This window comes from Roseovarius tolerans, assembly GCF_900109855.1.
Taxonomy (GTDB): domain Bacteria; phylum Pseudomonadota; class Alphaproteobacteria; order Rhodobacterales; family Rhodobacteraceae; genus Roseovarius; species Roseovarius tolerans.
The window spans coordinates 1-112450 of record NZ_FOBO01000002.1; the positions used below are offsets into that span (position 1 = coordinate 1).

108 protein-coding genes, 4 tRNA genes and 4 pseudogenes (1 of these 116 cut by a window edge) are annotated in these 112450 nt (G+C 62.8%); 87 read left to right on the forward strand and 29 right to left on the reverse strand.

Going from position 1 to position 112450, the window contains the following annotated elements; all coding sequences use genetic code 11:
* The 3 genes from BMX04_RS01775 to BMX04_RS01780 form a co-directional block, all read left to right on the forward strand.
* Positions 1 to 507, forward strand: a 507-nt coding sequence (locus BMX04_RS01775; protein WP_217644424.1) for a hypothetical protein, incomplete at its 5' end; no start/stop codon positions are given.
* A 967-nt stretch (positions 508 to 1474) separates the two neighbouring features.
* Complete coding sequence (locus BMX04_RS18980; RefSeq protein ID WP_139194471.1) at positions 1475 to 1849, forward strand: hypothetical protein; 375 nt, start codon at positions 1475 to 1477, stop codon at positions 1847 to 1849.
* A 144-nt stretch (positions 1850 to 1993) separates the two neighbouring features.
* Positions 1994 to 2761, forward strand: coding sequence for a choice-of-anchor K domain-containing protein (locus BMX04_RS01780; protein WP_074784728.1), 768 nt, complete (start codon positions 1994 to 1996; stop codon positions 2759 to 2761).
* 68 nt (positions 2762 to 2829) lie between these two features.
* Here BMX04_RS01780 and BMX04_RS01785 read toward each other — a convergent pair whose 3' ends face one another.
* Positions 2830 to 3444, reverse strand: a complete 615-nt coding sequence (locus BMX04_RS01785) for a transglutaminase-like cysteine peptidase (RefSeq protein ID WP_083398053.1) — start codon at positions 3442 to 3444, stop codon at positions 2830 to 2832.
* 220 nt (positions 3445 to 3664) lie between these two features.
* Between BMX04_RS01785 and BMX04_RS18985 the strand changes: the two are divergent.
* The 5 genes and pseudogenes from BMX04_RS18985 to BMX04_RS01805 form a co-directional block, all read left to right on the forward strand.
* Positions 3665 to 3793, forward strand: a pseudogene (locus BMX04_RS18985) (IS3 family transposase); the annotation flags it as partial.
* Between the two features lie 502 nt (positions 3794 to 4295).
* On the forward strand, positions 4296 to 6140 hold the full coding sequence (locus BMX04_RS01790; RefSeq protein ID WP_074784965.1) for an SLC13 family permease: 1845 nt from the start codon (positions 4296 to 4298) through the stop codon (positions 6138 to 6140).
* Positions 6141 to 6225: 85 nt separating this feature from the next.
* Positions 6226 to 8757, forward strand: a complete 2532-nt coding sequence (locus BMX04_RS01795; RefSeq protein WP_074784730.1) for a cation:proton antiporter — start codon at positions 6226 to 6228, stop codon at positions 8755 to 8757.
* A gap of 192 nt (positions 8758 to 8949) precedes the next feature.
* A tRNA-Asp gene (locus tag BMX04_RS01800) sits at positions 8950 to 9026 on the forward strand.
* A gap of 35 nt (positions 9027 to 9061) precedes the next feature.
* A tRNA-Asp gene (locus tag BMX04_RS01805) sits at positions 9062 to 9138 on the forward strand.
* A gap of 33 nt (positions 9139 to 9171) precedes the next feature.
* Here BMX04_RS01805 and BMX04_RS01810 read toward each other — a convergent pair.
* The 6 genes from BMX04_RS01810 to BMX04_RS01835 all read right to left on the reverse strand — a co-directional run bounded on the left by BMX04_RS01810 (position 9172) and on the right by BMX04_RS01835 (position 15060).
* A complete protein-coding gene (locus BMX04_RS01810; protein ID WP_074784732.1) occupies positions 9172 to 9609 on the reverse strand; it encodes a universal stress protein in 438 nt (145 codons plus the stop codon).
* 15 nt (positions 9610 to 9624) lie between these two features.
* Positions 9625 to 10911, reverse strand: a complete 1287-nt coding sequence (locus BMX04_RS01815) for a TRAP transporter large permease (protein ID WP_050662539.1) — start codon at positions 10909 to 10911, stop codon at positions 9625 to 9627.
* Positions 10912 to 10914: 3 nt separating this feature from the next.
* A complete protein-coding gene (locus BMX04_RS01820) occupies positions 10915 to 11484 on the reverse strand; it encodes a TRAP transporter small permease (protein ID WP_074784966.1) in 570 nt (189 codons plus the stop codon).
* Positions 11485 to 11625: 141 nt separating this feature from the next.
* A complete protein-coding gene (locus BMX04_RS01825) occupies positions 11626 to 12645 on the reverse strand; it encodes a TRAP transporter substrate-binding protein (protein ID WP_074784734.1) in 1020 nt (339 codons plus the stop codon).
* Between the two features lie 150 nt (positions 12646 to 12795).
* Positions 12796 to 13659, reverse strand: a complete 864-nt coding sequence (locus BMX04_RS01830; RefSeq protein WP_074784736.1) for an alpha/beta fold hydrolase — start codon at positions 13657 to 13659, stop codon at positions 12796 to 12798.
* 12 nt (positions 13660 to 13671) lie between these two features.
* Positions 13672 to 15060, reverse strand: a complete 1389-nt coding sequence (locus tag BMX04_RS01835; protein ID WP_074784738.1) for a M20/M25/M40 family metallo-hydrolase — start codon at positions 15058 to 15060, stop codon at positions 13672 to 13674.
* 234 nt (positions 15061 to 15294) lie between these two features.
* Between BMX04_RS01835 and hemA the strand changes: the two genes are divergently transcribed.
* The 5 genes and pseudogenes from hemA to BMX04_RS01860 all read left to right on the forward strand — a co-directional run bounded on the left by hemA (position 15295) and on the right by BMX04_RS01860 (position 20947).
* Positions 15295 to 16524, forward strand: a complete 1230-nt coding sequence (gene hemA / locus BMX04_RS01840; RefSeq protein ID WP_074784740.1) for a 5-aminolevulinate synthase — start codon at positions 15295 to 15297, stop codon at positions 16522 to 16524.
* A gap of 115 nt (positions 16525 to 16639) precedes the next feature.
* Entirely contained in the window at positions 16640 to 17872 is a 1233-nt protein-coding gene (locus tag BMX04_RS01845) for a helix-turn-helix domain-containing protein (RefSeq protein ID WP_074784742.1), read from the forward strand.
* An 84-nt stretch (positions 17873 to 17956) separates the two neighbouring features.
* The gene (gene ispG / locus BMX04_RS01850) at positions 17957 to 19084 is read left to right on the forward strand and encodes a flavodoxin-dependent (E)-4-hydroxy-3-methylbut-2-enyl-diphosphate synthase (protein WP_074784744.1); all 1128 of its coding nucleotides are present in this window, start codon (positions 17957 to 17959) and stop codon (positions 19082 to 19084) included.
* Positions 19085 to 19325: 241 nt separating this feature from the next.
* On the forward strand, positions 19326 to 19676 hold the full coding sequence (locus tag BMX04_RS01855; protein WP_050662532.1) for a hypothetical protein: 351 nt from the start codon (positions 19326 to 19328) through the stop codon (positions 19674 to 19676).
* Positions 19603 to 20947: pseudogene (locus BMX04_RS01860) on the forward strand (DNA-packaging protein). Before BMX04_RS01855 ends, BMX04_RS01860 begins: the two are co-directional and overlap by 74 nt.
* 957 nt (positions 20948 to 21904) lie before the next feature.
* Here BMX04_RS01860 and BMX04_RS01865 read toward each other — a convergent pair.
* Positions 21905 to 21981: transfer RNA gene (locus BMX04_RS01865), tRNA-Ile, on the reverse strand.
* A 108-nt stretch (positions 21982 to 22089) separates the two neighbouring features.
* Between BMX04_RS01865 and purM the strand changes: the two genes are divergently transcribed.
* From purM to rnd, 3 genes are all read left to right on the forward strand, one after another.
* Positions 22090 to 23139, forward strand: coding sequence for a phosphoribosylformylglycinamidine cyclo-ligase (purM, locus tag BMX04_RS01870; protein WP_074784746.1), 1050 nt, complete (start codon positions 22090 to 22092; stop codon positions 23137 to 23139).
* Complete coding sequence (gene purN, locus BMX04_RS01875) at positions 23136 to 23729, forward strand: phosphoribosylglycinamide formyltransferase (RefSeq protein WP_074784748.1); 594 nt, start codon at positions 23136 to 23138, stop codon at positions 23727 to 23729. Before purM ends, purN begins: the two co-directional genes overlap by 4 nt.
* Positions 23730 to 23834: 105 nt before the next feature.
* Entirely contained in the window at positions 23835 to 24995 is a 1161-nt protein-coding gene (gene rnd, locus BMX04_RS01880; RefSeq protein ID WP_074784750.1) for a ribonuclease D, read from the forward strand.
* A gap of 49 nt (positions 24996 to 25044) precedes the next feature.
* Here rnd and BMX04_RS01885 read toward each other — a convergent pair whose 3' ends face one another.
* Positions 25045 to 25569 carry a hypothetical protein gene (locus BMX04_RS01885; RefSeq protein WP_074784752.1) on the reverse strand — a complete coding sequence of 175 codons (525 nt, stop codon included), beginning with the start codon at positions 25567 to 25569 and terminating at the stop codon, positions 25045 to 25047.
* 127 nt (positions 25570 to 25696) lie between these two features.
* On the opposite strand from BMX04_RS01885, the gene BMX04_RS01890 reads away from it, so the two are divergent.
* The gene (locus BMX04_RS01890; protein WP_074784754.1) at positions 25697 to 26107 is read left to right on the forward strand and encodes a SufE family protein; all 411 of its coding nucleotides are present in this window, start codon (positions 25697 to 25699) and stop codon (positions 26105 to 26107) included.
* Positions 26108 to 26153: 46 nt separating this feature from the next.
* Here the strand turns inward: BMX04_RS01890 and moaA are convergent, their stop codons facing one another.
* Positions 26154 to 27161 (reverse strand): GTP 3',8-cyclase MoaA, encoded by a 1008-nt coding sequence (moaA, locus tag BMX04_RS01895; RefSeq protein ID WP_074784756.1) that lies wholly within the window; start codon positions 27159 to 27161, stop codon positions 26154 to 26156.
* Positions 27162 to 27246: 85 nt separating this feature from the next.
* Between moaA and BMX04_RS01900 the strand changes: the two genes are divergently transcribed.
* The 9 genes from BMX04_RS01900 to BMX04_RS01940 all read left to right on the forward strand — a co-directional run bounded on the left by BMX04_RS01900 (position 27247) and on the right by BMX04_RS01940 (position 34318).
* Positions 27247 to 27666, forward strand: a complete 420-nt coding sequence (locus tag BMX04_RS01900) for a hypothetical protein (protein ID WP_074784758.1) — start codon at positions 27247 to 27249, stop codon at positions 27664 to 27666.
* A gap of 80 nt (positions 27667 to 27746) precedes the next feature.
* Positions 27747 to 28412: an HAD-IA family hydrolase gene (locus BMX04_RS01905; protein ID WP_074784760.1), complete on the forward strand. Its 666-nt coding sequence runs from the start codon at positions 27747 to 27749 to the stop codon at positions 28410 to 28412.
* A 90-nt stretch (positions 28413 to 28502) separates the two neighbouring features.
* The gene (locus BMX04_RS01910) at positions 28503 to 29699 is read left to right on the forward strand and encodes a DegT/DnrJ/EryC1/StrS family aminotransferase (protein WP_074784762.1); all 1197 of its coding nucleotides are present in this window, start codon (positions 28503 to 28505) and stop codon (positions 29697 to 29699) included.
* 60 nt (positions 29700 to 29759) lie between these two features.
* On the forward strand, positions 29760 to 30212 hold the full coding sequence (gene parS, locus BMX04_RS01915) for a type II RES/Xre toxin-antitoxin system antitoxin (RefSeq protein ID WP_074784763.1): 453 nt from the start codon (positions 29760 to 29762) through the stop codon (positions 30210 to 30212).
* Positions 30209 to 30712 (forward strand): RES family NAD+ phosphorylase, encoded by a 504-nt coding sequence (locus BMX04_RS01920; RefSeq protein ID WP_074784764.1) that lies wholly within the window; start codon positions 30209 to 30211, stop codon positions 30710 to 30712. Before parS ends, BMX04_RS01920 begins: the two co-directional genes overlap by 4 nt.
* Positions 30713 to 30800: 88 nt before the next feature.
* Positions 30801 to 31964 carry an isovaleryl-CoA dehydrogenase gene (locus tag BMX04_RS01925; protein ID WP_074784765.1) on the forward strand — a complete coding sequence of 388 codons (1164 nt, stop codon included), beginning with the start codon at positions 30801 to 30803 and terminating at the stop codon, positions 31962 to 31964.
* Entirely contained in the window at positions 31961 to 32437 is a 477-nt protein-coding gene (locus BMX04_RS01930) for a lysozyme inhibitor LprI family protein (protein WP_074784766.1), read from the forward strand. Before BMX04_RS01925 ends, BMX04_RS01930 begins: the two co-directional genes overlap by 4 nt.
* 4 nt (positions 32438 to 32441) lie before the next feature.
* Complete coding sequence (locus tag BMX04_RS01935; RefSeq protein WP_074784767.1) at positions 32442 to 32732, forward strand: hypothetical protein; 291 nt, start codon at positions 32442 to 32444, stop codon at positions 32730 to 32732.
* The gene (locus BMX04_RS01940; RefSeq protein ID WP_083398055.1) at positions 32729 to 34318 is read left to right on the forward strand and encodes an AMP-binding protein; all 1590 of its coding nucleotides are present in this window, start codon (positions 32729 to 32731) and stop codon (positions 34316 to 34318) included. Before BMX04_RS01935 ends, BMX04_RS01940 begins: the two co-directional genes overlap by 4 nt.
* Before the next feature lie 68 nt (positions 34319 to 34386).
* Here BMX04_RS01940 and BMX04_RS01945 read toward each other — a convergent pair whose 3' ends face one another.
* Positions 34387 to 34995 (reverse strand): OmpW/AlkL family protein, encoded by a 609-nt coding sequence (locus BMX04_RS01945; RefSeq protein WP_074784967.1) that lies wholly within the window; start codon positions 34993 to 34995, stop codon positions 34387 to 34389.
* 149 nt (positions 34996 to 35144) lie between these two features.
* On the opposite strand from BMX04_RS01945, the gene BMX04_RS01950 reads away from it, so the two are divergent.
* From BMX04_RS01950 to BMX04_RS02105, 32 genes are all read left to right on the forward strand, one after another.
* Complete coding sequence (locus BMX04_RS01950) at positions 35145 to 36749, forward strand: carboxyl transferase domain-containing protein (protein WP_074784769.1); 1605 nt, start codon at positions 35145 to 35147, stop codon at positions 36747 to 36749.
* Between the two features lie 57 nt (positions 36750 to 36806).
* Positions 36807 to 38744 carry an acetyl/propionyl/methylcrotonyl-CoA carboxylase subunit alpha gene (locus BMX04_RS01955; protein ID WP_074784770.1) on the forward strand — a complete coding sequence of 646 codons (1938 nt, stop codon included), beginning with the start codon at positions 36807 to 36809 and terminating at the stop codon, positions 38742 to 38744.
* On the forward strand, positions 38741 to 39397 hold the full coding sequence (locus tag BMX04_RS01960) for a glutathione S-transferase family protein (protein WP_074784771.1): 657 nt from the start codon (positions 38741 to 38743) through the stop codon (positions 39395 to 39397). Before BMX04_RS01955 ends, BMX04_RS01960 begins: the two co-directional genes overlap by 4 nt.
* Before the next feature lie 2 nt (positions 39398 to 39399).
* The gene (locus BMX04_RS01965) at positions 39400 to 40257 is read left to right on the forward strand and encodes a hydroxymethylglutaryl-CoA lyase (protein ID WP_074784772.1); all 858 of its coding nucleotides are present in this window, start codon (positions 39400 to 39402) and stop codon (positions 40255 to 40257) included.
* A 62-nt stretch (positions 40258 to 40319) separates the two neighbouring features.
* On the forward strand, positions 40320 to 41102 hold the full coding sequence (locus BMX04_RS01970) for a crotonase/enoyl-CoA hydratase family protein (protein WP_074784773.1): 783 nt from the start codon (positions 40320 to 40322) through the stop codon (positions 41100 to 41102).
* A gap of 220 nt (positions 41103 to 41322) precedes the next feature.
* Positions 41323 to 41688 (forward strand): NADH-quinone oxidoreductase subunit A, encoded by a 366-nt coding sequence (locus BMX04_RS01975; protein WP_175477310.1) that lies wholly within the window; start codon positions 41323 to 41325, stop codon positions 41686 to 41688.
* Between the two features lie 134 nt (positions 41689 to 41822).
* Positions 41823 to 42305, forward strand: coding sequence for a NuoB/complex I 20 kDa subunit family protein (locus BMX04_RS01980; protein WP_050663944.1), 483 nt, complete (start codon positions 41823 to 41825; stop codon positions 42303 to 42305).
* Entirely contained in the window at positions 42302 to 42910 is a 609-nt protein-coding gene (locus BMX04_RS01985; protein WP_074784774.1) for an NADH-quinone oxidoreductase subunit C, read from the forward strand. Before BMX04_RS01980 ends, BMX04_RS01985 begins: the two co-directional genes overlap by 4 nt.
* Positions 42910 to 43113, forward strand: a complete 204-nt coding sequence (locus BMX04_RS01990) for a hypothetical protein (protein ID WP_235575872.1) — start codon at positions 42910 to 42912, stop codon at positions 43111 to 43113. The genes BMX04_RS01985 and BMX04_RS01990 overlap by 1 nt, the downstream gene beginning before the upstream one ends.
* Entirely contained in the window at positions 43113 to 44330 is a 1218-nt protein-coding gene (locus BMX04_RS01995) for an NADH-quinone oxidoreductase subunit D (RefSeq protein WP_074784775.1), read from the forward strand. The genes BMX04_RS01990 and BMX04_RS01995 overlap by 1 nt, the downstream gene beginning before the upstream one ends.
* Before the next feature lie 65 nt (positions 44331 to 44395).
* Positions 44396 to 45124, forward strand: a complete 729-nt coding sequence (locus BMX04_RS02000) for a hypothetical protein (protein WP_139194472.1) — start codon at positions 44396 to 44398, stop codon at positions 45122 to 45124.
* Positions 45121 to 45399, forward strand: coding sequence for an NADH dehydrogenase (locus BMX04_RS02005; RefSeq protein WP_074784777.1), 279 nt, complete (start codon positions 45121 to 45123; stop codon positions 45397 to 45399). The genes BMX04_RS02000 and BMX04_RS02005 overlap by 4 nt, the downstream gene beginning before the upstream one ends.
* A 2-nt stretch (positions 45400 to 45401) precedes the next feature.
* Positions 45402 to 46604, forward strand: a complete 1203-nt coding sequence (locus BMX04_RS02010; RefSeq protein WP_074784778.1) for an NADH-quinone oxidoreductase subunit E — start codon at positions 45402 to 45404, stop codon at positions 46602 to 46604.
* A 35-nt stretch (positions 46605 to 46639) separates the two neighbouring features.
* Positions 46640 to 47398: an NADH:ubiquinone oxidoreductase gene (locus BMX04_RS02015; RefSeq protein WP_074784779.1), complete on the forward strand. Its 759-nt coding sequence runs from the start codon at positions 46640 to 46642 to the stop codon at positions 47396 to 47398.
* Between the two features lie 12 nt (positions 47399 to 47410).
* The gene (locus BMX04_RS02020) at positions 47411 to 47632 is read left to right on the forward strand and encodes a DUF5337 domain-containing protein (protein ID WP_338101060.1); all 222 of its coding nucleotides are present in this window, start codon (positions 47411 to 47413) and stop codon (positions 47630 to 47632) included.
* Between the two features lie 4 nt (positions 47633 to 47636).
* Complete coding sequence (gene nuoF, locus BMX04_RS02025) at positions 47637 to 48932, forward strand: NADH-quinone oxidoreductase subunit NuoF (RefSeq protein ID WP_074784781.1); 1296 nt, start codon at positions 47637 to 47639, stop codon at positions 48930 to 48932.
* A 32-nt stretch (positions 48933 to 48964) separates the two neighbouring features.
* A complete protein-coding gene (locus BMX04_RS02030; protein WP_074784782.1) occupies positions 48965 to 49300 on the forward strand; it encodes a hypothetical protein in 336 nt (111 codons plus the stop codon).
* Between the two features lie 127 nt (positions 49301 to 49427).
* Positions 49428 to 49829 (forward strand): DUF5333 domain-containing protein, encoded by a 402-nt coding sequence (locus tag BMX04_RS02035; RefSeq protein ID WP_074784783.1) that lies wholly within the window; start codon positions 49428 to 49430, stop codon positions 49827 to 49829.
* A gap of 6 nt (positions 49830 to 49835) precedes the next feature.
* A complete protein-coding gene (gene nuoG / locus BMX04_RS02040) occupies positions 49836 to 51824 on the forward strand; it encodes an NADH-quinone oxidoreductase subunit NuoG (protein ID WP_074784784.1) in 1989 nt (662 codons plus the stop codon).
* Between the two features lie 2 nt (positions 51825 to 51826).
* Complete coding sequence (locus BMX04_RS02045) at positions 51827 to 52210, forward strand: hypothetical protein (protein ID WP_050663946.1); 384 nt, start codon at positions 51827 to 51829, stop codon at positions 52208 to 52210.
* A 7-nt stretch (positions 52211 to 52217) separates the two neighbouring features.
* Positions 52218 to 53255: an NADH-quinone oxidoreductase subunit NuoH gene (gene nuoH / locus BMX04_RS02050; RefSeq protein ID WP_050663936.1), complete on the forward strand. Its 1038-nt coding sequence runs from the start codon at positions 52218 to 52220 to the stop codon at positions 53253 to 53255.
* Positions 53256 to 53258: 3 nt separating this feature from the next.
* Positions 53259 to 53753, forward strand: a complete 495-nt coding sequence (gene nuoI / locus BMX04_RS02055; protein WP_050663937.1) for an NADH-quinone oxidoreductase subunit NuoI — start codon at positions 53259 to 53261, stop codon at positions 53751 to 53753.
* Positions 53750 to 54163 carry a carboxymuconolactone decarboxylase family protein gene (locus BMX04_RS02060; RefSeq protein WP_050663938.1) on the forward strand — a complete coding sequence of 138 codons (414 nt, stop codon included), beginning with the start codon at positions 53750 to 53752 and terminating at the stop codon, positions 54161 to 54163. Before nuoI ends, BMX04_RS02060 begins: the two co-directional genes overlap by 4 nt.
* Positions 54160 to 54768: an NADH-quinone oxidoreductase subunit J gene (locus tag BMX04_RS02065; RefSeq protein ID WP_050663939.1), complete on the forward strand. Its 609-nt coding sequence runs from the start codon at positions 54160 to 54162 to the stop codon at positions 54766 to 54768. The genes BMX04_RS02060 and BMX04_RS02065 overlap by 4 nt, the downstream gene beginning before the upstream one ends.
* 112 nt (positions 54769 to 54880) lie before the next feature.
* Positions 54881 to 55186 (forward strand): NADH-quinone oxidoreductase subunit NuoK, encoded by a 306-nt coding sequence (nuoK, locus tag BMX04_RS02070; RefSeq protein ID WP_074784785.1) that lies wholly within the window; start codon positions 54881 to 54883, stop codon positions 55184 to 55186.
* A gap of 4 nt (positions 55187 to 55190) precedes the next feature.
* Positions 55191 to 57281 carry an NADH-quinone oxidoreductase subunit L gene (gene nuoL, locus BMX04_RS02075; RefSeq protein WP_074784786.1) on the forward strand — a complete coding sequence of 697 codons (2091 nt, stop codon included), beginning with the start codon at positions 55191 to 55193 and terminating at the stop codon, positions 57279 to 57281.
* A complete protein-coding gene (locus BMX04_RS02080) occupies positions 57281 to 58828 on the forward strand; it encodes an NADH-quinone oxidoreductase subunit M (RefSeq protein WP_074784787.1) in 1548 nt (515 codons plus the stop codon). Before nuoL ends, BMX04_RS02080 begins: the two co-directional genes overlap by 1 nt.
* Positions 58829 to 58845: 17 nt before the next feature.
* Positions 58846 to 60282 carry an NADH-quinone oxidoreductase subunit NuoN gene (gene nuoN / locus BMX04_RS02085; RefSeq protein ID WP_074784788.1) on the forward strand — a complete coding sequence of 479 codons (1437 nt, stop codon included), beginning with the start codon at positions 58846 to 58848 and terminating at the stop codon, positions 60280 to 60282.
* Between the two features lie 103 nt (positions 60283 to 60385).
* Complete coding sequence (locus BMX04_RS02090; protein ID WP_074784789.1) at positions 60386 to 61150, forward strand: biotin--[acetyl-CoA-carboxylase] ligase; 765 nt, start codon at positions 60386 to 60388, stop codon at positions 61148 to 61150.
* A gap of 18 nt (positions 61151 to 61168) precedes the next feature.
* The gene (locus BMX04_RS02095; protein ID WP_074784790.1) at positions 61169 to 61939 is read left to right on the forward strand and encodes a type III pantothenate kinase; all 771 of its coding nucleotides are present in this window, start codon (positions 61169 to 61171) and stop codon (positions 61937 to 61939) included.
* A gap of 6 nt (positions 61940 to 61945) precedes the next feature.
* Entirely contained in the window at positions 61946 to 63613 is a 1668-nt protein-coding gene (locus BMX04_RS02100) for a ribonuclease J (RefSeq protein ID WP_074784791.1), read from the forward strand.
* An 11-nt stretch (positions 63614 to 63624) separates the two neighbouring features.
* Positions 63625 to 64131 carry a DUF2478 domain-containing protein gene (locus tag BMX04_RS02105; protein WP_074784792.1) on the forward strand — a complete coding sequence of 169 codons (507 nt, stop codon included), beginning with the start codon at positions 63625 to 63627 and terminating at the stop codon, positions 64129 to 64131.
* A 71-nt stretch (positions 64132 to 64202) separates the two neighbouring features.
* On the opposite strand, the gene BMX04_RS02110 is transcribed toward BMX04_RS02105, so the two are convergent.
* From BMX04_RS02110 to BMX04_RS02125, 4 genes are all read right to left on the reverse strand, one after another.
* Positions 64203 to 64279: transfer RNA gene (locus BMX04_RS02110), tRNA-Arg, on the reverse strand.
* 56 nt (positions 64280 to 64335) lie between these two features.
* Positions 64336 to 65727 (reverse strand): sensor histidine kinase, encoded by a 1392-nt coding sequence (locus BMX04_RS02115; protein ID WP_074784793.1) that lies wholly within the window; start codon positions 65725 to 65727, stop codon positions 64336 to 64338.
* Positions 65728 to 65751: 24 nt separating this feature from the next.
* The gene (locus tag BMX04_RS02120; protein WP_074784794.1) at positions 65752 to 67170 is read right to left on the reverse strand and encodes a dihydrolipoyl dehydrogenase family protein; all 1419 of its coding nucleotides are present in this window, start codon (positions 67168 to 67170) and stop codon (positions 65752 to 65754) included.
* A gap of 2 nt (positions 67171 to 67172) precedes the next feature.
* Positions 67173 to 67904 carry a TVP38/TMEM64 family protein gene (locus BMX04_RS02125; protein ID WP_083398066.1) on the reverse strand — a complete coding sequence of 244 codons (732 nt, stop codon included), beginning with the start codon at positions 67902 to 67904 and terminating at the stop codon, positions 67173 to 67175.
* Between the two features lie 296 nt (positions 67905 to 68200).
* Between BMX04_RS02125 and rpmH the strand changes: the two genes are divergently transcribed.
* The 6 genes from rpmH (at position 68201) to BMX04_RS02155 (ending at position 74149) form a co-directional block, all read left to right on the forward strand.
* Positions 68201 to 68335 (forward strand): 50S ribosomal protein L34, encoded by a 135-nt coding sequence (rpmH, locus tag BMX04_RS02130; RefSeq protein ID WP_012177012.1) that lies wholly within the window; start codon positions 68201 to 68203, stop codon positions 68333 to 68335.
* A 22-nt stretch (positions 68336 to 68357) separates the two neighbouring features.
* On the forward strand, positions 68358 to 68768 hold the full coding sequence (gene rnpA, locus BMX04_RS02135) for a ribonuclease P protein component (protein ID WP_074784796.1): 411 nt from the start codon (positions 68358 to 68360) through the stop codon (positions 68766 to 68768).
* The gene (gene yidD, locus BMX04_RS02140) at positions 68765 to 68998 is read left to right on the forward strand and encodes a membrane protein insertion efficiency factor YidD (protein WP_050661859.1); all 234 of its coding nucleotides are present in this window, start codon (positions 68765 to 68767) and stop codon (positions 68996 to 68998) included. The genes rnpA and yidD overlap by 4 nt, the downstream gene beginning before the upstream one ends.
* 98 nt (positions 68999 to 69096) lie before the next feature.
* The gene (guaB, locus tag BMX04_RS02145) at positions 69097 to 70545 is read left to right on the forward strand and encodes an IMP dehydrogenase (RefSeq protein ID WP_074784797.1); all 1449 of its coding nucleotides are present in this window, start codon (positions 69097 to 69099) and stop codon (positions 70543 to 70545) included.
* A gap of 39 nt (positions 70546 to 70584) precedes the next feature.
* Positions 70585 to 71748 carry an RsmB/NOP family class I SAM-dependent RNA methyltransferase gene (locus tag BMX04_RS02150; protein WP_074784798.1) on the forward strand — a complete coding sequence of 388 codons (1164 nt, stop codon included), beginning with the start codon at positions 70585 to 70587 and terminating at the stop codon, positions 71746 to 71748.
* A 112-nt stretch (positions 71749 to 71860) separates the two neighbouring features.
* Positions 71861 to 74149: an ATP-binding protein gene (locus BMX04_RS02155; RefSeq protein WP_083398056.1), complete on the forward strand. Its 2289-nt coding sequence runs from the start codon at positions 71861 to 71863 to the stop codon at positions 74147 to 74149.
* 19 nt (positions 74150 to 74168) lie between these two features.
* Here BMX04_RS02155 and BMX04_RS02160 read toward each other — a convergent pair whose 3' ends face one another.
* On the reverse strand, positions 74169 to 74816 hold the full coding sequence (locus BMX04_RS02160) for a gamma-glutamyl kinase (protein ID WP_074784800.1): 648 nt from the start codon (positions 74814 to 74816) through the stop codon (positions 74169 to 74171).
* Between the two features lie 194 nt (positions 74817 to 75010).
* Between BMX04_RS02160 and recA the strand changes: the two genes are divergently transcribed.
* The 5 genes from recA to BMX04_RS02185 all read left to right on the forward strand — a co-directional run bounded on the left by recA (position 75011) and on the right by BMX04_RS02185 (position 80081).
* The gene (gene recA, locus BMX04_RS02165) at positions 75011 to 76090 is read left to right on the forward strand and encodes a recombinase RecA (RefSeq protein WP_074784801.1); all 1080 of its coding nucleotides are present in this window, start codon (positions 75011 to 75013) and stop codon (positions 76088 to 76090) included.
* A 129-nt stretch (positions 76091 to 76219) separates the two neighbouring features.
* Positions 76220 to 78883 (forward strand): alanine--tRNA ligase, encoded by a 2664-nt coding sequence (gene alaS / locus BMX04_RS02170; RefSeq protein ID WP_074784802.1) that lies wholly within the window; start codon positions 76220 to 76222, stop codon positions 78881 to 78883.
* A 9-nt stretch (positions 78884 to 78892) separates the two neighbouring features.
* Entirely contained in the window at positions 78893 to 79177 is a 285-nt protein-coding gene (locus tag BMX04_RS02175) for a DUF1330 domain-containing protein (RefSeq protein WP_050661865.1), read from the forward strand.
* A 19-nt stretch (positions 79178 to 79196) separates the two neighbouring features.
* Positions 79197 to 79484 (forward strand): DUF1330 domain-containing protein, encoded by a 288-nt coding sequence (locus tag BMX04_RS02180; protein ID WP_074784803.1) that lies wholly within the window; start codon positions 79197 to 79199, stop codon positions 79482 to 79484.
* A gap of 51 nt (positions 79485 to 79535) precedes the next feature.
* A complete protein-coding gene (locus tag BMX04_RS02185; RefSeq protein ID WP_074784804.1) occupies positions 79536 to 80081 on the forward strand; it encodes a histidine phosphatase family protein in 546 nt (181 codons plus the stop codon).
* 4 nt (positions 80082 to 80085) lie between these two features.
* Here BMX04_RS02185 and BMX04_RS02190 read toward each other — a convergent pair whose 3' ends face one another.
* The 8 genes from BMX04_RS02190 to BMX04_RS02220 form a co-directional block, all read right to left on the reverse strand.
* Positions 80086 to 80958, reverse strand: a complete 873-nt coding sequence (locus tag BMX04_RS02190; RefSeq protein WP_074784805.1) for a dimethyl sulfoxide reductase anchor subunit family protein — start codon at positions 80956 to 80958, stop codon at positions 80086 to 80088.
* Positions 80958 to 81740: a 4Fe-4S dicluster domain-containing protein gene (locus BMX04_RS02195; RefSeq protein WP_074784806.1), complete on the reverse strand. Its 783-nt coding sequence runs from the start codon at positions 81738 to 81740 to the stop codon at positions 80958 to 80960. The genes BMX04_RS02190 and BMX04_RS02195 overlap by 1 nt, the downstream gene beginning before the upstream one ends.
* A complete protein-coding gene (locus tag BMX04_RS19300) occupies positions 81737 to 81886 on the reverse strand; it encodes a hypothetical protein (RefSeq protein ID WP_175477311.1) in 150 nt (49 codons plus the stop codon). The genes BMX04_RS02195 and BMX04_RS19300 overlap by 4 nt, the downstream gene beginning before the upstream one ends.
* The gene (locus tag BMX04_RS02200; protein WP_074784807.1) at positions 81883 to 84705 is read right to left on the reverse strand and encodes a molybdopterin oxidoreductase family protein; all 2823 of its coding nucleotides are present in this window, start codon (positions 84703 to 84705) and stop codon (positions 81883 to 81885) included. Before BMX04_RS02200 ends, BMX04_RS19300 begins: the two co-directional genes overlap by 4 nt.
* 132 nt (positions 84706 to 84837) lie before the next feature.
* Positions 84838 to 86004 (reverse strand): acetate/propionate family kinase, encoded by a 1167-nt coding sequence (locus BMX04_RS02205; protein ID WP_074784808.1) that lies wholly within the window; start codon positions 86002 to 86004, stop codon positions 84838 to 84840.
* Positions 86005 to 86008: 4 nt separating this feature from the next.
* Positions 86009 to 87784 carry a sulfoacetaldehyde acetyltransferase gene (gene xsc / locus BMX04_RS02210; RefSeq protein ID WP_074784809.1) on the reverse strand — a complete coding sequence of 592 codons (1776 nt, stop codon included), beginning with the start codon at positions 87782 to 87784 and terminating at the stop codon, positions 86009 to 86011.
* 249 nt (positions 87785 to 88033) lie between these two features.
* On the reverse strand, positions 88034 to 89500 hold the full coding sequence (gene pdxR, locus BMX04_RS02215) for a MocR-like pyridoxine biosynthesis transcription factor PdxR (protein ID WP_074784810.1): 1467 nt from the start codon (positions 89498 to 89500) through the stop codon (positions 88034 to 88036).
* A 95-nt stretch (positions 89501 to 89595) separates the two neighbouring features.
* On the reverse strand, positions 89596 to 90279 hold the full coding sequence (locus tag BMX04_RS02220; RefSeq protein ID WP_074784811.1) for an ArsR/SmtB family transcription factor: 684 nt from the start codon (positions 90277 to 90279) through the stop codon (positions 89596 to 89598).
* A 72-nt stretch (positions 90280 to 90351) separates the two neighbouring features.
* Between BMX04_RS02220 and BMX04_RS02225 the strand changes: the two are divergent.
* The 3 genes and pseudogenes from BMX04_RS02225 (at position 90352) to BMX04_RS02235 (ending at position 91579) form a co-directional block, all read left to right on the forward strand.
* A pseudogene (locus BMX04_RS02225) lies at positions 90352 to 90674 on the forward strand (NIPSNAP family protein).
* A pseudogene (locus tag BMX04_RS02230) lies at positions 90671 to 91018 on the forward strand (antibiotic biosynthesis monooxygenase family protein). Before BMX04_RS02225 ends, BMX04_RS02230 begins: the two co-directional pseudogenes overlap by 4 nt.
* Before the next feature lie 81 nt (positions 91019 to 91099).
* On the forward strand, positions 91100 to 91579 hold the full coding sequence (locus tag BMX04_RS02235; RefSeq protein ID WP_074784812.1) for a hypothetical protein: 480 nt from the start codon (positions 91100 to 91102) through the stop codon (positions 91577 to 91579).
* 7 nt (positions 91580 to 91586) lie between these two features.
* On the opposite strand, the gene BMX04_RS02240 is transcribed toward BMX04_RS02235, so the two are convergent.
* The gene (locus BMX04_RS02240) at positions 91587 to 92177 is read right to left on the reverse strand and encodes a lytic transglycosylase domain-containing protein (protein ID WP_074784813.1); all 591 of its coding nucleotides are present in this window, start codon (positions 92175 to 92177) and stop codon (positions 91587 to 91589) included.
* 192 nt (positions 92178 to 92369) lie between these two features.
* Between BMX04_RS02240 and ssb the strand changes: the two genes are divergently transcribed.
* Together ssb and typA are read left to right on the forward strand one after the other, a co-directional pair.
* On the forward strand, positions 92370 to 92867 hold the full coding sequence (gene ssb, locus BMX04_RS02245; protein WP_074784814.1) for a single-stranded DNA-binding protein: 498 nt from the start codon (positions 92370 to 92372) through the stop codon (positions 92865 to 92867).
* 139 nt (positions 92868 to 93006) lie between these two features.
* Positions 93007 to 94827: a translational GTPase TypA gene (gene typA, locus BMX04_RS02250; RefSeq protein ID WP_074784815.1), complete on the forward strand. Its 1821-nt coding sequence runs from the start codon at positions 93007 to 93009 to the stop codon at positions 94825 to 94827.
* A gap of 44 nt (positions 94828 to 94871) precedes the next feature.
* On the opposite strand, the gene BMX04_RS02255 is transcribed toward typA, so the two are convergent.
* The 3 genes from BMX04_RS02255 to miaA all read right to left on the reverse strand — a co-directional run bounded on the left by BMX04_RS02255 (position 94872) and on the right by miaA (position 98438).
* Positions 94872 to 96461, reverse strand: coding sequence for an ABC transporter substrate-binding protein (locus BMX04_RS02255; RefSeq protein WP_244888455.1), 1590 nt, complete (start codon positions 96459 to 96461; stop codon positions 94872 to 94874).
* Between the two features lie 206 nt (positions 96462 to 96667).
* Entirely contained in the window at positions 96668 to 97474 is an 807-nt protein-coding gene (locus BMX04_RS02260) for a helix-turn-helix domain-containing protein (RefSeq protein ID WP_074784817.1), read from the reverse strand.
* An 82-nt stretch (positions 97475 to 97556) separates the two neighbouring features.
* A complete protein-coding gene (miaA, locus tag BMX04_RS02265) occupies positions 97557 to 98438 on the reverse strand; it encodes a tRNA (adenosine(37)-N6)-dimethylallyltransferase MiaA (RefSeq protein WP_074784818.1) in 882 nt (293 codons plus the stop codon).
* A 139-nt stretch (positions 98439 to 98577) separates the two neighbouring features.
* Here miaA and pyrH point away from each other — a divergent pair, with 139 nt between their 5' ends.
* From pyrH to BMX04_RS02330, 13 genes are all read left to right on the forward strand, one after another.
* Complete coding sequence (pyrH, locus tag BMX04_RS02270) at positions 98578 to 99309, forward strand: UMP kinase (protein ID WP_050661884.1); 732 nt, start codon at positions 98578 to 98580, stop codon at positions 99307 to 99309.
* A 47-nt stretch (positions 99310 to 99356) separates the two neighbouring features.
* Positions 99357 to 99920, forward strand: a complete 564-nt coding sequence (frr, locus tag BMX04_RS02275; protein ID WP_050661885.1) for a ribosome recycling factor — start codon at positions 99357 to 99359, stop codon at positions 99918 to 99920.
* Positions 99920 to 100663, forward strand: a complete 744-nt coding sequence (locus BMX04_RS02280) for an isoprenyl transferase (RefSeq protein WP_074784819.1) — start codon at positions 99920 to 99922, stop codon at positions 100661 to 100663. Before frr ends, BMX04_RS02280 begins: the two co-directional genes overlap by 1 nt.
* Complete coding sequence (locus BMX04_RS02285) at positions 100660 to 101439, forward strand: phosphatidate cytidylyltransferase (protein ID WP_074784820.1); 780 nt, start codon at positions 100660 to 100662, stop codon at positions 101437 to 101439. Before BMX04_RS02280 ends, BMX04_RS02285 begins: the two co-directional genes overlap by 4 nt.
* The gene (gene dxr / locus BMX04_RS02290) at positions 101436 to 102608 is read left to right on the forward strand and encodes a 1-deoxy-D-xylulose-5-phosphate reductoisomerase (RefSeq protein ID WP_074784821.1); all 1173 of its coding nucleotides are present in this window, start codon (positions 101436 to 101438) and stop codon (positions 102606 to 102608) included. Before BMX04_RS02285 ends, dxr begins: the two co-directional genes overlap by 4 nt.
* A gap of 9 nt (positions 102609 to 102617) precedes the next feature.
* Positions 102618 to 103967 carry an RIP metalloprotease RseP gene (gene rseP / locus BMX04_RS02295; protein WP_074784822.1) on the forward strand — a complete coding sequence of 450 codons (1350 nt, stop codon included), beginning with the start codon at positions 102618 to 102620 and terminating at the stop codon, positions 103965 to 103967.
* Positions 103968 to 104083: 116 nt separating this feature from the next.
* Positions 104084 to 105313 carry an N-acetylmuramoyl-L-alanine amidase gene (locus tag BMX04_RS02300; RefSeq protein WP_074784823.1) on the forward strand — a complete coding sequence of 410 codons (1230 nt, stop codon included), beginning with the start codon at positions 104084 to 104086 and terminating at the stop codon, positions 105311 to 105313.
* Between the two features lie 76 nt (positions 105314 to 105389).
* Positions 105390 to 107900 (forward strand): penicillin-binding protein 1A, encoded by a 2511-nt coding sequence (locus BMX04_RS02305; protein ID WP_074784968.1) that lies wholly within the window; start codon positions 105390 to 105392, stop codon positions 107898 to 107900.
* Between the two features lie 188 nt (positions 107901 to 108088).
* Positions 108089 to 109216, forward strand: a complete 1128-nt coding sequence (gene prfB / locus BMX04_RS02310) for a peptide chain release factor 2 (RefSeq protein ID WP_050661891.1) — start codon at positions 108089 to 108091, stop codon at positions 109214 to 109216.
* Between the two features lie 158 nt (positions 109217 to 109374).
* The gene (locus BMX04_RS02315) at positions 109375 to 109599 is read left to right on the forward strand and encodes a twin-arginine translocase TatA/TatE family subunit (protein ID WP_074784824.1); all 225 of its coding nucleotides are present in this window, start codon (positions 109375 to 109377) and stop codon (positions 109597 to 109599) included.
* A gap of 7 nt (positions 109600 to 109606) precedes the next feature.
* Positions 109607 to 110122 (forward strand): Sec-independent protein translocase protein TatB, encoded by a 516-nt coding sequence (tatB, locus tag BMX04_RS02320; protein ID WP_074784825.1) that lies wholly within the window; start codon positions 109607 to 109609, stop codon positions 110120 to 110122.
* Positions 110119 to 111024, forward strand: a complete 906-nt coding sequence (gene tatC / locus BMX04_RS02325; RefSeq protein WP_074784826.1) for a twin-arginine translocase subunit TatC — start codon at positions 110119 to 110121, stop codon at positions 111022 to 111024. Before tatB ends, tatC begins: the two co-directional genes overlap by 4 nt.
* A 12-nt stretch (positions 111025 to 111036) precedes the next feature.
* Positions 111037 to 111876 carry an ATP-binding protein gene (locus BMX04_RS02330; protein ID WP_074784827.1) on the forward strand — a complete coding sequence of 280 codons (840 nt, stop codon included), beginning with the start codon at positions 111037 to 111039 and terminating at the stop codon, positions 111874 to 111876.
* 117 nt (positions 111877 to 111993) lie between these two features.
* Here BMX04_RS02330 and BMX04_RS02335 read toward each other — a convergent pair whose 3' ends face one another.
* Positions 111994 to 112450: the final stretch of a methyltetrahydrofolate cobalamin methyltransferase gene (locus BMX04_RS02335; RefSeq protein ID WP_074784828.1), read on the reverse strand. Its footprint extends 608 nt past the window's final position; the window shows 457 of its 1065 coding nt (coding positions 609-1065); its start codon lies beyond the right edge, outside the window; it ends in the stop codon at positions 111994 to 111996.

Below are 112450 nucleotides of genomic sequence, written 5' to 3' on the forward strand. Positions count from 1 at the left end.
CCGATGCTCGGTCACGTGAGAATCTCATTGAACGAGTTTTCCGCTATAATGCGCGAAGTTATCCTCTGCGTGAGAGCAACTTTACCTGACCGTGTGAGTTCCATGTCCTATCGCGGAAACGGGACGTTGTTCTGTGTGCTTGAAAAACAACTGAACGCTCCAAGAGACATGATCGAAAACGAGATCAACGCGCGTTTCCTGGCGGCATCCATCAACGCAAACTTCTCAAAAATGAGGATCTTCCTGGGAGATGCGATCCCACTAATAGCGACTTCAGACACTGACGTTCTGGATATCCTATGGTCAGCGGTCGACAGTGTTGAAGGACGGGTCGTCCAAAAAAGGGACACTGCTGCAATCGCAAGGCGGCTTTTGAGACGAAGCCTCTTATCTGAGGAACAGCACCGCCTTGAACGCAAAGCGTACAAATCGGTCATGAAAGACATGCTCCCAGACGTGAATGCTGATTCCTGGCTTCAAAAACTCTACAGTAGGTCCAATCGGTAAAACTGAGGGTGACCGGTCGACTCAGGCGTCGCACACGTCCAACTATACCAAGGCATTCATTGCGTTTGATGATTCATCTGATGACTCCGACAACGACTCCTGAGCTTCTTTTCGGGGTGTTTCAGCCCTCGCCAAACTCTGCGCGAAACTCAGGGTTCGTCAACGAACGGAGACCCTTCTTGTATTCAAGAAGCGCGGCTAAGGTACGGCGACGGCAAGACGCGTCAGAGGCTGACTTCGGGAGGGACTACCGCATCTGTGAAGAGGTGCAGGCCGGTGTGGATTCACTCGACGCAGACGACAGCATCCCCTTTGGTGACTATGAGGATGACGATGTGCTGTCCTCAATCGACGGTCGCCATCGCGTGAAAAGCGAGACACCAAGCGCAAGATCACACTATCACAAATCTGCTTCGACAAGGATGTGAGTATCGACAGTCACATGGGCAGAACACTCGCCTTGAGTATGGGCGCTTGCAGCCTCTGGTCCACCCTTGATCGACACCACCGCCACAGGAACACTGGCCAGATTAACCGTTAGGCGGCTTTTCCATCTGATGACACCTCATGTTTGAGAGTGTCGATGCCAAACTGAAACTCTGGAGCAGACATCGCTTGTGTCTGCTTTCCAGCCCTTTATGCTCGTAGCTATTATTCATTGCAAATTTACAGTCATTACAAAGCCGCTTTATTGTGTCGATAATTGTGTCCAAAACAAGTCCAAAGAAGGCCCACTCTAAAGACAGTATGTTTCTTTTTTTGCAACTGAATTACAATATGTGCGCTGTGCGCAATACAATTTATCTAAATATTGCACCGTGCGCTCGTCGACGCAACTAAGAACTAGTTCGTAGTTCTCAAAGAGTGTCAGGAATAAGGCAGCTACCAGTGCAAACCTGGCGTAGAATACCTGCAGCGTCCTTTTACATACGCAAAGCTTCACGAAGTTCACGCTTAAGGTGGTCCTATGTTCAGAAAAAGATCCATTCCCCAAAAAATTGCCCTGTGCATCGCCTTCGGTGCAGTGGCATCGCCGGCAGTTGCGGAGAAGCGCTGCACTGCGTGGACCGCTATGTTTGCAACATCAACCGAAGAACTCTGTGAATGTGATCGCGTGACCAAAGGCTTCGTCGCTCAAGTCCAAAGGCATTCCGAATTTGCCCGGATCTTGGAAGAAAGCCAGGCGTCTTGCTTCGGCCTCACGGTGATACTGACCGAGGTAACAACATTCTCGACAAGCACCAGCGTTGGCTTTGATGGCCCCGATGGCGGTGGTAACGGAAGTGCTGGTGGTGGCGGTTCCGGCGCTGGGGGTGGCCCTGGCGCTGGATCGACTAACTAAGCATGAAAGCAGGAAGCCATCGATGAAGCACACAAAGAAAGACTGAGTAAACTCGCAGTTGAGGCTTTCTATGCTGATGACAAGGCAATGATGCGCCTAAACCCTACCCTAGGAAGTGCCTAAGCCAAATTCAGGAGTTGTACTATGAAACCGTTGATATTTACCTGCGCGTTTTTTCTGTCCACTACAGCCGCTCTAGACGCCGCAACTATAAAGGGTACAGCCCAGGGGGAATGGACCTCCGTGGATGGCAGTTTCGGCTCCAACACAACAATTAGCGATGACACCGCAACTGTCACCTGGGGTGTCGAATGGGTAGACGACGTGACCTCGGACGCGGCTATTGGCGACTACGTCGGAGAAAATGATCCAGACAGCAACTACATGAGCTTTTCAAATGGTACGAATTGGTCTGCCTATGACGGAGGTCTGTTCTCGTTGGGCAGCTTCGAATATCGAAACGGAACCAGCTACTCGATCAGCCATGATTTTAAGGGAGCAAACCTGTCGATTGATGTGTCGCTCTCGGACCCACTGATCAGCGATATTCTCTCCTTCGAGTATGCGTTTGACGTTTTGACAACGACCAATGGTTTTGTGTCAGTGCCAAGCGACGCCGATACGCTATTCGTGGGGCAGGCTCCTGCTATCCAGCATTTCTTTGTCGGCGATCAGCGCTATCTGTTCGAAGTCCTTGGTCTTTCGTCGGATGGTGGAGCAACCTTCTCGAACGAGTTTGTGGTATACGAGGCATGGCAAAACGGTGAATGGCATGACGTCAGCCCGGCCCGCGCCGATATCTACGCCCGAATCTCACCCGCGGTAGTCCCGCTCCCGGCAACTTTGCCACTCTTGATAAGCACGCTTGGCGCGCTCGGATTTATCGCACGTCGCAAAAGCAAGGCTGCATAATCACTACCCAGAAGCTCTGGAATCGAAACCTAACCAAAGGTGGATTGTTATTGCTGGGCCAGCATTCTTCATCCAACGCGGAAGCCGCCGATCCATTGCTTGGGGTTGTCGGGGTTCTGCATCCTGAGAAACACATACCCGGACTTACGCCAAGTCAACATCTTATCTGTCAGGTTGTCCAACAACAGATCGCCCTTATCCGAACGGTAAACGAGAACGGCGTGGGGGACGCGCCGTCGATCAAGGACAGTTGCTAAAAGCAAACGATTTGGATTAACACCTAGGCGCACCAGTTCCATTTTTTTTTGCAAGGCGAAATCTTCGCAATCTCCGCCAGCGCTGGTTGGCAATGACCAACGCTCAGCAAGCCGATACTGCCGGTCATCGGATACCGCCCGCGTCGTCGCGTTTACCTTCGCATTCACTTTGTGCGCCAAGGCCAGTTCTGCCACAGAACTTAGGTTCCTCGCGGATTGCGCCGCGCAGGCCCATTGGTAGGTCTGGCAGATTGCGATTGCGCCTTTGGGTGAGGGCATGACCATTTGGGCCTGCAAGTAGCCATCGTTCGCCGCTGCCTTATGACCAATAAGCATGAACGGAAAACACAAAACAACGGCATGCCTAAGAATCAAACCTAAATAGTCGCAAAAAATCTCTCGCTTTATCTTTATCCATCCACTCATATCGGACCGTGATGCTCCCTTATTAGTGTTCTAGATACCGCTTAGGGTAGGAAAGATCATGTCAAGACTAGGACATAGAATGCGCTTTTTATAGACCCTTCATGTGTCACATCACGTGATGGCCATTGATGATTGTTGCAAGGACCTGAACTGGCCCCCATTTCGACCGGACACCTCGGTCTGACGAAGGAGGCTTAAGGATAGCCTAAAACACGTGCTTATGTCTGAGATAGAAATCATCGCCGATGGCGGTGCTCGTCGGCGCGGGTCCGAGGCTGATAAGCTGCGGATCGTGGGAGAGACGCTTTATGAGGGCGAGAGCATTTCTGCCGTTGCGCGTCGCAAGGGTTGAAGTGAGTCGAGAATTTTCGGCACATTTTTTCGTGCCCCCATCTATGTGTACGGGCGCGCGAAACTCCCCCTTGCCCCCTCTCCTCCGCTGCACCTCCGCTGCAGTCAGGCAACGCTTGCATGCAGATTCCGGGTGTTGATTTGCCGCCGGTGATGCAGTGTCTTGTTGCATTCCGCGTCACAAGCTGCCATGCATAACTTACTGACAACACAGGACATCTGACTTGTTCAGGTGCAAGTGACGGCAGTGGACTAAAGTGCATTGATACGCACGCAGAATAGGGTAGAGCGCTTCGTTTACACCGAAGATGTCGGGAGTTCGAGTCTCTCATCACCCACCAGTCTTATGATCACGATTGCCTTGGGTCGGTGGCGGGTGTTTCAAGTGGCCTGACACGGAACGCTGTCATATCCTGGCCCGGCAAGACCGTTGATTGCGGGTGCGGTATTCGCGTATCCAAGACATCTCAGCGCATGACCGACCCCGAAAGGCCGCCATCGTGACCATTCCCCAGATGCTGATTTTCTCGATCCTCGCGATCACCATGGGGCTGTTCCTGTGGGGCCGCCTTCGGCATGACGTCATAGCCCTCGCGGCACTGCTGGCGAGCGTGATCGCGGGGCTGGTGCCGACGGACACGGCGTTTGCCGGGTTCGGCCATCCGGCGGTGATCACCGTGGCCTGCGTGCTGATCCTCAGTCAGGGGTTGCAGAACACCGGCGCTGTGGACTGGCTGGCGCGCAGCGTGCTGCCGCGGGATGCGGGGCGGCTGACCGGCATGCTGGCACTGATGGGGCTGGGGGCCGTGCTGTCGGGATTCATGAACAACGTGGGCGCGATGGCGCTCTTGATGCCGGTGGCGGTGCAGTTGTCGAACCGGCTTGACCTGACGCCGGGACAGGTGCTGATGCCGCTGGCCTTCGGCACCATCCTGGGCGGCATGACGACGCTGATCGGGACGCCGCCGAACCTGATCGTCTCGGGCTTTCGGAACGAGGCCGGGCTGGGGCATTTCGCGATCTTCGATTTTGCCCCGGTCGGGGCGGCGGTCGCGGTGGTGGGCGTGATTTTCGTGGTGTTCGTCGGCTGGCGGCTGGTGCCTGCGCGGCAATCCGCGGCTGGTGAGAGCTTCGACACCGGGGCCTATTTCACGGAACTGCGTGTGCCGGAGAAAAGCAAGGCCGTCGGTCTGACCCTGCGTGCCTTTGAGCGTGAGATCGAGGACAGTGACGCGCAAATCGTGGGCCTGGTGCGCAACGAGGTGCGGATCACCGCGCCGCATGGCGGGCGGCGCATTCGCGCCAATGACATTCTGATTCTGGAGGCCGATGTCGATACGCTGGCGGAGGCGTTGTCGGTGTTCGGGATCGAACTGGAAGAACGGACGGCCTCGTCTGAGGATAAAGACGCGGCAGAAGAGAAGACGGCGCAGTCCGAAAGTCCCGACGACACGGATGAGGGAGAAGATGAGGGCCCGGCGCGCAATGATGAAATCGTGTTGCGCGAACTGGCGATCCTGCCGGGATCGACCATTGTCGGCCGGTCCGCGAATGACATGAAACTGCGCACGCGGTACGCGATCAACCTGCTGGCCGTGTCGCGTGCCGGACGCGCGCCGCGCACCCGATTGCGCACGCTGGAGCTGAAATCCGGTGACCTGTTGCTGGTTCAGGGGGCCTCGGATGCGGTGTCGGGGTTTGTGAATGACACAGGCTGCGTGCCGCTGGGCGCGCGCGATCTGCGCATCCCCGACACGCGCATGGCGATCATCGCGGGCGCGATCATGGTGGGGGCAATCGGCATCGTGACCTTTGGGTTGCTGCCTGCCGCGGTTGCCTTTGCGCTCGGGGTGCTGGCCTCGATGGTGCTGCGCACGGTGCCGCTGCGACAGGTTTACACCGCCATCGACTGGCCGGTGATCGTGCTGCTGGCGGCCCTGATCCCGGTTGCGGGCGCGATGCAGAGCACCGGGGCCGCCGACCTGCTGGCGCGGTTTCTGGTCGATACCATCGCGCAGGGTAATGCCGTGGTCGCCCTCGGTGTGGTGCTGATAACGACGATGTTCCTGTCGGACCTGATGAACAACGCCGCCACCGCCGCCGTGCTGTGTCCCATTGCTCTGGGGATATCCGATACGTTGGGTGTCAATCCCGACACATTCCTGATGGCCGTGGCGATCGGGGCGTCCTGTGCGTTCCTGACGCCCATCGGGCACCAGAACAATACCCTGATCCTCGGGCCGGGCGGGTTCCGCTTTGGCGATTACTGGCGATTGGGGCTGCCACTGGAAGTGCTGGTCGTGGTGGTCAGCCTGCCGTTGCTGCTGGTGGTCTGGCCGTTGTGACACCGTGTCGGGCTGGCGGCGCGCGGGGCTGCAAAGGGGCGTGCCTGTGTTTCCCTTCAGTTCGGTTTCGCGCTAGATCAGACCTATGGATATTGTTCTCATCACCACGGTGATCGCCTCGCTCTTCCTCGTGATCGGGGTGGCGGAGCCGTTGGCGGCGCGGTTGCGGCTGCCCTATAGCGTGATCCTTGCGACACTCGGTATCCTGATCGGCCTCGCGGCGGTGTTCTTTCTGCGCACGGAACTGACCGATGCGCTCAACCCGGTCGCGGAGGCGATCCTGGGCCTGCCGATCCGGTCCAACGTGTTTCTCTACGTGTTCCTGCCGACGCTGCTGTTTCAGGCCACGTTGGGCATGAACCTGCGGCGGATGCTGGATGACTGGGTGCCGATCCTCGTGCTGGCGGTGGTCGCGGTGATCGTGGCGACGCTGAGCGTGGGCTATGCGCTGTCCTGGGCGAGCACCTTGCCGCTGGCGGCCTGCCTGTTGATCGGGGCGATCGTGTCGACCACCGACCCGTCGGCGGTGGTGTCGATCTTTCGGTCGCTGTCGGCACCGCGCAGGCTGGCGCGGATCATCGAGGGCGAGAGCCTGCTGAACGATGCCGCTGCGATTGCGCTTTTCGGCCTGTTCATGGGGTTCGTGATGCTGGGGGTGCCCAATCCGAGCCTTGGCGATGCGCTGTCGCGGTTTCCGGTGCTGATCGCCGGGGGCGCGCTGACCGGCTGGTTGGCGGCACGGGTCGCGGTTTGGGTCATGGCGCTGTTCAGCCGTCATGAGCTGGCGCAGATCTCGATCTCGGTGGCGCTGCCCTATCTCGCCTATATCGGGGCCGAGCAGAGCGTCGGTGCCTCGGGGGTAATCGCGGTGGTCGCGGCCGGGCTGACCCTGAACCTGAGCGGGCCGGGCCGTCTGCCGCCGCAGGCCTGGACCAACCTGCGCGAGGTCTGGGACCTGCTGGCGCATTGGGCGGGGGCGCTGATCTTTATCCTGGCGGCGCTGCTGATCCCGCGCCTGCTGGAAGAGGTGAAAGCGAGTGATGTCGCGCTGGTCGGCGTGGTGATCCTCGCCGCGATCGCGGCGCGGGCGGTCATTCTGTTCGGGTTGTTGCCGCTGCTCACGGCGATGCGCGCCTCACCGCCTGTCGAGCGCCCCTACCGCGCCGCGATCCTGTGGGGCGGATTGCGCGGGGCGGTGACGCTGGCGCTGGCGCTGGCGGTGACCGAGAGTTTCCGGGTTCCCGTCGAGGTCAAACGGGTGGTCGGCATTCTTGCAACCGGATTTACGCTGTTCACGCTGATCGTGCAGGGCACGACCTTGCGGATGGTCATTCGCTGGCTGGGGCTAGACCGGCTGTCGCCGCTTGATGAGGCGCTGTCGCGGCAGGTGGTGGCGGTGGCGCTGCAGACCGTGCGCGAGGATGTCGCGCGCACGGCGGAGAATTACGACCTGTCACGCGATATCGTGCGATCCGAGGCCAAGCGGTTCGGCGAGCGTCTGGACGGGGCGGTGAAGCGCGCCGAGGCGAGCGCCGATATCCTTGACCGGGACCGGATCACGCTTGGCCTGATCGCGCTGGCGGGGCGGGAGCGCGACACCATTCTGGCGCGGGTGCGGGAGCGGACGATTTCGGCGCGCATGGCCGAGCAGGTGCTGTCGGATGCCGACCGGCTGATCGAGGGTGCGCGCAGCGACGGGCGCAGCGGCTATATGCGCGCGGCACGGCACATCGTCGCCTATGGCCGGGGCTTTCGCGTGGCAGTGGTGCTCAACCGCCGCCTCGGGCTGGCGCGGCCGCTGGCGCGGCTGACCGCCGACCGGTTCGAATTGCTGTTGTCGCAACGGCTGATCCTGCAGGATCTGGGTGAGTTCATTCGTGGCCGCATCCGGCGCATTCACGGCCGCCGGGTGGCGGAGTTGCTCAACGAGTTGCTGGCGCGCCGGGTCGAGATGCTGGAGACCGCGCTGGAGGGGTTGCGGCTGCAATATCCCGGATATGCCGAAGAGTTGGAGCGTCGGTTCATCCGGCGCACTGCGCTGCGGCTGGAAGAGCGTGAATACGCGACCATGCGCGAGGACGGGCTGATCGGATCGGAGGTCTATACCGCCCTGATGCAGGATGTCGCCGCGCGCCGCGCGCGGGCGGAGGTGCGCCCGAGGCTCGATATCGCGCTGCGGCGGGCCGAACTGATGAAGCAGTTTCCGCTGTTCGCCGAACTGGATGCGCGCGCGCAGAAGCGTCTCGCGCGGGTGCTGCACACCCGCTACGTGGATGCGGGTGATGTCGTGATCCGCAAGGACAGTACGGCCAAGCGGGTGTTCTTCATCGCCTCGGGGGCCGTTGAACTGGAGAGCGCAGGCCAGACATGGCGACTGGGCCGGGGCGAGATGTTCGGCCAACTGGCGCTTCTGATGAACAGGGTGCGCCGGGCCGAGGTGCGCGCGATTGCGCCTTCGACGTTCCTGGTGCTGGACGAGGACCGCTTTCGCCGCCTGTTGCGCCGCAGTGCTGCGCTGCGCGAGGCGGTGCGCGCCAGTGCCGAGAAACGCGGCATCGAGCCGGGCGACCTGCTGTCGAATCTCCCGGGGGATGGGGTCCGTGAAGCACCCGGATAACGTTTTGTTTTTGTTTGGAAGTTCGGAAATTCGCAGAGGGCGCTTGCGGTGCTGGAGCGAGCTTTTCAAGGGCGCGCGGTTGGGGCCGGGGCGCAGGGTCGAGAAAAATGAAATTTCGCGCATGGGGCGCTTGACGAGGGCCGGTCTGCCGCTTAGAAGCGCAACACGTCCGAGGGATCGGGCGGGCAGTGAGCGGTTGTAGCTCAGTTGGTTAGAGTACCGGCCTGTCACGCCGGGGGTCGCGGGTTCGAGCCCCGTCAACCGCGCCACCGCTGCCTTGAGACGATCCCGATGCGTGAGATGCGCGGTTGTAGCTCAGTTGGTTAGAGTACCGGCCTGTCACGCCGGGGGTCGCGGGTTCGAGCCCCGTCAACCGCGCCATTCTCATGATATTCCAAATGCTTGCGATGGTTGTCAGACCACCAGCACCGGCACCTCCGACAGCCCGGTTACCTTGTGCGAGACGCTGCCCAGCAGGTAGCCTTCCATCGAGCCCATGCCGCGACTGCCGATCACGATCAGGTCGTTGTCGTGCTCTTTGGCGAATTTGACGATGGTGCGCGAGGTGGGGCCGGATTTGATGAAGGCGCGGACCTCTGGAAAGCCCGCATCAATGGCGTGTTTCTTGGCGTAATCGGCGACCTCGGTGGCGTGGGCCGACATGATGTCATCGAGATTGCCGGGGTCGTTTGGGCGCACCATCGACAGCGAGGCCTCGAGCATCGAGTGGTGGCGATAGACCGTCAGGATGGTCAGCGCCGCCTCGGTGAGGCGGGCCACTTCCATGGCCTTGTCGAGCGCCTTTTCCGCATTGGGCGAGCCGTCGAAGGGCACAAGGATCGATTTGAACATGGTGTCCTCCTCGGGTTATTTCGCAAAGGCGAGATCGCGCAGGAAGAGGGCGATCTGCGGGAAGTAGATCAGCGCTACGGCCACCGATAGCAGGATGCAGATGAAGGGCGGCGTGCCGCGGATCACCTCCCAATAGGGCCGTTTGAAGACCGCGATGGCGGTGAAGATGTCACAGCCGAAGGGCGGCGTCGCCGAGCCGATGGCGACCTGAAGCGTGATGATCGTGCCGACAAGTACCGGGTCAAGGCCCACGGAGTCCACGACGGGTGCGAAGATCGGCACCATGACGAGGATCACCACGATGGGATCGACGAACATGCAGCCGACAAAGAACGCGATGGAGATCACGAAGAGCACGCCGACCTGTCCCATCTCGTCGATGCCGATGGAGCCGAGGATTTCCTGCGGGATCTGGGCAAAGGAAATCACCCAGGAAAATGCAGCCCCCACACCGACGAGGATGAACACCACCGCCGTGATCAGCCCGGTGGATTTCGCCGTGTCATAGACGCCCGAGAGGTCGAGCGAGCGAAACACCAGCACTTCGAGGATGAGCGCGTAGAGCACGCAGGCCGCCGCCGCCTCGGTGGGCGAGAAGATGCCGCCATAGATGCCGCCGATGATGATCGCCGGAAAGCCCAGCGGCCAAAGCGCGTATTGGATGGCGCGGGCGCGGTCGGGCCAGCTTGTCTTGGGTTCGGTGGGAACGTTGTTGCGCACCGCGTAGATCCACGAATAGATCGAGAAAAGCAGCAGGATCAGCAGCCCAGGCCCGATGCCCGCGATGAAGAGTTCCGCAATCGAGGTGTTGGAGACGACGCCGTAGATGATCATGCCGATGGAGGGCGGGATCAGGAAGGCGATGTCGGAGGAGTTGACGATTAGCGCGAGGATGAAGCTGTCGTTGTAGCCGGCCTTTTGCATCCGCGGCCGCAGCGGCGAGCCGATGGCAACCACCGTGGCCTGAGTGGAGCCCGAGACCGCGCCGAACATCGTGCAGGCCGCCGCCGTCGAGACCGCGAGCCCGCCCTTGAGGTGGCCGACGAAGGCCATCACGAGGTCGATGAGCCGCCCCGCCGATTGGCCGCGTGTCATGATGTCGGCGGCGAAGATGAACATCGGCACCGCGATCAGCGAGGCGGGGCGGATGCCCGCCATGATCTGCTGGATCATCGTTTCAAGCTGACCAAAGCCGCCAAAGAGCGTGTAGAAGCCGACGAAGGCCCCGACGATCAGGGGAATCATCATCGGAAAGCCCAGAAGCAGCAGGACGATCATGATCGAGAAAATCGTTGCGGCCATGGCTCAGACCTCCATCTCGTTGTCGTCATATCCCTCAAGCACGGCGGTCGAGAGGTAGATATCCTTGGACAGGATGTTCTTGATGGCCGTGAGCAGGTATTGCAGCCCGGTCATGAAGAAGCCCACCGGCACCCAGACGAGGGTGACCCAGACGGGAATTTGCAGCGAGGGCAGGACACGTCCGCGACCCGCCTGCGTCAGGATGTACTGGAACGAGTAGTAGCAAAGGCCCAGCATGAAGACGGCCGTCACCAGCGCGATCACGATCATCATGAGTTTGCGCACCTTGGGGGGCAGCGCGTCGTAGATCGCCGACATCCGAATGTGACGGCCCTGACGGGCGGCATAGCTGATGCCGGCGAAGGTGATCAGGATGATCAGGATGCGGTTGAGTTCCTCGGAGAAGAACAGGCTGTTCTGAAAGACAAAGCGACCGACCACATTGGCGACGGTGTTGGCGGCCATGAGCAGCACGCCGACGGCCAGCATGATCGCCTCGACGCGGGCGATCAGCGTGTCGATGGTGCCGAGAAAGCCGGGCAGCGTGGAGACATATGTATCTGGCGGAGGCAAGCCCCGGGCGTTTCGTTCCGGCGGTGCCGCGCCGTCCGTATCAGGCTTGTCGTTCACGGCTGACCCTCCCCGCGAAAATCATCTTTCGATTATGGGTGCGGGGGCGGCGCGATGTGTGCCGCCCCCGATGTGGTGCCGGTGTTATTCGGTCACGGCCTCGAGATCGGCCTTCAGTTGGTCGAGGATTGCCTTGCCGCTATCCCCGGTCATCTCGACGAACCGGTCTTCGACCTTTTCACCAGCCTCGATGAACGGCTGACGCTGCTCTTCGCTCAGCACGTTGATCTCGATCTCTGGCTTGGCTTCCTTGATCTTCTCGATGCTCTCTTCGTGCAGTCCTTGCTGGTAGTCGATGATATGATCGAACGCCACGTCGATGGCATCCTGCACGACCTGCTGTTCTTCATCCGAGAGACCTTCGTAGAATTCCTGATTGGCCATCACGGCAGTGGTAAAGTTGCTGTGGCCCAGGCAGGTGATGACCTCGGACACCTCATACATGTTGGCCGACCAGTTCCAGAACATCGGGTTTTCCTGACCCTGAATGATCCCGGTCTGGAGCGCGCCGTAAACCTCGCCCCATGGTAGCGGCGTGGGGGTCGCACCAAACGCCTGATAGCTTTCGACAAGCAGCGGGTTGGTCATCACGCGCACCTTGACCTCGTTGAGGTCGGCGGGTTCGGTCACTGGCTCCTGCGTGGTCACGCAGACCTCGCCTTCGGGGAACATGGTCAGAAGTTCCAGCCCCTGTTCGGCATAAAGCTCGGGGAACATCTCGTTGACCGCCTTGGAGGTACGGAAAAACTCGCCGAGTGCCTCGGTGTCCTGCGGTAGCAGATAGGGGACGAAAAACACCTGCGCCTCGGGGATGAGCGAGCCGGTGAAGCCCGGGCTCTGGTCGACGAATTGCAAAATCCCGGCCTGCGCCTGTTCCATCGTGTCGGCGGATTCGCCGAGCGTGCCATAGGGGAAGAGCTGCACCTGATGGTCGGAATTGGCCTCGACCTCTTCCTTGAATTTCTGGGCAAAGACGCCCTGCACGTCCTCGAGCGCCTCCTCGAAGGCGTAGCGCCAGGTATCGGCGGTCACGGCGGTCGCGCTGAGGGCCAGAATACTGGTGGTGGCGAGCGCCGTGACTGTGCGTTTTACGACTGTGGTCATGATGTTCTCCCAACTGTTAACAAATCCCTTTGAGCCTGTCGCGAACTGACCTCCATGTCAAATGGGAGTCGTAAGCCGTTATAAATATTTGGAATATGCTGTTTCGAGAGGGAGTCGTGCGTGTCGCTTTTGGCGCATTCCCGACGTTTTCTACGCGCGCGCGTCCGAGATAAACCGGCGCAGCGCGGCGATGGTGTCCGAGGGGTTGGTGTCGGGGAAAAAGTGCCCGCCGGGGATCGCCTGCGCCTGCATATGGCGGCATTTCGCGGCCCATGTGGCGGCCACGTCGTAGTGCTCGGCCATAGCTCCGGAGGCTCCGAAGAGGACGAGCGTGGGGCAGGGGATTAGCGCCTCGGAGTCCGCCTCGTCGTCGGCGATGTCGAGGGCAAGCGTTGCGCGGTAATCGTTGCACATGCCGCGAATCGTTTCCGGGTCGCGCCAGGCGGCGCGATAGTGCGCCAGTTGATCCGCATCGAAGGCATCGAGTTGCGCGCCGCCCCAGCCGAGCAGGCAGGACTGGAAATAGCGGTCCGGGTCGGCGGCGATCATGCGGTCGGGGAAAGGTTCGGGCTGGGCGAGGAAGAACCAGTGATAATAGGATTTCGCCACGGGCCAGCGCAGGTCCGAGAGCAGCGTGTGGGTGGGGATGATGTCCATCAGGGTGAGGGTCGTGACGCGGTCGGGCGCATCAAGCGTCAACCGATGCGCCACCCGCGCGCCGCGATCATGGCCGACAAGATCAAAGGTTGCGTGGCCGAGGCTGTCCATCAGTGCGAGCATCTCGTGCGCCATGGCACGGAAGCTGTAGGCGGCGAGGTCTTGCGGCTTGTTTGAGGCCCCATAGCCCGGCAGGTCGGGGCAGATCACGGTATGGGACTGCGCCAGCACGGGTGCGATATGGGCCCACATGGCGCGGGTCTGGGGAAAGCCGTGCAGGAGCAGGAGCGGTGGCCCCTCACCGCCGATGCTGTAGGCGAGGGGACCGCTTTGATTTTCGGTGAAGCCTGGGATCATTTGGCCCCACTCTTATTTGGCCAGAGCGTCAAGCACCCGTGCCCATGACCTGATGCCCTTGTGAAAGCTCTCGACATTGTATTTCTCGTTGGGTGAGTGGATGGCGTCATCCTCCTGCGCGAAGCCGATGAGCATCGCATCGAGCCCGAGAACCTCCTTGAAAAATCCCGCGATGGGGATCGAGCCGCCCATGCCGGTCAGCACCGCCTCGCGGTCCCATTCCGCGGTAAGCGCCTGACGGGCGGCCTCGAATTCGGGGCGGTCGGTGTTCATCACGGCGGCGGGTGAGCCGTCGAGATCCTGATTCCAGGTGATTTTCGCGTCGGGTGACAGCCGGTCCTCGACATGTTTGCGGATCTTGGTGCGCAGTTTGTCAGGGTCCATGTCGCCGACGAGGCGGCAGGTCAGTTTGCAATGCGCCTCAGACGGGATGACGGTCTTGGTGCCGGCCCCCTGATAGCCGCCCCAGAGGCCGTTGATTTCGAGCGTCGGGCGGGCCCATTGCTGCACGAGGGTGGAATAGCCCGCCTCGCCATGCGGCTGCGTCATGCCGACGGAAGATAGATATTCGTGCTCATCGAACCCGCAGTTTTCCCATTGGCGCAGCAACGTGTCGGGCACTTCGTGGACGCCCTCGTAGAAGCCCTCAATGGCGACGCGGCCCTGATCATCGTGGAACGAGGCGATGAGGCGGGAGATTTCGCGCAGGGGGTTGAGGGCGGGGCCGCCGTAATGCCCCGAATGCAGGTCGATGCGCGGGCCGGTTATGGTGAATTGGTCCTTGAGCATGCCGCGCAGTTGCGAGGCGATGGAGGGCACGCCGGGGGCAACCATCGAGGTGTCGCAGATCAGCGCGAGATCGGCGGTGAGTTCGGCGGTATTCTCGCGCATGAAGGGGATGAGCGAGGGCGAGCCTGATTCTTCCTCGCCCTCGAAGAAGAAGGTGATGCGGCAGGGCAGGGTGCCGGTCACGTCGCGGTAGGCGCGGCAGGCTTCGACGAAGGTCATCAGCTGGCCCTTGTCATCCGAGGCGCCGCGCGCGCGGATCACTTTTCCGTGCGGCGTATCCTCGATCTCGGGGGCGAACGGGTCAGTATGCCACAGGTCGAGCGGGTCGACCGGCTGCACGTCGTAATGGCCGTAAAAGAGCAGATGCGGCCCGGTGCTGCCCTCGGGCCCGGCGATATGGCCCACGACCATCGGGCGGCCCGGGGTGGGGCGTTTTTCTGCTTTGACGCCAAGGCTTTGCAAGTCATTTACCAGCCAGTCCGCCGCCGCCTCGCAGTCTGCGTCATAGGCCGGATCGGTGGAGATCGACGGAATGCGCAATAGCCCAGAGAGCCGGTCGAGGGCTTTGGGCAATTGGTCGTCGATGCGGGTGAGAACGGCGGAAAGGGACATGGCTGGCCTTTGGGTCTGGTCTATGTATTCTGGTGAGGGTAACAGGCCGCTCAGCACTGTCCAGCGAGTTGACACAGGTCAAGGAGGGCGGGGGCGGAAATTTGTAACCTGTTGTGTGAAAGGGATGTATATTATATGCATTCCAAATGTTGAATAAGTAGCGTAGAGCACGCTGCCAAAGACCCCGAGTGGTGGCCAAGGCTGCCCATGGGTGCCGAAGGGAAGGACCTGCCAGTGGATTACGCGGCCAAGCTGGATCAAGCGATCGAACGTCTGCACGACGAGGGGCGCTATCGCACCTTCATCGATATCGAGCGGAAGAACGGCAATTTCCCGCATGCCACCTGGCGCAAGCCGGATGGGAATGAGCAGCCGATCACGGTCTGGTGTGGCAATGACTACCTTGGCATGGGGCAGCATCCGGTCGTGCTGAGCGCGATGCATGAGGCGATTGACGCCACCGGTGCAGGATCGGGCGGCACGCGCAACATTTCCGGCACTACGGTCTATCACAAACGGCTGGAGGCGGAGCTGGCTGATTTGCACGGCAAGGAGGCGGCGCTACTGTTCACATCGGCCTATATCGCCAATGACGCGACGCTGAGCACGCTGCCCAAGCTGTTCCCCGGTCTGATCATCTATTCCGACGCGCTGAACCATGCCAGCATGATCGAGGGCGTGCGCCGCAATGGCGGGGCCAAGCGGATTTTCCGGCACAACGACGTCGCGCACCTGCGCGAGTTGATGGCGGCGGACGATCCGGACGCGCCCAAGCTGATCGCGTTCGAGAGCGTCTATTCGATGGATGGGGATTTCGGCCCTATTGAGGCGATCTGCGATCTGGCGGACGAGTTCGGCGCGCTGACCTATATTGACGAGGTTCATGCGGTGGGCATGTATGGTCCGCGCGGCGCGGGTATCTGCGAGCGGGACCGGCTGATGCACCGTCTGGACATCATCAACGGGACGCTGGCCAAGGCCTATGGTGTGATGGGCGGCTATATCGCGGCATCTGCAAAAATGTGCGATGCGGTGCGCAGCTATGCGCCCGGCTTTATCTTTTCGACGTCGCTCGCCCCGGCGCTGGCTGCAGGCGCTACCGCGTCGGTTGCATTTCTGAAGACGTCGGAGGGGCAAAAGCTGCGCGAGCAACATCAGACGCAGGCGAAGATCCTCAAGACCCGGCTGAAGGGTATGGGCTTGCCGCTGATCGACCACGGCAGCCATATCGTGCCGGTGATCGTGGGCGACCCGGTGCATACCAAAAAGCTGTCGGATATGCTGCTTGAGGGCCATGGCATCTACGTTCAGCCGATCAACTTTCCGACCGTGCCGCGTGGCACCGAGCGGCTGCGTTTCACGCCGTCTCCGGTTCATGGGCCGGACGAGATGGACGCATTGGTGCACGCGATGGACGCGCTCTGGAGCCATTGTGCGCTGAATCGCGCCGAATTGGCGGGATGACGCAAGCGGACGTGCATTAAACCTTGCGCTGTGTTAATCTCATCTAAAGATAAGGCCTATGGTCGAATCGTGAGATTCGTATGGGGCCAAGGGACACGCAAGAGGCACAGAGCGCATGATCGGGCGGCGTTTTTCGCGCAATGTCGAAACGGACGAGGCCGATATGCGCGGCTTCGACGCCTTTGAACTGCGTCTTGGTGACCTAATGCGCGGCGAACGCGCGACCCTCGGAAAATCCCTGTTGGATGTGGAACGCGAGTTGCGGATCAAGGCCAATTACGTGGCCGCGATTGAGAATGCCGACCCGTCCGCCTTTGACACGCCCGGTTTCATTCCCGGCTATGTTCGGTCCTATGCACGCTATCTGGGCATGGATCCGGATCAGGCGTTCACGACATTCTGCGCCGAGTCGGGTTTTTCCATCGCGCATGGCATGTCCGCCGAGGCCTCGTCCATTCGCAAGCCCGGCGCGATGCCGGTGCGCAAGACGAGGGCGCAGGACCCGCTGATCGCGCCGAACACGCCGTTCCTGCCGGCCTCCGAGAGTTTTCTGGCGCGGATCGAGCCGGGGGCGATCGGATCGGCGCTGGTGCTGGTCGCATTGATCGGTGCCATCGGCTATGGCGGCTGGAGCGTGCTGCGACAGGTGCAGCAGGTTCAGCTTGCGCCGGTCGAGAATACGCCGGTCGTGCTGGCTGATCTTGACCCCCTGAGCGGGGCCGCGGTGACGCGTGACGAGGCGTTGGCCGATGCGGGCGATGCGGCGGGAGTGTTTCAGCCACCGCGCGATGAGCGTCTGAGCCGTCTTTACCGCCCCAAGGCACTGGATGTGCCAGTGATGGTGGCGCGTGATGCACCGATTTCCACGCTCGACCCGCGCGAGGTGGGCACGCTGAGCCCGACCGCGCCCGAGGCGGACCGCGCAAGCGGGATCGAACTCGCCCTGCGTGAGGCGCAGGGGTTTGGCACTGACGCGTTGGCCACCCCAAAGGTTGTTGCCGACGGCCCGCCCGATTTGCAGGTCGTGGCTGTGCGCCCGGCCTGGGTGCGGGTGCGCGGGGCCGATGGCAGCGTGATTTTCGAAGGCATTCTGAATGCGGGCGATACCTATGACGTGCCCGCCACCGAAGAACCGCCGACCCTGCGGGTGGGCGAATCGGGGGCCGTGTATTTTGCCGTGAACGGTCAGCATTACGGGCCTGCGGGGGCGCGCGGATCAGTGACATCCGACCTTGCACTGACGCCGGAGACACTGACCGAACGCTATTCCGTGGCGGATATCTCGGCCGATCAGGATCTCATGCAATATGTCGCCGAACTCACGACGGACCCTGCCGCTCAGGACTGAGCCGCAACGCATGATTGCCCCGAGGGCCCTGGCGTATTATCTGTACCGGTGACAGCCACTCTCAGACCAAACGGGGCCAAAGCGATGTCGCTCAACCATATCCGCCCGTGGCGCAATATCTATCGCCGCAAATGCCGTCAGATCATGGTGGGCAATGTCCCCGTGGGCGGTGATGCGCCGATTTCCGTGCAGACCATGACCAACACGCTGACCACGGATGTGGCGGGCACGGTGGCACAGATTCAGGCCGCTGCCGAGGCGGGGGCGGACATCGTGCGGGTGTCGGTGCCGGATGAGCTGTCTGCCAAGGCGCTGAAGGAGATCGTGCGCGAAAGCCCGGTGCCGATCGTCGCCGACATTCATTTCCACTACAAACGCGGGATCGAGGCCGCTGAGGCCGGGGCCGCCTGTCTGCGGATCAACCCGGGCAACATCGGCGATGAGCGCCGTGTGCGCGAGGTGATCTCGGCGGCGCGCGATCACGGCTGCTCGATGCGGATCGGGGTGAATGCCGGAAGCCTTGAGAAGCATCTGCTGGATAAATACGGCGAGCCGTGCCCCGATGCGATGGTTGAGTCGGGGCTGGAGCATATCCGCATCCTGCAGGACAACGATTTCCACGAATTCAAGATCAGTGTGAAGGCATCGGATGTGTTCATGGCTGCCGCTGCCTATCAGCAACTGGCCGAGGCCACGGACGCGCCGATCCACCTCGGGATCACCGAGGCGGGGGGGCTGACCTCGGGCACGATCAAGAGCGCGATCGGTCTGGGCAACCTTCTGTGGATGGGCATCGGCGACACGATCCGGGTGTCCCTCTCTGCCGACCCGGTGGAAGAGGTCAAGGTCGGCTACGAGATCCTGAAATCCCTCGGGCTGCGGCATCGCGGCGTGAACATCATCTCTTGCCCGTCCTGTGCGCGGCAGGGCTTTGACGTCATCAAGACCGTCGAGGCACTGGAAGAGCGGTTGGAGCATATCAAGACGCCGATGAGCCTGAGCATTATCGGCTGCGTGGTGAACGGCCCCGGCGAGGCGCTGATGACGGATGTCGGCTTTACCGGCGGCGGTGCGGGCAACGGCATGGTCTATCTGGCGGGCAAGCAAAGCCACCGGATGGATAACGCGCAGATGATCGACCACATCGTCGAACAGGTCGAGAAACGCGCCGCCGAGATCGAGGCAGAGAACGCGGCGCAGGCGGCGGAATAGAGCCTCTGACGTCCTCGGCCTGCGCCGCTCTCCACGGCTGATAAGTTAACAAAACGTAATTATTGCGGGCGTTTACACGGCGGTCTTCATTGATCTTGCGCGCGGTGTCGCGTATAGGTTGTGCCATGCTGGACGAATTGGGCGAGCGGCCCCGGGTGATGCCCGGAGGCCGCTTTTTTGCGTCGGCACGGCGGAGGCGCTCAACAACGGCATCAGACAATCGCACGAGGCATGAGCACGCATGGTTTTGATCACCCCCGATGAGGGGCCTACGGGCCTGACCACCTCCATCAACGCGCTGGAGGGCCAATTGGCGGATATGCGTCAGGAACTGGAAGACCTGTATCACCGGATCAAGGCCGGGGATCTCGATGAACTGAAGAGCGCGACCAAGGCCACCGCCGAGATCCGGCAATGGCTGAAGATCGCGATAGAAGCGGAGGCGCAACTTGACAAACGCAAACGACACGAGCGTGGCATCGCCCACGGATACGCCATTGATTTCGACGCCGCCCGAGATGAGATCGGGTGCCGCATGGATCGTCTCAGAAGGGCAAGATGTTCTGGACCAGTTCCTCGATGCCCTGACTGAGGGGCAATTTCTGGCGCTGCCCTATATCTTCGAGTTCTGGGCGCTGGCGCATCAACTGCCCCCCGAGGGCGACTGGCGCACGTGGATGATCATGGGGGGGCGCGGCGCGGGCAAGACGCGGGCCGGGGCGGAATGGGTGCGCGCCCAAGTCGAGGGGGCGCGGCCATTGGACGTGGGGCGGTGCAAGCGGTTGGCGCTGGTGGGCGAGACCATTGATCAGGTGCACGAGGTGATGATTTTCGGCGAGAGCGGCATCGTCGCCTGTTCGCCGCCCGACCGGCGGCCAGAATGGCAGGCGACGCGCAAGCGTCTGATCTGGCCCAACGGCGCGATTGCGCAGGCGTTTTCGGCGCATGATCCCGAGGGTCTGCGCGGACCGCAATTCGACGGGGCTTGGGTGGATGAGCTGGCCAAGTGGAAGAAGGCGCGCGAAACTTGGGACATGCTGCAATTCGGGCTGCGACTGGGGGACGATCCGCGCGTCTGCGTGACCACGACCCCGCGGAATGTGGGCGCGCTCAAGGATATTCTGGCGGCCTCCAGCACGGTGGTGACGAGCGCCCCGACCGAGGCCAATGCGGCCTATCTGGCCGAGGGCTTTCTGGAAGAGGTGCGCGCGCGCTATGCGGGCACACGGCTGGGGCGGCAGGAACTGGACGGGGTACTGGTCGATGCGGCCGAGGATGCGCTCTGGACGCCCGCGATGCTCGAGGCGGGACGGGTGGAGGCCGCGCCCGATCTGGACCGGATCGTGGTGGCGGTCGATCCGCCGGTGACCGGGCATGCGGGCTCGGACGAATGCGGCATCGTGGTCGTGGGCGCCGTCACGCGCGGCCCGGTGCAGGACTGGCGCGCCTATGTGCTGGCGGATGCAAGCGTGCGGGCGGCAAGCCCTGCAAGCTGGGCCAGTGCCGCCATTCGCGCGATGGAGCAGTGGGGGGGGCGAATGGCTGGTGGCCGAGGTCAACCAGGGTGGTGATCTGGTCGAGCAGGTGGTCCGGCAGGTCGACCCGCTGGTGCCGTTCCGGTCGGTGCATGCCAGCCGGGGCAAGGTCGCGCGCGCCGAGCCGGTGGCGGCGCTTTACGAGCAGGGGCGGGTGCATCATCTGCGGGGCCTGGGCGCGCTGGAGGATCAGATGTGCGCGATGACCACGCGTGGTTATGAGGGCAAGGGCAGGCCCGACCGGGTCGATGCGCTGGTCTGGGCGCTGACCGACCTGATCGTCGAGCCGGGGGCCAAGTGGCGACGGCCAAGCGTGAGAGTGATATGACCGGCCCCAGCGCCTTGTGCGGTGGCTTTTGCCGGTTCCGATGCCCGGCAGGGTGTCGGGAGCACATGCCGCGTCGTCCGGATATATGAGGGGTGGAGATTGGTTTGGTAGGCCTGAGGGCATGGCTCTTTTATGGGTGTTTAATGCGTTACGTTGGCTAACCTTAGCGGAAGTGCAGTTGATGTCATTAGATGATTTACCATTCTGGCTAACCCTATGACTTGCTTACGTGCGTCCGAATATGAGGTGGGTGCCGAGTTATTTCGCGCCACCCTTTGGGATGGTTCATTCGAAGCGTTGAAGGAAACAAATGGCCGGTTCTGAGATCGTAATGCTTCGTGCAGTTCTATAGCGTCTCTGAGGATTAGGTCGGCATTTTCTAGTGCCTCATTCACACCGCGACTACTGATCCTCTCAGACACATACCGGAGTTCCTTCTGCTTGTTGGTGAAGTAGTGCTCTACTTCCAACTGTCCGGATGAGTGAAACTTCCATGCCCCATGAGCTGCCATGTTGCGGTTCGCCAGACCAATCTCGATGCGATTTGCAAGCATGAGCATACGTATGCCCAAGTTAACGTGGCACTTTGTTCCCGCTGTCCGAAGACGTTTGACTATTCCACGAGTTTGTGACTTGAGACGCACGTATGCATCAATTTGCGCTCGCGAGGATGGGTCAACACCATCGACCATTTGAACTATTCGCCACATAACAAGTTCTATGTGAGCACAAGTCTGAAGGTAAACACCTTGCTTCAACAAGAACTCCGAAGGCAAGAGTTGTTCAACAAAGCAACGCATATACGCCTTCCGCAAGTGTGTATTTCGTTTGTAGTCCTGAAATGACTACAACATACAAGAAAAAACAAGGGCTTAGACGAATAGTGGCTAACGCAACCGAGGTTAGCCAACACTCCAAGTTCGGAAAACCTAGTCTTTTCGACCCTTTGTTTTGGGTTGGTAGGCCCGGAGGGACTCGAACCCCCAACCAAAGCGTTATGAGCGCTCTGCTCTAACCAATTGAGCTACAGGCCCGACCTGTTGTTCCTCGTAAGTGCAGCCCGAAGGGAGGTCAAGGCTTTGACGTTGCGTGGCGCGCGCTGATGGGCTAACGGGAGGCGCATTCAGCCGATGAGGACCGCCATGACCGACAAGCGAAACGGGATCACCTATGCCGAGGCCGGTGTCGATATCGACGCGGGAAATGCCCTTGTGGAGCGGATCAAGCCTGCTGCCAAGCGTACCGTACGTCCGGGTGTGATGGCTGGTCTTGGCGGGTTCGGCGGACTATTTGATCTCAAGGCGGCGGGCTATTCCGATCCGGTTCTGGTCGCGGCCACGGATGGCGTCGGCACCAAGCTGCGGATTGCGATCGACACCGGCCATGTGGATGGCGTGGGCGTCGATCTGGTGGCGATGTGCGTCAATGACCTGATTTGTCAGGGTGCGGAGCCGCTGTTTTTCCTGGATTATTTCGCGACGGGCAAGCTGGAGCTTGATCAGGCGACGCGGATCATCGAGGGGATCGCGAAGGGCTGTGAAGGCTCTGGTTGCGCGCTCATCGGGGGTGAGACGGCGGAGATGCCGGGCATGTATCCGGCGGGCGATTTCGATCTGGCGGGTTTTGCCGTGGGCGCGATGGAGCGTGGCCATGAGTTGCCCGCGGGCGTGGCCGAGGGCGATGTCCTGTTGGGGCTCGCGTCGGACGGGGTGCATTCCAACGGCTACAGTCTGGTGCGGCGGATCGTCGAGATGTCGGGGCTCGGCTGGGACGATGCCTGCCCCTGGGCCGAGGGCAGTCTGGGTGCGGCGTTGCTGACGCCGACGCGGCTCTATGTGCGGCCCGTGCTGGAGGCGACCGCCAAGGGCGGCGTGCATGCGCTGGCGCATATCACCGGCGGAGGGCTGACCGAAAACCTGCCGCGCGTCCTGCCCGAGGGCACCGGGGCCGAGATCGACCTTGGGGCATGGGATTTGCCGGGCGTGTTCCGCTGGCTCGCCGAGACGGGCGGAATGGCGGAGGGCGAATTGCTCAAGACCTTCAATGCCGGGATCGGTATGGTCGTGGCGGTGGACCCCGCACAGGTCGAGGTGGGCGAGGCGGTGCTGCAAGGCGCGGGCGAGACTGTGCACCGGATCGGGCATGTGACGGCGGGCGAGGGGACGGTGCGCTACGCGGGCCGTCTGCTTTGACCAAGCGGGTTGCGATCTTTCTGTCGGGGGGCGGCTCGAACATGCGCGCCCTCGTTGAGGACATGGCGGGCGATCATCCCGCGCGGCCCGCGCTGATCCTGTCGAACAACGCCGGGGCTGGTGGCATCAGTTGGGCAAAGGAGCGCGGGATCGCCACCGAGGTGGTGGATCACCGGCCGCATGGGCCTGATCGCGCGGCGTTCGAAGCCGAAATCACGGCGCGGATCGCACCCCATGAGATCGACATCATTTGCCTTGCGGGCTTCATGCGGGTTCTGACGGCGGGGTTCGTGACGCCCTGGCAGGGGCGGATGATTAACATCCATCCGTCGCTCTTGCCGAAGTATCGCGGGTTGAGCACCCATGCGCGTGCCATCGAGGCGGGTGAGCGCGAGGCAGGCTGTACCGTGCACGAGGTGACGGCGGAACTCGATGACGGCCCGATCCTTGGGCAGGCGCGCGTCGTGGTGCGCCCTGATGACACGCCCGATCGGCTGGCGGCGCGGGTGCTGGAGCAGGAACATATCCTTTACCCGATGGTTCTGCGCCGCTTCGCGGCGGGCGACAAGAGCCCGGTTTATTTGCCCTGACGGGGCAGGTGGCAGGCGTTTGCAATCGTCGCAATCTCGTCTATAGCTGGGGTACGGGGGTGGCGCAGAGTATACGAGACAAGAAAAGAGAAGACACCTTACCCCATGAAAACCATCACCAAGACTGACGATCTCGCGGCGTTCTGCGCCAAGGCGAAACAGCACCCTTACGTCACCGTGGACACGGAATTCCTGCGCGAGCGCACCTATTATTCCAAGCTGTGCCTCGTGCAGCTTGCGGTGCCGGGCAAGGAGGACGACTGCGCCGTTCTGGTTGATCCGCTGGCGGGCGAGGGCCTGTCGCTGGAACCGCTTTACGAGTTGTTCCGCGATACCTCGGTGGTCAAGGTGTTCCACGCCGCGCGGCAGGATCTGGAGATTTTTCAGGTCGAGGCCGGGGTGATCCCCGCGCCGCTCTTCGATACTCAGGTGGCGGCGATGGTCTGCGGTTTCGGCGAGCAGGCGGGCTATGAGACGTTGGTCAAAAAGATCGCCAAGCAGTCGCTCGACAAGAGTTCTCGGTTCACCGACTGGTCGCGGCGCCCGCTGACCGATGCGCAAAAGACCTATGCCCTGGCCGATGTGACGCATTTGCGGGGGATCTACGAGTTTCTTGCCAAGAAGCTGGCCAGCACTGGCCGCGACAAGTGGGTCGAGGAAGAACTGAGCGTGCTCACCGACCCCGAGACCTATCGCACCGAACCCGGAGAGGCGTGGCGGCGGATCAAGACGCGCAACACCTCGCCGCGATTCCTCGCGATTCTGCGTGAGCTGGCGCGGTTCCGCGAGGAGTATGCGCAGAGCCGCAATATCCCGCGCAACCGGGTCTACAAGGATGACGCGCTTCTGGAACTGGCCGCGACCAAGCCACAGAATGTTCAGGATCTGGGGCGGTCCCGTCTGCTGTTGCGCGAGGCGCGCAAGGGTGACGTCGCCGATGGCATCCTGGCCGCAGTCAAGTCCGCGCTGGACTGCCCAACCGAAGATCTGCCCAAACCCGACAAGATGGCGGATCGTCAACAGATCAACCCGGCGCTCGCGGATTTGCTCCGCGTGCTGCTCAAGGCCAAGAGCGATACATATGGCGTGGCACCCAAGCTGATCGCCAGCGCCGCCGATCTTGATGCGATGGCGGGCGGTGATCGCGACGTGGCGGCGCTGCGGGGCTGGCGCAGGGATGTGTTCGGTCAGGACGCGCTCCGGCTCTGCGAAGGCGAGATCGGACTGGCAGTGAAGGGCAGTGCGGTGGAGCCGGTCGAAATCTAAGCGATCCGGGGCGAGGCTTTTGCAAAAGCCTTTCGCGACGAGGGCGCAGTCAGCGGCTGCTGACCCGCTCGTTGCGCGCGCCGCGCACGCGGATTTCTGCGGCCCGTTCGATATTCTGCCGCGAGACGAAAACCGCTGCTTGCACGGCGCGCGCGCGTTCCGGGCCTTGCGGCATATTCTCGGACTGGATCGCGCGTAGCTCGAAGTCGAGAACACCGTTGATCGGTTTCTTGTCCTCGTTCTCGGGCACCAGCCGCACGTCGAAGGCCCCCTGTCGCAAGGGCAGGCCCGTCACCCGGATAATCGCCCCGTCTGAGGTGCGCTCGATCTCCACTGCGGTAATCTGGTCGACAAGCGTGCCTTCATAGACAACTTCGCGGTTGCGGCGAAAGATGCTGTCCTCGCGCTCGGGGATCAGGGGGTTGGTGTTTTCTGTCGCGGTCGCGGGCGCGGCCCGGCGTCGCGATCTGCTGCGCCCGAACCAATTGCGCGGATTGACCCGCGACTCTCGCAATCCGCCGCACCCTGCCAGGGCGAGCGCCCCGGCCATTGAAAGAAATACCCGCCTGTGCATGCCATCCGCCTTTGTCTTACGCCCCTTCCGGTTATCGCATCCATTCCCGCTTGAAAAGGTGCAAGCTTGGACTGGACCTTTTTCGCTTGCCTCCCTAGGTCTTGGGCAGGATCAGAAGGAGCAGGCCATGACCGGTGCGGCATTTGAAGAGATTGTCGAAGATTTTGAGTTCCTCGACGATTGGGAGGACCGTTATCGCTATGTCATCGACTATGGCAAGGCGATGGACCCATTGGACGATGCGCTCAAGGTGCCCGCGACCAAGGTGGATGGTTGCGCAAGTCAGGTCTGGCTGCATCCGAAGATCGAGGATGGCCGGTTCAGCTTTGACGGCGACAGCGATGCGATGATCGTGCGCGGGCTGATCGCGGTGCTGCGCGCGCTTTACAACGATCTGCCGGTGAAAGAGGTGCCGCAGGTCGATGCGCCGGAGCAATTGGGCCGCCTGGGGCTGAACGACCATCTTTCGGCGCAGCGCTCGAACGGATTGCGCGCGATGATCGAGCGAATCCGTTTGGTAGCCTCTGAGGCGGCGTGATCGCAGGTCTTTCCAGAGCGTTTTTTAACCGCGCCGATGCGGTGTATCAGCCGCCGGTATGGCTCATGTGGCGCGAGACCCGACCATCGACCGACTGGCGCGAATAGTCGAAATCGTGGCCCTTTGGCTTGCGCGAGATGGCGTTGCGAATCTCCGCCTCGAGCGGCGCGTCATTGGCGGGATTGTTGCGCAAGGGCGCGCGCAGGTCGGCCATGTCTTCTTGGCCAAGGCACATGTAAAGCTCGCCAGTGCAGGTCAGACGCACGCGGTTGCAGCTTTCACAGAAATTATGCGTGAGCGGCGTGATGAAACCGATCTTTTGCCCGGTTTCCTCGAGCCGCACATAGCGCGCCGGTCCGCCGGTGCGTTCGGGCAGGTCGGTGAGGGTATAGTTTTCGGCGAGCTGCGCGCGCAGGTCCGACAGTTTCCAGTATTGGCCAAGCCGGTCTTCGTTGCCGATATCGCCCATCGGCATGACCTCGATAAAAGTGAGGTCCATGTCGCGCGATTTGCACCATTCGACCAGCGTGAACAGCTCGTCCTCGTTGAAGCCCTTGAGAGCGACGGTGTTGATCTTGATCCGCAGCCCGGCCTTTTGCGCGGCGTCGATGCCCTTGATCACCTGGGGCAGGCGGCCCCAGCGGGTGATGTCGGCGAACTTCTGCTCGTCGAGCGTGTCGAGCGACACATTCACCCGGCGCACGCCAGCGGCATAGAGATCGTCTGCGAAACGCTCCAACTGGCTGCCGTTGGTGGTGAGCGTCAACTCCTTGAGATCACCCGCCTCGAGATGCCGGGTCATGGCGTCGAAAAAGGTCATGATCCCCTTGCGCACCAGTGGCTCGCCGCCGGTGATGCGCAGTTTTTCCACGCCCATGCGCACGAAGGTCGAGCACATGCGATCAAGCTCCTCGAGCGTCAGCAGCTCTTTCTTGGGCAGGAAGGTCATGTTTTCCGACATGCAATAGACGCAGCGAAAATCGCAGCGGTCGGTTACGGAGACGCGCAGGTAGGAGATGGCGCGCTGGAACGGGTCTATCAGAGGTGCTGTCATGGCCGAAACTTAAGCCGCGCCGTGGAGCGGGGCAAGGGCGATGTTGCGGATTGTCGGGCCTCTATCGGCGGGGTAGGGTGACGGCATGACACGGAGTCTGACATTGATCGCGACCCTCGCCCTCCTCGGTGCCTGCGCGCAGGTCGAGGGGATTTTCCAGCCTGCGCCGGAGCCTGCCACCGAAGCGCCGTCTGCCGCGTCGGAAACCGTGCCGGAAGACGAGGACGCCGAGACACCCGCGCCCGCGACGGGTGATCTGGGGCTGACGGTGGCGTCCTTGGGCACGGCGACCGAGCCCGGGCTGTGGCTCAAGACGCCTTTGGTGGATGCGCCGGGGCGCGGGCGGGTCACTTATCCGGTGAATGGCAAGACGGTGGAGGTGGATCTTATCCCGCTCGATGCGCCGCGCGGCGCGGGGAGCCGATTGTCGCTGGCCGGGTTTCAGGCGCTCGGCGCGCCGCTCACCGGGTTGCCGGAGGTACGGGTCACCGGCCTTGGCGGGTGAGGCGCGGCTTTCGCTTTGTCTTTCGTGACGTGGCGGGCTATCTGCTCCGGACATCATAGGGGCGGATGAGGAGACGCGCGATGCGCACGGTGGTTTTCGATCTCGATGGCACGCTGGCCGACACGAGCGGTGATCTTGTCGCCGCCGCCAATGCCTGTTTCCGGGGGCTTGGGGTGGGCGATATGCTCGATCCCGTGGCCGATGCCGGGGTCGCCTTGCGCGGCGGGCGGGCGATGCTGACCCTTGGAATGGAGCGTCTGGGGCGCGGCGATGATATGGTTGAGATCGACCGGCAATATCCCATCTTGCTGGAGGCCTATGCCCAGGCGATCGACGTGCATACCACGCTCTATCCCGGGGCGATGGAGGCCGTCGCGGGGCTGAGCGATGCGGGCTATAAGGTCGCCATCTGCACCAACAAGCCCGAGCGGCTGGCGCGGCTGCTGATGGAGCGGCTGGGCGTTCTCGGGGCATTTGCCGCGCTGACCGGCGCCGACACGCTGGCGGTGCGCAAGCCCGACCCGGAGCATCTGCGCGAGACGGTGCGGCGCGCGGGTGGCGATCCGATGCGCTCGCTTCTGGTGGGCGATACCGTGACCGATTTCGACACCGCGCGTGCAGCGGGCGTGCCGTCGGTGCTGGTGAGTTTCGGGCCCAATGGCGCGGCGGTGGCGGATCTGGGGCCGGAGGCCGTGATCGGCCATTACGACGAATTGCCCGGCGTGGTCACGCGGCTTATTGGGTAAGACGCAGGGCGGTTTCGGATTTTGCGAATATGCCGGGGGCGCGCACAGGAAAGCATTGACGCAGCCCGGATCGGCACCCAAAACAAAGCCATGACCGAGGTATTCAAAGGCAATTTCACCCAGCAGGAGCCGATCCCCGATGAGGGGATCGAGGCGGCGATGGGCGTGCTGCGCTCGGGCCGGTTGCATCGTTACAACCTCGTGGGCGACGAGCCGGGCGAGGTGGCGCTGCTGGAGCGGGAATTCGCAGACTATACAGGCGCGCGCTACGCGCTTGCCGTGGCCTCGGGCGGCTATGCGATGGCCACGGCGCTGCGCGCGCTTGGGGTCGGGCCGGGGGACCGGGTGCTCACCAATGCCTTCACGCTCGCCCCGGTGCCGGGGTCGATTGCCAGTGTCGGCGCCGTGCCGGTCTTTGTCGGCGTGACCGAGGCGCTGACCATCGACCTCGATGATCTCGCGGCCAAGACGCAGGACGCCGATGTGCTGATGCTGAGCCACATGCGCGGGCATTTGGCGGATATGGATCGGCTTATGGAAATCTGCGACGCGGGCAATGTAACCGTGGTCGAGGATTGTGCGCATACGATGGGCGCGGCGTGGCGCGGCGTGCCCTCGGGGCGGTGGGGCCGTGTGGGCTGTTATTCCACCCAGACCTACAAGCACATGAATTCGGGCGAGGGTGGGTTTCTGGTCACCGATGACGACGAGGTGATGGCTCGTGCGATCATCCTGTCGGGATCTTACATGCTCTATGGTCGGCACGGGACGGTGCCGCCCGACGAGGTGTTCGAGCGGGTGAAGTACGACACGCCCAATGTCTCGGGGCGGATGGACCATCTGCGCGCGGCGATCCTGCGGCCGCAGTTGCGCGCGCTGGAGGGCCAGGTCGAGAAGTGGAACGCGCGCTACCGCGTGGTCGAGGAGGGCTTGCGTGGCACGCCGGGCCTGACCCTGCCGGAGCGCGGCGAGCAGGAGAGCTATGTCGGGTCGTCCATTCAGTTCCTGCTGCTTGATTGGGACGGGGCGCGCATCGGCGAGGTTCTGAAACGCTGTGTCGCGCGGGGGGTGGAGCTCAAATGGTTCGGCGCGGCGGAACCGGCGGGGTTCACCAGCCGCTATGACAGTTGGCGCTATGCGCCGTCCGCGCCGATGCCCGCGAGCGACCGCATTTTGCGCGGCATTGTCGACATGCGCCTGCCGCTGACCTTCAGCCTTGAGGATTGTGCGCAGATTGCCCGGATCATCCGGGCCGAGGTGGGGGCGGTCTATCAGGCGGCATCTTGACGAAATGGCTCAAATGACCTACGTTAAAGGACCAAATGAGCCATGCATCGGAGCCACCCCATGCCGTTCGATATCGCCAATCAGCAAGAGCTCGAACAATCCTGGAAATACCTGAGCCGCAACGGCCCGGTGCCCGAATCGCCCTATGACGTGCATGCGGCGATCGAGAAGGGGCTGCCTGCGGCGGCGCTGAAACGGTTTCGGGCGGCGGTCGAGGAATTGCCGGACAAGACATGGGCCGAGATCCTTGCGATCAGTGTCTCGCAGCTCAAGCGGCTGCGCGGCGCGGACCGGCCGCTGTCGAGCGGGGTCAGCTCGCAACTGGTGTTGTTCGCACTGTTGCTGACGCGGGCCGAGGATGTGTTCGGCGGGCGCGCGGCGGCGCTTGACTGGATGCGGGGCGAGCAGATGGCGCTTGGCGGGAGGCGGCCCATCGACCTTCTGGATACCTTTATCGGTGCGGCCCTCGTGGATCGGACCCTGCGGCAGATTGACTACGGCGTCTATCTGTGACGCCTTTGCCGGCAGCCCTGGGCGGCGGCACGGTGGCCGCGCACCGTCTGGACCGGGCCCGGCACGCCGCGACCTGGAGCAGCGGCGAAGGCGCGTTTCAGGCCGGGGGGCGGTGGAATTCCGTCGGGACCCGGGCTGTTTACTGCGCGCTCGACCCGTCCACGGCGATTCTGGAGGTGGCGGTGCACAAGGGGTTTCGCGTGCTCGACACGCAACCGCACATGCTGACCTCCTTTTCCGTGATCACCCCCGAGCGGGTGCGGGTAATCGCGCCTGATGACATCCCCGATCCGCGCTGGCTCGATCCCAACAACGCCGTTCCCGACCGGCGGGCCTGGGGCGATGAGCAATTGCGCGCGCATGGCATGATCGTGATCCCCTCGGTGGTGTCGCGGCAGAGCTGGAACCTCGTGTTTCTGGCGCCCTTGCCCGATGGGCGGATCAGCGATGCCGTGCAGGAGGATTTCGTGCTCGACCCGAGGCTGAACGCGACCCGCTGAGCCGCGCGGCACGGGATTGACGCGCACGCGGCCTTGTGTCTATAAATGAACAAGTGTTCAATAAATCCGTTCCGGAGGAGGAAGCGCGATGTTCAATGCCGTGATGCAGTTTGATCTGGGCGAGGATGTGAACGCCCTGCGCGAGATGGTGCATCGGTGGGCGCAGGAGCGGGTGAAGCCGATTGCGGAGGATGTGGACCGTGACAACGTCTTTCCGAATGACCTCTGGCGTGAAATGGGCGATCTGGGCCTGCTGGGGATCACCGTGCCTGAGGAATACGGCGGCTCGGGGATGAATTACCTCGCGCATGTGATCGCGGTGGAAGAGATCGCGCGCGCCTCTGCCTCGGTGTCGCTCAGCTATGGCGCGCATTCCAATCTGTGCGTCAATCAGATCAAGCTGAACGGGACGGACGAACAGCGGGCGAAATACCTGCCCGGTCTGGTTTCGGGCGCACATGTCGGTGCGCTCGCCATGTCGGAGGCGGGGGCGGGCAGCGACGTGGTCGCCATGAAGCTGCGCGCCGAGAAGCGTAACGATCACTACAAGCTCAATGGCAACAAGTACTGGATCACCAACGGGCCGGATGCCGACACGCTCGTGGTCTATGCCAAGACCGACCCGGAGGCGGGGGCCAAGGGAATCACCGCGTTCCTGATCGAGAAGACGATGACCGGGTTCAGCACGAGTCCGCATTTTGACAAGCTGGGAATGCGCGGCAGCAACACCGCCGAGTTGATCTTTGACGATGTCGAGGTGCCGTTCGAGAATGTGCTGGGCGAAGAGGGCAAGGGCGTGCGCGTGCTCATGTCGGGCCTCGATTACGAGCGCGTGGTGCTGGCAGGCATCGGCACTGGCATCATGGCCGCCTGTCTGGACGAGATCATGCCCTACATGGCCGCGCGCAAGCAGTTCGGGCAGCCGATTGGCTCGTTCCAGCTGATGCAAGGCAAGATCGCGGATATGTACACGGCGATGAATTCGGCGCGCGCCTATGTCTACGAGGTGGCCAAGGCCTGCGACCGGGGGGATGTGACCCGGCAGGACGCCGCCGCCTGCTGTCTCTATGCGAGCGAGCAGGCGATGGTGCAGGCGCATCAGGCGGTGCAGGCCATGGGTGGCGCAGGGTTCCTCAACGATGCGCCCGTCGCGCGGCTGTTCCGTGATGCCAAGCTGATGGAGATCGGGGCGGGCACGTCGGAGATCCGACGCATGCTGGTGGGCCGCGAGTTGATGGGGGCGATGACATGAAGGGGCTGATTGCGGCGCTGCTGCTATTGCCTGTGCCGGGGATGGCGCAGGATCTGGCCTTCGACATCGCCCCGGTCGAGGCCTGCATTCGCGCGGGTGGCGGCGAGAGTTGCGCGGGCAAGGCCGCGGCGCAATGTATCGAGGCCACGCCCGGCGGCTATACCACCGTTGCCATGAGCGGCTGCACCGACCGTGAGCGCGCGCATTGGGATGGCTGGCTCAACACCGTCTATCAGCAGCTTTACGCGAAACTGGCGGCTCAGGATGCGCAGGCCCCGTCCTATGCGCCGAAACAGGCCGAGGCGCTGCGCGCGATGCAGCGGGCGTGGATCGGGTATCGCGATGCCAAATGCGGTTATGAGGCCTCGCAATGGGGCGGCGGCACAGGGGCGGGACCGGCACGGGTGAGTTGTCTTTTGCACGAGACAGCACAGCAAATGCTCTACCTGCAATCGAGCGAGTTGGGAGGCTGATCCGATGCCGCGCCGCCTGATCTTTCTGCCGGTTCTGGCGCTGATCGCCGTGGTGGCGGGCATCGGCCTGATGCTGGGCGGGCGCGCGGCGACGACGACCGAGACAGAGGTGATCGAACGCATGGCGGCACGCTATCTGACCGAGGCGGGTACGGAGGCGGCCCGCTCGGATTGTGAGGCGCGTCCGGCGGTGAGCGACGATCTGTGGCTTGTGGTGGCCTGTGGCGATTATGAGTATTTTGTTGATGCCTATGGGCGGTTGGTTCATCGCAATGCACCCGGGGTGGCGTCATGAGTGACATGCGACCTATGTTGCGCCCTGCGCCTTACGAGGTGCTGCGCGACGAGTTCCGGTGGGATATCCCGGCGCGGCTGAACATGGCCGCGCAGGTGTGTGACGACTGGGCCGAAGCGGCACCGGAGCGCGTGGCGATCATCGATCTGTCGGGCGATGGCCCGCGCGAGGTAAGCTATGGCGCGTTGCGGCGCATGGCGGATTTGTTGGCGCATGCGCTTCTGGCGCGGGGTGTGATGCAGGGCGACCGGGTGGGCGTGTTGCGCAGCCAGGGCGCATGGTGTGCGGCAGCGCATATCGCGATCTGGAAAATTGGCGCGATTTCAATCCCTTTGTTCAAACTCTTCAAGCATGATGCGCTGTCGAGCCGGGTGCGGGACGCGGGCGCGCGGGTGGTCGTGACAGACACCGAGGGCGCGGGGATGCTGGCCGGTTTTGCCGAGGTGGAGCCGCTGATTCCCGAGCGCGAACCGCTGTCCGAGGCGCAGTTCGAGACGGTGTTCGAGACGGTGGAAACCGAAGTGGAGACGCCAGCCGTGCTGATCTACACGAGCGGCACCACGGGCAGCCCCAAGGGCGCGCTGCACGGCCACCGTGTGCTGACCGGGCATTTGCCGGGGGTGGAGATGAGCCACGATTTCCTCGGGCAACCCGGCGATTGCCTGTGGACCCCTGCCGATTGGGCGTGGATTGGCGGGCTGTTCGACGTGCTGATGCCGGGGCTGGCCATTGGGGTGCCGGTGGTGGCGGCGCGGATGAGCAAGTTCAGCGTTGCAGAGTGCGTGAGGATCGTTTCGGAAGGTTCTGTAAAAAATGTTTTTTTTCCGCCAACGGCCCTGCGGATGCTGAAAGCCGAAGATGCGCGAATTGGCGGGTTGCGCAGCGTGGCGAGCGGCGGTGAGCCGCTTGGGGGCGAGATGCTCGACTGGGGGCGGCGCGCCTTTGGCCTGACGATCAACGAGTTCTACGGGCAGACCGAGTGCAACATGGTGGGATCGTCCTGCGGCGCGCTCTTTGATCCGCGCGCCGGTGCCTTGGGCCGTGCCGTGCCGGGACACGAAGTGGCGGTGATTGACCGTGAGGGCGCCGTGACGACAGGTGAAGGCGATATCGCGATCAGGCGAGGTTCGGCTTCCATGATGTTGGAATATTACGGAAAACCCCGTGAGACGGCGGAGAAGTTCCGGGGCGATTGGCTGCTGACCGGCGACCGGGGTGTGATCGAGGACGGGTTCATTCGCTTTGTCGGGCGCGAGGATGACGTAATCAACTCCGCTGGCTACCGGATCGGCCCGGCGGAGATCGAGGATTGTCTGTTGACCCATGACGCGGTCGCGACGGTGGGCGTGGTCGGCAAGCCTGACACTCTGCGCACCGAGATCGTCAAGGCTTATGTGGTCCTGCGCGCGGGCTGGGAGGCGTCCCCGCCCTTGGCTGAAACGTTGCAGGCGCATGTCAAGGAACGCCTCGCAAGCTATTCATATCCCAGAGAAATAGATTTTCTGGATGTGCTGCCGATGACGGTTACGGGCAAGGTAATCCGTAAGGATCTCAAGGCGCGTGCGGCGGCGGAGGTGGGGCAATGAGCGCGGCGCAGGCAATGAACAGGGCCGGTGCGATGCCCGGCCCTTTGATAGGTGAAGTCTGGGGAGGATCAGAACTTCATCACGTAGGCGATGTTGAAGACCCACGGGCTGATGTCGACATCGCCGATATTGGCGCCGCCAACGGTGGCTTCGGTTTCGATGTCGATGTAGCGCACGTCGGCGCGCAGGGCGGATTTCTCGGACAGGGCGAAATCGGCACCGGCATGCAGTGCGAGACCCCAAGAGTCGTCAAGCTGGACCGAGACGCCGTTGAGCGGCCCCTGACCTTCTTCGTCGAAGAAGTAGGTATAGTTGATACCCGCGCCGATGAACGGTGTGATGCTGCTGTTGTTGGTGAAGTAGTACTGCAGCGACAGGGTGGGCGGCAGATGCTTGGTCTCGCCCGCGTTCGTTCCATTGAGGTTGAGATCATGCTTGAAGGGCCAGGAGGCCAGCAATTCGATCCCGACGCGGTCGGCGATGAAATATTCGAAAGTGATCGTCGGGCTCAGGGCGCCGTCGGCGTCGACCTTGCCGGCCACGGTGTTCGAGCCGTTGCCGGGTTCGATCCAGCCAAGGCCGAGGCCGAGGAGGATGTCGCCTTGCTCCTGTGCGAGCGCTGGAGCGGCGGTCGAGGCCATCAGGGCCGCGAGTGTGAGGGCTGTGATATGTTTCATGGTCTTTCCACTCTTGTTCTGACAGCGGCGGGTATGCGCCTGAATCGCCTGTCCGACCTTGATGTGGGTCAAATTGCGCGGTCCGGCCCGTGCTGTGGTGAAATTGCAACAGGTGGGGCGCGCCCTGCCGATATGCGGGGGATTGCATCATGCAACTGAAATCGGCGGTCCTGCCAACCTCGGAGGCGTTCCGGGCCAATGAGGCGGACCATCTCGAGGCATTGCGCGTGGTCGAGGAGGCCGCACTGACAGCGGCGGCGGGCGGCGGAGACCGCGCCCGCGAGCGACATCTGTCGCGCGGCAAGATGTTGCCGCGCGACAGGGTGGCCGAACTGCTCGATCCGGGCAGCCCGTTCCTGGAGGTGGGGGCGACGGCGGCGCATGGCCTATATGACGGGGCCGCGCCGGGGGCGGGGGTGATCGCCGGGGTCGGCCGGGTGCAGGGGCGCGACGTGATGGTGGTGTGCAATGACGCCACCGTGAAAGGCGGCACCTATTACCCGATGACCGTCAAGAAGCACCTGCGCGCGCAGGAGATCGCCGAGGAATGCCATCTGCCCTGCATTTACCTGGTGGATTCGGGCGGCGCGAACCTGCCCAATCAGGATGAGGTGTTCCCGGATCGCGATCATTTCGGGCGGATTTTCTACAATCAGGCGCGGATGAGCGCGCAGGGCATCGCGCAGATCGCCGTGGTGATGGGCAGTTGCACGGCGGGAGGGGCCTATGTGCCCGCGATGTCGGATGTGACGATCATCGTGCGCGATCAGGGCACGATCTTTCTCGCCGGGCCGCCGCTTGTGAAGGCCGCGACCGGAGAGGTGGTGACGGCCGAGGATCTGGGCGGCGGCGATGTGCATACGCGCCTGTCGGGCGTGGCGGATTATCTGGCCGAAGATGACGCGCATGCACTGGCGCTGGCCCGGCGGGCGGTGGGCAATCTGGGCGATGGGCTTGCCCCGGTCCGGGGCTGGCAGCCACCCGAGGAGCCCGCCTATGATCCGGCGGAATTACTCGGCGTGGTGCCCGCCGATCTGCGCACGCCCTATGATATTCGCGAGGTGATCGCGCGGCTGGTGGACGCAAGCCGCTTTGACGAATTCAAAGCGCGGTTCGGCGAGACACTGGTCTGCGGATTTTCCCATGTGAAGGGTTGCCCGGTGGGGATCATCGCCAATAACGGCGTGCTGTTTTCCGAGGCGGCCTCCAAGGGCGCGCATTTCGTGGAACTGTGTTCGCAGCGGCGCATCCCGTTGGTGTTCCTGCAGAACATCACCGGCTTCATGGTGGGCCGCAAATACGAGAATGAGGGCATCGCGCGGCACGGGGCCAAGTTGGTGACGGCGGTGGCAACGACGAGCGTGCCCAAGATCACCATGCTGGTGGGCGGCTCCTTCGGCGCGGGCAATTATGGCATGGCGGGGCGCGCCTATCAGCCGCGATTCCTGTGGACCTGGCCCAATTCGCGGATTTCCGTGATGGGCGGTGCGCAGGCGGCGGGCGTGCTGGCGACGGTCAAGCGCGACGCGATGGAAAAGCGCGGCGAGGCGTGGTCGGCGGAGGAGGAAGAGGCGTTCAAGCGCCCGACCGTGGAGATGTTCGAGCGGCAGGCGCATCCGCTTTATGCCTCGGCGCGGCTGTGGGACGATGGCTGTATCGACCCGCGCAAGAGCCGGGACGTTCTGAGCCTCTCCTTGCGCGCGGCGTTGAATGCGCCGGTGGAGGAGACGCGCTTTGGCGTCTTTCGGATGTGAGGGTGGTGATGTCGGGATTTGAGTATTTTCGGAAAGGTGAATCTGGGGGCGGGTGCTATGTTTGAGCGGATTCTGATCGCCAACCGGGGCGAGATCGCGTGCCGGGTGATGCGGACGGCGCGCAGCCTCGGGGTCGAGGTGGTGGCGGTCTATTCCGACGCCGACCGGGGCGCCGCGCATGTGGCGATGGCGGATGTCGCGGTGCATATCGGCGGGTCGGCCCCTGCCGAGAGTTACCTCAAAGGCGAGGCGATCATCGCGGCGGCGCTGGAGACGGGGGCCGAGGCGATCCATCCCGGCTATGGTTTCCTGAGCGAGAACCCTGATTTCGTCGAGGCGGTGGAGGCGGCGGGGCTGGTCTTCATTGGCCCCTCGGCGGCGGCCATTCGGGCGATGGGGCTCAAGGATGCGGCCAAGGCGCTGATGGAGGAGGCGGGCGTGCCGGTGGTGCCCGGCTATCACGGCAGCAATCAGGACCCCGAGCAACTGTCCGGGGCGGCTGACACCATTGGCTATCCGGTGCTGATCAAGGCCGTGGCGGGGGGTGGCGGCAAGGGGATGCGGCTGGTTGAGAGGCCGCAGGATTTTGCCGACGCTTTGGAGAGCGCGAGAGGAGAGGCGCGTACGGCCTTTGGCAATGCCGATGTGCTGATCGAGAAATTCGTCGAGAAACCGCGCCATATCGAGGTGCAGGTCTTTGGGGACGGCACGCGCGCGGTGCATCTATTCGAGCGCGATTGCTCGTTGCAGCGCCGCCATCAGAAGGTGATCGAGGAGGCCCCCGCGCCGGGCATGACCGAGGCGATGCGTGCCGCCATGGGACAGGCCGCCGTGCGGGCCGCCGAGGCGATCGGCTATAGCGGTGCGGGCACGGTGGAGTTCATCGTCGATGGCTCTGACGGGCTGCGCGCGGATCGCTTCTGGTTCATGGAGATGAACACGCGGTTGCAGGTCGAGCATCCGGTGACCGAGGCGATCACCGGCGTCGATCTGGTGGAATGGCAGTTGCGCGTGGCCGCTGGGGAGGCGCTGCCCGCGCGTCAGGAGGACCTGACGATCAGCGGCCACGCCTTCGAGGCGCGGCTTTATGCCGAGGACGTGCCGAAGGGATTTCTGCCCGCGACCGGCAGGCTATCGCATCTGGCCTTTCCGGAGGGCTGCCGCGCCGATAGCGGGGTGCGGGCGGGTGACGAGATCAGCCCGTTCTATGACCCGATGATCGCCAAGGTGATCACCCATGGACCGACTCGTGCCGTGGCGCTGCGGCGGCTGGCGCGGGCGCTGGAGCGGTGCGAGGTGGCCGGGACGGTCACCAATCTCGGCTTTCTCGGCGCGCTTGCGCGGCATGAGGGGTTTGCGCGCGGCGATGTGGATACCGGGCTGATCGCGCGGGATATCGAGACGCTGGTGGTGGCCCCGTTGGCGGGGCCACAGGAGACGGCGCTTGCCGCACTGGCTGCGCTTGATCTGCTTGAGGGCGCGTCGGCGGAGGCGGGATTCGCACTCTGGCAGCCGCTGGGGCGTGACGTGGTATTGGTGTCGGAGGGGGACGAGGTGACGGTGCGGCTGCGCACGCTGTCGGGCACCGCCCACGATCTGCGGGTGGGCGAGACATGGGTCGCGGCGCGGCGCGTCGACGGGCAGTGGCGGCTCGATGGCGCGCCCGCGCCTGGGGTGGCGGTGGACGGCGCGCGGATCACGGTCTTTGCGCGATACGGGCTTGTCTTCGATCTGGTCGATCCGCTGGCGCGGGACAGTGTGGCGGGGGGCGATGCGGCGTTGATCGAGGCGCCGATGCCGGGGCTGGTCAAGGCGGTCTTTGCGCGCGCCGGGCAGGCGGTTACCAAGGGCGACCGTCTGGCCGTGCTGGAGGCGATGAAGATGGAACATAGCCTGCTGGCTGCACGTGACGGGGTGGTGGCCGAGGTGCTGGTCGCGACAGGCGATCAGGTCAGCGCGGGGGCGGCGCTGGTTCGGTTAGAGGACGACTCATGATCATCCTGCACCATGTGCCGCTGGCGCGCTCGCTTCGGGTGCTGTGGCTGCTGGAGGAGTTGGGGCTCGACTATGAGCTGCGCAATTACTCGATCCGCGATGGCTCCATGCGTAGCCCGGAGTTTCTGGCGCTGTCGCCTGCGGGGCGCGTGCCGGTGCTGGAGCACGAGGGTGCGGTCTGGGTGGAGAGTGCGGCCATCGTGCAGATGCTGTGCGAGACCTACCCCGATGCCGGGCTGATGCCGCCGCCGGGTCACCCGGAGCGTGCGCGGTTTATGGAGATGCTGAGCCTGTCGGAGACGGTGGGGTGTCTGCTGGAAAATCTCAATCTCAATCAGGTGTTCCTGCGCCCGCCCGCGCGCCCGTCGCCCACGGTGGTGAAGCTGCTCAATGCCCGGCTGCGCGCGGTGCTGGCGGCTATGGAGGCGCGGCTGGAGGGCGATCATCTGTTGGCGTCAGGCTTTTCGGCGGCGGATATCATGTTTGCCTACGGGTTTGAGTTGGCGCGGTATTATGTAGATCTGAACGCCTATCCGCGTCTGATGGCGTATTGGGAGGGCCTGCGCGCGCGGCCTGGGTATCAAAGGGCCAAGGCGCGGGATGGCGCACAAGATATCTATGCGCAGGAGTTCTATCCTGTGCCGGAGGAATGAGCATGGCGGAGCGCGTTGAAATCTTCGAGGTCGGCCCGCGCGACGGCTTGCAGAACGAGGCGGCGCGGATCGCCACGCGCGACAAGATTGCCTTGGTCAATCTGCTCAGCGAGGCGGGGTTCGCGCGCATCGAGGTTGCCAGTTTCGTCAGCCCCAAATGGGTGCCGCAGATGGCCGACTCGGACGAGGTGTTGCGTGGGATCAGGCGCGCGCCGGGGGTGCGTTATGCTGCGCTGACGCCCAACATGCGCGGGCTCAATGACGCGCTGGAGGCCGAGGCGGATGAGGTGGCGATTTTCGGGTCGGCCTCGGAGGGGTTCTCGAAGGCCAATATCAACGCCACGATCGACGAGAGCCTTGCGCGGTTTGCCCCGGTGCTGGAGGCGGCGGGGGCCGAGGGGCTGCGGGTGCGCGGCTACGTGTCCTGTGTGGTGGAATGCCCTTATGACGGCCCGGTCGATCCAGGGCAGGTGGCGCGCGTGGCCGAGGCGCTCTGGCAGATGGGATGCTATGAGATCAGCCTTGGAGACACCATTGGCCGTGGCACGCCCGAGGCGGTCGATGCGATGCTGGCGGCGGTCTGCGATGCGCTGCCGGCGGAGCGGCTGGCGGGGCATTTCCATGACACGTCGGGCCGCGCGCTCGACAATATCGCAGCGTCGCTGGCGCGCGGCCTGCGGGTGTTCGATGCTGCGGTCGGTGGTCTTGGTGGATGTCCCTATGCGCCCGGCGCTGCGGGCAATGTGGCGACGGAGAAGGTGCATGAGCGTCTGGCGGCGCTCGGATACGAGACCGGTCTGGATGCGGACGTGCTGGCGCGCGCGGCGGAGATGGCGCGGGCGATGCGGGGTGACGGGTAAAAATCTTGAAAAGATTTTTGACAAATTTCTTTTGAAGAAATTTGGTACGAAGAGGAGAGGGCATGACCGAGACGATCAGCATCGAGCAAGACGCGCGGGGGGTGGTGACGCTGTGGCTGGACCGGGCGGAGAAGCATAACGCCATGTCGGCGCAGATGATTGCGGAGTTGCATCAGGCGGCGATGGATCTGGGGGCTGACGATGCTGTGCGGGTGGTGGTGCTGGCAGCCAGGGGCAGGACATTCTGCGCCGGTGGCGATTTGGGCTGGATGCGGGATCAGTTCGAGGCGGACCCGGAGGTGCGCGGGCGCGAGGCGGCCAAGCTCGCGCATATGCTGCAGGCGCTCAACACCCTGTCGAAGCCGCTCATTGGCCGGGTGCATGGCAATGCCTTTGGCGGGGGTGTCGGGCTGATGAGCGTGTGCGATGTTGTGATCGGCGCGGAGGCTGCGCAATTCGCGCTGACCGAGACGCGGTTGGGGCTGATCCCTGCCACGATCGGGCCTTACGTGGCGGCGCGCATGGGCGAGGCACGGGCGCGGCGCGTCTTCATGTCCGGGCGGCGTTTCGATGCGGGTGAGGCGAAAGATCTGGGCTTGCTGGCGCAGGCGGTGCCCGAGGGTGAACTTGATGCGGCGGTCGAGGCCGAGGTCGCGCCCTATCTTGATTGCGCGCCGGGGGCGGTCGCGCGGGCCAAGGCGCTGTTGCGGGATCTGGGGCCTAGGATCGACGAGGCGGTGATCGCGCAGACCGTCGAGGCGCTGGCCGAGTGCTGGGCCGGGGACGAGGCGCCGGAGGGCATCGGCGCTTTCTTCGACAAGCGCGCGCCCCGCTGGCGGGGCTGAGTCGCGCGGATTTGCCGCGATGCGGCGACGGGCGGTCAGGTTTTCGGTCCAATTCGACCGAATTGCGGCATACTATCGCATACATAAATGCAGATTCAGGCCTGCCGGGCAATCAAACCCGCGCACGCTTGGTTGACCCCATCAAGGGGCGGGTTTAAACCCGGCATAGTCATGCAGCCATCTTGATGCGCCCGCGCCCGCGCATGAAAGGAGCCACCTCGTGGAAGAGATGCTGAGGGAATACCTCCCCATCCTGATTTTGCTGGCCATTGCCATAGGTCTCGGGCTCGTCCTGATCTTGGCGGCCGTGGTGCTGGCGGTTCGCAACCCCGACCCGGAAAAGCTGAGCGCCTATGAGTGCGGCTTCAACGCCTTTGATGACGCGCGGATGAAGTTCGATGTTCGGTTTTATCTGGTGTCGATCCTCTTCATCATCTTTGACCTTGAGATTGCCATGCTATTTCCATGGGCAGTCGCCTTTCAGGATCTGAGCATGGCGGCATTTTGGTCGATGATGGTGTTTCTGGCCGTTCTGACCGCCGGATTCGCCTATGAATGGCGCAAGGGAGCGATGGAATGGGAGTGAACGATCAAGACGACGCGGTCGTGACCGAAACGCAGGGCCAGGGCCAGGGCAACCAGAGCCCGCGCGTGAAATCCGCGCCGTCGAGCCTCGCCCCGGTTGAGGCTTACGAGCCGGGTGAGACCCACGAACCCGCGATGCAGGCGCTGAACGCCGAGTTGCAGGACAAGGGGTTTCTGGTGACCTCGACCGAGGACATCATCAATTGGGCACGCACCGGCAGCCTGCATTGGATGACCTTTGGCTTGGCATGTTGCGCGGTCGAGATGATGCACACCGCGATGCCGCGCTATGACGTGGAGCGGTTCGGCTTTGCACCGCGCGCCAGCCCGCGCCAGTCTGACGTGATGATCGTGGCGGGCACGCTGACCAACAAGATGGCCCCGGCGCTGCGCAAGGTCTATGACCAGATGCCGGAGCCGCGCTACGTGATTTCGATGGGGTCCTGCGCCAATGGCGGCGGCTACTACCACTATAGCTATTCCGTGGTGCGCGGCTGTGACCGGATCGTGCCGGTCGATATCTACGTGCCGGGCTGCCCGCCGACCGCCGAGGCGCTGGTTTATGGCATCCTCCAGTTGCAGCGCAAAATCCGCCGGACAGGGACGATCGTGAGATGAGCAAGGCACTCAAGGAACTGGGCGCATATATCGAGTTGAAGCGCGGCGATTGCGTGCTGGGCTGGGATGTGACGCATGGCGAACTAAATGTCGATGTGGCGCTGCCGAACATCAGCGGGCTGGTGGAATTTCTCAAGACCGACCAGACCTGCGCGTTTTCCACGCTGGTCGATATCACGGCGGTGGATTATCCCGAACGGCCCAAGCGGTTCGACGTGGTCTATCACCTGTTGAGCATGTATCAAAACCACCGTGTCCGCCTGCGCGTCGCTGTGCGCGAAGAGGACATGGTGCCCTCGATCACCGAGATTTTCCCCTCGGCCAACTGGTTCGAGCGCGAGGTGTTCGACATGTTCGGCATCCTTTTCTCGGGCCATTCCGACCTGCGGCGCATCCTCACCGATTACGGGTTTCGCGGCCATCCGCTGCGCAAGGATTTCCCGACCACGGGCTATACCGAGGTGCGCTATGACGAGGTGCAGAAGCGCGTTGTCTATGAGCCGGTGAAACTGGTGCAGGAATACCGGCAGTTCGATTTCATGTCGCCCTGGGAAGGGGCTGATTACATCCTTCCGGGTGATGAGAAGGAAGAGGGCGCGAAATGATGAGCGGCGGCTATGGCATGGGTGGTGGTGGCGTGATCTTCATGCTTCTATTCGCGGTATTGATCATCATCCCGTTCTGGAAGTTGTTGCCGAAATTCGGCATTCCCAGTTGGGTGAGCCTCGTGTCGATCATCCCGCTTGGGGCGCTGGTCCTGCTTTGGGTCATGGCGTTCCGCGACAAGCTTGACGGAGGACGCAGATAATGGACGGCTCCAAATTCGAAGACACCCTTACGGGCGAACAGAAGATTCGCAACTTCAACCTTAACTTCGGACCACAACACCCTGCGGCGCATGGGGTTTTGCGTTTGGTTCTGGAATTGGACGGCGAGTTGGTCGAGCGGTGCGACCCTCATATCGGCCTGCTCCATCGCGGCACCGAGAAGCTGATGGAAAGTCGCACCTACCTGCAGAACCTGCCCTATCTGGACCGGCTGGATTACGTGGCCCCGATGAACCAGGAACATGCGTGGTGCCTGGCCATTGAAAAGCTGACCGGGGTCGAGGTTCCGCGCCGCGCGAGCCTGATCCGGGTGCTCTACTCCGAAATCGGCCGTGTGCTGAACCACCTGCTGAACGTCACCACCCAGGCCATGGATGTGGGCGCTCTGACTCCGCCGCTCTGGGGTTTTGAAGAGCGCGAAAAGCTGATGGTCTTCTATGAACGGGCCTGTGGTGCGCGGCTGCACGCGGCGTATTTCCGTCCCGGCGGCGTGCATCAGGATCTGCCGCCTGAATTGCTCGACGATATCGAAGAGTGGGCCAAGGACTTTCCGCGCGTGCTCGATGATATTGACGGCATGTTGACGGAAAACCGCATCTTCAAGCAGCGCAATGCCGATATCGGCGTTGTGAGCCAGCAAGAGGCACTTGATTGGGGCTTTAGCGGCGTGATGGTGCGCGGCTCTGGCATGGCGTGGGATCTGCGTCGCGCGCAGCCCTATGAATGCTATGACGAGTTCGATTTCCTTGTTCCGGTGGGCAAGAATGGCGACTGCTATGACCGCTATCTCGTGCGGATGGAGGAAATGCGCCAGAGTCTGCGGATCATCCATCAGGCCATCGAGAAGCTGCGCGCGCCCGAGAGTCAGGGCGATATCCTCTCGCGCGGCAAGGTGACGCCGCCCAAGCGCGGCGAGATGAAGCGCTCGATGGAGGCGCTCATCCATCACTTCAAGCTCTATACCGAGGGGTTCCGCGTGCCCGAGGGCGAGGTCTATTGCGCGGTCGAGGCGCCCAAGGGGGAGTTCGGCGTTTATCTGGTGGCCGATGGTACGAACCGGCCATACCGTGCCAAGCTGCGCGCGCCGGGGTTCCTGCACCTGCAGGCGATGGACCATATCTCCAAGGGGCACCAACTGGCCGATATCGCGGCGATCATCGGCACGATGGATGTCGTCTTTGGGGAGATCGACAGGTAATGAGCGCGAATTGGCTTGGCAGTGCAGCCCGAGGGGCGGGGCGAACGGCTGTGGGGTGCCTCACCGTGGGTTTGCTTTCCGGTGCCGCACAGGCGCAAGCCGTACCGTCAGAGCGGATCGAGGCCTTTGTCGCCGTGATGGCCGAGCATGGTTGTCGCATGTCACCGTTTCACGCCGACGAGGTGATGCCGGGCGCGGGCTTTGACGACAAGGTCGAGACCAAGGCGATCACCGAACAGTTGGTCAACGAGGAGCGTGCGCGCATTCTCGACGGTCAATTGGTGGTCTTTGGCGGGGCTTGTGGTGGCAAGCTCGATTACTCGGGGCGCGAGCGGTTCTTTGCGGCGATTGCCGACAACAACTGCGTGATGACTATCGACGAGGCCAAGCTTCTCTTGCCGCGCGTGGGCGTTGAGATGACCGAAGTGCAGCTCTTGATGGACAAGATGCTGCGCATGTCTGAAATCCGGCTCTCTTCGGACGAGAAGGCTGTGTTTCTCGAAGAAAGCCTGTGTGACAAGTTCAAGGGGCTCTCGCCGCAGATGATGGCGAGTGCGCCCGAGGCGGCGGTCGAGCCGCGCAGCGCGGATGCGCTGCGGGCCGATTTCATCGCCTATATGCAGGGGGTGGGCTGTTCGCTTGGCCGGTCCGAGGCCGACCGGCAGTTGCCCGCCGCCGGGTTTACCACGAAGGAGCTGCGACCGGTGATCGGCGCGATGCTGCGAGCGGGGGAGGCCGAGATGAACGTTGCCGACGACAGCCTGACGATCTCAGAGGAGCTCTGCCCGCGATGAGTCGGATATGTCTTGCCCTTGGCCTGCTCGGCCTGACCGCTGCCTGCGCGCTGCCGCCCGATGGGGTGAGCGAGGCCGATCTGGCGCGCTACGATTCCGCCGTGACCAGCCTTGGTTGCACGTTGGTGACCGAACCGGATTACCTGGCCGCTGGTATCCAGACCGGCCTCACGCGAGAGCAACTGCTCGAGGTGACCGCTTATAAACTTTCCTCCGGAGGCGCTGAACGGCTGCCCGAGGGAGGTATCAAATTGACCACAGGAGCCTGTGCCTGAGAATGCTACGTCGTCTCTATCATGACCAGCCCGAGAGCTTTGCCTTCAGCCCCGCCAACCAGGCCTGGGCCGAGGGGCAGATCAGCAAGTATCCCGAGGGGCGGCAGGCAAGCGCGATCATTCCGCTCTTGTGGCGCGCGCAGGAGCAGGAGGGTTGGCTGAGCCGTCCGGCGATCGAGCATGTCGCCGACATGCTGGATATGGATTATATCCGCGCGCTCGAGGTTGCGACCTTCTACTTCATGTTCCAGCTGCAACCTGTTGGTAACGTGGCACATTTCCAGATTTGCGGCACGACAAGCTGCATGATCTGCGGGGCCGAGGATCTGATCGGCGTGTGCAAGGAAAAGATTGCCGCCAACCCCTATGAGCTGTCGGCGGATGGCAAGTTTTCATGGGAAGAGGTGGAATGCCTCGGGGCCTGTGCCAATGCGCCGATGGCGCAGATCGGCAAGGATTACTACGAGGATCTGACCGCCGAACGGTTTGCCGAGATGATCGACGAACTGGCGGATGGCAGGGTGCCGACACCCGGGCCGCAGAACGGGCGTTATGCGTCGGAGCCAAAGGGCGGTCTGACCAGCCTCACCGATTTCGAGAGCGGGCGCGCGCAGTATAATGGCAGCGTGCAGCTTGCGGTCGATCTGGGCGACACGATCAAGCGCATTGACGGGTCGGAGGTGCCGCTACTGACGCCGTGGCGCGACAAGGGCGCGATGCATCAGCCTGCGGCCCCGTCGGTCAAGGTGAACGAGGAACCGGTCGAGATCACGCGCAAGGTTGCCCCGGCAACCCCGGTGGACAAAACCGGCGCGACCAAGGGCGAGGCTCAGGCCAAGACCAAGGCCAAGCCCGAGGCCTCCGCTGCCGCGAAGCCGGTTCAGGAGCCCAAAGAGCCGAAAGCCGAGGCCGGGCAGGGCACCAAGCCCGCAACGCTGGACGCCCCGCGCAAGGGCAAGGCGGACGATTTGAAAATGATCAAGGGGGTTGGCCCCAAGCTGGAGGCATTGCTGCACACGCTTGGGGTCTACCACTTCGATCAGGTGGCGAACTGGACACGAGATGAGGTCAGTTGGGTCGACCAGAACCTTGAGGGTTTCAAGGGGCGGGTCAGCCGCGACAACTGGGTTGAGCAGGCGAAACTGCTGGCTGAGGGCAAAGAGACGGAGTTCTCTGCCCGGGCCAAGAAAGGCGGGGTCTATTGAACGCGCCTGCTTGATCAACAGAGGGGGTAATTGTCATGTCTGATACGTCGAAACTGAGCACCTGCCAGATTGTCTGCTGGTGTCTGGCGGGATTGACCGGAATTTTAGTGCTGTGGTCCGCGAGCGGAGCAGTCGGCTTCTTCGCGGCGCTGCTTTTGGGGGCGGCTTTCGCGGCCTTTGTGGGGCTTGCCATCACGCGGCTGGTTTGCACGGGCTACGGTGACGGGGACGCGGGGATAAAGACCAGCGACCTGAAAGAGACGGTGCGTCAGGTCACCGGGATCACCGGCTACAAGGCCCCGTTCGACGAGGATGAGGACCATGTGCCCGCAGCCCCCAAGGCGGCCCCGGCAAAATCGGCAGCCAAGACCGAAACGGCCGATGCGCCGGTAAAATCGGGAACGGTGCTGGACGGCGAAAAGGAACTCGCCGCGCGCAAGGGCGACTGGAAGTACGGCGATGAGGCGCAAACGTCGGCTCCCGCTGCGACAGATGAGGACGATATAGGCACCCGCCCCGAGGCGCTGAGCGCGCCCAAGGGTGGACAGGCCGACGATCTGAAACAGATCAAGGGTGTGGGGCCGAAGCTTGAGAAACTGTGCAACGACTTGGGCTTTTACCACTTCGACCAGATCGCGGGCTGGGGCCCCGATGAAGTGGCCTGGGTCGATGCCAATATCAAGGGGTTCAAGGGCCGGGTGAGCCGCGATAACTGGGTGGCACAGGCCAAGACCCTTGCTGCGGGCGGAGAGACGGAATTCTCCAAACGCGTCGAGGGTGGCGACGTATACTGACGAAGATGGATGATGTCGGACAAGGAGGCAGAAACAGCTCGCAAGGGGCGCTTTACCGCGATGGTGATCGCGGGCACTGGTGTGCTCTGGGTTCTCGCGACATTCATCGGCGACGAAATAGGGCTCAGCCAGCGCGTGCGCGCGCTGTTTGACCTGATGGCATTGGCGGGGTTCATCTGGGCCTTCGTCTTGATCTACCAAATCTGGCGTGCGCGTCAGGACAAGCAGGGGTAACGGGATGCTGAAAGACGAAGACCGTATCTTTACCAATCTCTACGGGATGCATGACCGCAGCCTCAGGGGTGCGCAGGCGCGTGGACATTGGGATGGCACGGCGAAAATCCTGCAGAACGGTCGCGCCTGGATCGTCGATCAGATGAAGGCAAGCGGGCTGCGCGGGCGCGGCGGCGCGGGTTTTCCGACCGGGCTCAAGTGGTCCTTCATGCCAAAGGAAAGCGACGGGCGGCCGGCTTATCTGGTGGTGAATGCGGATGAGTCGGAGCCCGGCACCTGCAAGGACCGCGAGATCATGCGCCATGATCCGCACACGCTGATCGAGGGCTGTCTGATCGCCAGCTTCGCGATGAACGCGCATGCCTGCTACATCTACATTCGCGGTGAATATATCCGTGAGAAAGAGGCGTTGCAGGCCGCCATCGACGAGGCCTATGAGGCTGGGCTGGTGGGCCGCAATGCCTGCAAGTCGGGTTGGGATTTCGACATCTACCTCGTGCACGGTGCGGGGGCCTATATCTGCGGCGAGGAAACCGCCCTGCTCGAAAGCCTTGAGGGCAAGAAGGGCATGCCGCGGATGAAGCCGCCGTTTCCGGCTGGGGCGGGGCTTTATGGCTGCCCCACAACCGTGAACAACGTCGAATCCATCGCCGTGGTACCGACCATCCTGCGGCGTGGGCCGGAATGGTTCTCGTCCTTTGGTCGGGCCAACAACGCGGGCACCAAGATCTTTGCGGTCTCGGGTCATGTGAACAATCCCTGCGTTGTCGAAGAGACGATGTCGATCTCCTTCGAGGAGCTGATCGAGCGGCATTGCGGCGGCATCCGCGGCGGCTGGGACAATCTCAAGGCGGTCATTCCCGGTGGCTCTTCGGTGCCCTGCGTGCGCGGCGAGAACATCAAGGACGCGATCATGGATTTCGACGCGCTCAAGGAGGTGGGGTCGAGCCTCGGTACCGCAGCCGTGATCGTGATGGACAAGGATACCGACATCATCAAGGCGATCTGGCGGCTGTCGAAATTCTACAAGCATGAAAGCTGTGGTCAGTGCACGCCCTGTCGTGAGGGCACCGGCTGGATGATGCGGGTGATGGACCGTCTGGTGCGCGGCGAGGCCGAGGTCGAGGAGATCGATATGCTCTTTCAGGTGACCAAGCAGGTCGAGGGGCATACGATCTGCGCCCTGGGCGATGCGGCGGCCTGGCCGATTCAGGGCCTGATCCGCAATTTCCGCGACGAGATCGAGGACCGTATCAAGGCCAAGCGGGCCGGGCGCATGAGCGCCGTGGCGGCGGAGTGACTGGTTTGAACATATACGCTAACATAACAGGCATGCTGCGGGGCACGGGGATCGTCGCTCTTTCTCTCGTGTTGCTGGCAGGCTGTGCCGAGCGCGACGAACGCGTTATTTTCGACGGCAACTACTATCCTGCCAAAAGCAAAGGCGAGAAGGCGGAACGTCGTGACTTTACCGCCTCTGTGCGGCGTGTGTCGCGGGGGCCTGAGGGGGCGCGAAAAGCTGTTCTGCACGAGGCAACGCGCTATTGCCTGCTGAATTTCGGTACCTCCGAGATCGAATGGGCCGGTGTGCCTGCGGGTGGTGAGGGGCCGGTCTATGCCCGCGCGGGCGACAGCCTGTCGGTGAGCGGACGCTGCATCATATGGTGAAACCACGCATCATATCAGGGGCTTGTCCTGCTTGTTATTGCATGACAGGTGCCTGCATGTCCATCTCTGGCGGAAAAGGGGTGTCGATCTGCGTGCGCCCCGACATCCGCATGAAAGGAGATCTGTGATGCGTGTGATTGTTGCTGGCGCCCTCGTCCTTGCACTTGGTGCAGGTTCGGTTCAGTCCAAACCCGGACTGGCGAGTGAAACGGATATCAATGCGGGCCTTCTGGCCGTCGGGATCGCCGACGAGATCCGCAAGAATTGCGACAGTATCGGCGGTCGTGTCATCAAGGCGCTGTTTTACATGAACAGTCTCAAGCAGCGCGCGCGCGAGCGAGGCTACAGCGAGGCCGAGATCGACGCCTATGTGGACAACAAGGCTGAGAAACGGAAGATGCGCCACAAGGGCGAAGCCTATATGGCCGCCAAGGGCGTGGATCCCGAAAAACCCGAAACGTTCTGCGATCTGGGGCGGGCGGAAATTGCCGCAGAGTCCCCGATCGGGAAGTTCCTGACAAAAGAGTAGACGGATATGGCTGACCTACGAAAGATCATCATCGACGATCAGGAGATCGAGGTCGAGGGCGCGATGACCCTCATTCAGGCCTGTGAAGAGGCCGGCGTCGAAATTCCGCGTTTCTGCTATCATGAGCGGCTTTCCATCGCGGGCAACTGCCGGATGTGTCTGGTCGAGGTCGTGGGCGGCCCGCCGAAGCCGGCGGCAAGCTGTGCCATGCAGGTCAAGGATCTGCGGCCCGGGCCCGAGGGGCAACCGCCGGTGGTCAAGACCAACAGCCCGATGGTCAAGAAGGCGCGCGAGGGGGTGATGGAGTTCCTTCTCATCAATCACCCGCTCGATTGCCCGATCTGTGATCAGGGCGGCGAGTGCGATCTGCAGGATCAGGCGATGGCCTATGGCGTAGATTTCAGCCGCTACCGCGAGCCCAAGCGCGCGACCGAGGATCTCGATCTCGGCCCGCTGGTCGAGACGCATATGACGCGCTGCATTTCCTGCACCCGCTGCGTGCGCTTCACCACTGAGGTGGCAGGCGTGCACGTGATGGGGCAAACGGGCCGCGGCGAAGATGCCGAGATCACCACCTATCTGGGCGAGATCATCGACAGCAACCTGCAGGGCAACATCATCGACCTGTGCCCGGTGGGGGCGCTGGTGTCGAAACCCTACGCCTTTACCGCGCGGCCCTGGGAATTGACGAAGACCGAGACCATCGATGTGATGGACGCGCTCGGGTCCTCCATCCGCGTGGATTGCAAGGGCCGCGAAGTGATGCGCATCCTGCCGCGCAACCATGACGGCACCAACGAGGAATGGATTTCCGACAAGACGCGCTTTGTCTGGGACGGGCTGCGCCGTCAGCGTCTGGACCGGCCTTATATCCGCGAGAACGGCAAGCTGCGTGCGGCGACATGGGGTGAGGCTTTGGGCAAGGTGGCCGAGGCGATCAAGGGCGCGAAAAAGCTGACCGGTCTGGTCGGCGATATGGCCCCAGTCGAGGCGGTCTATGCGCTCAGGGGCCTGATCGAAGGGCAGGGCGGGGCGGTTGAGTGCCGCACCGACAAGGCGCGGCTGCCTGCGGGCAATCGTAGCGCCTATGTCGGTAATGTCGCCGTGGAAGACCTTGATACGGCAAAGAATTTCATCCTGATCGGGAGCGACCCGAACCTCGAGGCCCCGGTGCTGAATGCACGCATCCGCAAGGCCTGGATCAATGGGGCGGATGTCACCGTGGTGGGCCCCAAGGTGGACCTGACCTATGACTATACCCATGCAGGCACGGACCGGGCCGCTTTGGATGGTTTGAAGGTTCCCGAAGATGCGATTGTGATCGTCGGACAAGGTGCCCTGCAAGAGGTCGATGGCGAGGCGGTGCTCGCCGCTGCGCAGGCGCTGACCGGTCGGATGCTGGTGCTGCACACCGCCGCTGCCCGGGTGGGGGCGCTGGATGTAGGGGCCGTGACCGAGGGCGGTTTGGATGCCGCCATCGACGGCGCGGACGTGATCTACAATCTCGGTGCCGACGAGGTCGAGATCGCAGACGGCCCCTTCGTGATCTATCAGGGCAGCCATGGCGACCGGGGCGCGCATCGTGCCGATGTTATCCTGCCCGGCGCGGCCTATACCGAGGAGCAGGGCCTGTTCGTCAACACCGAAGGCCGCCCGCAATTGGCACTGCGCGCCGGGTTCGCGCCCGGCGAGGCCAAGGAAAACTGGGCGATCCTGCGCGCGCTCTCGGGCGAGTTGGGGGCGACACTGCCCTATGACAGCATGGCGCAGCTGCGTCAAGCGCTGGTCAAGGATGTGCCGCATCTCAAGAAAATCGACCGCGTGCCGGAGAACGACTGGCAGCCGCTGCCCAAGGCCAAGCTGGGCAAGGCCGATTTCCGACTGGCGATCAAGGATTTCTACCTGACCAATCCGATCGCACGGTCGAGCGAATTGATGGCGGAATTGAGCGCCAATGCCAAGGCGCGCGCCAATCAGCCGATGGCGGCAGAGTGAAAATGGCGGTCGCGATCATAACGCCTCTGGCGCTGGCCGTTTCGGGCTGCGCCGAGCCGGGCGCGCCATCGGCGTTTCAGCCCGACTATCAGGGCGTCGAGACGCGGCTGCTGGCCGGTGACCTGGTGAATTTCCACGTCACCATGCGCGGCGCGCGGGGGGCTGAAGACGTTGATCGCTATGCCGAATGTGCCGCCGCGCAATACACGCTGATCCGGGGCTACGGTTTTGCACGTCATGTGCGCACGAATGTGAGTGAAGAGGGTGGCATCTGGCAGGGCGATGCGGTTTATACGGTCTCGGCGGCGCTGCCGCGTGGCCTGAAGACGATCGACGCCGAAGTCACGGCCGCGAATTGCGCGGAAAACGGAATACCGATGGTGTGAGGACCTGATGGCTGAATTCTTGACTACCCCGCTCGGGACCCTGGTGATCATCGTTGCACAATGCCTTGCGGTGGTGGGCTTCGTGATGGTGTCGCTGCTGTTTCTCGTCTACGGCGACCGCAAGATCTGGGCTGCCGTGCAGATGCGGCGCGGCCCCAATGTCGTGGGTGTCTGGGGCCTGCTGCAGACCGTCGCCGATGCATTGAAATACGTGGTGAAAGAGATCGTCGTGCCGGCGGGGGCCGACAAGGCGGTGTTCATGCTGGCCCCGATGACGAGTTTCGTGCTGGCGATCCTTGCCTGGGCGGTCATCCCGCTCAACGAAGGCTGGGTGCTGTCGGATATCAACGTGGCCGTGCTCTTCGTCTTCGCCGTCTCCTCGCTGGAGGTGTACGGCGTGATCATGGGCGGATGGGCGTCAAACTCCAAATATCCCTTCCTTGGCTCGTTGCGCTCGGCCGCGCAGATGATTTCCTACGAGGTCTCGATTGGTCTCATCATCATCGGGGTGATCATCTCCACCGGTTCGCTCAATTTCGGGGCCATCGTGGCGGCGCAGGATACGGCTTACGGGTTTTTCGGCTGGTACTGGCTGCCGCACCTGCCGATGGTGTTCCTGTTCTTCATCTCTGCGCTGGCTGAGACCAACCGCCCGCCCTTCGACCTGCCCGAGGCCGAATCGGAACTGGTGGCGGGCTATCAGGTGGAATATTCCTCGACGCCGTTCCTGTTGTTCATGGCCGGGGAATATATCGCCATTTTCCTGATGTGCGCGCTCACGTCGCTGTTGTTCTTCGGCGGCTGGCTGTCGCCCATTCCGGGCCTGCCCGATGGCGTGGTTTGGATGGTCGGTAAGATGGCGTTCTTCTTCTTCATCTTCGCCATGGTCAAGGCGATTACCCCGCGGTATCGCTACGACCAGTTGATGCGCATCGGCTGGAAAGTGTTCCTGCCCATGTCGATCGGCTGGGTCGTGATCGTGGCGTTCCTTGCGAAATTCGAAGTGTTCGGCGGGTTCTGGGCCCGTTGGGCGATTGGAGGCTGATCCATGACGCAGATCGATTACGGACGCGCGGCGGGATATTTCCTGCTGACCGATGTTTTCAAGGGGTTCAGGCTGGGGCTGAAATACTTTTTCGCGCCCAAGGCGACGCTGAACTATCCGCATGAAAAAGGCCCGCTTTCCCCGCGCTTTCGCGGCGAGCATGCCCTGCGCCGCTATCCCAATGGCGAGGAGCGCTGCATCGCCTGCAAGCTGTGCGAGGCGATCTGCCCGGCGCAGGCGATCACCATCGACGCCGAACCGCGTGATGACGGCAGCCGCCGCACCACGCGCTATGACATCGACATGACGAAATGCATCTATTGCGGTTTCTGCCAGGAGGCGTGTCCGGTCGATGCGATCGTCGAGGGGCCGAATTTCGAGTTTGCCGCCGAGACCCGTGAAGAACTGTTCTACGACAAGGCCAAGTTGTTGGAGAACGGCGACCGGTGGGAGGCGGAGATCGCCCATAACCTCGAACTGGATGCACCCTACAGATGAACGATCCAACCAACCCCTTCGAGATGATGATGCGTCAGGCGCAGGAAATGGCCAAGGCGATGAATCCCGCGCTTGAGAGCTTTTCGCCCAAGGGGTTTGAATCGCTCTGGCCGACGATGCCCAAGGAGTTCATGGAAATGAGCTTTGGCAAGGGCATCAACAAGGAGGGGCTGGACGCCAAGACGCGGCTGTTGATCACGCTTGCGGGGTTGACGATGCTGGGCGCGCAGAGCGATACGCAGATCCGCATGACCGTGCGCCATGCGCTCGAGGCGGGGGCGACCAAGGATGAGATTGCCGAGACGATCGCACAGATGGCGATGTTTGCCGGTATCCCCTCGATGACCCGCGCGATGGAGTTTGCGCGCGAGGTGATGGACGGCGAAGACGAGAAAGGATCAGAGAAATGACGATTGCTGCGATGTCCTTTTACCTCTTTGCCGTGGCACTTCTGACCGGTGGGCTGTTCACTGTGATCAGTCGCAACCCGGTGCATTCGGTGCTCTGGCTGATCCTGTCCTTCATCAGCGCGGCCGGGCTGTTCGTTCTGCTGGGTGCTGAATTCGTGGCGATGCTGCTGATCATCGTCTACGTCGGCGCCGTCGCGGTTCTGTTTCTCTTCGTGGTGATGATGCTCGACGTTGATTTCGCCGAGTTGAAAGCGGAGATGGCGAAATACATGCCATTGGCACTGCTGATCGGTGTGATCCTTCTGATGCAGTTCGGTCTCGCCTTCGGCAACTGGACCATGGCCGACGGGGCCGAGGCGGCACGCCGCTCGGTGACGCCCGAGGGGGTAGAGAATACCGCGGCCCTCGGGATGCTGCTTTATGACAAATACTTCATCCTGTTCCAGCTTTCGGGGCTGATCCTGTTGGTGGCGATGATCGGGGCCATTGTGCTCACGCTTCGGCACCGCACGGATGTCAAGCGGCAGGACGTGCTGGCGCAGATGTATCGCGACCCCGCCAAGGCGATGGAATTGCGGGATGTGAAACCGGGGCAGGGGCTCTAACGGGGCCTCACCCGCCCCGGGCGCGACCCGGGGTGACGATGGGAAAAGTGTTCCGGCAACGCCCGGGGCGACGCGTAAAGACGACAATCGGGCACGGCCCGGAGGGACAGACATGATCGGACTTGAACATTATCTCACGGTGGCGGCGGCCTTGTTCGTGATAGGCATCTTCGGCCTGTTTCTGAACCGCAAGAACGTGATCATCCTGCTGATGTCGATCGAGCTGATGCTCTTGTCGGTGAATATCAACCTCGTCGCGTTTTCGTCGTATCTGGGTGATCTGGTGGGGCAGGTGTTCACGCTCTTCGTGCTGACCGTCGCCGCCGCCGAGGCCGCCATCGGCCTTGCCATCCTCGTCTGTTTCTTCCGCAATCGGGGCACCATCGCCGTCGAAGACATCAACGTGATGAAAGGCTGAAGTCATGGAAACCATCCTTCTCTTCGCGCCTCTCGTCGGGGCGATCATCGCGGGTTTCGGCTGGCGCATCATCGGCGATCAGGGCGCGCAATGGGTCACGACGGGGCTCTTGTTCCTCTCGGCGCTGCTGAGCTGGATTCTGTTTCTTGGCCATGATGGGGTGACCGAGCAGATCCATATTCTGGATTGGGTGCAGTCGGGCACGCTCGACACGGCATGGGCCATTCGGATGGATCGGCTGACGGCGATCATGCTGATCGTGATCACCACCGTCTCGGCCCTCGTGCATCTCTATTCCGTCGGCTACATGGCGCATGACGAGAATTTCCGCGACAATGAGAGCTATCGGCCGCGCTTTTTCGCGTATCTGTCGTTCTTCACCTTCTCGATGCTGATGCTGGTGACCTCGGATAACCTGTTGCAGATGTTCTTTGGTTGGGAGGGCGTGGGCGTCGCGTCGTACCTGCTGATCGGTTTCTACTATCGCAAGCCAAGCGCCAATGCCGCTGCGATCAAGGCCTTCGTGGTCAACCGGGTGGGCGATTTCGGCTTCGCTTTGGGCATCATGGCGCTCTATTTCCTCGTCGACTCGATCAAGCTCGACGATGTGTTCGCCGCCGCACCGGAGCTGGCCGAAACGCAGCTGACCTTTCTCTGGACCGAGTGGAACGCGGCCAACCTGATCGCCTTCCTGCTGTTTGTGGGCGCGATGGGCAAATCGGCGCAGCTCTTCCTGCACACATGGCTGCCCGACGCGATGGAAGGCCCGACCCCGGTGTCGGCGCTTATCCACGCGGCGACCATGGTGACGGCGGGCGTGTTTCTTGTCTGCCGCATGTCGCCGCTGATGGAATACGCCCCCGAGGCGATGAACTTCGTCGTGTTCCTTGGGGCCACAACGGCGTTTTTCGCGGCGACCGTGGGCCTCGTGCAGAACGACATCAAACGGGTAATCGCCTATTCGACCTGTTCGCAGCTTGGCTACATGTTTGTGGCCGCCGGTGTCGGTGTCTACTCGGTGGCGATGTTCCACCTCTTCACGCATGCGTTCTTCAAGGCGATGCTGTTTCTTGGCGCAGGCTCGGTCATACATGGGATGCATCACGAGCAGGACATGCGCAACTATGGAGGGCTGCGCAAGAAGATGCCCTACACGTTCTGGGCGATGATGATCGGCACGCTGGCGATCACCGGGGTGGGCATTCCGCTGACCCATATCGGCTTTGCCGGGTTCCTGTCCAAGGACGCGGTGATCGAGAGCGCATGGGCCGGCACCGAAGGAGGTTATGCGTTCTGGATGCTGGTGATTGCGGCGCTGTTCACCTCGTTCTATAGCTGGCGGCTGATGTTCCTCACCTTCTTTGGTGAGGCGCGCGGCGACAAGCACACCCATGAGCACGCGCATGAAAGCCCCATGGTGATGGTCGCGCCGCTTGGTGTGCTGGCGCTTGGCGCGGTCTTCGCGGGCATGATCTGGTACGGCAGCTTTTTCGGCAGCCATGCACAGGTCAACAGTTTCTTCGGGATGCCGGAGCATCACGCCGAGGCAACTGAAACGCCCGAGGCGGTGGCGCATGGCGAAGAGGGCCACGACCACGAAACGATGCACGAGGAGACTGGCACCGCCGCCCATTCCGGCCCGCCGCAGGGCGCGATCTTCATGCATCCCGACAGTACCGTGCTTGATGATGCGCATCATGCACCGACATGGGTCAAGGTCAGCCCATTCATCGCCATGCTGATCGGCCTGATCACGGCGCTGTGGTTCTACGTCTGGGATCCAGCGATGCCGGGTCGCGTGGCCGCAACGAACCGTCCGCTTTACCTCTTCCTGCTCAACAAGTGGTATTTCGACGAGATCTACGACTTCCTCTTCGTCCGCCCCGCCAAGGCGCTCGGGCAGCTACTGTGGAAGCGCGGCGACGGTGACGTGATCGACGGCTCGCTCAACGGTGTGGCCATGGGGCTTATCCCGCGGCTCACGCGGCTCGCTGGCCGGGCGCAGTCGGGCTACATCTTCACCTATGCCTTTGCCATGGTGATCGGGATCGCGATCCTGGTCACGTGGATGACGATCTTCGGGGGGGCCAACTGATGGACAACCTGCTTTCCATTGTGACCTTCATCCCGGCGGTGGCGGCGGCGATCCTCGCGATCTTCCTGCGCGGTGAGGATGAGGCGGCGCAGAAGAACGCCAAATGGGTGGCGATGATCGCGACCACGCTGACATTCCTTGTGTCGCTTTTCATCCTGTTTGATTTCGACCCGTCGAACACCGGGTTTCAGTTCGTCGAGGAGCAGGACTGGCTCCTGGGTCTGAAATACAAGATGGGTGTCGATGGGATCAGCGTTCTGTTCGTTTTGCTGACGACCTTCATGATGCCGCTGACCATCGCGGCGTCGTGGAACGTCAAAACCCGCGTCAAGGAATACATGATCGCGTTCCTGATCCTTGAGACGCTGATGCTGGGTGTGTTCATGGCGCTCGATCTGGTGCTCTTTTACCTCTTCTTCGAGGCGGGGCTTATTCCGATGTTCCTGATCATCGGGATCTGGGGCGGTGCGGCACGCATTTATGCCTCGTTCAAGTTCTTCCTCTACACCTTCCTCGGCTCGGTGCTGATGCTGGTGGCGATGGTGGCGATGTTCTCGGATGCGGGGACCACCGATATTCCGTCGCTCTTGCGGCATGAATTTGCCTCAGACAGTTTCTCGCTGTTGGGCATCCACATCGTCGGCGGCATGCAGACGCTGATGTTCCTGGCGTTCTTTGCCAGCTTCGCGGTGAAAATGCCGATGTGGCCGGTGCATACCTGGCTGCCCGATGCGCACGTGCAGGCCCCCACGGCAGGCTCAGTCGTGCTGGCGGCGATCCTCTTGAAGATGGGCGGCTATGGCTTCCTGCGGTTCTCATTGCCGATGTTTCCGGTGGGCTCCGAGGTGCTGACGCCCTTGGTGCTGTGGATGAGCGCCATCGCGATTGTCTACACGTCGCTGGTGGCACTGGCGCAGGAAGACATGAAAAAGCTGATCGCCTATTCGTCGGTGGCCCACATGGGCTATGTCACGATGGGGATTTTCGCGGCCAATCAGCAGGGGCTTGATGGGGCGATCTTCCAGATGATCAGCCACGGCTTCATCTCGGGCGCGCTCTTTCTCTGCGTCGGCGTGATCTATGACCGGATGCACACCCGCGAGATCGACGCCTATGGTGGCCTCGTGAACCGGATGCCGGCCTATGCGCTGATCTTCATGTTCTTCACCATGGCCAATGTCGGGCTGCCGGGCACATCCGGGTTCATCGGGGAATTCCTGACGCTTGTCGGTGTGTTCCAGGTCAACACATGGGTGGCGGCCGTGGCGACCACGGGTGTGATCCTGTCGGCGGCCTATGCGCTCTGGCTCTATCGCCGGGTGGTGTTTGGCGACCTTATCAAGGAGAGCCTGCGCACGATCACCGATATGACCAAGCGCGAGCGGGCGATCTTTGCGCCGCTGGTGGTGATGACGCTGCTGCTCGGGGTCTATCCCCGGCTGGTCACCGACATCACCGGCCCCTCGGTCGAGGCGCTGATTTCCAACGTAGAGACGGCACAGGCGGTGGCACAGGCCAGCAGCCAGGTTGCCGTCGCGGACCACTGAACCGGAGGCACTGAGACATGCAGGCTGATCTGAACGTAATCCTGCCGGAAATCGTGATTTCCGTCTATGCCATCGCGGCGCTTTTGTTCGGCGCCTATACCGGCAAGGACAAGATGGCAGGGATGCTGGTCTGGCTCACGGCGGCGCTCTTCGCGGTCATGGCGCTGTGGATTGGAGCCTCGTCCGGTGGCGGCACGCGCACCGCCTTTGACGGCATGTTCAACGACGATGGCTTTGCCCGCTTTGCCAAGGTGACGATCCTGCTCTCGGCGGGGGCGGTGCTGGTGCTGGGGCAGGAATACATGGCGCGCCGGGATATCCTGCGCTTCGAGTATCCGCTGTTGGTCGCGCTTGCGGTCGTGGGCATGATGGTGATGGTCAGTGCGGGCGATCTGATGGCGCTCTACATGGGGTTGGAGCTGCAATCGTTGGCGCTTTATGTCGTCGCCTCTCTGCGCCGCGACAGTGCCAAATCGACCGAGGCGGGGCTCAAGTATTTCGTGCTGGGCGCGCTGTCGTCGGGCCTGCTGCTCTACGGGGCGTCGCTGACTTATGGCTATGCGGGCACGACGCTTTTCTCGGGCATCATTGACGCGGCAGACGGGCAGGCCCCGATCGGTCTCCTGCTCGGTCTGGTCTTCGTGCTGGCCGGTCTGGCGTTCAAGATTTCCGCCGTGCCGTTCCACATGTGGACGCCCGATGTCTATGAGGGCGCACCGACGCCAATCACGGCGTTTTTCGCCACGGCCCCCAAGGTGGCGGCGATGGCACTGGTCGCGCGCGTCGTGCATGACGCCTTTGGCGAGGTGGTGGGCGACTGGCAACAGGTGCTCGCGGTGCTGAGCCTGCTGTCGATGTTCCTCGGTGGCATCGCGGCAATCGGGCAGACCGATATCAAGCGGCTGATGGCCTATTCGTCGATCGCGCATATGGGCTATGCGCTGATGGGGCTGGCGGCGGGCACGGTGTTCGGCGTGCAGGCGATGCTCATTTACATGGCGATCTATGTCACGATGAACGTGGGCACCTTCGCCTTCATCCTGTCGATGGAGCGCGACGGGCAGCCGGTCACGGATATCCGCGCGCTCAACATGTATTCCAAGGCGCAGCCGGGGCGCGCGCTTGCAATGTTGATCCTCTTGTTCAGCCTCGCCGGTGTGCCGCCGCTTCTGGGCTTTTTCGGCAAGCTCTACGTGCTGCGCGCGGCCTATGAGGGCGGGCTGGCATGGCTGGCGGTGGCCGGGGTGATCGCCTCTGTGATCGGGGCGTTCTACTACCTGCGCATCGTGTTCTACATGTATTTCGGCGAAGAGGGCGAGACGCTGGAAACCGGCCGCTCGCCAGTGCAATGGGCGTTCCTGATGGCCTCGGCGGCGGTGATGCTTCTGGGCATCGTCAACATGTTCGGGGTCGAGACGATGGCGCAGGCCGCCGCCGCGACGCTGGTCAACTGACATGAGACCGATCACGGTCTGAGAAAAAGGTGACGCGCCCCTGCCGGGCGCGTCGCTTTGGTTTAGGCGACCGCACGCCTCCGGCGGGAGTATTTTCGGAAAGATGAAGCCGACATCGGAACTCGACTGGCCCGAGAGCTATGGTCGCCGGGTACTGGCCTCGGTCGATAGCACCAACGCCGAGGCTGCGCGGCTGGCCCCCGGCTTGCGTGGACCGGAGTGGATCCTGGCGCTGGAGCAGACGGCGGCGCGCGGGCGGCGCGGGCGGGTTTGGGTTAACCCGATGGGGAACTTCGCGGCGACCTTGGTGATGCGGCCCAATGAGAGCCCGGACAAGGTGGCGTTGCGGTCTTTCGTGGCGTCGCTCGCGCTTTTCGACGCGCTTGTTGCGGCCACCGGGCGCGCCGAGGGGATCAGTCTCAAATGGCCCAATGACGTGCTGCTCAATGGCGGCAAGCTGGCGGGCATTCTTTTGGAGAGCGCGGGCGCGGGCCGTGGGCTGAGTCATTTCGCCATCGGCATCGGAGTGAATCTGCGCAGCGCTCCTGCACCGGCGGAGGTGGAGGAGGGCGCGTTGCGACCTGTCTCGCTGTTGTGCGAGAGCGGGGTGGCAATCGGGCCGGAGGAGTTTCTAGACCTTCTGGCCCCGGCCTATGCGCGGTTTGAGGCGCAATTCGTGACCTACGGGTTCGGTCCCATTCGCCGGGCATGGCTCGACCGCGCGGCGCGTCTGGGTACGGCGATTACCGCCCGCACTACACGCGACAGCCATCACGGCACTTTCGAGACGGTGGACGAGGCGGGCAATCTCGTTCTAATGACACCGAAGGGGCGGCAGGCGATTGCCGCAGCCGAGGTGTTTTTCTGACGCGGGAGGGCGGTGCCCATGCTTCTGGCGATTGATTGCGGCAATACCAACACGGTGTTTTCGATCTGGGACGGGACGCGGTTTCTGTGCACGCTGCGCACCTCGACCGAGCATCAGCGCACGGCGGATCAGTATTTCGTCTGGTTCAAGACGCTGCTGGCGCATCACGGGATTGATGCCAAGATCAACGCGGTGGTGATCAGTTCCACGGTGCCGCGGGTGGTGTTCAATCTGCGCGTTCTGTCTGATCGCTATTTCAATTGCCGCCCGCTGGTCGTGGGCAAGCCCGAGTGCCGTCTGCCGGTGGATGTGCGGGTGGATGCGGGCACGCAGGTGGGGCCGGATCGGCTGGTCAACACGGTGGCGGGCTATGACCTTTATGGCGGCGATCTGATCATCGTGGATTTCGGCACCGCCACCACGTTCGATGTGGTCGATCATGATGGTGCCTATATCGGCGGGGTGATCGCGCCGGGGGTGAACCTGTCGCTTCAGGCGCTACATGAGGCAGCGGCGGCCCTGCCGCATATCGACGTGACCAAGCCTGACCGCGTGATCGGCACCAACACGGTGGATTGCATGCAATCGGGTGTATTCTGGGGTTATGTCGGCCTCATTGATGGGATATGTGAACGGATAAAGGCCGAGCGTGGCCGCGCCATGAAGGTGATCGCAACAGGTGGGCTGGCACCGTTATTCCAGCAAGGCACGGACATGTTCGACATGTTCGAGGACGATCTGACAATGCACGGGCTGACCGTGATACACGAGCACAACAAGGAGGGCTGACGCCCCATGAGCAGCGAACGTTTGATCTACCTGCCCCTCGGTGGGGCGGGTGAAGTTGGTATGAATGCCTATGTCTACGGCTATGGAAAACCGGGCAAGGAGAAGCTTATCCTGGTCGATCTTGGGGTGACCTTTCCGGACATGGACGGCACGCCCGGCGTCGATCTGATCTTGCCGGATATCTCCTGGCTTGAGGCGCGCAAGGACGATCTGGAGGCGGTGTTCATCACCCATGCCCATGAGGATCACGTCGGAGCCGTTGCGCATTACTACGACCGCCTGGGCGCGCCGATCCATGCGCGCGCCTTCACCGCCAACATCGCACGGCGCAAGATGGAGGAGCATGGCCATTCCGAAAAGGCAGTCAAGACTGCGTCTCCCTGGCCCGAGACGGTCAAGGCGGGGCCCTTCAGCGTGGGTTTCGTGCCGATCTCGCACTCGATCCCCGAAAGTTCGGGCCTTGTCATCGACAGCCCCGGCGGGCGCATCGTGCATAGCGGTGATTTCAAGATCGACGAAAACCCGATCGTGGGAGAGCCGTTTGATCATGACCTCTGGGCGAGTCTGGCCGAGCCGGGGGTCAAGGCGCTGGTTTGCGATTCGACCAATGTGTTCAGCCACCACGACGGGCGGTCCGAGAGCACAGTGGGCCAACCGATTACCGATCTGGTGCAGGCATCAAAGGGCATGTTCGTCTGCACGACCTTCGCCAGCAACGTGGCACGGGTCAAGACGCTGGCCGAGGCGGGCAAGCGCGCCGGGCGTTCGGTCTGCCTGTTGGGCCGGGCGATGCGGCGGATGATCGAGGCGGCGGTCGAAACCGGCGTTCTCAAAGATTTCCCCGCGACCGTCAGCCCCGAAGAGGCGGGCACCATCCCGCGCGAGAACCTGATGCTGATCGTCACCGGTAGCCAGGGCGAGCGGCGCGCGGCGAGCGCACAGCTGGCCAATGGCAAGTACAATGGCATGGTGCTCAAAGAGGGTGACACGTTCCTCTTCTCCTCCAAGACCATTCCCGGCAACGAGCGCGGCGTCATCCACATCATCAACAAGTTCTCCGAGATGGGCGTGGATGTGGTCGAGGGCGATGATCGCTATCACGTCTCCGGCCATGCCAACCGGCCCGATCTCGACGCGATGCACAAGCTGATCAAGCCGCAGATCGTGGTGCCAATGCATGGCGAGCACCGCCACCTGCGCGAGCATGTGAAGCTGGCAGAGGCGAACCGGATCAGCGGCGTTCTGGCCGTCAACGGCATGATGATCGACCTTAGCGGCAATGCGCCCAAGGTGGCCGAATATGTCGAGACCGGGCGCACTTACGTGGACGGCTCGGTCAAGATCGGGGCGATGGACGGGATCGTGCGCGACCGGATTCGCATGGCGCTCAACGGGCATGTGATGATCAATGTCATCATGGACGAGGAAGACGAGCCCCTCGGTGAGCCTTGGGTCGAGGTGATGGGGCTTGCCGAGACCGGACGCAGCCGCGCGCCGCTGGTCGACGTGCTGGAAGAGGATCTGTCGCAATTCATGGGCCGGGCCGGGGCCAAGACGCTGAACAATGACGACAAGCTGGAAGAGGGGTTGCGCCGGGTGGCGCGGCAAAGCGCGCAGAACGAGATCGGCAAACGGCCCGAAGTGACGGTGGTCATCAGCCGCCTGACCGCCTGAGGAGGTCGCCCATGCGCATCGCCTCTGTGATGGCCGAAGGGCGGGGCGATACCGATCTTCTGCTGCACGGAGTGGCCATGCGCGCGCAGGCGCGCGGGCTGCGGCTGTGTGGCACGGTGCAGATCAACTCCAACTGCGATGCGGATCGCCCCTGTGACATGGATGTTCAGGTCTTGCCCGACGGGCCGGTGATCCGCATTTCGCAAACCCTCGGGCCGGCGGCGCGAGGCTGCAGGCTCGACCCGGCCGCGCTGGAACAGGCGGTGGCCGAAAGCGAGACGCGGCTCGATGCGGGCTGCGATCTGGTGATCGTCAACAAGTTCGGCAAGCACGAGGCGGAGGGGCGCGGGTTTCGCGGGTTGATTGCGAACGCGCTGACAGCCGGGGTGCCGGTTCTGGTTGGCGTCAATCACCTCAACGCGGCGCGGTTTCAGACGTTTTGCGAGGGTTTGGCGGAGCCTGTCGCGCCTGATGATGCTGCCCTCGACGCTTGGCTTGCACCACTCTACACGGATTGACGGCCGCAAGAAGAGTGCAGCGTAAACTGCTGATGTTATTCAGTTTTCACGCTACCGGTTTTGGGGAACGGTGGCGGACCGAGGAGGATTCGAACCCCCGACCCCTTGATTCGTAGTCAAGTACTCTATCCAGCTGAGCTATCGGTCCGTCGAGGGCAGGAATTAGACTCTGCGGACCGGCAATGCAAGGGCGTTTTGGAAGATTTATGACACATCCGTCAAATTTCCCTTGGGCAGGGTGATGCAAAAGGATGTGCCCGTTTCGTCGCTGTGTTCAAGCGAGAGCGAGCCGCCGTGACCACGCACGAGATCCTGCGCGATGGTCAGCCCAAGGCCCGTCCCGCCCTTGGTCGCCCCACCTTGAAATGGCTTGAACAGGTGTTCGAGGGCCTTCGCGGGCAGGCCGGGGCCGGTGTCGGCAACACGGATGATCCAGGCGCGCTCGTCTTCGTCGGCCATGACACTGATCTCCCCCGGATTTCCCGTGTTCACAATGGCTTGGCGGGCATTCCTCACAAGATTTGCGATCACGCGATAAAGTTGCTCAGCATCGGCGCGCAGCACCATATCGGCTGGGACGTCCTCGGCAAAACTGATATCGAACTTGCCTGCCGATAGCCGCTCGCTGTCGATGACATCGGCCACGATATCGGCAAATCGGACCTGCGCGAGGGTTGGGCCAGGCTCCTCTGCCTTGCCATAGGCGAGCGTGGCCTCGCAGAGATGGATCGCGCGGGTCAGCGAGTTCACCAGCTTCGGTGCCATGCGTTTCACGCCGGGGTCTTCGCTCATCTCGATGCGGTCGGTGAAGAGCTGCGCCGAGGTGAGGATGTTGCGCAGATCGTGACTGACCTTGGCCACGGCGCCGCCAAGCTGTGCCAGATGCTCTTTTTGCTTGAGCGCACTGGTCAACTGGGTTTGCAGCGTTTGCAGCGTTTCCTCGGCCTCGCGCAGTTCGCGAATGCCCGAGGAGGGGGCGATCACCCGGTGCACGTCTTCTGGCGCTTCGGCATAGGCCTGCATATTTCCGACCACCCTGCGGATGGGGCGCACCAGAAAGTATTGGACGGCCCAGAACAGAAGCACGGCGGTAAAGACCGAGATCACCAGCGACAGCCAGAGGATACGCAGCCCGTAGTCGATCATCGCGGCGCGCAGGTCGTCGGTCTCCAGCGTAACCTCGATCAACAACCCGCCCATCCGCACCGGCTGACCGATCACCCGGATCACCTGATCTTCCGGGGTGGTCAGCCGGGTCATGGCATCGCGGATGAGGGTAAAGGCGGGCGCGTTCCGCAGATCGTAGGTTTCGGATATCGGTCGGGGCACGGGTGAAGACAGTACCAGTTGCCGTGTCTCGTTGCGTCGCATGACCACGTTGAACACGCCCGCGTTGCGCAATAGCTCCTCCTGGAGGTCGGGATTCACCTCTTCATCGGCCAAAAGCACCAGCGATGCGATCTGCGCCCGTTCCAGTCGGGTCAGCAGGAATTCCTCGCGAAAGCGGGCGATGGAGGGCACGAAGATCAGGACTTCGGCCAGCATCACGAAGACGGCCGTCAGGATCAGGAAACGTCCCGAAAGTGAATTGAGCAAGCTGTCCCCTCCCTTGGTCGCCGCTCAGGGCAACCAGCGCTGCACGAAGCCTACAACACGTTTGACCATAGGGTTATCAAACAGCTTTGGCGAGAAATAGGCCCCGGCGACGCGCTTGTTGATCTCACCCAGAGTGGGGTAGGGGGCGACCATGTTGGCGACGTGTTTCATCTTGAACCCGTTGGCGAGGATGAAGGCCCAGAGATTGATCAACTCCCCCGCCTGCGCGCCGGCAATCGACGCCCCCACGGGCCGCCCGCGCACCACCATCACCTTGATCAGTCCGTCGGTCTTGCGCTCGGCAATGGCGCGGTCGTTATGGGTGTAGTGAAAGCGCACCACGTCGAGATTGCCGCCATGCTCCTTGCGCGCGGCCTCTTCGGTGAGGCCGACATGCGCGATCTCGGGGTCGGTATAGGTGGCCCATGGCACGTGATCGGTGCGTTCCTTGGCGGGCAGGCCAAGCAGCGCCTGCCAGATGATCAGCCCGGCGTGATAGCCCGCCATATGAGTGAATTGCAGCCCGCCCGCCACGTCGCCGATGGCATAGACCCGGCGGTTGCTTGTCCGCATGGAGGCGTCGACCTTGATGCCGCGTTTCGTGGTCTCGATCCCGCCGGCGTCTAGGTTGAGGCGGTCTGTATTGGCCTTACGCCCCACGGCCATCAGCAGATGCGTTCCCTTGAAGATGCGCCCGTCCTTGGCCTCGACCTCGATCGCGCCCGCCTTGCCGCGAATTTCCGACGCCATGGCGCTTTCTTCAATGCCAATCCCTTCGACCTTGAGTTGGTCGATCACAACTTGCGCCAGTTCCGGATCATCCTGACCCAGCACCTTGGCCCCCTCGATCACCGTCACCTCGCAGCCCAACCGCCGATGCGCCTGTGCCATTTCCATGCCGATCGGGCCGCCGCCGATGATCAGCAGGTGATCGGGCTTTTCACGAAGATCGAAAATCGTCTCGTTGGTGTCATAAGGTACCGTGTCGAGCCCCGGAATCGGCGGCACGAAAGGGGACGACCCGGTTGCGATGATTACCCGGCGCGCGGTGATCAGATGATCGCCTGCCTTCACTTGCTTGGGTGAGATGAATTCGCCGAATTCCCGGATCACCCGCACGCCGAGCCCCTCGAACCGTTCCTGGCTGTCCACCGGCTCGATCTGGGCGATGACATCGGCCACATGATCCTTGGCGGCGGCGTAATCCACATCCGGGGTCACATTCGCCACGCCGTATTGTGCGGCATGGGATTGCGCATAGGCCGCCTTGCCGCTGGCGATCAGCGCCTTGGAGGGCACACAGCCGAAATTCAGGCAATCGCCGCCCATCTTGTGGCCTTCGAGCAGGACCACGCTCGCCCCCATCTGCACCGCACCCGCCGCGACGGACAGCCCGCCGGAGCCGGCGCCGATGACCAGCAGATCCGTCTTAATCTCTTGCATGCTCAAATGTCCTTCTTGCCACGAATGCTCTTGATCAGGATGGGGAGTGCTGCGAGCGCGCACAAGCCCAGGATCGGGCCGATGATCTGCGGCTCCCACAGGAGCGACAGATCGGGGCTGTCACCTCGGTCGAACACCTCGCCCAGGCCGACGCCGATCCAGGTGAAGACGATGGCCCCGGGGATGATTCCCAGCACGGTGGTGATCGCGAAATTCACGAACCGTACGCCGACGAGGGCGGGCAGCAGATTCGCGACGAAAAACGGCACGGCGGGTACGAGGCGCATCAGGAACAGCACGCTGATTTCATTGTCGTGCAGCCCGGCCTTGAGCCGCTTCAGCGTGCCCTCGGAGGTTTCGATCCGGGCCGCGAGCGAACGGCCCAGCCCCCACCGGGCCGCGAGAAAGATTGCGAAGGCGCCGAGCGACGCGGCCAGCACGTTGAACGCCGTGCCTGAGACGAGGCCGAAGAGAAATCCGCCGGTGACCGATGCCACCGCCGCACCCGGCAGCGAGAAGGCTACGATCACGAAATAGATCGCTATGAAAGCCAGCACCATCAACCCGAAATTGGCGTCCCGGAATGCCAGTAGCGCCTCTCGATTGTCGCGCAGCGTGTCGAAGGTGATGTAGTCTCGCAGCGTGAAATAGCCGATGACGGCTGCGGTGAGAATGATGGCGAGCGGCGCGTGTCGCGCCCAGCCTCCGGTTTTGTGCTCTGACGAATGCTGCATGCTGTAATCCATGGTCCTGCCCGGGTTTGACTGCGTTGCCTTCTACTTGCACCGCGGGTCGCTGCTATACCAGTGGCCTCACGCGGGGGTGATCGCGGGTGATGGCATGGGCGGCTGGAACGGGCGTTTCGTCACCTCTTGTAACATCACCGGGTCAGCCCCGCATGATTTTGTTGCAAATTCCGGTTGCGGGGGTTTGACTTGGTCCTGACCCATCTCTATAGACCGGGCTTCGGATACATCAGGGCCGTGTGCGATTCCGATTGCAGCGTGGCCCCAACGTCGGAGACGGAGCGATGAAACGCACCTTTCAACCCTCGAACCTGGTTCGCAAACGCCGCCACGGGTTCCGCGCGCGCATGGCCACCAAAGCCGGCCGCAAGATCCTGAATGCACGTCGTGCACGTGGCCGCAAGTCGCTGAGCGCTTAAGCGCCAGCACGTTGTGACGACCATGACACCGCCGGAGGCCCCTGACCGCAAGCCAGGGAACAGCCCCCCGGCGGTTTCGTCATGCGCGCATGACAGTTTGAACGTTTTGCGCAAGCGGTCGGATTTCCTTGCCGCTGCGCGTGCGAGGCGCCAGGGCACGCCCGCGATGATGGTGCAGGGCCGCGACCGGCGCGATGACGACCCTTCGATCCGGGTGGGCTTTACCTGTTCCAAGAAGGTCGGCAACGCGGTTGCGCGCAACCGTGCCAAGCGCCGGTTGCGCGCCGTGGCGCGTGAGGTCTTGCATAGCTACGGGCAACCCGGCTGGGATTATGTGCTGATCGGCCGGGCGCAGGAAACGGCGGCGCGGCCCTATGAGGCGCTGCGCGACGATCTGATCCACGCATTGCGAAAGTTGCGGGGGCCCAGATGAGCCCGCTTGCCCGCATTCTGGCCCTGCCGATCAAGGGCTATCGCCTCATCCTGTCGCCCTGGGTCGGCTATCACTGCCGCTACCATCCGACCTGTAGCCAATACGCGCTCGAGGCGCTCGAGACGCATGGGGCGCTCCGGGGCGGGTGGCTCGCGGCAAAGCGTATCGCGCGCTGCAACCCCTGGGGTCAGTGCGGTCATGATCCGGTGCCGGACCGCGATCAGCGCTAACTGCGTGACGCATAGCCGCTGCGCGAGAATGGCCCTTTTACCCGGAGGCCATCCATGTAATAGGGACGTGCCAAACGAGATATCCATGGAGAACCATAATGGAGATTCGCGAGGCGCTCACCTTTGATGATGTTCTGCTGGTGCCTGCGGCATCGAGCGTGCTGCCCAACACGGCGGATACGCGGACCCGCGTGACCAACACGATCAGTCTCAATATCCCGTTGTTGAGTTCGGCCATGGACACCGTGACCGAGGCCCGCATGGCGATCGCCATGGCGCAGTTCGGCGGTATTGGCGTGATTCACCGCAATCTGACAGTCGAGGAACAGGCCCGTGAGGTGCGCCGCGTCAAGCGTTTCGAAAGCGGGATCGTCTACAACCCCGTTACACTGCGCCCCGACCAGACGCTTGGCGATGCCAAGGCACTCATTGAGCGTTACAATTTCACCGGCTTCCCGGTGGTTGACGAGAAGGGCCGTGTTGTCGGTATCGTCACCAATCGCGACATGCGTTTTGCCTCGAGCGACGACACGCCGGTGCATGTGATGATGACAAGCGACAACCTTGCCATCCTGCAGGAACCCGCTGACCGCGACGAGGCCAAGAGCCTGATGCGCGCCCGCCGGATCGAGAAGCTGCTGGTGACGGACAACACTGGCAAGCTGACCGGCCTGCTGACGCTCAAGGACACCGAACAGGCGGTGCTCAACCCGACGGCCTGCAAGGATGATCTCGGTCGGCTGCGCGTTGCGGCGGCCTCGACTGTGGGTGACGCGGGTTTCGAGCGTTCGCAGGCGCTTGTCGATGCCGGGGTGGATATGATCGTGATCGACACCGCACATGGCCATTCCGAAGGCGTGGCGCGCGCCGTGGAGCGTGCCAAGGCACTCTCCAATCAGGTGCAGGTCGTGGCGGGCAACGTCGCTACGGCAGAGGCCACGCGCGCGCTGATCGACGCAGGCGCAGATGCGATCAAGGTGGGCATCGGGCCGGGCAGCATCTGCACCACGCGGATGGTGGCGGGCGTTGGCGTACCGCAACTGACCGCGATCATGGATTGCGCGCAGGCGGCGGGCAACGTGCCGGTGATCGCCGATGGCGGCATCAAGTTCTCGGGCGATTTCGCCAAGGCGATCGCGGCTGGCGCCTCCTGTGCGATGGTGGGCTCCATGCTCGCAGGCACGGATGAAAGCCCGGGCGAGACGATCCTGTATCAGGGCCGGACCTTCAAGGCCTATCGCGGTATGGGCAGTCTCGGGGCGATGGCGCGCGGCTCCGCCGACCGGTATTTCCAGAAGGACGCGGCAAGTGACAAGCTGGTGCCCGAGGGGATCGAGGGGCAGGTGGCTTATAAGGGCCCTGCCGGAAACGTGTTGCATCAGTTGGTGGGCGGCTTGCGCGCAGCCATGGGCTATACCGGCTGCGCGACGGTCGAAGAGATGCGCCGCGATTGCAATTTCGTGCGCATCACCGGCGCAGGCCTGAAGGAAAGCCATGTGCATGACGTGCAGATCACCCGTGAAAGTCCGAACTATCGGATCGGGTAGGAATTCCAATTGGTTGCCGGGCGTTCTTGAGGTGAACTCGTGACTCCCGGGGCACGTGTGGCGGCGGCAATCTCCGTGCTCGACGCGGTGCGCGCGGGCGAGGCGGCGGAGAAGGCGCTTACCGGTTGGGCACGCGGCGCGCGCTATGCGGGTTCCAAGGACCGCGCGGCAGTGCGCGATCATGTCTTCGACGTATTGCGCCGCTGGCGCTCCTGCGCGGCGCTTGGCGGTGGTGACGATGGCCGTCACCTGATGATCGGCGCGATGCGGTCCGAGGGCATCGATCCTCACACGATCTTTACCGGCGACGGACATGCGCCGACTGCGCTGACCGAGCCGGAACGGGCGGGTGGCCATGTGCCTGTGGGGCTTGATGCGCTTGACCTGCCGGATTGGCTCTGGCCGCATTTCGAGACCTCGCTCGGCGCATCTGCCGAGGGTGCCGCAGAGATGCTGCGCCACCGCGCGCCGGTGATGCTTCGGGTCAATTTACGGCGCGGAACTGTGGCGGATGCACAGGCACGGCTGGCCTCCGAGGGGATTGATACGACCACGGCCGATATTGCGAAGACCGCGCTGCAAGCGATTTCCGGAGAACGAAAAATTGCCGGATCAGTCGCCTATGCCGAAGGTCTGGTGGAGCTTCAGGATGGCAGCAGTCAGGCCGCGATGGAGGCGCTGCAGATCACAAAAGGGGCGCGTGTTCTGGACTACTGCGCAGGCGGTGGTGGCAAGGTGCTTGCCCTCGCGGCCCGCGCCGATGCCGCATGGTATGCACATGATATCGCGCCGCAACGCATGAACGACTTGCCCGCGCGCGCGAAACGGGCCGGGGTGGAGGTGACGCGCCTGGAGGGCGATGCCATCGCAAGCGCCGCGCCGTTTGATCTCGTGCTGTGCGATGCCCCCTGTTCCGGCAGCGGCACCTGGCGGCGCAGTCCTGAGGCCAAGTGGCGCCTGACACCGGAGCGGCTCGAGGACCTGACGCAGACCCAATATGAAATACTGACCAGAACCGCGCCGCGCGTGGCGGATGGCGGCTGTCTGGCCTATGCGACCTGCTCCGTTTTCAACCAAGAGAACGAAGCGGTGGTCGCGCGATTCTTGCAAGAGCATCCGTCATGGCGGCTCGGCCAGCAGAGGACGTGGCCGATTTCGGGGGCGGGCGATGGCTTCTGTCTCGCACAGCTGGTTCGTGGATAGGTTTAGCGCAACAACCTTGACGGGTTTTCGGCTGTCGTTAAAGTTCAATTAAGGTCTTTGGGCCACGCTGCGGCGGAATTGGATCTGACAGAAAGGCGTCTTTGTGGCATTCATGTCCACTTCTGGCAGACCGCTAGGCAGGGCTGTTCTCAGGATCGGTCCGCGCAGCGGCGTGATCGTGTTGGCGGGTCTGCTGTTCGCCGTCGTTGCCGTCATGCTCGGTGATCCGCGCGCGCGGTTGATGGTGGCTTTCGCGGCGGGGATACTTCTGTTTGCCGCAGCCTGGCTGGTGATTTTTCGCCGCAACGGCGCTGCGCGCGAGAAACAGACCGTGACGCAGGCCGGAGCGTTGATGCAGGATGATCCGTCACCGATGATCCTTGCCGCCGCGGATGGGCATATCCTTTATGCCAATCCTGCTGCGGGCAAGAGCTTTGTGACGCCTGCGGTCACGACGCTGGCCGCCGCATTGAGAGAGACGCTTGCCAATCCCGGTCCGGTGCTCTTTCGGATGGAAAGCCGGGCCGAAGCGAAAGGTGCAGCGACCGAACATATCGTGACGCGGGCGGGCCATGTGCATGTGACCGTGCATCGCGCAGGCGAGGGGCAGTTTCTCTGGCGGATCGAGCCATCGAGCACGCGACCCAATCGTGGAACCGACAGTCATGCCTTGCCGATGCTGATCGTCGGGCGCAATGATGCGGTGCTCTACATGAACCCCGCCGCGCGCCAGCTTGTGGGTGAACGGGTGCGGTCCCTCGACCGGATTTGCCCTGGCCGCAGGTTTCAGTCGGGCGAGGTGCATAGCGTGCAAACCCCGGACGGCCCTGTCGACTGTCTGCTGGTCGAGAGGCAGGGTGTCGCCGGGCGGCGTGAGATCTACATTTTGCCCGGGCTTTCCGGATTGGAGCGCCCGGTGGACGGATGGGCCTTTTTCGACGAATTGCCGGTGCCCTTGCTCAAGCTGCGGCGCGATGGCGCTATCGCGCTGTTGAACCTCCCCGCCAGGACGCTGCTCGGGGTGGAGGGGAGCGCGGATATTCGATTGGGCGATGTGCTGGAAGGGCTTGGACGCTCGATCTCCGACTGGCTCGACGATGCCGCCGCCGGACGTGGAACCGTGCATTCGGAATTCCTGCGTGTGCGCCGCGATGACCGGGAGGTTTTCGTTCAGGTCACTCTCAATCGCGCGACGGAGGACGGCGAGGTGGTGCTGATCGCGGTCATGAGCGATGCGACGGAGTTGAAATCGCTCGAAGCGCAATTCGTTCAAAGCCAGAAAATGCAGGCGATCGGACAGCTTGCCGGTGGTGTGGCGCATGATTTCAACAATCTCCTCACAGCGATCACCGGGCATTGCGATTTGCTGCTGTTGCGCCACGATCAGAACGCGCCCGACCATGCCGATCTCATGCAGATCAATCAGAATGCAAATCGCGCGGCGGCATTGGTCAGCCAGCTTCTGGCTTATTCGCGCAAGCAGACGTTGCTTCCGCAGGTCATCGACCTGCGCGACAGCTTGTCGGACCTCACGCATTTGCTCAATCGTCTGGTCGGAGAAAAGGTGTCTCTGACCTTGAGCCACGACCCCACATTGCACGCGATTCGCGCCGACAAGCGGCAGCTTGAGCAGGTTCTGATGAACCTTGTCGTGAACGCCCGCGATGCAATGCCCGAGGGCGGCGACATTCGCATCGTCACCGAGAATCTGACACTTACCGAACCGATGCGCCGGGACCGGGCCGTGGTTGCGCCAGGGCGGTATGTCTCTGTGAAGGTTATCGATGAAGGCGAGGGGATCGCGCCCGATAAGCTGCAGAAGGTGTTCGAGCCATTTTTCACCACCAAGCGCACCGGCGAAGGGACCGGGCTTGGGCTGTCCACGGCCTATGGCATCATCAAGCAGACCGGAGGGTTCATCTTTGCCGACAGCGTGTCCGGTGAGGGCGCGACGTTTCAATTGCTGTTTCCGGCCCATACCCAATCGCCAGACCTGGAGGCACCGTCTGATGTGGAGCCGTATGGGCGCGAGCATGTGAGTGGTGTCATCCTGCTTGTCGAGGACGAGGCGCCGGTACGGGCATTTGCCAGCCGCGCCCTGCAGATGCGCGGCCTGACCGTGCTCGAGGCCGAATCTGGCGAAGACGCGCTGGAAATTCTGGAGGATCAGGAGCTTGATGTGGATGTGTTCGTGACCGATGTCGTCATGCCGGGCATCGATGGGCCGACCTGGGTAATGCGGGTTCTTGAAAATCGTCCGTCGGTAAAGGTGGTGTTCATGTCCGGATATGCCGAAGAAACGTTTGGGGATGTGCAGGAGACGATTCCGAATTCGATTTTTCTTCCGAAACCATTCTCACTGAACGAGTTGACAGAAACCGTCTTGCGCCAGATCGGATAAGGCCACGATCATGGTGATTTCATCCTTTGCCATCCGGTTTTGGGCGAGGGGGCTGTGGCGTGTATTGACCGCCCCCCGTGATCCCCTGCCATAGGGTGAAGTCCGCCGCATACTTGCGGCGCAGGCGGGTCTCTGTTCCAGAGGAGAGGTCCAGTGGCACTGAAGGCGACTGATTCTGCCAAGAGGTCTCTATACTGGTGGCGAGGCGTTTTTCCAGAAAGGCGCGGAACCCGGTCTGATCCTCGTATCGGAAAAGATGCGTGACTCTGGTGCCATTGCGTTGCGGTTCGAGGAACTTGGCCTGCGAGCCGACCTGCGCGAAACTCGGTGAATCGCCTTGGCAATACGCGGTGACGAAATCATCGAAACTGATGCCACGCGTGCTATTGGCCTGCCCGTCGAGGGATGCGCGTTGTCGGTAGCGATACCAGCTTCCAAGCCAGCTGACGGGTTCGCGCATGACGGCGACGATCTCTGCATCCTCGCCAATGAATCGCTCGATCATCTGTCTGAAAAACCGGTTATAGCGAAACACCGGCGCGTGCTTGAGTTCGGGCGGTGCGCTCACGACAATCGAGGCCAATGGGGCGAGGGCGGTTTCATAGGCCGTCGTCCCGGTCTTGGGGACTGACAACAAGATCAGGCGTTGCTTTGAAAACACGAGCATATTTCGCCTCTTTCCCGGATTCGGCCCCGCTGGCCACGGATATAAACCACTTGTTAATGCTTAATGGGAAAACTGTCACCACAAACAAACTTCTTGAAATGTTCTTGTTTTACCCTCATACGGATATGGAACAAGTCATGAACAAAGGCAATCATTGCCGCCCTTGGCCGGGTATGGAATAAGGAAGCGAATGAATGGCAACGGCAGATCTTCTCTCCATGGATAACAAGCGCAACGCAGACAAGCAAAAGGCGCTCGACAGCGCCCTGGCCCAGATCGAACGGCAATTCGGTAAGGGCTCGATCATGAAGATGGGCGGCGACAATCCGATCGCCGATATCGAGGCGACCTCGACCGGGTCGATCGGGCTCGATATCGCGCTTGGCATCGGTGGCATTCCCAAGGGCCGCGTGGTCGAGATTTACGGGCCCGAAAGCTCGGGCAAGACCACGCTGACCCTGCATTGCGTGGCCGAGGAACAGAAAAAGGGCGGGGTATGCGCCTTTGTCGATGCCGAACACGCGCTTGACCCCATCTATGCGCGCAAGCTCGGAGTCGATCTTGATGAGTTGCTCATTTCGCAGCCCGATACCGGCGAGCAGGCGCTCGAGATCGTCGATACGCTGGTGCGCTCTGGCGCGGTAAGCCTCGTGGTGGTCGATTCGGTGGCCGCTCTCACGCCCAAGTCTGAGCTGGAAGGTGAGATGGGGGACAGCAGCGTCGGCGTGCATGCCCGCCTGATGAGCCAGGCGATGCGTAAGCTGACTGGCTCGATCAGCCGCACCAAGTGCACGGTGATCTTCATCAACCAGATCCGCATGAAGATCGGCGTTATGTTCGGCAGCCCCGAAACCACGACCGGCGGCAACGCGCTGAAGTTCTATAGCTCGGTGCGGCTCGACATCCGCCGTATCGGTGCGATCAAGGATCGCGACGAGGTGGTCGGCAATTCGACGCGCGTCAAGGTGGTCAAGAACAAGGTGGCCCCGCCCTTCAAGCAGGTGGAATTCGACATCATGTATGGCGAGGGCATTTCCAAGACCGGCGAACTGCTCGACATGGGGGTCAAGGCGGGCGTAGTCGAGAAGTCCGGCAGTTGGTTCAGTTACGGGGACGAGCGTATCGGACAGGGCCGGGAAAACGCCAAGACCTATCTCAAGGAGCATGCGCATATCGCGCTCGCCATCGAGGACAAGATCAGGGCCGCCCACGGGCTCGACTTTGACATGCCTGATGCGCCCGATGAAGATGGCGATGACATCATGGAAGGGTGACCACAGCGATCCCATGCAAAAGGCCCGAGATGTCATTCTCGGGCCTTTTTTCTTGCGGTGGACATGCGGCGATGGCCCGGCTAAATCTGCACAGACGCTGGCCACCCCATGCCCCGGAAAGAGATGCCCATGCCCACGCTGAATGAAGTTCGTTCGACTTTTCTCAATTTTTTCGAACGCAATGACCATCGGATCGTTGACAGCTCTCCGCTGGTGCCGCGCAACGATCCGACGCTGATGTTCACGAATTCCGGCATGGTGCAGTTCAAGAATTGTTTTACCGGGGTCGAGCATCGCGACTATTCCCGCGCTGCGACAAGTCAAAAATGTGTGCGGGCCGGGGGAAAGCACAACGATCTCGACAATGTGGGCTACACCGCGCGCCACCACACTTTCTTCGAGATGCTGGGGAATTTCAGCTTTGGCGACTATTTCAAGGAGCAGGCGATCCCCTATGCTTGGGATCTGTTGACCAAGGATTTCGGGATCGACAAATCCAAGCTCCTGGTGACGGTCTACCATACCGATGACGAGGCGGCGAATATCTGGAAGAAATACGCAGGCCTGAGCGATGACCGGATCATTCGCATCGCGACCGATGACAATTTCTGGTCGATGGGGCCGACCGGTCCCTGCGGCCCCTGCACCGAAATTTTCTATGATCATGGACCCGAGATCTGGGGTGGCCCTCCGGGCAGCGCCGAGGAGGACGGTGATCGGTTCATCGAAATCTGGAACCTCGTTTTCATGCAGAACGAGCGGTTTGCCGACGGCACGCAGCGCGACCTTGACATGCAGTCGATTGATACCGGCATGGGGCTGGAACGGATCGGTGCGCTGCTGCAAGGCAAGCATGACAATTACGACACCGACCTGATGCGCCACCTGATCGAGGCGAGCGCCCACGCCACGAGCGCCGATCCCGACGGGCCGGGCAAGGTGCATCACCGGGTGATCGCCGATCATTTGCGGTCCACGTCCTTTCTCATTGCCGACGGTGTGATGCCCTCGAACGAAGGGCGCGGCTATGTGCTGCGTCGGATCATGCGTCGCGCGATGCGGCATGCGCATATTCTGGGTGCCAAGGATCCGGTCATGCACCGGTTGGTGCCCGCGCTGGTGGCGCAGATGGGGCAGGCCTTTCCAGAACTGGGCCGGGCGCAGGCACTGATCGAGGAAACGCTGCGGATCGAGGAGACGCGGTTCAAGCAGACGCTCGATCGCGGCTTGCGGTTGCTCGACGACGAATTGGCGCACCTGCCCGAAGGGGTGGCGTTGCCGGGTGGGGCGGCGTTCAAGCTCTACGACACGTTCGGATTTCCGCTCGATTTGACGCAGGATGCGCTGCGCGAGAAGGGGCGCACAGTCGATACCGACGGGTTTGATTCCGCCATGGCTGAGCAAAAGGCCAAGGCGCGCGCCGCGTGGTCTGGGTCGGGTGAGGCGGCGGATCAGGCGATCTGGTTCGACATCGCAGAGGACAAGGGCACCACCGATTTTCTGGGCTATGACACTGAGATCGCCGAGGGCCAGATTGCCGCCGTCGTTTCCGACGGCGCGATGATCGGGGCGGCGGGCAAGGGAGAGACCTGCCAGATCGTCCTCAACCAGACCCCGTTCTATGCGGAATCTGGCGGTCAAGTGGGCGATTCCGGCTCGCTTGAGACCGAGTCCGGCCGCGCGCGCATCACCGACACGAGGAAGGTCGCCGGGGTCTTCATCCATTTCGCCGAGGTCGAGACTGGCGAGATCAAGAACGGGCAGGCGGCCAAACTGGCCGTTGATCACGCCCGCCGCAGCGCCATTCGCGCCAATCATTCGGCCACGCACCTGTTGCACGAGGCGCTTCGCCGGGCGCTTGGTGATCACGTGGCGCAGCGCGGCTCGCTCAATGCCTCGGACCGGCTGCGCTTCGACTTCAGCCATGCCAAGGCGCTCAGCCCCGAGGAAATGAACCGGGTCGAAGCCGAGGTGAACGCCTATATCCGGCAGAACGCGCCCGTCGAGACGCGGATCATGGCCCCGGACGATGCGCGAGATCTGGGCGCGCAGGCGCTCTTTGGCGAGAAATACGGCGATGAGGTGCGGGTCGTGTCCATGGGCATGCTCGACGGGTCCGGCAAGGGCAGTGACGGTCGCACCTATTCGATCGAGCTGTGCGGTGGGACCCATGTGCGCCAGACCGGTGACATCGGCACCTTCGTGGCGCTTGGTGACAGCGCGTCGAGCGCAGGCGTGCGCCGGATCGAGGCGCTGACCGGGGCGGCGGCGTTCGACTATCTCAGCGGTCAGAACGCACGGCTGGCACGGGTCGCGGGGGATCTCAAAACCCGGCCCGAGGATGTGCCCGAGCGGGTGAAATCGCTGATGGAGGAGCGTCGCGTCTTGGCCAACGAGGTGGCGCAGCTGCGTCGTGATCTGGCGATGGCAGGCGGGGCAGGGCAGGGTGAAGCCGTTGCCGCGCGCGACGTGGGTGGAGTTGCGTTCCATGCGCAGGTGCTTTCGGGGGTGCAGGGCCGCGATCTGCCGCCGTTGATTGACGAACACAAGGCGCGGATGGGTAGCGGTGCGATCTTGCTTATTGCAGATACCGGCGGCAAAGTGGCGGTTGCGGCGGGTGTCACCGATAACCTGACGGCGCAGCTTTCGGCGGTCGATCTGGTTCGGGCGGCGGTGGCGGAACTGGGCGGCAAGGGCGGCGGTGGCCGGCCCGACATGGCCCAGGGCGGCGGCAGCGATATCGGCGGGGCAGATGCTGCGATCAAAGCGGCAGAGGGGGTTCTTACCTCCTGAGGAGGATGAATGCGCGCCTATATTATCGGACGGATCACGGTCAACGACCCGCAGGACTACCAAGCCTATGCCGATCAGACCGTGGCCCTCGCCGAGAAGTTTGGCGGGCGGTTTCTGGTCAAGGGCGGTGAGCAGACCGCCCTTGAGGGCAACTGCCCCGAGCGCCATGTGATCATCGAATTCCCTAACCGACAGGCAGCGCTCGACTGGTACCGCTCGGAGGAGTATCGCCGCATCCTGCCGCTGGCACTGTCGTCGAGCAGCCGGGACATCGTCATCGTCGATGGCATCTGAACAGACAGGAGATCACCTTATGCCCGCCCTATGGATCGCCCATGTGACCGTCACCGATGACGCTGCCTATGGCCGCTACGCGGCTCTTGCGGGACCTGCCATCGCAAAGCATGGTGGCGCCTTCATTGCGCGAGGCGGACGGTATGTGCAGATGGAGGGCAAGGAGCGGGCGCGCAACGTGGTTGCGCGTTTTCCCAGCCTCGAGGCTGCGGAGACCTGCTATCACAGTCCCGAGTACCAGGAGGCGCTCGACCATGCGCGCGGTGCGTCGGAACGGGAATTGGTGATCGTGGAAATCACCGACTAGGCTGGTCGCTGCAAACCGTGGCCCTAACTCCTCTTGCGAAAGGAGTTTGGGATGCGGTTGTTACTTTTTATCTGGCTTGCTGCGAGTGCTACCTGCGTCACGGCGCAGGGGCTTGACGCGCTGAAACAGCCGGGGGTCGTTGCGCTGATGCGGCACGCGCTTGCGCCCGGAACGGGAGATCCGGCAGGGTTCGCGGTCGACGATTGCAACACCCAGCGCAATCTGGATGCACGGGGACGCGATCAGGCGCGAAGCACTGGCGATGCGCTGCGCGACGCGGGTGTCACCTTTGATCAAGTCTGGACCAGCCAATGGTGCCGGGCACGCGACACAGCTGTATTGATGGAGATGGGAGATGTGGAGGAAAAGCCACCGCTCAATTCCTTCTTCGCCGGGCGTGGCGACCGCGCGGCGCAGACAGCAGCAGCTCTCGATCTGATCGCGGAGTTGCCCGAGGGTGATCGGCTCTTGATCGTGACGCATCAGGTGAACATCACCGCCTTGACCGGGCGTGGCGTGGGCTCAGGTGAGATTATTGTGACCCGGCGCAAGGGTGACGGGCTTGAGATGGTCGATCGGTTTCTCGTCGCCCCATGAGCGCCTAGCGTTTACCGTAATAGAGCCCGACGACATGCTCTGCCTCGGCGAAGAACAGCCAGCGGGAAGCAGTTATGCCTGCGACATGGGCAAGAACCGCGACGAGCGCCAGCATATGCGAGAACGGCACCAGCAGGAGCGCGACGGGTAGCACATAGCCTAGCCCGAAGGCGATGCCTCGCAGTTTCATCGCGTGTTTGCGCCCGACCTGATGCACCATCTCGCGCATGAGGTAATTGGTGCCGGTATGGGGCGGCTCGAAGGCGCGCACGGTGCCAATGCTGCCAAGCCCCGTCGCCGTCGCCGTGTCGGTGCCCGAGGCGGCGAAGGCCCCGTCGCCGCGCACCCACCATAGAATTTGCAGCACGCCGGCAATGGGAAAGAGGATCAGCGCGGCGCTGATTTCCCCGGCCAGAAGGGCCCCACCCCCAAGCGATATCGCGATGAGCAGCGCCGGAGTCAGGGGTGTATTCCAGCGCGGCACGGTTTTCATCTGCGTGTAAATCATCGAGGTGGTGAAAACCGTGGCGAGCGACAGCAGGGCTCCGACCCAGCCAAGCAACGCCAGCCGCGTGTCGAAAAACACCAGCCCCGCGCCATAGGCGGCCATGACCAGCAGGGACGCGACCGCACAGACGCCTTCGCGCGACAGCCAGCTAGAGCGCCATTGGCTGAACGCCTTCCACGCGCGTTCGGGGTGGCCGAGGTGAAAGGTCGAGGCCATCAGCCCGCCCACGGCGAGCGCATAGGCAATGGCGAAGAAGGCGAAGGCGACCCAGCCGGTGACCGCAGGCAGGCCAAGGCCCAGCCAGATCAGCAGGCCGAAGCCAAGCCCCGAGAGGGTGGTGAAGACGATGACGGACGGGGCGGGATGCATCAGATTTTCTCCAATGTGCGGTCGAGCCAGCCGAGAAAGCCCTTGGGCTCGTCCATCACCGGCTCCAGAAACGGGGCGAGGATGTCGATATCGCCTACCGGTTTGGGCTGGTCGAGCGAATCCTTGGGGCGGGGCGGCAGGTATTGGTTGACGGGCTTGGTGCCCTGTTCGGGCATGAGATCCATACCGCCGCGCTCTGCCACAAGCTGGCTCACGTCGCTGTCGGGATCACCCAGATCACCGAAATGACGCGCGTTCGACGGGCAGGTGCGCACGCAGGCCGGCACGCGGTCCTCCTCGGGGAGGTTGTCGTTGTAGATGCGGTCGACGCAGAGGGTGCATTTTTTCATCACCCCCTCGGCCTGATCCATCTCGCGCGCGCCATAGGGGCAGGCCCAGGCACACAGCCCGCAGCCGATGCAGTCGCTCTCGTTGACCAGAACGATGCCGTCCTCAACCCGCTTGTAGCTGGCCCCCGTCGGGCAGACGGCGACGCAGGGCGCATCCTCGCAATGCAGGCAGGATTTGGGGAAATGCACCAGTTGTGCCGCGGGGTGAGGCATGGCCGAGGTCGCCAGCGGCTGCACCTCGTAGCTGTGCACGCGGTTGAGGAAGGTACCCGAGGGATCGGCGCCGTAGGGGTCCTGATCGGAGAGCGGCGCGCCATAATTCTCGGTGTTCCAGCCCTTGCAGGACACCACGCAGGCATGGCAGCCGACGCAGGTGTCGAGGTCGATGACGAGACCGAGTTTGCGGGTCGTGGTTTCGGGAAGCGTGGTCATGCGGGGCGCTCCTCAAGTATGTGGGGGCGGGTGCTCACTGGCTCTTCGCGGGTCTTGTCCCATGTGGCAATGAACCAGATGAACGAGCCGACGCCGAAGGCAATAAATGCGAGAATGGCGAGCAATGTCAGGGTCTTGCCGCTCATTCGCCAACCTTCCATTCGAGTTGGTCGGGGCCTTTCCCGACCGGCGATTTGATCGGCGCGAAGGCGGGTTGCGCCTCTGCCAGGGCGGTGGATTTCTCGATATTCACCCGCAGATCGAACCATGCCGCCTGCCCGGTGATCGGATCGGAGTTGGACCAGCGCAGCCCATCACCCTTTGGTGGCAAGAGCTCGTGGATCAGGTGGTTGAGCAGGAAGCCGCGCGTCGCCTCGGGCGCATCCTCGGACAGCGCCCAAGCGCCCTTGCGCTTGCCGATGGCGTTCCATGTCCAGACGGTGTTTTCATTCAGCGCCGCCATGTGGGCGACCGGCACCGTGATCTCGCCATGCGCCGAGGTGATGCGCGCCCAATCGCCGTCGGCAAAGCCGTGTTCGTCCCAGAGTTTGGTCGGCAGATAGAGCGGGTTCTGCCCGTGGATCTGCCGCAGCCAGGCGTTTTGCGTGCCCCAGGAGTGATACATTGCCATCGGGCGCTGTGTCAGCGCATGCACCGGGAATTCCTCGGTATCGACGCTGCTATCCTCGAAGGGCGGATACCAGATCGGCAGCGGGTCCATCATTGATTTGATCCGCGCGCGCAGGTGATCGGGCGGTTGACGATCGCCATGCCCCTCGGCTGCCAACTGGAACTTGCGCATCGGCTCGGCGTAGAGATCGAAGATATAGGGCTGCGGTTTGTCGAATATGCCCATGCCGACGGCCCAATCCTGATAGGCCATGTTCCACGGCTTGTAGTAATTCGCGCCCTCGGGGATGTGGCTGACGAAAAAGCCGCCGTTTTCAATATAGCGGTCGATCTGCGCCGGGTTGGGCGCGCCACGGCCCACGTCCTCGCCATTGCCGCGAAAACCGGCGAGCGGGCCGATCCCCGGCTTGCGCTCATGATTGACCATGTAATCGGCGTAGTCTTGATAGCGCGGCGTGCCGTCCTCGGCGGTAAAGCCTGGCAATTTCAGCTTGTTGGCCAGTTGCACCAGCACCGTCTGAAAGCCGCGCACATCACGGTCGGGCTCGATTACCGGCCAGCGGATCGCGTCCGCCGCTGCGTCTGCCTCGCAGATAGGGCGGTCGAGCAGCGAGATGCAGTCGTGCCGTTCCAGATAGGTGGTGTCGGGCAGGATCAGGTCGGCATAAGCGACCATTTCCGAACTGTAGGCATCCGAGTAGATGATGCGCGGGATGACATAGTGTCCATTCTCATCGGTGTCCGTCAGCATCTCCATCACGCCGCGCGTGTTCATCGAGGAGTTCCACGACATGTTGGCCATGTACATGAAGAGCGTGTCGATCTTGTAGGGGTCGCCCGCATGGGCGTTGGAGATGACCATGTGCATCAGCCCATGCGCCGACATCGGGTTTTCCCAGGTGAACGCCTTGTCGATACGGGCGGGACTGCCGTCGTCCTTGAGCGCGAGGTCCTCAGGGCCACGCACGAAGCCCAGATGCGGCCCGTCGAGCGGCTGACCGGGCGCGTATTTGCAATGCGGCGTGGGATGGGCGCTGACGGGTTTGGGGTAGGGCGGCTTGAAGCGGAACCCGCCGGGCACCTCGACCGTGCCGAGGATGATTTGGAGCACATGCAGCGCGCGGGCGGTCTGGAAGCCATTGGAATGGGCCGATATTCCACGCATGGCGTGAAAACTGACCGGGCGGCCGGTCATGGTCTTGTGGGTCTCGCCGCGAAAGTCTGTCCATTCGTGATCGAGGGTGAAGGCCTCGTCAAAGGCCACGCGCGCGATCTCGGCGGCGATGCGGCGGATCTTGTCTGGCGTGATGCCGCAACGCTCGGCCACCGCCTCGGGGGCGTATTGCGGGTCGAGGTAACGCTCGGCCATCAGGTGCATAACGGGGCGATGTGTGATCCCGTCCACCTCGTGCGTGGCGCTCAGATCGGGGCGCACGCCCGGGGCGTCGAACGCGGTGAGCTTGCCGGTGGTGCGGTCGATAACTGTCGGTTTTCCGTCGGTATCGCGTAGGAAAAGCCCGTGCTCGGGCGAGTTGGGATCGGCGTTCACCAGAACCGGCGCGTTGGTGTAGCGAGCGAGGTAATCGAGGTCGATCTTGCCCGCGCGCATCAGCTCATGGATCAGCGACAGGATGAAGAGGCCATCGGTGCCCGGCGTGATGCCGACCCAATCGTCGGCCACGGCGTTGTAGCCGGAACGGATCGGGTTCACCCCTATCACCCGCGCGCCACGCGCCTTGATCTTGCCGATTCCCATCTTGATCGGGTTGCTGTCATGGTCTTCGGCCACACCGAACAGCATGAAGAGCTTGGTATGGTCCCAATCCGGCTGTCCGAATTCCCAGAACGCGCCGCCCATCGTATAGATGCCGCCAGCTGCCATGTTGACCGAGCAGAACCCGCCATGCGCCGCGAAATTCGGCGTGCCGAAATTCTGCGCCCAGTAGCCGGTGAAGCTCTGGCTTTGATCGCGCCCGGTGAAGAACGCAAGCTTGGAGGGGTCGGTCTTGCGGATCGGCTCCAGCCAGTCGCAGGCGATTTGCAGCGCTTCGTCCCAGGAAATTTCCTCGAACTCCCCCGAGCCACGGGGGCCCACGCGCTTCAATGGCGCGCGCAGGCGCGAGGGGGCGTTGACCTGCATGATCCCCGCCGAGCCCTTGGCGCAGAGCACTCCCTTGTTCACCGGATGGTCGCGGTTGCCCTCGATATAGGCCACCTTGCCGCCCTTCATATGCACGTTGATCCCGCAGCGGCAGGCGCACATGTAACAGGTCGTCTTGCGCACCTCGTCCGAGACATGGGGAGAGGTGTCGATGCGTGGCTGATGATGCGTCATGTCAGGCCTTTGTCCTTGGTCGGCGTCACGTTAGGGCAGACGAAGTCTGGCCGCGACCGTTTTCTGAGATCTTTGCATTTCCTGAACATCCGTCTTGGAAATCCCGAAGACAGCGGTTCAATGTTCCTGTTTTCATGGTGGTGGTACATTCAAGAGATGCAGCGCATCGGCGGCGATCATGCGTTCCTCCTGCGCGGGTACGATCCAGCCGGTGATGGTCGACCCCTTGCTGTGAAGGCGTGTTTCACTGCGGGTGTTCGCCTCCTCGTCAAGCTGCGCGCCGAGCCATGCGAGGCCCCGAAAAATGCGCGCCCGGATGGGGCCCGCGTTTTCGCCGATGCCACCGGTGAAGGCCACGGCATCGACCCCCTGCATTGCCGCGATCAGCGATCCGGCATGGCGGATGGCCCAGTAGCAGAAGTGATCTATGGCAAAGCGCGTCTCGGGTGTGTCCGCCTCCATCAGTGCGCGCATGTCCGACAGCCCGCCCGAGAGGCCACGTAGCCCGCTTTCTTTGTTCAAGAGATGATGCGTCGCCGCGATCCCGTCTTCCTCGGCGAGGCGCAGCAGGGCATTGCCGTCAATCTCGCCGGTGCGGGTGCCCATGGTCAGCCCGCCAAGCGGCGAATAGCCCATGGTGGTGGCCACCGATTGCCCGTCACGGATGGCGCAGACAGAGGCCCCGTTGCCGAGGTGAAAGGCGAGCAGGCGCGTGGGCAGCACCGCGCCGATCAGGTCCGGCATGTGGCGCACCAGCGAGGCGTAGGAGGTGCCGTGGAACCCGTAACGCCGGATGCCGCGTGCCTCGATCCCAGTGGGCACGGCATAGCGCGCAGCCACCTCGGGGTTTGCCGCATGAAAGGCGGTGTCGAATGTAGCGGTTTGGGCCAAGCCGGAGGCAAGGCGCGCCAGCGTCTTGATGGCGGCAAGATTATGCGGGTTGTGCAGCGGCGCGAGCGCCGAACAGCGGTCAATCGCCGCGATCACCTCGGGCGTGACGAGTGCCGGTTCGGTCAGTTCCGTACCGCCATGCACCACGCGATGCGCAGCGGCGCGAAAGCGGGTGAAGTGCAGGCCGTTCGCCTCCAGTCCCGCAAGCACCGCTTGCAGCGCGCTTTCGTGATCCGGGAAACTCTGTGCTGTCTTGACGCTGTCCAGTTTCAGGTGGCCCGCACCACCGATACCATCGGCGATCCCGGTCAGCGTCTCGGTCAGATCGCTGTCGAATACCGCGAGTTTGATCGAGGAGGATCCGGCGTTCAGGACCAGTATGAGATCGCTATCCGCCGGATCGCTCATTGCCTCAGACCTGCTGCTCGCGCATGTCAGTGGCGTCGATTCCGGAGACGGCGACGGGTTTCTTCATCGCGTCGCGGCGGAACGGGTCGCCGAGTTCCTGGTTAAGCAGCACTTCAATCAGCGTGGTGGTGTTGTTCTCCATCTGATCCTTGATCGCCTGATTGAGCGCGTCGGTGAGCGCATCCATCGTCTTGACCTGCACGCCCTTGAGGCCGCAGGCCTGCGCGATGCCGGCATAGGAGACCTTCTGGTCAAGCTCGGTGCCGACGAAGTTGTCGTCGAACCACAGCGTCGAGTTCCGCTTTTCAGCGCCCCATTGGTAGTTGCGGAAGACGATCTGCGTGACCGGCGGCCATTCTTCGCGGCCAATCGCGGTCAACTCGTTGACGGCGATGCCAAAGGCACCATCGCCAGCAAAGCCCACGACCGGCACGTCAGGCTGGCCGATCTTGGCGCCGACGATGGACGGCAGGCCATAGCCGCAGGGACCGAAAAGCCCCGGCGCGAGGTATTTGCGCCCTTCCTCGAAGGACGGGTATGCGTTGCCGATGGCGCAGTTGTTGCCGATATCCGACGAAATGATCGCCTCTTTCGGCAGTGCGGCCTGAATGGCGCGCCACGCCATGCGCGGGCTCATCCAGTCGGGCTTGTCGGCGCGGGCGCGCTCGTTCCAGTTGGTGCCAGGGTCATCCTCTTCGTGATCCATAGAGGAGAGCTGCTGCGCCCAAGTGGATTTCGTCTGTGCGATCAGGGCCTTGCGCTCATCTCGGCCCGCGTCGCCCGCGCTGTCGGCGAGGGTGCCGAGGATCGAGGTCGCGACTTTTTTGGCGTCGCCCACGATGCCCACGGTGACCTTCTTGGTCAGGCCGATGCGGTCGGGGTTGATGTCGACCTGAATGATCTTGGCGTCCTTGGGCCAATAGTCGATGCCATAGCCCGGAAGGGTGGAGAACGGATTGAGCCGGGTGCCGAGGCAGAGCACGACATCGGCCTTTGCGATCAACTCCATCCCCGCCTTGGAGCCGTTATAGCCCAAAGGTCCGGCAAACAGCGGATGCGAGCCCGGGAAGGCGTCATTGTGCTGATAGCCCACGCAGACCGGCGCATCGAGACGCTCGGCCAGTTGCCGCGAGGCGTCGATGCCACCGGCCAGAACCACGCCCGCGCCGTTGAGAATGACCGGAAATTTAGCCTCGCTCAGCAGCTTGGCGGCCTCGGCTATCGCCGTCTCACCGCCCGACGGGCGCTCGAATTCGACAATGGCGGGCAGGTCCACGTCAATGACCTGTGTCCAGAAATCGCGGGGGATGTTGATCTGCGCCGGGGCCGAGGCGCGCTTGGCCTGAAGGATCACGCGGTTGAGTGTTTCGGCGATGCGGGTGGGGTCGCGCACCTCTTCCTGATAGGCGACCATGTCCTCGAACAGTTTCATCTGCTCTACCTCCTGAAAGCCGCCCTGACCGATCGTCTTGTTGGCGGCCTGCGGGGTCACGAGCAGAAGCGGCGTGTGATTCCAGTAGGCGGTTTTTACGGCGGTGACGAAATTGGTGATGCCGGGGCCGTTCTGCGCGATCATCATCGACATCTTGCCGGTCACGCGGGTGTAGCCGTCGGCCATCATGCCCGCAGAACCCTCATGCGCGCAGTCCCAAAAGGTGATTCCCGCCTTGGGAAAAATATCCGAGATCGGCATCATGGCTGAGCCGATGATCCCGAAAGCATGTTGGATTCCATGCATTTGCAGGGTTTTTACAAAGGCTTCTTCGGTGGTCATCTTCATGGGCGTGATCCTTCGGGTCGGGCGCAATCCGGCGCCGGGAATGACTGATTGCTGTGAGCCTAGCCTTGGGGGCAGGGTGTTTCTAGGGCCAGACACATCTCTCAGATAAGTCCAAAAGTGCAAATTAATGAGAACAAAGGTATCAGTAATTGAATTAAGTCAGACAGGAAGTTTACTCACTACACATGAAGTGTTAGCCGGAATACTCAGACATTAAAGAGTAAATTTATAAAACGCCTCCTTCGCACTCTATTCCGGGCAATCCGCCAATTCGCGTGCCAGGAGCGTAATGCCGGGAGCGATGCGCTCGGATGGGATTGAGGAATAGGCGAGGCGGTAGAAATTACGCGGGCGGCGCTTGCCATGAAAGAAGGGCGCGCCCGGCTCCACGAGCACGCCGCGCTTGCGCAGGCGCGCGTCGAGCTGGCCCATGTCGATATGAGCGGGGCCCTCCATCCATATGGACGAGCCGCCAAATACCCCGCGCCCGGCGACGTCGAGCCCGTGCGCTGCGAGTGCCTCCTCCATGACCTTGCGGCGGCGGGAAAAAACCTGCCCCATGCGCCGCACCAGGCTGTCGTAATGGCCGAGCGACAGGAAATAGGCCGCCGTGCGCTGAATATGGCCCGGCGGGTGCCGCAACACGGAGGCGCGCAGCGCGCGGCATTCGCGAATAAAGGCTTTTGAGCCAACGAGATATCCAAGGCGCAGGCCCGGAAAGATCGACTTGGAGAAGCTGCCGACATATATCACGCGCCCCTCGGTATCGAGGGATTTGAGGGCGGGTAAAGGCGCGCGGAGAAAGGAAACTTCGAACTCGTAATCATCCTCGACGATCAGCGCGCCCATATCCGCCGCCTTGGCCAAGAGCGCCTCGCGGCGGGCGCGGGGCATCGTGGCGTTGGTGGGGGCCTGATGGCTGGGGGTGGTAAAGATCACGTCGGCCTGATCCGGCAGCGCCTTGGGGGGCAGACCATCGCGGTCGACGTCCACGGGGGTCAGATGACAGCGCGATTGCGTGAGAATATCGCGGAGCGCGTGGTAGCAGGGGTTCTCGATCACCGCTGTGCGGCGCTGTGTCAGCAGCACCTGCGCGGTTAGCCAGAGCGCGTTTTGTGCCCCCATTGTCACAAGGATTTCAGAGGGTTGTGCCAAGATTCCGCGACGCGGCAAGGTGTGGCGGGCGATGAATTCAATCAGTTCGGGATCGTCCTGATCGTAGTAATCGGCCGTCAGCGCCTGAAAATCCTTTTGTCCGAGCGCGCGCAGCGCGCAGTGCCGCCAGTTGGTGTGATCGAAGAGCGCCGGATCGGTCTGGCCATAGATGAACGGGTAGGGATAGCGCGCCCAGTCCTGCGGCTTTTCGGGGGTGTCGCCGCCGGTGAAACGCCGCCCCAAAGCGCGCGACCAGTCGATTGTGTCGGCGCGAGGCGTCGGGGCCGTGAATGCAGGTGGTTCCGGCGCGTTTTCAGACACATAGTAGCCGGAACGGTCGCGTGCTTCGAGATAGTCATTGGCCTGCAACTCGGTCAGCGCGAGGGTCACGGTGATCCGGCTCACCCCTAGATGGGCGGCGAGTTTGCGCGAGGAGGGCAGCTTTTCGCCTTTGCGGAACCGGCCTGAGAGAATGCCCTGCGCGATCATCTGCTGGATCTGCGCCTGCAAGGTGCCCTCTGCCTCGGGGGCGAGAAAGAATGTCTCAACCGGAATCGCCATGGGGCAAGAGTAGGCTGGACTTATGACTTGCGCAATCTGGTCCGAATGCGAAGGTACTGTTTTCTGACCATAGCGCTCTGGTCGCGCGATCCGTCTCAGGCGATCGGAAAGGCCCGGTCGAACAATTTCTGCCCCTCTTTGGAGTACTCGATGACCCGGCTCTTGGGCACGCGCCGGATCCAGCCCAGGGTTTCAAAATGCGCAAGCAAACCCCGACCCAGACGCCCAGCCAGATGAGACCGGCGGTCCGACCAATCAAGGCAGTCACGGCACAGCCGCGTGCGAGGTGAGGGCAGGGATTGCAGATCAAGGCCGAGTTGGGCAACAAACTCCTGCCCCGAGGTGGTAAGGTGCAGCATGTCCCCATCGTGGCGCAGGAAGTCGCGGACCATCAGGCTGTCATACATCCGGGTGCCCATGGCCCCGGCCAGATGGTTGTAACAAACCCGGGCATGGCGCATCGCCCCGTCGCGTGGTCCGGGGCGCGTGCGCAGCCGACCGGTGCCTGCCGCGAGGCCCATAAGCGCCTCGAGCACATGCGCCACATCCTCGGAGCCGAGCGTGAAATACTTGTGCCGCCCCTGCTTGCGCACTCGGATAAGGCTGGCGTTTTCGAGCTTTGACAGATGCGATGACGCGGTTTGCAAGGTGACGCCCGCCTCGGATGCCAACTCGGACGCGGTGAGGGCCTTGCCGCTCATCAAGGCGGTCAGGATGTTGGCGCGCGCCGGGTCGCCGATCAGTGCAGCGATTATTGAGATGTCGGGCCCGTCTTTCATGGTTCGACACTAACCGAAGCATTGGTGCGTAGCAAGCGGATAGGATCAACGCAGCAAGCCAAGGAGGACCCAATGCTGACCTGTGTGATCCGTTACCATATCGACCCGACCAAAAAGGACCAATTCGCCCGATATGCAAGCAACTGGGGTATCGCGATTCCGCGCTGCGGCGCGGACCTGATCGGGTATTACCTCCCGCATGAAGGCAGCAGCACGCTGGCCTATGGCATCTACAACGTGTCGTCGCTCACCGATTACGAGGCCTATCGCGCGAGGCTGGCAGATGATCCTCTGGGCGCGAAAACTACGCCTTTGCGCAGAAGGAGAAGTTTTTGTTGCGCGAGGATCGGACTTTCCTGAAGCTGGTGCCCGCATCCAAGGGAGGCGCGGCATGATCGCGGTCATATTCGAGGTGTAACCGGCGGAGGGACAGAAAGAGCCCTATCTGGACATGGCGGCGAAGATGCGGTCGCTGGTCGAGGGGGTTGATGGTTTCATCAGCGTCGAGCGATTCCAGAGCCTGACCAACCCCGGAAAGCTCTTGTCGCTGAGTTTCTGGGAGGACGAGGCGGCGGTCGAGCGGTGGCGCAAACTGCACGCGCATCGGCAGGCGCAACGCGCTGGACGCGCGATGATGTTCGACGACTACCGTCTGCGCGTCGTCAGCGTGATACGGGATTACGGCAAGCACGACCGCGCCGAGGCACCCGGGGATAGCCTTGAGGCGCATGCTGGCTGACACATCTCTCGCCAAGCTGTGATTTGATTGCGCGGGATGATGTCGCTAGCCAGATGGGGTTTGGCATGAAGGGCGGGCGCGATGGCATTGCACGACAAGGCAACTCTGAGACCCCAGGACAGGCTGGATGGCCTGGCGCTGTTGGTGCTGCGGCTGGGGCTTGCGTGGTTCATGTTTCTGTGGGCGGCGCATAAGGTTATAACACCCGGGCAATACCAGAACCTCGCGCGGCATTTCGACGGGGTCGATGTGAGCCTCGCGCAGGTTTATGCCATCGGGGGCGTGCAGATCGTGCTCTGTGTACTGGTGGTGATCGGGGTGTTTCGGTATTTCAGCTATGGCAGTCTTCTGGTGATGCATTTCTTCACCGTGACGCGCCGCTGGGAGGGTTTTTTCGATCCCTTCGCCGTGAATGATCGGGGCTTTCCGGTTAATCGCAACCAGGTGATCGACCTGGCTGTGCTGGGAGCGCTCATCGCGCTGGTGCTGCTGATCCGGCGTGACCATTTCAGCATCGGGGGCTGGCTGGCCCGGCACGACCGCGCCCGCTGGTGGATGTGAGACGCGATCAGCTGCCCAGAATGATCTTGACGTAGTTCCGGGTTTCCTTGAACGGGGGCACGCCGCCGTATTTCTGGACCGCCCCCGGACCTGCATTATAGGCCGCCAGCGCCAGCCGCCACGAGCCGAAGGTGCGGTATTGCTCGGCGAGGTAGCGCGCGCCGCCTTCGAGGTTCTGGCGGGGATCATGTGGATTGACGCCCAGCACCCGTGCGGTCTGTGGCATCAGCTGCGCCAGCCCGATTGCCCCCTTGTGCGAGACAGCATCGGCGCGCCATCCCGATTCCTGCTGCACCAGCCTCAGGAACAGATCCTCGGGCACGCGATAGCGCCGCGCCGCCTGTCTCGCGATGTCGAGAAAGGGCCCGCGATACACCCCGCGAAACGTCGGCGCACTCTCTCCCCACATGGTCGGGGCCTGAAACCGCTGCGGTTGGAGCCGGACCGAATTGTTGTATTGCTGGCGGGCACGATTATCGAGAACCCGTGTCTGCGAGTCGAACTGCGACAACCGTCCTTTTGTCGACAAGACATCGGCCTGCGCGCCAAGTGATGTCGCCAGTGCCGCAATCAGCGTCGCACTTGTCAGTCTCAACATCTATGCTTTTCCAATCACCCGATTGTCGTGCAATATACGGAAAATCCCGGAAGATTCGAGGCATTTTTTGCCGCGATGCAGACCTGCCGTGCGATATCCAGCGCATTAGAGACGTATTTTAACCTTTCCTTCATGTCGTTGGGGTGGTGTAACCGTCGGAATGCAAGGACCACTCGATTCAAGGAGGGCGCGATGGCCGGCTCTGTCAACAAGGTAATTATCATCGGCAATCTGGGCCGCGACCCGGAGGTGCGGACATTCCAGAACGGTGGGAAAGTCTGCAACCTGCGTATCGCCACCTCCGAGAACTGGAAGGATCGCAACACCGGCGAGCGGCGCGAACGCACCGAATGGCACACGGTCGCGATTTTCAACGAGGCGCTTGTGCGATTGGCCGAGCAATATCTGAAGAAGGGCTCCAAGGTTTATATCGAGGGCAAGCTGGAGACCCGCAAGTGGCAGGACCAAAGCGGTCAGGATCGCTATTCGACCGAGGTGGTGTTGCGGCCGTATGCCGGTGAAATGACCTTTCTCGACGGGCGCAGCGATGGCGGCGGCGGCGGTGGCGGCAGCTATGGCGGCAGCCAGGATCCGGGCTATGGCGGCGGCGATTATGGCGGCGGTAGCGATGCCGGCGGTGGCGGTGACAGCCGCCCGTCGCGCGACATGGATGACGAAATTCCGTTCTGACCGGAAGACGGGGCTCAGTCTGCTGTCACTGCGTCACCACAGGTTGACGCGCGCCGTCACGCTTGCGCGCGCTTTGCCTCTGGTCTTTCCGCGCTGCGGCATGTAGGGCGCGGACCATCACGGAACAGGACACCCCCCAATGGATCTGCGCAACATCGCCATCATCGCCCACGTTGACCACGGCAAGACCACACTCGTGGATGAATTGCTGAAGCAGTCTGGTGCCTTCCGCGCCAACCAGGCGGTGGATGAACGCGCCATGGATAGCAACGATCTGGAGCGCGAGCGCGGGATCACGATCTTTGCCAAGCCGACCAGCCTGATGTGGAAAAAGACCCGCATCAATATCGTCGACACCCCCGGTCACGCCGATTTCGGAGGCGAGGTGGAGCGCATCCTGAGCATGGTCGATGGTGTCGTCCTGCTGGTCGACGCCGCCGAGGGCCCGATGCCGCAGACCAAGTTCGTCACCTCCAAGGCGCTGCGCCTTGGGCTGCGGCCCATCGTGGTGCTCAACAAGGTGGACAAGCCCGATGCCGAGCCTGATCGCGCGCTGAACGAATGTTTCGATCTTTTCGCCAATCTCGATGCGAATGACGATCAGCTGGATTTTCCGCATATGTATGCGTCCGGCCGCTCGGGCTGGGCCGATCACGAATTGGACGGGCCGCGCAAGGATCTCTCGGCGCTCTTTGAGTTGATCGTCAACCACGTCCCGGCCCCCAAGCAGATCGCGTATGTGGACGAAGATTTCCGCATGCTCGCCACCACGCTCGGGGCTGATCCGTTTGTCGGTCGCCTGCTGACGGGGCGGGTGGAATCCGGTCGCCTCAAGGTGGGTCAGACGGTGCAGGCGCTCAGCCGCATCGGCCAGAAGATCGAACAGTTCCGCGTCACACGTATCCAGGCGTTTCGTGGTCTGGCCTCTCAGGACATCGAAGAGGCGACGGCGGGCGACATCGTCAGCCTTGCGGGCATGTCCAAGGCCACCGTGGCCGATACGATCTGTGCGCTGGCCGTGGAAGAGCCGATCGAGGCTCAGCCCATCGACCCGCCCACCATCACCGTCACTTTCGGGATCAATGACAGCCCACTGGCGGGCCGCGACGGTAAGAAGGTGCAGAGCCGGGTTATTCGCGAACGCCTTATGAAGGAGGCGGAGTCGAACGTCGCCATCAAGATATCCGATACCCCCGGCGGCGAGGCGTTCGAGGTCGCGGGACGCGGCGAATTGCAGATGGGCGTGCTGATCGAGAACATGCGCCGCGAGGGATTCGAGCTGAGCATTTCGCGCCCGCAGGTGCTGATGCGCGAAGGCGAGAACGGCGAGCGGCTGGAGCCCATCGAAGAGGTCACGATTGACGTCGATGACGAATACTCCGGCGCGGTGATCGAAAAGATCACCGGCCCGCGCAAGGGCGAGTTGGCCGAGATGAAACCGGCGGGGGCAGGCAAGACGCGGATCATCGCGCATGTGCCGTCGCGCGGCCTTATCGGCTATCACGGCGAGTTTCTGACCGATACGCGCGGCACCGGCGTGCTTAATCGCGTCTTCCACGGCTGGGCCCCGCATAAGGGACCAATCCCGGGCCGCCGCGCGGGTGTGCTGATTTCGATGGAAAACGGTGACGCCGTGGCTTTTGCGCTATGGAATCTCGAAGATCGCGGGCGCATGTTCATCGGTGCGCAGGCCAAGGTTTATACCGGCATGGTCATCGGCGAGCACAGCCGCGAGAACGATCTCGAGGTGAACCCGCTCAAGGGCAAAAAACTGACCAACGTGCGGGCCTCGGGCACTGATGAGGCCGTGCGCCTGACCACGCCGATCACGCTCAGCCTCGAAGAGGCGATTGCCTATATCGACGATGATGAGTTGGTAGAAGTGACACCAAACGCGATCCGGCTGCGCAAGCGCTATCTCGATCCGCATGAGCGCAAGCGCCTGTCCAAATCGAAGTGAGCTTTGGGGCGCGCGCGCAGGATTTCGTCCTCCGCGTGCGCTTCTCAGGCCCTGAAGCCGATCTTGTAGAGGTGAATTTCGTTGGCCGGGTGCTTCTCGGCATTCACCAATCGCCCATTGTGGTGATTGTAGAGCGCGCGCCAATAGGGCTGGATGATGACGCCTTCGTCGCGCAGGATAGTTTCCAACTGGGCCATGACGCCGCGCCGTGTCTCGGGGTCGGAGAGACGATTGGCCTCGTCCAGAAGGGCGTCGAACGCGTCATTTGAAAAACCGGTCTCGTTCCAGACAGCCCCGGTGCGGTAGGCGAGAGACAGCACCTGCACGTCGAGCGGGCGATGGTTCCATTGCGTGCCGGAAAACGGGTAGTCGCGCCAGTTCGCCCAAAAGGTCGCGCCCGGCACGATCCGCCGATCCACTCGCAGCCCCGCGTCGCGCAGTTGGGCCGCCACGGCATCGCCGGTGTTGCGTTGCCATTCATCATCGACGGTGACCAGTTCATGCTTGAAACCGAGCAGGCCGGCCGTCTCGATTTCGGCCCGGGCCTGGGCCGGATCATAGGCCGCAGGTCCGATATCGGCATAGGCGGGGTGGATCGGGCTGACATGGTGGTTGGCGGCCAGGGTGCCGCGCCCGCTATAGCCAAGCTCCAGGCAGATCGCGTTATCGACGGCGAGCGCGAGCGCGCGGCGCACCGCTGCGTTGCGATAGGGGTTGCTGCCGACAAGTGCTGCGTTCTGTGATCCACGGATCACCAGCGTCGCTGCTGTTTCGGCGCGAGTCGCGGTCCAGCCGATGGCATCCATCGCGTCGATAAAGGCCCCTACCGACTCGTAGAGCAGATCAATTGCGCCGTCATCCGCGGCCGCGAGCCATGCCGACGGATTGGTGCCGAGGTCAATGAATTCGACCCGGTCGAGCCATGGTCCCCCGAACACATCGGTCCCCCACCAATCGTGATCGGGGTGGCGTTCGAGGACGCAGCTTTCGCCCACGGTCATGCTGACGGGGCGAAACGGGCCGGTGCCGATGCCATGGGTGAAGGGATCGCCGCCCTCATAGCTTTGATGGACAATGGCTGCCGGATAGTCAGACATGTTGGCAATCAGCGCGATATCGGGGCGCGACAGGCTGAGCGCGACGGTGAGATCGTCGACGACCGTGATCGCCCCGTCGCGGACCTGTCCGGTTTCCGGGTTGATCAGCGCGGCAAAGCGGCTGGCCATGGAATTGCCAAGGGCGCGCGTATCGCACCAGCGGGCGATGTTGCGGGCAACGTCTGTGGCGGTGAAGGGGTCATCGTTGTTCCAGCGCACGCCGGGGCGGAGATGCAGGAGGTATCCGGTGGCGTCGGCATTGATCTCCCATGCCTTGAGGAGCATGCCGGTAAAGGTGCCATCGCCTCGGTATTCCACCAGATACTCGAGAAAGCCACGGGTCTGGTTGGCCAGCTCACTCCAGTCGTAGCTGCGCGGATCCTTGAGCGGCTTGACGCTTTGCTGGATGCGCAGGGTGCCGCCCTGTGCGATGGCGGATTGTGCCTGTGCCGGCCGGGGAAGGCCACCCAAGGCATAAGCCGCCGTGACCCCGAGGCCGAGCGTTGTCACACGGCTGAGAAATTCGCGTCGCCCCATGCGCCCGGCCCGAAGCTCTGTCACCAGGGGGGCGGTCGCGGGATGAGGGGGCTTTTGCGTCATGGCGGGCTTTCACTGGTTGAGGGCCTTTTCTCATTAGATATTGCCGTGGGTCCGAGCGCAACCCGGCAGGAGTCTGGACCAAGATGTTTCGGGTGTGATCGGATGTCCGCCCGGCCAAGAGCGACCGTCCCGCCCGTACCCCGTCAGACCGCGCGGGCAATGGGCGGCCGGGCCGTTGCCTTGCCGCGCAGGGATGAGGGGCTCTGACCGGTATGATGCAATATGAAGCGCGAGAAATAAGCGGCGCTGCCGAAGCCGAGGCTGGCGGCGATCTGGCCTACCGGTATCTCGTTGGCCTCGAGCAGGTCGCGGGCGGCGTGCAGGCTGCGTTCGGTCAGCATGTCGGCGGCAGTGAGGCCCGACAATTGCTTGCATACGCGGGTGAGATGCGTGGGCGTCACACCGAGTGCACGCGCATAGACGGCCATCGACCGCCCGCTCTGGAAATCGCGCTCGATCAGGGCGGCATAGGCGCGCACCAGACGCTCGCCCGCCGTGGCGCGCGCGGTTTCGGGGTGGTCTATCATCGCGCGACGCAGCCAGACGCTGACAAGATTGGCCTCGGCATTGAGCGCCTCGTCCATGTAGGTGCGTGTGTTGCTTTGCTCGCGCTGCATCGCCTCGAATATGGCGGTCAGCTCGTTCTGGCTGGCCACGTCGCGAATGCGCAGGTGTTGCGGGATATCGGGCATCGGGGTGGTCCCGCCGGAAGGCACCTCGCACACCAGCCCAAAGCCGGATTTACCGAGATCGAGCGAGAACATGGTGCCTGCGGGAATGGCCAGTGCGTTGTGCACGCCGACGCCGCGTCGCACGCCCTCAACCACCGCGATGCCCTGACCGCGGGTGATCCAGACAAGGGCGTGATGCGGGCAGGAATGTTGCAGCGTGGCACGCCAATCGGCCCCCTGCACCCATTGCACCACGGTCATGACTCGCGCGTGTGGCATCTGGCGAATTTCCCGAAATAGTCGCGTTTGGACTAGTCATCGCATGAATTTGTGGCTGTGTCAGGGAGAAACTGCGGAAAATCTAAAGCGTATCGGCGGCGATCCGCCGCCAGTCGCGCATGCGGGCGCGGAACCAGGTGCGTTGCCTCTTGGCATATTGCCGGGTGGCGATGGTGGCCGCCTCGCGGGCGGCATCAAGGGTGATTTCGCCACGCATATGCGCCACGAGGTCCGGCGCCCCGATGGCTTTCATCGAGGGCAGGGTAGGGTCCCAGATGGCGAGGTTGGCGCGCACCTCGTCAAGCGCGCCTGCCGACAGCATCGCGTCGAATCGTCGGGCGATGCGGGCGTTGAGCCAGTCCTTTTCAGCCTCGACCAGAAGTGCTGTGCAGGCATCGAGCGGAAGGAGCGGCGGTGGTGTCGCGTCCTGCCATGCCGCAAGACCCTGTCCGGTGGCCTGTTGCACCTCCCATGCGCGCTGCACGCGCATCGGGTTCCGGGTGTCGATGCGGGCCCGGGTGACGGCGTCGATGTCGTCTAGAAGGACGTTGATACCCCGATCCGTGCGCAAACGGTCGGCCTCGGCGCGGAGCGCGGCGGGCGTTGCGGGTATGTCGGCCAGCCCTTCGGTAAGGGCGGTGAAGTAGAGCCCGGTGCCGCCGGTGATGATCAGGCGGTGGGGTCCGTCGATAAGGTTGCTGACCTCGCGCAGCCAATGGCCGGTGGAATAGTCCTGCCGCGCGCCGACATGACCGTAGAGCCGGTGTGGCACGGCGGCCTCGTCCGCCGCGTCGGGCCGGGCCGAAAGAATGCGCCAGTTCTCATAGACCTGCAACGCGTCGGCATTGACGATCACACCGCCTTGCGCGCGCGCGATCGCCATGGCCAGTGCCGATTTGCCACTGGCCGTCGGGCCTGCGATCAGCACGGTTCGGGCGGGGTCTATGTCGGTGATCACGTCCATGGCGTTTCGTTACCCAAGAAAGGCCCGCTTGACGAGGTGCATTTCTAGCGGTTTCCCGCGCCGCGCTGGTTTTCTGCGATTGCACCTGCCGCCCATTTGCGACATTTTGCGCGCAACCCGAAATTTGCGGAGATCCCCGATGACATCCCCCGACAGCCCGAAGCCGAGATTCAGCCGCGTCATGCTCAAGATCTCGGGGGAGGCGTTGATGGGCGACACATCCTACGGGCTGCATCCGCCGACCGTTGAGCGGATCGCACGCGAGGTCAAGGTGGTGCATGATCTGGGCGTCGAGATCTGCATGGTGATCGGCGGCGGCAACATCTTTCGCGGCTTGCAAGGCTCGGCGCAAGGGATGGAACGCACCACCGCCGATTACATGGGCATGCTGGCCACGGTGATGAACGCACTGGCGATGCAAAGCGCGCTGGAGAAGATCGGCGTCTTTTGCCGGGTGATCAGCGCCATTCGGATGGATGAGGTGGCGGAGCCCTACATTCGCCGCCGCGCCGTCCGGCATCTGGAGAAGAAACGCGTCTGCATCTTCGCGGCGGGTACGGGCAATCCTTATTTCACCACCGACACGGCGGCCACGCTGCGCGCCAATGAAATGGCCTGCGAGGCGATCTTCAAAGGCACCAAGGTGGACGGGGTCTATGACAAGGATCCGATCAAGCATGCCGATGCCAAGCGCTATGACAGCGTCACCTATGACGAGGTTTTGGCACAGCATCTCAACGTGATGGACGCCTCGGCGATTGCGCTCGCGCGGGACAACAACTTGCCGATCATCGTCTTCTCTCTCGACGAGCCGGGCGGGTTCAAGGGTATTCTCGGCGGTGAGGGCACCTATACAAGCGTGCACGGTTAAGGCTAAACAGAAAGCGAGACGCAGCCCGCAAGAAGGACAAAGACGACATGGCGGACGATATCGAAATCGACACAGGCGACCTAGAGCGGCGGATGGACGGGGCGATGAATTCGCTCAAGACCGAGTTCGCATCGTTGCGCACGGGCCGGGCCTCGGCCTCGATGCTGGAGCCGGTGCAGGTTGATGCTTACGGCCAGATGACACCGATCAATCAGGTGGGCACCGTCAACGTGCCCGAGCCGCGCATGGTCACGATCAATGTCTGGGACAAGGGCCTTGTCGGCAAGGTCGAGAAGGCCATTCGGGAGAGCGGGCTGGGGATCAATCCGCAGCTCAACGGCACGATCATCATGCTGCCCATCCCAGAGTTGAACGAGGAGCGCCGCAAGGAGTTGACCAAGGTCGCCTCGCAATATGCCGAGCATGCGCGGGTCGCCGTGCGCAACGTGCGCCGCGACGGCATGGACAAGATCAAAAAGGCCAAGGCCGACGGCATGTCCGAGGACGATCAGAAGTTCTGGGAGACCGAGGTGCAGGATCTGACCGACCGCTTCATCAAGCTTGTCGACGATGCGCTGGAACACAAGCAAGCCGAGATCATGCAGGTTTGATGATGAAGGGCGCTGTCACGGCCAAGACCAAGCCCGCAGGCGAGGGGCCGCGCCATGTTGCGATCATCATGGACGGCAATGGCCGGTGGGCGCAAAAGCGCGGGCGTCCACGCTTGTTCGGTCATCATGCCGGAGCGCGGCGGGTGCGCGAGATCGTGGAATCCTGCCCCGGGCTGGGGGTGGACTATCTGACGATCTTCGCGTTTTCGACCGAGAACTGGAAACGCACGCAGACCGAGGTGGCCGGTCTGATGAATCTCTTTCGCCGCTACATCATCAAGGAAATGCAGGGGTTCGTGCGCGAGAACGTGCGGGTGCGCTTTATCGGTGACCGCTATCGGCTGGAAAGCAGGCTGCGCGCACTGATGGAGGAGGCCGAGTCGATGACGGCGCATTGCACACGGCTGAACCTGACCATCGCGCTCAATTACGGGGGGCGGGACGAGGTGTCGCGTGCCACGCAGCGGCTGGCACGGGATGTGGCGGAGGGGCGGTTGCGCCCCGAGGACGTGGATGAGGAGACGCTGCCGCGCTACCTTGATACCTGCGTGTTGCCCGACCCCGATCTGGTTATCCGTACGAGCGGCGAGGCGCGGATCTCGAATTTCCTGCTGTGGCAGTCGGCCTATGCGGAATACGAGTTCATCGACACGCTCTGGCCGGATTTCACTGCTGACATCTTTGCCGGAGTTCTGGCGCAATATGGCACCCGCGACCGGCGGTTCGGGGCCGTCTCCGCATGAGTGTGACGGCCCGATGGTCCGATCTGGCCCCGAGGGTGATGTCGGGGCTGGTGATGATCGTGCTGGGCGCAGTCGCAATCTGGCTTGGCGGCGTAGTCTTTGGAGCGGTCGTGGCAGTCTTGTCTGGGCTGATGGTCTGGGAAGGCGCGCGCATGTTCGCGGCACCCGACGCGGGGCGCTCGGGCGTGCTGGCGGCGGCGGCTGTGGCACTGTCGCTCTGGCTGCCGGGGCTGGTGGTGTTGCCGCTGCTTCTGGCTGCAACGCTGGTCACTGTGAGTGCTGTCGACCGCGAGCGCGGACCGTTCTTTGCCCTGACCCTCTGGGCGCTGTTGGGGTGCTATGCCATGGGTCTGCTGCGCGCCGAGGCGGGGGTGATCTGGGTGCTGTGGATGGTCGGGATCGTGGTCGTGTCAGATGTCGCGGGCTATTTCGCGGGGCGCAGCCTGGGCGGGCCGAAATTCTGGCCACGCATCAGCCCCAAGAAGACATGGTCGGGCACCATTGCCGGCTGGATCGGGGCGGGGATCGTTGGTGCGGTTTTTGCCTGGCCTACGGGCGCGGGGCTGGCGCTGATCCCGGTGTCGATCCTCGTGGGCTTTGCCGGGCAAATGGGCGACATCGCCGAAAGCGCGATCAAGCGTCTGCGCGAGGTCAAGGACAGTTCCAACCTCATTCCCGGGCATGGCGGTGTGCTCGACCGGTTCGACGCGATGTTGGGGGCGGCGCTTGTTGTTGTGATCCTCTGGGCGCTTGGCCTGATGCCGGGGGTGGCATGAAACGGGTATCCATTCTAGGCGCCACCGGCTCTGTCGGGCAAAGCACGATCGATCTTATTTCGCGTGATCCGGATGGCTACAACGTGGTGGCGCTGACCGGGGGGGGCAATGTCGCGCGACTGGCGGCGGATGCCCGTGCGCTCGACGCCGATCTGGCGGTGGTGGCGCAGGAGAACCTGTTGCCGGATCTACGCGCGGCGCTTGAGGGCTCGGGCGTGGAGGCCGCTGCAGGGCGTGACGCGCTGATCGAGGCGGCGCGGCGGCCTGCCGATTGGGTGATGTCGGCCATCGTTGGTGCTGCGGGGCTTGCGCCGGGGCTGGCGGCCTTGGAGCAGGGCGCGACGCTGGCGCTGGCCAACAAGGAATCGCTCGTCACGGCAGGGCCGCTTCTGATCGCGACGGCCAAGGCGCATGGCGCGCGGATTCTGCCCGTCGACAGCGAGCATTCGGCGATCTTTCAGGCGCTGGTAGGTGAGGATGCGGCGGCGGTGACACGCGTGATCCTCACCGCCTCTGGAGGGGCATTCCGCGACTGGCCGCTGGAGCGGTTGGCGGCGGCGACGGTGGCCGAGGCGTCAAGTCATCCCAACTGGGACATGGGACAGCGGATCACCATCGATTCGGCGTCGATGTTCAACAAGGCGCTGGAGATGATCGAGGCGAGGGAATTCTTCGGCTTTACCCCCGATCAGATCGAGGTACTGGTGCATCCGCAATCGCTGGTGCATGCGCTGGTTGGGTTCTGCGATGGCGGGCTGATGGCGCATGTCGGCCCGCCGGACATGCGCCACGCCATTGGCTATGCGCTCAACTGGCCGGACCGGCGCAGCTTGCCGGTGGCGGCGCTCGATCTGGCGGCTGTGGGTACGCTGGAGTTTCGCGCGCCCTGCGAGGCGCGCTATCCGGCGCTGCGGCTGGCGCGCGAGGTGATGGCGGCGGGGGGCCTCTCGGGGGCGATCTTCAATGCCGCCAAGGAGCGCGCGCTCGATCACTTCATCGCCGGGCGCGTGCGGTTTACCGACATGAGCGCAATCGTCGAGGACACGCTGAGCGTTCTCGCGGCGCGCCCCGAGGCCCGTTGTGACGATCCGACCCTTGATGTGGTGGCCCATATGGACCATTTGGCAAGGGATGAGGCCGACCGGGCGGCCATGACGCGACAAGTTTAGGGACAGCACGTGGATATTCTGACGTTCCTGCCGCAATTCGGCAGTGTTTTCATGACCATAATTGCCTTTGTGGTGGCGCTTTCCGTAATCGTGGCAGTGCATGAATACGGCCATTACATCGTCGGTCGCTGGTCGGGCATCAAGGCGGAGGTGTTCTCGCTTGGGTTCGGCCCGGTGCTCTATTCGCGGATCGACCGGCACGGCACACGCTGGCAGGTGGCGGCGTTGCCGTTCGGCGGCTACGTGAAATTCCTCGGGGACGCGGACGCGGCGAGCGGCAAGGACGGCGAGGCGATGGCTGACCTGCCACCCGAGCGGCTGCGCCAGACCATGCACGGCGCGCCACTCTGGGCGCGCACGGCGACGGTGGCGGCGGGGCCGGTCTTCAACTTCATCCTGTCTATTATCGTGTTCGCGGCCGTGATGATGAGTGGCGGCAAGACTGCGGAGCCGCTAACCGTAGGGGAACTCAAGCCGCTGCCGGTCGAGGGGATCACGTTGCAACCCGGCGACGAGATCCTCGGAATCGCGGGCGGTGACCTGCCGCCGATGGATGAGACCGAGCCTTATGAGGCGTTTCTCGATGCGTTGCCGGTGCAGGCATTGCTAGACTACGACGTTCGCCGCGACGGCGCGCGCATGACCGCGCAGGGCCCTCACCTGCTGCCGCCGCTGGTTGCCGGGCTGTCGCCGCAATCGGCGGCATTCGATGCGGGGCTGAAGGCCGGAGACGTGATCACCGGGATCAACGACCGCTCCGTTGTGGCGTTTTCGGAACTCAAGGAGATCGTCGAGGGATCGAACGGTGCGCCGCTGGCGCTGGATATGTGGCGGCCGGAGAGTGGCCCGTTCGAGACCACGCTGACACCGCGCCGGGTGGACGAGCCACAGCCCGAGGGCGGGTTCAAGACCGAGTGGCGGATCGGCATCGCGGGCGGTCTGGCCTTTGAGCCTGCGACCGAGGCGCTTGGGCCCGTCGAGGCGGTCAGTGGCGCGGTTGTGCAGACCGGTGAGATCATCCAAAGCTCGATTTCGGGCCTGTATCACATGGTCACCGGCGCGATCAGCAGCTGCAACATGTCCGGGCCAATCGGCATCGCGCAGGTGTCGGGTGCGATGGCGAGCCAGGGGGCGCAAAGCTTCATCTGGTTCATCGCGGTTCTGTCCACCGCCGTGGGGCTGCTCAACCTCTTTCCGGTGCCGGTCCTGGATGGCGGGCATCTGGTGTTCTACGCCTATGAAGCCGTCACCGGTCGCCCCCCGAGCGAGCGCGCGTTGCGGGTGCTGATGACGGTGGGGCTGACGCTGATCCTGTCGCTGATGCTGTTCGCGGTGTTCAACGATCTCTTCTGCCCGTGACGCGCGCCTGTGGGGCGGATGATGGAATTGAGTATTTTCGCCAAGAAGACGCAATGGGGCTGTTTTTGCGGTCCGGTTGATTTATCCTGACGGGCAACGAGACCGGGGACCGGCGAATGAGCAGGATCATGCGAACATGGCTGATGGGGCTGGCGATGCTGGTCCTAGCCTCTGCGGTGCAGGGGCAGGAGAGCGGATTTAGCGGTCTTGCGCGGCTCGACACGGCCCAAAGCACGATCAGCGATACGCGGCACGGGCTGGAGGTCACGCTGACGCTGTCGCAAGGCGTGCCCTACCGGGTGTTCACGCTGGATGATCCGGCGCGGCTGGTGATGGATTTTCGCGAAGTGGATTGGAGCGGCGCGGAGGCGGGTGCCTTGATCACCAGTGCGCGTGCACTCGGCCTGCGCCTGGGGCAAATCCGACCGGGCTGGTCGCGGATCGTGATCGATCTTGCGGGGCCGCATATGCTGGAGGAGGCCGGGCTGCGGATCGACCGGCAAAGCGGCGCGGCGCGGCTGCAGGTTCGGCTGGGACGTGAGGACGCAGGGGGGTTTGCTGCCAGCGCGGGCACGCCGGATTTGCCCGGTTGGGATCTGCCTGCCGCCGTATCGGCCCCGGCGACCCCGCGCGCGGATGACGGCGTGTTTCGCGTCGTGCTCGACCCCGGACATGGCGGCATTGACCCGGGGGCCGAGGTCGACGGCACGCAGGAGAAAGACCTGATGCTTATTTTCGCGCGCGAGTTGCGCGAAGTGCTCTTGCGCGCCGGTGGCTTTGATGTGGTGCTGACCCGTGACGTAGATGAATTCGTCAGCCTGGAGCGACGCGTGGCGCTGGCGCATCGGGCGGGGGCGGACGTGTTCCTGTCCTTGCACGCCGATGCGCTCAGCGGTGCGCGGGCGCGCGGGGCCTCTGTCTATACGTTGTCAGACAGTGCCTCGGACGCGGCGAGTGCGGCGCTGGCCGAACGTCATAACCGGGCCGATATTCTGGCCGGGGTCGATCTGAGCGGCAAGGATGACGTGGTGGCCGACGTCCTGATGGATCTGGCGCGAATGGAGACGCAGCCGCGCTCCGAACATCTGGCGCGGGTCTTTCTGGAGGGGTTTCGCGCCGCCGGTCTGCCGCTCTTGTCGCGGCCAAAGCGGCATGCCGGGTTTTCGGTGCTCAAGGCACCCGATATCCCGTCGGTCCTGATAGAACTGGGGTTTCTGTCGAGCCCGCGCGACCTGAAGAACCTGCGCGATGCGGAGTGGCGGGCGCAGGTTGCGCAGGCGGTGAGCGACGCGCTCGAGCTGTGGCGCGACGCCGATGCGGCGCGCGCCGGGCTGGTGCGGCAATGAGCGGGCCTGCGCCAATCCTTTTGACCCGTGCCCCCTGCATGCCTATATGGGGCGCATCCATCCAGCGGGGGCGCGCGTGTTTCGACCGATTCTGAGCCTTTTCGGCACTGTGTTTAGCCTGATCACCCTTGTCGTGGTGATTGTCGGGCTGAGCATCGGTGCGGTCCTGCATATTTATGGCAAGGACCTGCCAAGCCATGAGAGCCTTGCCAATTACACGCCCCCCACGATCAGCCGGATCTATTCCAGCGAAGGGCGCATCATCGACGAGTTCGCCCGCGAGCGGCGGCTGTTCACGCCCGCCGAGGATATTCCCGATCTGGTGAAGCAGGCCTTCATCAGCGCCGAGGACAAGAACTTCTACAGCCATGGCGGCTATGACGCCTTGGGCATCGCGTCCGCCATTGTCGATGCGGTCAAGTCGCGCGGGCGCAATGTGCGCGGTGCCTCGACCATCACGCAGCAGGTGATGAAGAACTTTCTGTTGTCCGGCGATCGGCAGTTGGAGCGCAAGATCAAGGAGATCATTCTCGCGACGCGGATCGAGGAGACGCTGAGCAAGGAAAAGATCCTTGAGCTTTATCTCAACGAGATTTTTCTTGGCCAAAACAGCTATGGCGTCACCGCAGCCGCGCAGACCTATTTCAACAAGACGCTGCGCGAGTTGGTCCCGCATGAGGCCGCCACGATAGCGGCCATGCCCAAGGCCCCGAGCGATTATCACCCGGTGCGCGAGAAAGAACGCCTGCTCGACCGGCGCAATTTCGTGCTGCGTGAGATGTGGGAAAACGGCTATCTGACCGAGGCGGAGTATCGCGCGGAGCGCGAGGCACCGCTGCGCTCGGTCCAGAATGGTGATTTCCCGCCGTTCAGCGCCGATCTGCCAACGCGCGATTACTTCACCGACGAAATCCGCCGTCAGTTGAGCGAGGATTTCGGCGAGGGTGAGTTTTTCTCGGGCGGGCTGTCGGTGCGGGCCACGCTCGACCCCGAGATGCAGGCGAACGCTGCGCGCGCGCTGCGTCGTCAGTTGGAGCAGTATGACCGGGGCCGGGGCAGGTGGCGCGGCACCGGGATGACGATTCCGCCCGATGCGCTGGACTCCGAGGAGGCATGGCGCGCCGCGTTGAACGATCTGCGTGTGCCGCGCGATATCGACCTTAATGGCCAATGGTATCCGGCGGTGGTGCTGGAAACCGGCGATCAGGCGATGCGCATCGGCATCGAGGGCGTCGAGGGCGTGCAGGAGGTGCCGCGCAGCGATATCGCCTGGCTTCCCGGGGACTTTCACGAAACCTTTGATGCAGGTGACGTGGTGCATGTGCGACGCATGACCGAGGACGATAGCGGCGACTTAATCCGCTGGACGTTGCGGCAGGTGCCCGAGGCGCAGGGCGGCTTTATGGCGATGGACGTCAATACGGGCCGGGTGCTGGCGATGCAGGGCGGGTTTTCCTATCAGCATTCGGTATTCAACCGCGCGACGCAGGCGATGCGGCAGCCCGGCTCCAGCTTCAAGCCATTTGTTTATGCCGCTGCCCTCGACAGTGGCTATTCCCCGGCCACCATCGTGATCGACGCGCCGATCGAGATCGACACACCGCAGGGGCTTTGGCGGCCTCGCAATTCGTCGAACAAGTATTACGGTCCGACGCCGTTGCGCACCGGCATCGAGCAGTCGCGGAACCTTATGACCATCCGCCTTGCACAAGAGGTGGGGATGGACGTGGTGGCGAATTACGCTGAACGCTTTGGCGTCTATGACAACATGGGCAAGTTCCTGGCCAACTCGCTCGGCTCCGAGGAGACGACGCTGTTCAACATGGTGGCGGCCTATGCGATGTTCGCCAACGGCGGCGAGCGGGTGCGCCCCAGCCTCGTGGACCGGGTGCAGGATCGCTATGGCCGCACCGTCTATTCGCAGGATCAGCGCCAATGCGTGGATTGCAACGACCCCAGCCTGCCCGAGGGGACCGGCCCGCGCATCGTGTCGGATCGCGAGCGGGTTATGAACGCCGTCACCGCCTATCAGCTGACCTCGATGATGAAGGGCGTGGTGGATCGCGGCACCGCCTCGGGGGCGATCAACCTGCCGGTGCCCGTGGCAGGCAAGACCGGCACCACCAACGACGCGCGCGATGTGTGGTTCGTGGGCTTTACCAGCAACATCGCAGCCGGGTGTTATATTGGCCATGACCAGCCGCGCGGCTTGGGGAGCGGGGCCTATGGCGCGTCGCTGTGCGGGCCGGTGTTTCAGGAGTTCATGAAAGAGGCGGTCGCGAAATATGGCGGTGGTCCGTTCGATGTGCCGCCCGGGGGACACTTCATCAAGATCGACCGGTTTTCAGGTGCGCGCCTGCCCGACGATGCCTCGGGGCCGAATGTGGTGGCCGAGTATTTCCGCGACGGCGAGGAGCCGATCTTTGGCGTGATGTTCGATGGCGGGTTCGCCATGGGCAACGATCTGGATCTGTATAGCGCAGGTACGCGCGAACAGGTGCGCGACGTGACCACCTCGACCGGGGAAAAGGCGCAGGTGGGCGGCAAGGCAACCTTTGGCTCGATGAGTTCGGGCGGGTTGTACTAGGGGTGGTTGGGCGAGCCGGTGGCGGGTTTGGTCTAACGGCCGCGTATCGCGCGGGTGCGTAAATCCAGGGCCAATGCCGGGCCATGACAGCCTCTCTTCTGCCCGCCCCTGCTACGACGCGCTGCCCTTGCCCGGCCCGCCGCGCTGCGGTATCACCCGCATCTGAGCAGGCAAGGACAGATCAGACAATGCGCGCCGAAGCACAAACCCTCGTTTCCGAGATCGAAAAATCGCTGGAGCTGTTGCGTCAGCGACTGGGATGGGAGACCGCCCGGCACCGGCTGGAGGAATTCAATGCGCGGGTCGAGGACCCGACGCTCTGGGATGATCCGGCACAGGCGCAAAAGCTGATGCGCGAGCGGCAGGCGCTGGTCGACGCGCTGGAGACGCATGACAACATCAAGCAGGAGATGGAGGATCAGCTGGGCCTGATCGAGCTGGGCGAGATGGAGGGTGACGAAGAGGTCATCACAGAGGCAGAGGCCGCACTGCGTTCGCTGGCCAAAGTCGCCGCCGCCAAGGAACTGGAGGCGCTGCTCGATGGCGAGGCGGATGCCAATGACACGTTCCTCGAAATCAATGCGGGCGCGGGCGGCACCGAAAGCTGTGACTGGGCGTCGATGCTGGCGCGAATGTACGTTCGATGGGCCGAAAAACGCGGCTACACCGTCGAGTTGCAATCGGAGTCGTCGGGGGAAGAGGCGGGGATCAAATCCGCCGCTTACAAGATCAGCGGCCACAATGCCTATGGCTGGCTGAAATCGGAATCGGGCGTGCATCGGCTGGTGCGGATTTCGCCGTTTGATTCGGCGGCCAAGCGGCACACCTCGTTCTCGTCGGTCTGGGTCTATCCCGTTGTGGACGACAATATCGAAGTCGAGGTGAACCCTGCCGATATCCGCATCGACACCTATCGCTCGTCGGGTGCGGGCGGGCAGCACGTGAACACCACCGACTCGGCGGTGCGGATCACCCATATCCCGACCGGAATTGTGGTGACATCTTCGCAAAAATCGCAGCACCAGAACCGCGATATCGCCATGAAGGCTCTGAAATCAAGGCTATACCAGCAAGAGCTTGACCGGCGCAACGCGGCGATCAACGAGGCGCATGACAACAAGGGCGACGCAGGTTGGGGCAACCAGATCCGCTCTTACGTGCTGCAACCCTACCAGATGGTCAAGGATCTGCGCACCGGGGTCGAGACCTCCGACACCAAGGGCGTGCTCGATGGCGATCTCGATCCGTTCATGGCCGCGACGCTGGCGCAGAACGTTAGCGGCAAAAGCCGCGCTGAGGCGCAGGGGGATGATTGACCGCTTTTCATGCCGCGCCTAGGATGGCCGCGCGAAAATTGTCATGATTTCGGGGGCGCGCCCGTATTGGTGCTTCCAACTGCCGCTTTGAACGACTAGATAAACCAATGATATTCCCGGGGGCGATCCATGGACCCCCGAGATAGGGAGAGACAGACATGCTGAACAATATCGGCCTTCCCGGCCTTCTTCTCATCGCCGTGGTGGTGCTGGTGCTTTTCGGTCGCGGCAAGATTTCCTCGCTGATGGGCGAAGTGGGCAAGGGCATCACCTCATTCAAGAAAGGTGTCGCTGACGGCACCAAGGAACTCGATGACGAGTCCAAGGACGAGGATGAAACCGCCCGCAACGTGACCCCCACCGACGAAAAAGACAAGGTCTGAACCTTAAATGCTGGACCTGGGCTGGACCGAGCTTTTGCTCATCGGCATCGTGGCACTGATCGTCGTGGGCCCCAAGGACCTGCCCGGGATGTTTCAGGCCGTGGGCAAATTCGTGGGCAAGGCCAAGGGCATGGCACGCGAATTCAGCCGCGCGATGAATGACGCCGCCGATCAATCCGGCGTGAACGACATTCAGAAAAGCTTCAAGGCTGCGTCCAACCCGATGAAAACGGCAATGGACGAGGTCAAGAAGACCACCGAGAATGCGACCCGCGACCTGACCACGGTCGACACGCCCGCGCTCAGCCCCGAGCGGCAGGCGCAGGCTGACAAGATCCGTGAGAAATCCGCCGAAATGGCCACAGCGCGTCATGCTGCCGAGGCCGAGGCAAAAGCCGCCGCCGAGGCGCAGGCCACGGAACCGACCGACAGCAAGCCCGCCAAGCCAAAGCCAAAGCCCAAAACCAAGGCTAAAGCCAAGACCAGCAAGACCGCCGCGGCGAAGGCCGAGGACAAGGCATGAGCACCCCCGACGAGATCGAAGACAGCAGCGCACCGCTGATCGAGCACCTGGCGGAGTTGCGCAACCGTCTGATCCATTCTGTCGTCGCCTTCATCATCGGCATGGTGATCTGTTTCACCGTCGCCACCCCGATCTTCAACTTTCTTACTGCGCCACTCTGCCAGGTTCTGGCCGAGCGCGGGCAGGATTGCGACCTGATCTTCATCTCGCCGCAAGAGGGGTTCTTCGTCGCGATCAAGGTCTCGCTTCTGGGCGGGTTCATCCTCGCCTTTCCTTATATCGCCAACCAAATGTGGCGGTTCGTGGCTCCGGGGCTCTATAAATCCGAGAAAGGCGCGTTCCTGCCGTTTCTCGTGGCCTCGCCGTTCATGTTCTTCCTCGGCGCGTCCTTTGCATTCTACGTGGTCACGCCGCTGGCCTACGACTTCTTCCTCGGCTTCCAGCAATTCGGCGGGCAGGGCGAGGCTGTCGAGGGCGGTCAGAATGCGGCCCCTCTGTCGGTGGTGTTCCAGGGCTCCGCGCAGGAGTACCTCAACCTCACGATCAAGTTCATCGTGGCCTTTGGGCTGTGCTTCCAGCTTCCTGTTCTGCTCACGCTGATGGGCAAGGCGGGTCTGGTGAGCGCGCCGGGCCTGCGCTCGGTGCGTAAATACGCGGTGGTGGGTATTCTGTTGCTGGCTGCGCTGGTGACGCCGCCTGATGTCATTACGCAGATCATTCTCTTTATCGTGGTTTATGGTCTCTATGAGGTGTCGATCCAGCTGGTGCAGCGGGTTGAACGCAAGCGTGAAGCGGAACTGCGCGAACAGGGCCTTTGGTTCGATGACGAGGATGAGATCATCCCCGACGAGGACGAGATGCAGGCCGAGTTCGATCCCGAGGCCGACAAGGGCAAGGACTGAGGCAAGCACTAAATGACCACCGATCCGCTGGACCGTATTGCCGCCGCATTGGAGCGCATGGCGCCCGCGCCGCTGAGCGCGCCGCAGTTCGACGCCGCTGACGCCTTTGTCTGGCATGTGTCACCCGACCGACTGGAGCCGGTCGAGACGGTCAACCGGGTGGATATGCAATTGCTGGTGGGCATCGACCGGTCACGCGACACGCTCCTGGCCAACACCCAGCAATTCGCACGGGGCCTGCCTGCCAACAACGCGCTGCTCTGGGGCGCGCGGGGCATGGGCAAGTCGAGCCTTGTCAAGGCCGTGCATGCGTCTGTGCGCGCCGAGGGGCTGCCGCTTAAGATCGTGGAGTTGCAGCGCGAAGACCTGCCTTCGGTGGGGCGTCTGCTGAACCTCTTGCGCGGGTCTGACGCGCGGTTCCTGCTCTATTGTGACGATCTGAGCTTTGGCCATGACGATCAGCATTACAAATCATTGAAGGCGGTGCTGGATGGCGGGATCGAAGGGCGGCCCGAGAACGTGGTGTTCTACGCCACCTCGAACCGCCGCCACCTGATGCCCCGCGACATGATCGAGAACGAGCGCTCGACCTCGATCAACCCCTCCGAGGCGGTTGAGGAAAAGGTGTCTCTGTCGGACCGGTTCGGGCTATGGCTGGGGTTCCATCCCTGTGATCAGGACGAATACCTGTCAATGATCCGCGGCTATTGCGACGCCTATGGGGTCGAGATCGACGACGCCACCCTGCGCGCCGAGGCGATCGAGTGGCAAGCCACGCGCGGCGCGCGGTCGGGCCGGGTGGCGTGGCAGTATTTCACCGATCTTGCGGGGCGTCGGGGCGTGAGAGTTTGAGGCAACTGCGACGCTGCCCTTGAAACTGAGCACATCCTTCAGACAGCACTGAGATACGCCGTAACGAAAAACCCCGCCTTTGCGGCGGGGTTTTGTTTTGCGTGGCGTGGGTCTGGTTCAGGCGCGGCGGCGGCGGCTGCGGGAGCCTGCGCGGCCACCGGTGCGGACTTCTTCGCCCGGCTTCGGCGGGGCCTTGTTGAACTTGATCCAGTTGCCGCCGTGCGGATCGTTGTTGGTCAGGAAGTTGGCGGCCATGATCGCCTCCATCTCCCTGCCCGCGCGCGGCTTCATCGAACCCAGACCGAACAGCTGGCAGAAGGTCTCGTCGTCCATGTCATCGGGCAGGATCAGCCCGGCGGCGGCGATCTCGGCCTTTTTAGCCTCCATCTCGGCCTGTTTCACCGGCAGCGCGATCGGGTTCATGATGGCGCTGGTCATGCCCGCGCCCATGGCCATGGGCAGGAAGGCGTTGTTGATGCCGTGGCGGTTAGGCAGGCCGAAGGAGATGTTCGAAGCCCCACAAGTGGTGTTGACGCCCAGTTCCTCGCGCAGACGACGGACGAGGGTGAAGACC

What these genes read in the sequence shown, in the direction of transcription:
- dxr (WP_074784821.1), top strand. Translation starts at nt 101,436, where the DNA reads ATGAAACGGGTATCCATTCTAGGCGCCACCGGCTCTGTCGGGCAAAGC.
- BMX04_RS02300 (WP_074784823.1), top strand. Translation starts at nt 104,084, where the DNA reads ATGAGCAGGATCATGCGAACATGGCTGATGGGGCTGGCGATGCTGGTC.
- miaA (WP_074784818.1), bottom strand. Translation starts at nt 98,438, where the DNA reads ATGGACGTGATCACCGACATAGACCCCGCCCGAACCGTGCTGATCGCA.
- BMX04_RS02220 (WP_074784811.1), bottom strand. Translation starts at nt 90,279, where the DNA reads ATGAAAGACGGGCCCGACATCTCAATAATCGCTGCACTGATCGGCGAC.
- BMX04_RS02185 (WP_074784804.1), top strand. Translation starts at nt 79,536, where the DNA reads ATGCGGTTGTTACTTTTTATCTGGCTTGCTGCGAGTGCTACCTGCGTC.
- nuoN (WP_074784788.1), top strand. Translation starts at nt 58,846, where the DNA reads ATGCAGGCTGATCTGAACGTAATCCTGCCGGAAATCGTGATTTCCGTC.
- BMX04_RS02065 (WP_050663939.1), top strand. Translation starts at nt 54,160, where the DNA reads ATGACGATTGCTGCGATGTCCTTTTACCTCTTTGCCGTGGCACTTCTG.
- BMX04_RS01835 (WP_074784738.1), bottom strand. Translation starts at nt 15,060, where the DNA reads ATGTCCCTTTCCGCCGTTCTCACCCGCATCGACGACCAATTGCCCAAA.
- BMX04_RS01925 (WP_074784765.1), top strand. Translation starts at nt 30,801, where the DNA reads ATGTTCAATGCCGTGATGCAGTTTGATCTGGGCGAGGATGTGAACGCC.
- BMX04_RS02205 (WP_074784808.1), bottom strand. Translation starts at nt 86,004, where the DNA reads ATGAGCGATCCGGCGGATAGCGATCTCATACTGGTCCTGAACGCCGGA.
- yidD (WP_050661859.1), top strand. Translation starts at nt 68,765, where the DNA reads ATGAGCCCGCTTGCCCGCATTCTGGCCCTGCCGATCAAGGGCTATCGC.
- purM (WP_074784746.1), top strand. Translation starts at nt 22,090, where the DNA reads ATGACCGACAAGCGAAACGGGATCACCTATGCCGAGGCCGGTGTCGAT.
- BMX04_RS02080 (WP_074784787.1), top strand. Translation starts at nt 57,281, where the DNA reads ATGGACAACCTGCTTTCCATTGTGACCTTCATCCCGGCGGTGGCGGCG.
- BMX04_RS01825 (WP_074784734.1), bottom strand. Translation starts at nt 12,645, where the DNA reads ATGACCACAGTCGTAAAACGCACAGTCACGGCGCTCGCCACCACCAGT.
- BMX04_RS02105 (WP_074784792.1), top strand. Translation starts at nt 63,625, where the DNA reads ATGCGCATCGCCTCTGTGATGGCCGAAGGGCGGGGCGATACCGATCTT.
- BMX04_RS02190 (WP_074784805.1), bottom strand. Translation starts at nt 80,958, where the DNA reads ATGCATCCCGCCCCGTCCGTCATCGTCTTCACCACCCTCTCGGGGCTT.
- BMX04_RS01930 (WP_074784766.1), top strand. Translation starts at nt 31,961, where the DNA reads ATGAAGGGGCTGATTGCGGCGCTGCTGCTATTGCCTGTGCCGGGGATG.
- BMX04_RS02175 (WP_050661865.1), top strand. Translation starts at nt 78,893, where the DNA reads ATGCGCGCCTATATTATCGGACGGATCACGGTCAACGACCCGCAGGAC.
- BMX04_RS01960 (WP_074784771.1), top strand. Translation starts at nt 38,741, where the DNA reads ATGATCATCCTGCACCATGTGCCGCTGGCGCGCTCGCTTCGGGTGCTG.
- BMX04_RS01890 (WP_074784754.1), top strand. Translation starts at nt 25,697, where the DNA reads ATGACCGGTGCGGCATTTGAAGAGATTGTCGAAGATTTTGAGTTCCTC.
- prfB (WP_050661891.1), top strand. Translation starts at nt 108,089, where the DNA reads ATGCGCGCCGAAGCACAAACCCTCGTTTCCGAGATCGAAAAATCGCTG.
- tatB (WP_074784825.1), top strand. Translation starts at nt 109,607, where the DNA reads ATGCTGGACCTGGGCTGGACCGAGCTTTTGCTCATCGGCATCGTGGCA.
- pdxR (WP_074784810.1), bottom strand. Translation starts at nt 89,500, where the DNA reads ATGGCGATTCCGGTTGAGACATTCTTTCTCGCCCCCGAGGCAGAGGGC.
- nuoG (WP_074784784.1), top strand. Translation starts at nt 49,836, where the DNA reads ATGGCTGACCTACGAAAGATCATCATCGACGATCAGGAGATCGAGGTC.
- rnd (WP_074784750.1), top strand. Translation starts at nt 23,835, where the DNA reads ATGAAAACCATCACCAAGACTGACGATCTCGCGGCGTTCTGCGCCAAG.
- BMX04_RS02010 (WP_074784778.1), top strand. Translation starts at nt 45,402, where the DNA reads ATGCTACGTCGTCTCTATCATGACCAGCCCGAGAGCTTTGCCTTCAGC.
- BMX04_RS01965 (WP_074784772.1), top strand. Translation starts at nt 39,400, where the DNA reads ATGGCGGAGCGCGTTGAAATCTTCGAGGTCGGCCCGCGCGACGGCTTG.
- BMX04_RS02195 (WP_074784806.1), bottom strand. Translation starts at nt 81,740, where the DNA reads ATGACCACGCTTCCCGAAACCACGACCCGCAAACTCGGTCTCGTCATC.
- BMX04_RS02155 (WP_083398056.1), top strand. Translation starts at nt 71,861, where the DNA reads ATGTCCACTTCTGGCAGACCGCTAGGCAGGGCTGTTCTCAGGATCGGT.
- BMX04_RS02100 (WP_074784791.1), top strand. Translation starts at nt 61,946, where the DNA reads ATGAGCAGCGAACGTTTGATCTACCTGCCCCTCGGTGGGGCGGGTGAA.
- ssb (WP_074784814.1), top strand. Translation starts at nt 92,370, where the DNA reads ATGGCCGGCTCTGTCAACAAGGTAATTATCATCGGCAATCTGGGCCGC.
- parS (WP_074784763.1), top strand. Translation starts at nt 29,760, where the DNA reads ATGCCGTTCGATATCGCCAATCAGCAAGAGCTCGAACAATCCTGGAAA.
- BMX04_RS02125 (WP_083398066.1), bottom strand. Translation starts at nt 67,904, where the DNA reads ATGCAGCATTCGTCAGAGCACAAAACCGGAGGCTGGGCGCGACACGCG.
- BMX04_RS01940 (WP_083398055.1), top strand. Translation starts at nt 32,729, where the DNA reads ATGAGTGACATGCGACCTATGTTGCGCCCTGCGCCTTACGAGGTGCTG.
- BMX04_RS02315 (WP_074784824.1), top strand. Translation starts at nt 109,375, where the DNA reads ATGCTGAACAATATCGGCCTTCCCGGCCTTCTTCTCATCGCCGTGGTG.
- typA (WP_074784815.1), top strand. Translation starts at nt 93,007, where the DNA reads ATGGATCTGCGCAACATCGCCATCATCGCCCACGTTGACCACGGCAAG.
- BMX04_RS01845 (WP_074784742.1), top strand. Translation starts at nt 16,640, where the DNA reads ATGATCGGGCGGCGTTTTTCGCGCAATGTCGAAACGGACGAGGCCGAT.
- ispG (WP_074784744.1), top strand. Translation starts at nt 17,957, where the DNA reads ATGTCGCTCAACCATATCCGCCCGTGGCGCAATATCTATCGCCGCAAA.
- BMX04_RS02060 (WP_050663938.1), top strand. Translation starts at nt 53,750, where the DNA reads ATGAACGATCCAACCAACCCCTTCGAGATGATGATGCGTCAGGCGCAG.
- BMX04_RS01780 (WP_074784728.1), top strand. Translation starts at nt 1,994, where the DNA reads ATGAAACCGTTGATATTTACCTGCGCGTTTTTTCTGTCCACTACAGCC.
- BMX04_RS02090 (WP_074784789.1), top strand. Translation starts at nt 60,386, where the DNA reads ATGAAGCCGACATCGGAACTCGACTGGCCCGAGAGCTATGGTCGCCGG.
- BMX04_RS01795 (WP_074784730.1), top strand. Translation starts at nt 6,226, where the DNA reads ATGGATATTGTTCTCATCACCACGGTGATCGCCTCGCTCTTCCTCGTG.
- BMX04_RS02200 (WP_074784807.1), bottom strand. Translation starts at nt 84,705, where the DNA reads ATGACGCATCATCAGCCACGCATCGACACCTCTCCCCATGTCTCGGAC.
- BMX04_RS02255 (WP_244888455.1), bottom strand. Translation starts at nt 96,461, where the DNA reads ATGGGGCGACGCGAATTTCTCAGCCGTGTGACAACGCTCGGCCTCGGG.
- BMX04_RS02095 (WP_074784790.1), top strand. Translation starts at nt 61,169, where the DNA reads ATGCTTCTGGCGATTGATTGCGGCAATACCAACACGGTGTTTTCGATC.
- BMX04_RS01830 (WP_074784736.1), bottom strand. Translation starts at nt 13,659, where the DNA reads ATGATCCCAGGCTTCACCGAAAATCAAAGCGGTCCCCTCGCCTACAGC.
- BMX04_RS18980 (WP_139194471.1), top strand. Translation starts at nt 1,475, where the DNA reads ATGTTCAGAAAAAGATCCATTCCCCAAAAAATTGCCCTGTGCATCGCC.
- BMX04_RS01995 (WP_074784775.1), top strand. Translation starts at nt 43,113, where the DNA reads ATGGACGGCTCCAAATTCGAAGACACCCTTACGGGCGAACAGAAGATT.
- BMX04_RS01935 (WP_074784767.1), top strand. Translation starts at nt 32,442, where the DNA reads ATGCCGCGCCGCCTGATCTTTCTGCCGGTTCTGGCGCTGATCGCCGTG.
- BMX04_RS01985 (WP_074784774.1), top strand. Translation starts at nt 42,302, where the DNA reads ATGAGCAAGGCACTCAAGGAACTGGGCGCATATATCGAGTTGAAGCGC.
- BMX04_RS02035 (WP_074784783.1), top strand. Translation starts at nt 49,428, where the DNA reads ATGCGTGTGATTGTTGCTGGCGCCCTCGTCCTTGCACTTGGTGCAGGT.
- BMX04_RS01955 (WP_074784770.1), top strand. Translation starts at nt 36,807, where the DNA reads ATGTTTGAGCGGATTCTGATCGCCAACCGGGGCGAGATCGCGTGCCGG.
- nuoK (WP_074784785.1), top strand. Translation starts at nt 54,881, where the DNA reads ATGATCGGACTTGAACATTATCTCACGGTGGCGGCGGCCTTGTTCGTG.
- BMX04_RS01980 (WP_050663944.1), top strand. Translation starts at nt 41,823, where the DNA reads ATGCAGGCGCTGAACGCCGAGTTGCAGGACAAGGGGTTTCTGGTGACC.
- BMX04_RS01885 (WP_074784752.1), bottom strand. Translation starts at nt 25,569, where the DNA reads ATGCACAGGCGGGTATTTCTTTCAATGGCCGGGGCGCTCGCCCTGGCA.
- BMX04_RS01945 (WP_074784967.1), bottom strand. Translation starts at nt 34,995, where the DNA reads ATGAAACATATCACAGCCCTCACACTCGCGGCCCTGATGGCCTCGACC.
- BMX04_RS01785 (WP_083398053.1), bottom strand. Translation starts at nt 3,444, where the DNA reads ATGAGTGGATGGATAAAGATAAAGCGAGAGATTTTTTGCGACTATTTA.
- BMX04_RS01855 (WP_050662532.1), top strand. Translation starts at nt 19,326, where the DNA reads ATGGTTTTGATCACCCCCGATGAGGGGCCTACGGGCCTGACCACCTCC.
- BMX04_RS02240 (WP_074784813.1), bottom strand. Translation starts at nt 92,177, where the DNA reads ATGTTGAGACTGACAAGTGCGACGCTGATTGCGGCACTGGCGACATCA.
- BMX04_RS02160 (WP_074784800.1), bottom strand. Translation starts at nt 74,816, where the DNA reads ATGCTCGTGTTTTCAAAGCAACGCCTGATCTTGTTGTCAGTCCCCAAG.
- guaB (WP_074784797.1), top strand. Translation starts at nt 69,097, where the DNA reads ATGGAGATTCGCGAGGCGCTCACCTTTGATGATGTTCTGCTGGTGCCT.
- nuoI (WP_050663937.1), top strand. Translation starts at nt 53,259, where the DNA reads ATGACGCAGATCGATTACGGACGCGCGGCGGGATATTTCCTGCTGACC.
- pyrH (WP_050661884.1), top strand. Translation starts at nt 98,578, where the DNA reads ATGACATCCCCCGACAGCCCGAAGCCGAGATTCAGCCGCGTCATGCTC.
- BMX04_RS02280 (WP_074784819.1), top strand. Translation starts at nt 99,920, where the DNA reads ATGATGAAGGGCGCTGTCACGGCCAAGACCAAGCCCGCAGGCGAGGGG.
- rnpA (WP_074784796.1), top strand. Translation starts at nt 68,358, where the DNA reads ATGACACCGCCGGAGGCCCCTGACCGCAAGCCAGGGAACAGCCCCCCG.
- moaA (WP_074784756.1), bottom strand. Translation starts at nt 27,161, where the DNA reads ATGACAGCACCTCTGATAGACCCGTTCCAGCGCGCCATCTCCTACCTG.
- BMX04_RS19300 (WP_175477311.1), bottom strand. Translation starts at nt 81,886, where the DNA reads ATGAGCGGCAAGACCCTGACATTGCTCGCCATTCTCGCATTTATTGCC.
- BMX04_RS01905 (WP_074784760.1), top strand. Translation starts at nt 27,747, where the DNA reads ATGCGCACGGTGGTTTTCGATCTCGATGGCACGCTGGCCGACACGAGC.
- BMX04_RS02285 (WP_074784820.1), top strand. Translation starts at nt 100,660, where the DNA reads ATGAGTGTGACGGCCCGATGGTCCGATCTGGCCCCGAGGGTGATGTCG.
- recA (WP_074784801.1), top strand. Translation starts at nt 75,011, where the DNA reads ATGGCAACGGCAGATCTTCTCTCCATGGATAACAAGCGCAACGCAGAC.
- BMX04_RS01910 (WP_074784762.1), top strand. Translation starts at nt 28,503, where the DNA reads ATGACCGAGGTATTCAAAGGCAATTTCACCCAGCAGGAGCCGATCCCC.
- BMX04_RS02015 (WP_074784779.1), top strand. Translation starts at nt 46,640, where the DNA reads ATGTCTGATACGTCGAAACTGAGCACCTGCCAGATTGTCTGCTGGTGT.
- BMX04_RS01900 (WP_074784758.1), top strand. Translation starts at nt 27,247, where the DNA reads ATGACACGGAGTCTGACATTGATCGCGACCCTCGCCCTCCTCGGTGCC.
- BMX04_RS02180 (WP_074784803.1), top strand. Translation starts at nt 79,197, where the DNA reads ATGCCCGCCCTATGGATCGCCCATGTGACCGTCACCGATGACGCTGCC.
- nuoL (WP_074784786.1), top strand. Translation starts at nt 55,191, where the DNA reads ATGGAAACCATCCTTCTCTTCGCGCCTCTCGTCGGGGCGATCATCGCG.
- BMX04_RS02020 (WP_338101060.1), top strand. Translation starts at nt 47,411, where the DNA reads ATGTCGGACAAGGAGGCAGAAACAGCTCGCAAGGGGCGCTTTACCGCG.
- rpmH (WP_012177012.1), top strand. Translation starts at nt 68,201, where the DNA reads ATGAAACGCACCTTTCAACCCTCGAACCTGGTTCGCAAACGCCGCCAC.
- BMX04_RS01990 (WP_235575872.1), top strand. Translation starts at nt 42,910, where the DNA reads ATGAGCGGCGGCTATGGCATGGGTGGTGGTGGCGTGATCTTCATGCTT.
- BMX04_RS01970 (WP_074784773.1), top strand. Translation starts at nt 40,320, where the DNA reads ATGACCGAGACGATCAGCATCGAGCAAGACGCGCGGGGGGTGGTGACG.
- BMX04_RS01810 (WP_074784732.1), bottom strand. Translation starts at nt 9,609, where the DNA reads ATGTTCAAATCGATCCTTGTGCCCTTCGACGGCTCGCCCAATGCGGAA.
- BMX04_RS02235 (WP_074784812.1), top strand. Translation starts at nt 91,100, where the DNA reads ATGGCATTGCACGACAAGGCAACTCTGAGACCCCAGGACAGGCTGGAT.
- BMX04_RS01815 (WP_050662539.1), bottom strand. Translation starts at nt 10,911, where the DNA reads ATGGCCGCAACGATTTTCTCGATCATGATCGTCCTGCTGCTTCTGGGC.
- BMX04_RS01950 (WP_074784769.1), top strand. Translation starts at nt 35,145, where the DNA reads ATGCAACTGAAATCGGCGGTCCTGCCAACCTCGGAGGCGTTCCGGGCC.
- BMX04_RS02045 (WP_050663946.1), top strand. Translation starts at nt 51,827, where the DNA reads ATGGCGGTCGCGATCATAACGCCTCTGGCGCTGGCCGTTTCGGGCTGC.
- frr (WP_050661885.1), top strand. Translation starts at nt 99,357, where the DNA reads ATGGCGGACGATATCGAAATCGACACAGGCGACCTAGAGCGGCGGATG.
- BMX04_RS02330 (WP_074784827.1), top strand. Translation starts at nt 111,037, where the DNA reads ATGACCACCGATCCGCTGGACCGTATTGCCGCCGCATTGGAGCGCATG.
- tatC (WP_074784826.1), top strand. Translation starts at nt 110,119, where the DNA reads ATGAGCACCCCCGACGAGATCGAAGACAGCAGCGCACCGCTGATCGAG.
- BMX04_RS02120 (WP_074784794.1), bottom strand. Translation starts at nt 67,170, where the DNA reads ATGCAAGAGATTAAGACGGATCTGCTGGTCATCGGCGCCGGCTCCGGC.
- BMX04_RS02005 (WP_074784777.1), top strand. Translation starts at nt 45,121, where the DNA reads ATGAGTCGGATATGTCTTGCCCTTGGCCTGCTCGGCCTGACCGCTGCC.
- BMX04_RS02030 (WP_074784782.1), top strand. Translation starts at nt 48,965, where the DNA reads ATGCTGCGGGGCACGGGGATCGTCGCTCTTTCTCTCGTGTTGCTGGCA.
- BMX04_RS02260 (WP_074784817.1), bottom strand. Translation starts at nt 97,474, where the DNA reads ATGCCACACGCGCGAGTCATGACCGTGGTGCAATGGGTGCAGGGGGCC.
- xsc (WP_074784809.1), bottom strand. Translation starts at nt 87,784, where the DNA reads ATGAAGATGACCACCGAAGAAGCCTTTGTAAAAACCCTGCAAATGCAT.
- nuoH (WP_050663936.1), top strand. Translation starts at nt 52,218, where the DNA reads ATGGCTGAATTCTTGACTACCCCGCTCGGGACCCTGGTGATCATCGTT.
- nuoF (WP_074784781.1), top strand. Translation starts at nt 47,637, where the DNA reads ATGCTGAAAGACGAAGACCGTATCTTTACCAATCTCTACGGGATGCAT.
- alaS (WP_074784802.1), top strand. Translation starts at nt 76,220, where the DNA reads ATGCCCACGCTGAATGAAGTTCGTTCGACTTTTCTCAATTTTTTCGAA.